Raw genomic sequence first — 114067 nt, 5'->3', positions numbered from 1 at the left:
CTCGTAGTGAGACGCTGCACGACGCCCCGCCCGGGGACAATGCGGCGATGACCCGGACGATGCACGTCCTGCGACTCATCGTGCACGCTCGCTCGCGGCAGCCGGTCCTGCTGCTCGGCGAGGCCGGTGGGGACCGCTGCGTCCCGGTCTTCCTGCGCCCTCCGCAGGCCGAGGTGATCGCCGCGGGCCGCCGCGACGACGCCGCGACCGCCCTCACCCAGGACGTCCTGCTCCCGGTCGTCGCGGCGCTCGGCCGCACCCTGGACTCGGTGGAGATCAGCGACCTCACCGACGGCGTCTACTCCGCCGAGCTCGTGTTCGACGGCGGCACCCGGCTGGACGTGAAGCCGTCCGACGCGCTGGCGATCGCGGTCCGCGAAGGCCTGCCGATCGGCATGGCCGAGCACGTGCTCGAGGAGGTCGGCCAGCCGGTCGAGGACGTGCTCCCGCCGGAGTCCGAGGACGCGAGCGGGCTCGCCGCCCAGACCCGGGCGGCGACCGGCGGCGAGCCGTCCGATCCGCCGGAGCAGCAGATGCAGCAGTTCCGGGACTTCATCGACGAGGTCTCCCCGGACGACTTCAAGTAGGCCCGCTACGCGGCGGCCGCCGCGGTACCGAACTGGGTGTGGTGCAGCTCCGCGTAGCGCCCGTCCCGGGCCAGCAGCGTGGTGTGGTCACCGCGCTCGACGATCCGCCCGCGCTCCAGGACCAGGATCTCGTCGGCGTCCCGGACGGTGGACAGCCGGTGCGCGATCACGATCGCCGTCCGGCCCTCCAGCGCCTCGCCCAGCGCCGCCTGCACCGCCGCCTCGGACGTCGAGTCCAGGCTGGCGGTGGCCTCGTCCAGGACCACGATGCGCGGCCGGGCCAGCAGCACCCGGGCGATCGTCATCCGCTGCCGCTCGCCGCCGGAGAGCCGGTACCCCCGCTCGCCGACGACCGTGCCGAGCCCGTCCGGCAGCGAGGCGACCAGCTCCTCGAGCCGGGCCCGGCGCAGCGCGTCCCACAGCTGCGCGTCGGTGGCGTCCGGCGCCCCGATCCGCAGGTTCGCGGCGACCGTGTCGTGCAGCAGGTGCCCGTCCTGGGTCACGAAGCCGACGGCGCGGTGCACCGACTCGCCGGTCAGCCCGCGGACGTCGGCCCGGCCGATCCGGACGGCGCCGGAGCCGGTGTCGTAGAGCCGGGCCACCAGCTGCGCGACCGTGGACTTCCCGGCCCCGGACGACCCGACCAGCGCGACCATCCGCCCGGGCGGGACGGCGAAGGAGACGTCGTGCAGGACCTGCTCGCCGCCACGGGTGTCCAGCGTCGCGACCTCCTCCAGCGAGGCCAGCGAGACCTGGTCGGCGGTGGGGTAGGCGAACGAGACGTGGTCGAACGCGACGCCGACCGGACCGTCGGGCACGGGGCGCGCGCCGGGGGCGTCGGCGATCATCGGCTGCAGGTCGAGGACCTCGAAGACGCGCTCGAAGCTGACCAGCACGGTCATGATCTCGATCCGGGCGCCGGCCAGCGCCGTCAGCGGCTGGTAGAGTCGGGTCAGGAGCAGCGCGAGCGCGACGACGTCGCCTGCCGACAGCGCCCCGGACAGCGCGAGCCCGCCGCCGACGCCGTAGACCAGCGCCACGGCCAGCGACGACGCCAGGGTCAGCGCGGTCACGAAGATCCACTGCAGCATCGCCGAGCGGACCCCGATCGCCCGGACCCGGTCGGCCCGCTCGGCGAACTCCGCCGACTCCTGCGACGGCCGCCCGAACAGCGTGATCAGCGTGGCACCCGGTGCGGAGAAGCGCTCGGTCATCCGGGTGCTCATCGCGGCGTTGTGGTCGGCGGCCTCCCGCTCGAGGGCGGCCAGCCGGCGTCCCATCAGCCGGGCCGGGACCAGGAACACCGGCAGCAGCACCGCGGCGAGCAGGGTGACCTGCCAGGAGATGGTGACCATCGCGCCGAGCGTCAGCAGCAGGACGACCAGGTTCGACACGATCCCGGACAGCGTGTCGGAGAACGCCCGCTGCGCGCCGAGGACGTCGGAGTTCAGCCGGGACACCAGGGCCCCGGTGCGGGTGCGGGTGAAGAACGCGACCGGCATCCGCTGCACGTGGTCGAACACCGTCGTGCGCAGCTGGTGGATCAGGCCCTCGCCGAGGTTCGCCGACAGCCACCGGGTGACGAGGCCGAGCCCGGCCTCGGCGACGGCGGCGACCGCGATCAGCCCGGCGACGAGGGCCAGCACCGACAGCGCCTCGCCCCGGTTGATCGCGTCGGTCGCGCGCCCCGCCAGCAGCGGCGTGGCGACGGTCAGCGCCGCGCCCACCGTGCTCGCGACGAGGAACCAGCCCATCCGCCGCCGGTGCGGCCGGGCGAGGCGCACGATCCGGCGCAGGGTCTCGCCTGCCGGCCGGTTCTGCCGCCCCGGCTCGGAGCCGGCGTTGCGCATGGCCATGTAGATGCTCGCGTCCATGCGCCGGACGCTAGGACCTGGAGTTCACTTCAGGTCAAGAAGAAGAAGCCCCCGCGGGGACGGGCTCCTCGTTCAGGTCGGGGAGCGTCCACGGCCGGACGACGAGCACGAGCGAGAGACCCGCCAGCGCGACCGCCCCGAACATCGAGGCGCCCATCGCGGCCGCGTCGTTGCCGAGCAGGCCGACGACGGGCGACGTCGCCGCCCCGATGCCGAACTGCAGCGCGCCGAGCAGCGCCGCGGCGGTCCCGGCCGTCTCGCCGTGCCGGGCCAGTGCGAGTGCGGGCGCGTTCGGCATCACGAAGCCGCAGGCGAGCAGCAGGATCCACACCCCGGCCAGGACGGCGGGCAGGCCGCCGGTCCCGGTCGCCGTCAGCACGAGCAGGGCGATCCCGGCCAGCACGCCGGCGGCGATCCCGCCGGACAGCACCCGGCGCGGCTCCAGGTACCGCAGCAGCACCGGGTTCAGCTGGGTGCCGACGACGAGCCAGACCGCGCCGGCGCCGAACAGCAGCCCGAACGTCTGCTGGTCCACCCCGAACTGCTGCTGGAAGACGTACGACGCACCCGAGACGTAGCTGAACAGCGCGCCCATCGCGAGCCCCGCCACGAGCACGAGCCCGACGAACGTCCGGTCCCGCAGGAGCATCCCGTAGGTCCGCACCGTGCTGCCGAACCGGGCGGGACGACGGCGGGACACCGGCAGCGTCTCGGGCAGGCCCGCGGTCACCACCGCCAGCATGACCAGCCCGTACCCGGCGAGGAACAGGAACACCCCGCGCCAGGACACCCAGGTGAGCAGGCCAGCACCGAGGGTGGGGGCCAGCACCGGCGCCGCGCCCATCACGAGCATCAGCCGGGACAGCATGGTCGCCGCGGCTCGCCCGGTGAACAGGTCCCGGACGATCGTGAGCCCGACGACCGCCCCCGCCGAGGCGCCGACGCCCTGCAGCACCCGCAGCACGGTGAGCAGCTCGACCGTCGGTGCGACCGCGACCAGGGCCGAGGCGAGCACGTGCAGCGCCGTCCCGGCCAGCAGCGGCAGCCGGCGTCCGTAGGCGTCGGACAGCGGCCCGATCAGGATCTGGCCGAGTGCGAGCCCGGCGAGCGTGCCGGTCAGGGTCAGCTGGACCGTCGTCCCGGAGGCGGCCAGGTCCCGTCCGACCTCGGGCAGCGCGGGCAGGTAGGTGTCGATGGTCAGCGGGCCGAGTGCGATCAGCGCGCCCAGGATGAGCGCGAGCCGTACCCGGCTCGGTGTGATGACGCCAGCGCTCACCGGTCTCCCCCTCGTGTGGCCACGACACGGTGCAACCTCACGAGGGGTGACCGGGATTCCGTCCCGGACTCGTCGATCCGGTGAGCGGTGTCACGCGGACGGGGTCGCTCCTATGCCGCGCGCCGGTGGCTGCCGGCGATCTGCCGGGTGGCGACGCTGATCCGGTTCCAGGCGTTGATCGTCGCGACCGTGGTGACGAGCAGGGCCAGCGCGCGCTCGTCGAACACCGCGGCGGCCTCCTCCCAGACGTCGTCCGGAACGGCGTCGGCCCGGTCGGCCAGCCGGGTCATCTCCTCGGTCAGCGCGAGCGCGGCCCGCTCCTCGCGGGTGAACCAGGGCGCCTCCCGCCAGGCCAGGACCGAGAACAGCCGCTCGGTGCGCTCGCCGGACTCCAGTGCGTCGTGCGAGTGCATGTCGACGCAGAAGCCGCAGCCGTTGATCTGGCTCGCCCGTAGCCTGACGAGCTCCTGGACGGTGTGCGGGAGGACGTCGTCGTCGCGGGTGGAGCGTTCCAGCGCCGAGAGGGCGCGGTAACTGTCCGGGACGTGCGAGTAGGGCTTGGGCATACGCGGTTCCACGGTGATCCCCTTCGTCTCAGGTGGTCAGTGCGGCCCGGACGCGGTCGGCCGCACCCGGGGAGTGGCGGAGGACGTCGTCGCCGACGTCCGCGAGCGAGCGCGCCGCGAGCTCGCGGCGCCAGGCCAGCTCGGCCCGGCGCATGCTGAGCGAGAACGCGCACGAGCCGGAGTAGTCCGCGGCGGGGTCGCCGCCCGGTGCGGCGCCGAGGATCGAGGTGCAGCGGAACGCGTCCTCCGGACCCTCCAGGGCGACGACGACGTCGAGCAGCGACACCGCCTCGGGCGTGCGGACGAGCCGGAACCCGCCGCGCGGGCCGGGGACCGACTCGCACACCCCGGCCCGGACGAGCGCCTGCATCTGCTTGGTGAGGTAGGCGGGCGGCAGGTCGTAGAACGCCGCGAGCCGGGACCCGGGCACCGGCTCACCCGTCCACGCCAGGTTCAGGCAGCAGTGCAGTGCCCACTCGACGCCCTGGCTCATCCGCATGACCGGGACACTACATATCCCGGATATGCAATGTCCAGAATTACGGCGAGTGGTGATCCGAGCAGGTTCGATCGGCGCAACGAGCGTGCGGCCGGATGACGCACGGATCACCAGATGTGATCGTCAGCTCTCGGTACATGACGGCGCGATGACGCCGCGACCGATGAGGTAAGCGCGCGGTTACTTCTTCGCCGGATGTCTGGAAGTCCGGTTCGTGACGTCCCACGCTGGCCCGGCACCACCGCTCCCGACGAGAGGAACTCCCATGGACAAGCGTCGTGTCGCCGGACTGGCCGCCGCGGCCCTCGCCGCCCCGCTGGTGATGCTGGGCGTCACCGGCACGGCGAACGCCGCCGAGATCACCCCGATCGCCGAGTACGTCGACGACACCGTCGCCGACCTGTCGTCGACGGTCGGGGCCGTCGTCGACGCGCTGGGCTTCGAGGCCTGACGGCTCGTGAGTGGTTGTGGCGGTCAGGACCGCCACAACCACTCACGAGGGTCAGCCCGCCTCGACCTGCTCGGTCACCGACGCGGCCGGCGCGCTCGGCCCCGGTGCCCACGCCTCGTCGTCGAGCATCGGGCAGGCCAGCCAGTTCTCCGGGACCCCGAACGCGTCGACGAGGGTGCCGGCGTACGGACGCAGCTCGGCGCACAGCTCGTTGACCAGTGGCCGGACCGAACGGGACTCGGCGGCGGTGAGCCGGCCGGTCTCCAGGTACCAGGCCCGCTCCCGGTCGATCACCGAGAGCACGTGCAGGTCGTACACGCGCTCCAGCAGCGCCCGCACCGCCGGGTCCGTGACCGTCCCCAGCTTGTCGGCGAAGGACTGCTCCACGAGCGTGTCGACGTGCGCCCGGGCCGCGAGGAGCAGTAGGTCCTGCGCGGAGTTGAAGACGGCGAACTCGTCGTTGCCCTTCCGCAGCGCCGGGGCCAGGTTCCGGATGGCGGTGGCCAGGGTGTCGTCGCGGCGCACCCGGAGCAGCTCGCGGCGGCGCTCCCGGTCGGTCAGGTCGATCCCGCGGAACGGTAGCCGCCGGGTCAGCGACGCCGCACCGGTGTGCTCGGCGAGCACCCCGGCCAGCTGGCGCCCCAGCAGCGGTGCGATCTCGAGCGGGTTCCCCTTCTTGATCGTCCGGCCGTAGTCGGAGAGCAGCTCCTTGGCCAGCAGCTGAAGCAGCACCGTGTTGTCACCCTCGAAGGTGGTGAACACGTCGGTGTCCGCCTTCAGGGCGGGCAGCAGGTTCTCCTCCAGGTAGCCCGCGCCACCGCAGGCCTCGCGGCAGGTCTGGATGGTGTGCGTGGCGTGCCAGGTCGCGATCGCCTTGATCCCGGCCGCGGACTGCTCCAGGGTCCGCTGCTCGCGGGCGCCGACCGGGCTCGCGCCGGGCGCCTGGATGTCGTGCATCCGCTTCACCAGGTCGTCCTGGGTGAAGTGCAGCGCGAACGTCGTCGCCAGGGCCGGCAGTAGCTTCCGCTGGTGGGCGAGGTAGTCGAGGACGGCGATCTCCTCGCCGGTGGCCGGGTTCGCGAACTGGCGCCGGCGCTCACCGAACCGCACGGCGAGGGTGAGCGCCTTCTGCGCCGCACCGCCGGCACCGCCGGCGACCGAGATCCGGCCGCGGACGAGCGTGCCGAGCATGGTGAAGAACCGGGCGGTCTCGTTCCCGATCGACGACGAGTACGTCCCGTCCTCGGCGACGTCGCCGAACCGGTTGAGCAGGTTCTCGCGCGGGATCCGGACCCCGTCGAAGCTCAGCCGCCCGTTGTCGACGCCGTTCAGGCCCGCCTTGCGGCCGTCGTCGCCGATGGTGACGCCGGGCAGCGCGTTGCCGTCGGCGTCGCGCAGCGGGACCAGGAACGCGTGCACGCCGGGCTTCTCGTCGCCCGTGACCAGCTGCGCGAAGACGACCGCCATGCGGCCGTCGCGCGCCGCGTTGCCGATGTACTCCTTGCGTGCCTGCGGGTAGGGCGTGTCGACGACGAACTCCCGGGTGTCCCGGTCGTAGGTCGCCGTGGTGTGCAGGTGCTGCACGTCCGAGCCGTGGCCGGTCTCGGTCATCGCGAAGCAGCCCAGCAGCTCGCCCTCGATGATCGCGCGCAGGTACCGCTCGTGGTGTCGCTCGGTGCCCAGCACCTGCACCGCGCCGCCGAAGAGCCCCCACTGCACGCCGGCCTTGACCAGCAGTGACAGGTCGCCGTACGCGAGCATCGCGAACGCGGTCACGACGCCGCCGACGTCGCCCTCGCCGCCGACGGCCGGGTCGAACCCGGTGTGCGGGCGGCCCGACGAGGTCAGGAACTTGAGCGCGTCGGTGATGTGCGCGCGGTACTCGGCCGAGGAGAGGTCCGGGTCGGCACGCATGTCGCCGCTCGCGGCGAGCTGCGCCCGGGTCTCCTCGCGGACCTGCGCCCACCGCCCGTCGACGACGGTGCGCAGCGTGCCGGCCGGGATCCGGTCCGGTGCGGGGATGGCGCTCCGGGTCATTGCTGAACCTCCTGCACGTGCGATGCCAGGCCGGAGAGTCCGGACCAGGCCAGGTCGGTGAGGTGTGCGGTGAGTCGTTCGCGGGTGGTGCCGTCCGGGCGGGCCAGCCAGTCGTCGGCCGCGCCGCGGACGAGCCCGACGATCGCGTGCCCCCAGAACCGGGCGGCCGCGTGCCCGTCGGAGCCCTCGGTGCGCAGGTTGTCACCGATCACCACGGCGATCTCGTCGCCGATCACCGTCACCAGGTCGTTCACCGGATCGGGGGTCTCGGTGTCGGCGCTGCGCCGGTTGCCGTTGCCCTGGACGAGCAGTGGCCGATGGACGACGAACCGGTAGAGCTCGGGGTCGATCTCGATGAGGCACAGGTACGCGTCGACGCCGGCGGCGACCGCGGCCCGCGAGCCGAGCCGGTCGTCGGACAGCGCCTCGCCCGTGGCGCGCCGCACCTCGGCGAGCAGTACTCCGGCCACCGACTCGCAGATCGCGGTGTACAGGCCTGCCCGGTCGCCGAAGTGCCGGTAGATCACGGTCTTGCTGGTGCCGGCCGCGGCGGCGATCTCGTCCATGCCGATGCCCGCGCCGGTCCGGCGGATGGCGGCGATGGCGGACCCGACGAGCTGGGCGCGCCGCTCCTCGCGATGCGCGTCCCACCTGCTGTCCCGCTTGTCCCGTGCCATCTTCACGGAACCCATAGTACCGTGTACCTTGAGTACCGGCTACCCGGTGGTGGCGACGACTACCACTACCACCAGGAAGGACGACCCCCATGCCAGCCAGCCCCCGGCGCGCCGCCGTCATCGGCGGCAACCGGATCCCGTTCGCCCGCGCCAACGGCGCCTACGCGAGCGCCTCGAACCTCGACATGCTCACCACGACGCTGGACGGCCTGGTGGCCCGCTTCGGGCTGGCCGGCGAGCGGCTCGGCGAGGTCGTGGCGGGTGCGGTCCTCAAGCACTCGCGCGACTTCAACCTCACCCGCGAGGCCGTCCTCGGGTCCCGCCTGAACCCGGCGACCGCCGCGTACGACGTCCAGCAGGCCTGCGGCACCGGCCTCGAGGCGACGATCGCCGTCGCGAACAAGATCGCCCTCGGGCAGATCGACTCCGGCGTCGCCGGCGGGGTGGACACCGCGTCCGACGCCCCGATCGCCCTCAACGACGACCTGCGCCGGATCCTGGTCAAGGTCAACGCCGCGAAGTCGGCGGCGGACCGGATCAAGCTCGTCGGGCAGCTGCGGCCGGGGCAGATCGTCCCGGACATCCCGGAGAATTCCGAGCCGCGCACCGGCCTGTCGATGGGCGAGCACGCGGCCCGCGCCGCGCTCGAGTGGGGCATCGGCCGCACCGAGCAGGACGAGCTCACCGTGCGCAGCCACACGAACCTGGCCGCCGCCTACGACCGGGGGTTCTTCGACGACCTCGTCACCCCGTACCTGAAGCTGACCCGCGACGACAACCTGCGGCCCGGCTCCTCGGTGGAGAAGCTCGCGAAGCTCAAGCCGGTCTTCGGCAAGGGCAGCCCGGACGCGACGATGACGGCCGGCAACTCCACCCCGCTGACCGACGGCTCCGCGCTGGTGCTCCTCGGGTCCGACGAGTGGGCCGCCGAGCACCGGCTGCCGGTACTGGCCCACGTCGTCGACGCCGAGACGGCGGGCGTCGACTACGTGCACGGCCCGGACGGCCTGCTCACCGCGCCGGTGTTCGCCGTCCCGCGGCTGCTGGCCCGCAACGGCCTGTCCCTGCAGGACTTCGACCTCTACGAGATCCACGAGGCGTTCGCCTCGGTGGTCCAGGTCCAGCGCAAGGCCTGGGAGGACGCCCGGTTCTGCAAGGAGCGGCTCGGGCTCGACGCCCCGCTCGGCGCGGTCGACGACGCGAAGCTCAACGTCGCGGGCTCCTCGCTCGCGGCCGGGCACCCGTTCGCCGCGACCGGCGGCCGGATCGTCGCGACCCTGGCGAAGCTCCTGCGGGAGAAGGCCGACACCGAGAAGAAGGACCAGCGCGGACTCATCTCGATCTGCGCCGCGGGCGGCCAGGGCGTCGTCGCGATCCTGGAGGCGAAGAAGGCATGAGCAACGATCTCCTGGCGACCCTGTCGAACACCCCGATCGCCAAGCAGCTGGGGCTGCCCACGGTGCCGACCCTGCGCCGGCACCGCCCGGGCGACCCGCTGCTGGCCGGGCCGGTGCTCGTCACGTCCGTCGGAGCCGGCCGGTTCGCGGAGCCGGTCGCCGCGTTCGTGGAGGAGAACGGGCAGCAGGCCGTCACCGAGCCCGGGGACGAGAAGCTGCACGGCGTCGTCGTCGACCTGTCGGGGGCGACCACGCTCGCCGACCTCGCGGCGGCCCAGCAGCTCCTCACCCCGGCGGTGCGGAAGCTCGGCCCGTCCGGCCGGCTGCTGCTGATCGGTGCCGAGCCGGGCGAGGCGACCGGAGCCGAGGCGGCGGCCGTCGCGCAGTCGCTCGACGGGCTCGTCCGCTCGATCGGCAAGGAGCTCCGGTCCGGCGCCACGGCCAACCTGATCGTGGCGGGCGCGGCCGCGTCGCCCGCGGCGGTCGACTCGTCGGTGCGGTTCTTCCTCTCCGCCCGCTCGGCCTACGTCGACGGCCAGGTCGTGCACGTCGGCGAGCAGGTCGGCACCCCGCGGGAGCCGGCCGAGGTCGACGACCCGCGCGCCGAGGAGCAGCCGCTCGCCGGGCGGATCGCCGTCGTCACCGGGGCCGCCCGGGGCATCGGCGCGGCCATCGCCGACACCCTCGCCCGGGACGGCGCGCGGATCGTCGCCGTCGACGTCCCGGCGGCCGGGGAGGGCCTCGCCCGGACCGCGAACCGCACCGGCGGCACGGCACTGCAGCTCGACATCACCGCCGCCGACGCGGCCGACCGGCTGCTCTCGCACCTGGCCGACCGGCACGGCGGCGTCGACCTCGTCGTGCACAACGCGGGCATCACCCGCGACAAGCTGCTCGCGAACATGACCTCCGACCGCTGGAACCCGGTGCTCGGGGTCAACCTGGGCGCCCAGCTGACGATCAACGAGGCGCTGCTGGCGCCGGGCTCCCCGCTGCACGAGTCGGGCCGCGTCGTCTGTGTGTCGTCGCAGTCGGGCATCGCGGGCAACCGGGGCCAGACCAACTACGCCGCCTCCAAGGCCGGCGTGATCGGGATGGTCCACGCGCTCGCCCCACGGTTCGCCGAGCGCGGCGCGACGATCAACGCCGTCGCACCCGGGTTCATCGAGACCGACATGACGGCGAAGATGCCCGTCGCCACCCGTGAGGGCGGCCGCCGCATCAACTCGCTCAAGCAGGGCGGGCTGCCGGTCGACGTCGCCGAGGCCATCGGCTGGTTCGGCCGGGCCGAGTCCGGCGGGCTGAACGGCCAGGTCGTGCGGGTCTGCGGCCAGTCGATGCTGGGGGCCTGAGATGACCGTCTCCCCGACGACGGCAGGGACCGGCCGGACGGTCACCGAGCTCTCCGGCCCGCCCGCCCTCGGCCCGCTCTACGCCTCGGCCGCCGCCGGGGCGGTGCTGCCGGGTGGCGGTGGCGGTGAGCTCCCCGCACGGGAGATCGTCCGGCGCGGGATCACGGTGGACCCCGGGCACCTCGCCGACTACGCCCGCGTCTGCGGGTTCCGGGTCGGCGACGCCCTCCCCGTCACCTACCCGCACATGCTGACCTTCCCGCTGCAGGTCGTGCTGATGGCCGAGCGGTCGTTCCCGCTCGCCCTGCCCGGGATGGTGCACGTCGCCAACCGGATCACGGTGCACCGGGCGGTCGCGCCGTCGGAGACCCTCGACGTCCGGGTGTACGCCGACCGGTTCACCGCGCACGCCAAGGGCGCCCAGGTGGACCTGATCGGCGTCGTCTCCGCGGGCGGCGAGGTCGTCTGGGAGGGGCGCAGCACCTACCTGGCCCGCGGGGCGAAGGCCCCCGCGGGAGCTGCGGGCGAGGACATCGCCGAGCCGGCCGCCCCGACCGGCACCGCGAGCGCGCTGTGGCGGATCCCGGGCGACACCGGACGCCGGTACGCCGCCGTCTCCGGCGACGTGAACCCGATCCACCTGCACCCGCTCACCGCGAAGGCCATGGGCTTCCCGAGAGCGATCGCGCACGGCATGTGGACGGCCGCGCACGCCGCCGCGTCGCTGGAGGGCCGGATCTCCGACGCGTGCACCTACGACGTCGTCTTCCGCAAGCCGGTGCTGCTCCCTGCGACGGCCGAGCTCGTCACCGAGCGGGACGCGAACGGCGCGTGGGGACTCGCGGTCCGCAGCGCGAAGAAGGCGGAAAAGCTGCACCTGATCGGCCGGATCTCCGGGTAGGCAGGACACGACCCGGCCGGGTGGGCAGGTACCGCTCCCCCGGTCGGGTGGTTCTGGATCGGTCCATGAGCCGGTTCAGCAACGTCACCCCGGTGACGGACGTCCATCTCTATGCCCACCATTCGTCACCTGACACCCGCGAGGAGGCCACGATGAACGAGGACGGCACCACCACCGAGACTGACGAGCAGCACGACGACGAGACGCACATCGTCCGCGGACTCGACTGAGGCGGAACCACGCAGTACCGGTAGCTCGCCCGGCGGCGGTGGAACCCACCGTGGGCACGGGCCTGCACGGGGTGCGCGCAGAACCTCGATCAGGAGCTGCGCCGCCCGGACCGTGCGCCCGCCCCGGGCCGGCCCCTCTAGGGTCGGGCCATGCTGGTCGAGCGCATGCGCCCGTTCACCTCCACGATCTTCACCGAGATCTCCCGCCTCGCGGTCGAGACCGGTGCGATCAACCTCGGTCAGGGTTTCCCCGACACCGACGGCCCCGCCTCCCTGCTCGCCGACGCCGCCGCGAACATCACCGAGCGCGGCGCCAACCAGTACCCGCCCGGCCCGGGCGTCCCGGCACTCCGGCAGGCGGTCGCCGACCACCAGCGCCGCTTCCACGGCCTCGACGTCGACCCGGCCGACGTCGTCGTCACCACCGGGGCCACCGAGGCGATCGCCTCGACGCTGCTCGGGTTGTGCGAGCCGGGTGACGAGGTCGTCGCGTTCGAGCCGACCTACGACTCCTACGCCGCGTCCGTCGCGCTGGCGGGCGCCAGGCTGCGCCCGGTCCCGCTCCGGCCCCCGCACTTCGGGTTCGACGACGACGAGCTCGCCGCCGCCTTCTCCGACCGCACGAGGGTCGTGCTGGTCAACACCCCGCACAACCCGACCGGCACCGTGTTCACCGCCGAGCAGCTGACCCGGATCGGGGAGCTCGCCGTCGCGCACGACGCCGTGATCGTCACCGACGAGGTCTACGAGCACATGACCTTCGACGGCGCCCGGCACGTCCCGATGGCGTCGCTGCCCGGCCTCGCCGACCGCACCCTGACGATCTCCTCGGCCGGGAAGACGTTCTCCGTCACCGGCTGGAAGGTCGGCTGGGTGCACGGCCCGCCCGGGCTGGTCGCCGCGCCGCGGGCGGTCAAGCAGTTCCTGACCTTCCACGGCGGCGCGCCGCTGCAGCCGGCCGTCGCGGACGCGCTGGCGCTCGGCGACGACTTCTATGTCTCGATCGGTACCGAGCTGACCCGCAAGCGGGACCTGCTCTCGGCGGGGCTGGCCGATGCCGGGTTCGACGTCCTCACCCCGCAGGGCACCTACTTCGTCGTCGCCGACCCGACCCCGCTCGGCTACGACGACGGCGTCGACCTCGCCTGGAAGCTGCCCGAGCTGTGCGGGGTCGCGGCCGTCCCGGTCTCGGTGTTCTGCCAGTCCGAGGCGGGCGCGGCGGCGACCCGGCCGCTCGTGCGGTTCGCGTTCTGCAAGCGCGAGGAGGTGCTCACCGAGGCCGTCGCCCGGCTCGCCACGCTGAAGGAGGCCCGCTCGTGAGTTCCCGCCACGTCGGCGTCGTGATCGCCGCTCCGCCGGAGACCGTGTACGCCTGGGTGCGCGACCCCCGGAACCTGCCGCGCTGGGCGGCCGGCGTCGGCGACCGGGTCGAGGAGCGCGACGGGCGCTGGATCGTCCCGGGCGGCCCGCTGGGGGAGGTCGAGTTCCGGTTCGTGCCGGAGAACGACTGGGGCGTGCTCGACCACGAGGTGGTCCTGCCGTCGGGCGAGGTCGCCCACAACCCGCTGCGGGTCGCACCGCACCCGGACGGCTCGGAGATCGTCTTCAGTGTGCGGCGCGCCCCGTCGGCGACGGACGCGGACGTCGAGCGGGACGTCGCCGCCGTCGTCGCGGACCTGGAGCGGCTGCGCGACCTGCTGGAGGTCACGCCCCCGCCCGGACCGACCACCTGACCGGCCCCGGATGGAGATCGACGACGACCGCTCACCCTTTCGGCCTAGAATCCGCGGCCATGACGAATGAGCGGCCGACCCGGCCCGGACGCCCCGTCGTCGGCCTGTCGGTGCGGGCGCTGATCGCGCTCGTCGTCGTCACGGCGAACGTCGGTGGCGCCGCCGTCGTGCTGGTGATCGCGGCGTTCGTGCTGCCCCGCGAGCAGCTGCTCGACGCCGCCGGCATCCGTCTGGTGAACCTGGCCGTGCTCGGCGGCTACCTGCTGGTCGCGATCCCGATCGGGATCTTCTTCGGCCGCCGCGCGCTGACCGTGCGCCGGCGGGCGTCGGACCCGGAACGCACCGAACGACGGCTGGTGCTGCACGGCCCCGCCCGGATCACCTCGGCGATCGCGCTGCTGTGGTTCCTCGCCGCCGTGCTGTTCTGCCTGCTCAACCTGCAGTACTCGGGGCGGCTCGCATTCTCGGTGACGTCGGCGGTCGCGATCGGTGGCGTGACCACCTGCGCGCTGTCGTTCCTGCTCGTCGAGCGGATGCTGCGCCGTGCGGCGGCCCGGGTGCTGTCCGGGCGCCCGCCGCGGCGGCGCCGGCTCGTCACCGGCGTGATGCTGCGGTCGGTCGGGTTCTGGGCGCTGGGGACCGCGGTCCCGCTGGCCGGTGTGATGCTCGCCGGCCTGGTCGCGCTCGTGTTCGGGGACGCCTCGCCGACCCAGCTGGCCGTCACGATGCTGGCGCTGGGCGGGACCGCCATCGGCACCGGGCTGCTGACGACGATCGGTGCGGCCCGCGCCATCGCCGACCCGGTCCTCACCGTCCGGCGGGCGCTCGCCCGGGTGCAGGACGGCGACCTCGACGTCCGCGTCCCCGTCTACGACAACACCGAGCTCGGCCAGCTCCAGGCCGGCGCCAACCAGATGGTGGAGGGCCTGCGGGAGCGCGAGCGGATCCGCGACCTGTTCGGCAGGCACGTTGGCCGCGACGTCGCCGAGGCCGCCGCCGCGACCGACGGCGGGGTCCGTCTCGGCGGCGAGGTCCGGCCGGTCGCGGTGCTGTTCGTCGATCTCGTCGGATCGACGAGCATGGCCGCGCGGCGCCCGCCCGAGGAGGTCGTCGCCCTGCTCAACCGGTTCTTCGGCGTGGTCGTCGAGTGCGTGGAGAGCTCCGGCGGGTGGATCAACAAGTTCGAGGGCGACGCCGCGCTGGCCATCTTCGGGGCGCCGATCGACCTGGACGACGCCCCCGGCGCCGCGCTGGCCGCGGCCCGCTGCCTGAGCGACCGGCTCGCCGACGAGATGCCCGACGTTGAGGCGGGGATCGGTGTCTCCGCCGGCGATGCCGTCGCGGGCAACCTGGGCGACCCGCGCCGCTACGAGTACACGGTGATCGGCGACCCGGTGAACGAGGCCGCCCGGCTGACGGAGCTGGCCAAGTCGGTCCCGGGCCGGGTCGCGGCGTCGTCCCGCGCGATCGACGCGACCGGCGCCGAGGCGCGCCGGTGGCGCTCGGTGGAGACGGTGACCCTGCGCGGGCGGGACGAGCCGACCGGGATCTGGGTGCCCGTCGAGCACACCGAGGCCCCGCAGGAGGAGCCGGTGCCCGCCGGCGACACGGACTGACCGGCCGCCGTGCCCCTGCCCGACCGGAACGGTCATGCGTGACTGGACCCGTCGAGTCGGGCACGATGCCGCCATGAGCAGCGCTGCCTCGGGCTTCAGCGACCAGACCACCGCCGCGATCACTCGGGCCCGCCGGCACTCGGTGGGCGACCTGCTGCACCGCACGGCGATCCGCTACCCGGACAAGCTCGCCGTCGTCGACGGGGAGACCCGCTGGACGTTCACCGAGTTCGACGCGGCGGTGAACCGCTGCGCCGCCGCGCTCACCGAGCAGGGCCTCACGAAGGGCGACCGGCTCGCGCTGCTGTCGCACAACTGCCACCAGTTCGCCGTCCTGGTGTTCGCCACCGCCCGGCTCGGCGTCGTGCTCGTCCCGATCAACTTCATGCTGAACGCGGAGGAGATCGCCTTCATCCTCGACCACTCCGGGGCCAGGGCGTTCGTCGTCGAGGACGCGCTCGCGGCCACCGCGGAGAAGGCGCTCGCGCAGGCCGCGGAGCCGGCGTCGGTGCGGGCCTGGATCGGGCTGTCCGGCCAGGTGGCGACCGGGGAGTGGGTGGACCTCGACTCGTGGATCGACGGGGAGGGCGACCCGGGCCAGCCCGACGTCCACGTCGGCGACGACGACCCGCTTCGCCTGATGTACACCTCGGGTACCGAGTCCCGGCCCAAGGGCGTCATGCTGCCCAGCCGGTCGCTGATCACCCAGTACGTGTCCTGCGTGGTCGACGGCGGCATGGAGCACGGCGACGTCGAGCTGCACTCGCTGCCGCTCTACCACTGCGCGCAGCTGGACTGCTTCCTGTCGGTCGACGTCTACCTGGGCGCGACCAGCATCATCCTGCCCGCGCCGGACCCGGCCCGGCTGCTCGAGACGATCGAGCGGGAGCGGGTCACCAAGCTGTTCTGCCCGCCGACGGTGTGGATCTCGCTGCTGCGGCACCCCGACTTCGACTCCCGCGACCTGTCCAGCCTGCGCAAGGGCTACTACGGTGCCGCGGCGATGCCTGTCGAGGTGCTGCACGAGCTGTCCCGGCGGCTGCCCGACGTGCGGCTGTGGAACTTCTACGGCCAGACCGAGATGTCGCCGCTGGCCACGATCCTGCGCCCGGAGGAGCAGCTGGAGCGGGCCGGGTCGGCGGTCCGGGCGTCGCTGAACGCCGAGACCCGCGTCGTCGGCGAGGACGGCGAGGAGCTGCCGGTCGGTGAGGTCGGCGAGATCGTGCACCGGTCCCCGCACGCCGCCCTGGGCTACTACGGCGACGAGGCCAAGACCGCCGAGGCGTTCGCGGGCGGCTGGTTCCACTCCGGCGACCTCGGCGTGATGGACGCCGAGGGGTACCTGAGCGTCGTCGACCGCAAGAAGGACATGATCAAGACCGGTGGGGAGAACGTCGCCTCCCGGGAGGTGGAGGAGGCGCTCTACCTGCTCGACGGCGTCGCCGAGGTGGCGGTCTTCGGGGTCTCCCACCCGCACTGGATCGAGGCGGTGACCGCGGTCGTCGTGCCGAAGGAGGGCGTGACCCTCACCGAGGACCAGGTGAACGCGCACGCCCGGGAGAAGCTCGCCGGCTACAAGCGACCCAAGTACGTCGTGTTCGCCGACGGGCTGCCCAAGAACCCCAGCGGGAAGATCCTCAAGCGGGAGCTGCGGACGGCGCACGGGGATCTGGGCGCTGCGCGCTCGTGAGTGGTTGACGCGGTCCTGACCGCACTGACCACTCACGGGTCAGTCGGTGATCCCGTATTGCCGGATCTTGCGGTAGAGCGTGGAGCGGGCCAGGCCGAGCGCGGTGGCGGCAGCCTTCCGGTTACCGGCGGCGTCGCGCAGCGCCGCGACGATCGTGTCCCGCTCGGCCTGGTCGACGGCCCGCAGCGTGCTGCGCGGCGCGCTCTGGCACGAACCGGGCAGGTCGGTGGGCTCGATGCTGCCGACCGGGCGCCGGCGCAGCGCCGCGTCGAGCGCCGCGCGCAGCTCGGTCACGTTGCCGGGCCACCCGTGCCGGGCGAGCGTCCGCAGCGCCGCGGGGGCGAGCCGGACCTCGCGGTGCGGGGCGAGCTCGGCGAGCAGCCCGGCGGCCAGCACGGGCAGGTCGCCGGAGCGGTTGCGCAGCGGTGGCACGCTCGCCGAACGCCGGAACCGTGCGAGGAGGGCGTCGTAGGCGGGCCCGCGGCCGGTGTCGTCGCCCGCGGTCGCGGCGATCCGCAGCCCGGGACGGAGCCGGGCGTCGTCGAGCGCGGTGGTGAGCGGGCCGAGCACGCCGTCGGGGAGGCGGTCGACGTCCCGCAGCACCAGCAGCCGGCCGTCGCCGGGCCCGCGCAGGCCGGTCACGACGGCCCCGGGTGCGGCGGCCACCTGCTCCGGGTCCAGCGTCACGACCTGTCCCGGACCGTGCACGGACCGGTCGGCGTCGGTGAGCATCCGGGTCCGGCCGGCCCCCGCCTCGCCGAGGACGAGGACGGCGCACGGCTCCTCCCGCAGCGCGCCGGTGACGGTCGTCCAGGCCGCGCGCCACGCGGGGGAACCGCGCCCGGGCCCGCCACCCGGGCGGCGCCCGGCCGCAGCGTCGTCGTCGCGGGGGACCGAGACGGTCCCGACCATGCCGGCGTCGGCCGGGCCGGCGGCGACGGTCGTCCCGCGCAGCCGCACCCGGGTACCGGAGGGCAGGTCCACCCAGGCGTCGGTGGACGGGGTCCGCCGCATCACGAACCGCATGTGGTCCTGCAGCGCGATCAGGTCGCCGGGGTCGAGGAGGGTCTGGACCCGCACGTTGGTCAGCACCGTGCGGTCGCCGACCGCGAGGACCGCCCGGCGGCCGCGGGCGTCGATCCGGGAGTAGGCGTCGAACAGGGCCTGCTGGGCGGGGTCGCGGTCGCGGAGCAGTCCCTCCTGGATCCGCGCCGCGGACGAGCGGACCAGCGAGTGCAGCACCGGCGACGAGTGGTCGGACCGGCAGCTGATGTCGAGCACGCCCTCGATCCGCCCGGTCAGCGGATCCCGCACGGGCGCGCCCGCGCAGGCGTACTCGTGCAGCCGCTCCACGAAGTGCTCGGCGCCGACGATGTGGACGGACTCCCCGGACTCCAGCACCGTCCCGACCCCGTTGGTGCCGACGGTCTCCTCGCCGTAGCCGAAGCCCTGGGCGAAGTGGTTGCCGTCGGCGAGCCGCCCGATCGACGGCGCGGTGTCGCGGCGCACGAGCAGCCGGGCCCGGTCGTCGGTGAGGGCCACGCAGACGGGGACGTCGGCGAGCTGCTCGACGAGATGCTCGATCACCGGCAGGGCACATCGGACGAGCCGGGACCCGAAGTCGAGGTCCGGGTGGTAGCGGTTCGCGCTCGCGGCCGGGTCGACGCCGCGCGCGACGCTGCGCCGCCACGACGCCGCCACCCGTCCGCGGACGCCGGGCAGCACGCCGCCGCCGTCCAGCAGACCGGCGCGGGCGGAGGTGAGCAGCCTGCGATCGGCCTGGACGTCAGCCATGCGCCGCACCTCTCTGTGGGGTCCCTCACATCATGCGGGCACGGTCAAGCCCGGCCCGTGTCCGAGATTGGGACACCCTCCGTGCCGGTGCCGGGACCTAGCGTCGGCCGCGTCCCCGCTCAGTGCCGACCAGGGAGGTCTCCGCCATGACCGGTGCCGCCACGACCGCACGCGACCAGGACGCAGGCAGCGACGACGCCGGCCACGTCGAGGTCCTCGTCGTGGGGGCCGGTGTGTCCGGCATCGGTGCCGCGCACCACCTGCGGGAGCGGTTCCTCGACCGGACCTTCCTGCTCCTGGAGGCCCAGGACGACCGCGGCGGGACCTGGTGGACGCACCGCTACCCCGGTGCACGCTCGGACAGCGACCTGTTCACCTACGGGTACCGGCACAAGCCGTGGCGGGGCCCGTCGATCGCCGCCGGCGACGAGATCCTGTCCTACCTCGACGAGGTGATCGACGAGGACGACCTCGCGGACCGGATCCGCTACCGGCACCGGGTCACCGCGCTGAGCTGGTCCTCGGAGGACGCCCGGTGGACGGCCGAGGTCACCCGGACCGACACCGGCGAGCAGCTCCGGATCACCGCGTCGTTCCTGTGGATGTGCCAGGGCTACTACAACCACGACGAGCCGCACACCCCCGAGTGGCCGGGCACCGACCGGTTCGAGGGCCGGATCGTGCACCCGCAGGCCTGGCCGGACGACCTCGACACCAGCGGGAAGCGGGTGCTCGTCATCGGCTCCGGTGCGACGGCGGCGACCGTCGTCCCCGCGGTCGCCGGCGGCGCCGAGCACGTGACGATGCTGCAGCGCTCGCCGTCGTACTGGTTCCCCGCGCCGACGGTGCACGAGCTCGCCACGATGCTGGAACCGCTGGACCTCCCCGACGAGTGGACCCACGAGATCCTGCGCCGCACCTACGTCCAGCAGCTCGACTGGCTGGCGACGACCGGCCGCGACGATCCCGACCAGTTGCACGAGTTCCTGGTCGAGACGATCCGCCCGCTGCTGCCCGAGGGCACCGACGTCGGCAGGCACTTCACCCCGGCCTACCGGCCCTGGCAGCAGCGGATCGCGTTCGTCCCGGATGGTGACATGTTCACCGCCATGCGGGAGGGGCAGGCCTCGATCGTCACCGACACGATCACCGAGTTCACCGAGAAGGGCGTGCAGATCTCGTCGGGCGAGGTGCTGGAGGCCGACGTCGTCGTCACCGCCACGGGGTTCGATCTGTCGGTGTTCGGCGACATCCCGTTCCGGGTGGACGGCGAGCCGGTCGACTTCACGCGCCGGGTCACCTGGCGCGGGCTGATGATCAGCGGGGTGCCGAACATGGCGTACTCGTTCGGCTACTTCCGGCACAGCTGGACGTTGCGGGTGGACCTGAACAACGACATCGTCGCGCGGATCTTCGACCTGATGGCCGAGCGGGGCGCAGCCACCGTCGTCCCCGAGCTGCGCCCCGGCGACGCGGACATGCCGCTGCTGCCCTGGACGGACCCGCAGAACTTCAACCCCGGCTACGTCCTGCGCTCGCAGGACAAGATGTTCCGCCAGGGCGACCGGGAGCCGTGGATCCACCAGCACGAACACGAGCACGACCGCACGACGCTGCCCGAGGCCGACCTCGACGACGGCCTCACCTACCGCTGACCCACCCGCATCCGCCCCCGCATCGGAGGAGATCCCCGTGCCCCAGACGACCGTGCGCACCGGCGTCACGCTGAACTACGAGATCAGCGGCAGCGGCGACCCGTTGCTGCTGATCATGGGAACGTCCGGCTCGATCCCGCTGTGGGGCGAGCTGTCCGGCCGCCTGGCGCAGACCCACCAGGTGATCGCGTTCGACAACCGTGGCCTCGGCGGCAGTGACCGCGGCGCGGGCCCGATCGACGTCGCCACCCTGGCCGAGGACGCCTCGGGCCTGCTGGAGGCGCTCGGGATCCCCCGGGCGCACGTGCTCGGCTGGTCGCTCGGGTCGGCGGTCGTGCAGGAGCTCGCGCTCGCCCACCCCGAGCAGGTCGCCTCGGCGGTGATGTACGCGACCTGGGGTCGCTGCGACGGTTTCCAGCGCTCCGTGCTCAGCGCCCTGCGGCTGCCCTACGTGCACCGGGACATGGAGTCGGCGCTGGCCACGGCGGGACTCGCGTTCTCCCCGCAGCTGCTCGACCACCCCGACTTCGGGGCGATGATGGAGCCGATGCTGCCCGCGTTCCCGCAGAACGAGGCGCAGATGCAGGTCACCGTCGAGCAGTGGGACGCCGACCTCGCCCACGACTCGCTCGACCGCCTCGGCGGGATCACCGCGCCGACGCTCGTCGTGGTGGGCGAGCAGGACCTGCTCACCCCGCCGTGGCAGGCGAAGAAGGTCGCCGACGCCGTCCCCGGGGCCCGGTACGAGCTCGTCACCGGCCCCGGGTCGAGCCACGGCATGCACATCGAGCGCCCCGAGGAGCTGACGAAGATCGTCACCGAGTTCCTGGCGAGCGCTGCGCGCTCGTGAGTGGTTGAGACGGTCCTGACCGCGATAACCACTCACGAGCGGCGCAGCCGCCCATGAAGGAAGGCCGAGGCGAGCGCCGACATCCGCGCCGCCTGCGCGTTGTCCGCGGCGCCGCCGTGGCCGCCCTCGATGTTCTCGTAGTAGGTGACGTCGTGGCCGGCCTCGTCGAGCGCCGCGGCGAACTTGCGTGCGTGGCCGGGGTGCACCCGGTCGTCGCGGGTCGAGGTCAAGAGGATCACCGGCGGGTAGGCCGCGGCGGGGTCGATCAGGTGGTAGGGCGAGAAGGTCCGGATGAACTCCCAGTCGTCGGTGTCCGGGTCGCCGTACTCGGCGGTCCACGACGCCCCGGCGAGCAGGTGGCTGTAGCGCTTCATGTCCAGCAGCGGCACCTGGATGACGACCGCCCCGAACAGCTCCGGGTAGCGGACCAGCATGTTCCCGGTCAGGAGCCCGCCGTTGCTGCCGCCCTGCACGCCCAGGTGCGCCGGAGCGGTGATCCGCCGGTCGATCAGGTCGCGGGCGACGGCGGCCATGTCCTCGTAGGCACGCGGCCGGTTCTCGCGCAGCGCGGAACGGTGCCAGCGGGGGCCGTACTCGCCGCCGCCGCGGATGTTCGCGACGGCGTAGACCCCGCCGCGGGCCAGCCAGGACCGGCCGATCGCCCCGGAGTAGCCGGGGGTCAGCGCGATCTCGAAGCCGCCGTAGCCGTAGAGCAGGGTCGGTGCGGTCCCGTCGAAGGGCAGGTCCTTCGGGCGGACCAGGAAGTACGGGACGCGGGTACCGTCGTCGCTGGTCACGAAGTGCTGCTCGATGACGTGCGTCGACGTGTCGAAGAACGACGGCGAGCTCTTCAGCGTCTCGGGCTGCTCGCCGACCGTCGCGATCGCCAGCGTCGACGGGGTGAGGTAGTCGGTGACGGTGAGCCAGACGTCGTCGCACTCGTCGGGGTCGACCGCGGACACCCCGACGCTGCCGAACTCGGGCGCACCGGTGAAGGGGGACCGGGCCCAGCCGTCGTCGCCCGGGGTGAGGACCGACAGCCGGTTGACGACGTTCTCCAGCACGTTCAGCACGAGGTGGTGACGGGTCCAGGTGTACCCGGCCAGCGACGACTCGTCGGTCGGCGCGAACAGCACCTCCCAGGCCGGCGTTCCGGCCATGACGTCGTCGAACCGGGCGGCGAGCAGCGACCCGGCCGGGAACGTGCCCCAGTCCTCGCGCAGCTCCAGGACGAGCCACTCGCGCTCGACGTCGGCGACCGCGGAGTCCGGGACGGGGATCTTGCGCAGCACGTCGCCGTCGACGAGGAACAGCTCGTCGGAGTAGAAGTCGATCGCCCGCCGGACGAAGTCCCGCTCGTGACCGGGGGTCTGGTCGTGGAACGCCGAGACCGAGAGGTCCTCGACCGTGCCCTCGAAGACGACCGGCGCCGCGGCGAGCGGGGTGCCCCGGGTCCAGCGCCGCGCGATCCGCGGGTAGCCGGAGCTCGTCGTCGTGCCCTCACCCAGCTCGGTGGAGACCCAGATCGTGTCCCGGTCGATCCAGCTGACCCCGCCCTTCGCCTCGGGCCGGACGAAGCCGCCGGGCACCCAGTCCTTCGCCTCGACGTCGAACTCGCGGGTGACGTCGGCGTCGGCGCCGCCGCGGGAGAGGTCGACCAGCGCGCGGTCGAGGCCCGGCCGCAGGAACCGGGCGCCGTGCCAGACCCAGTTCTCGCCCTCGGCCTCGTTGAGGGCGTCCACGTCGAGGAGGATCTCCCAGTCCGGCTCGGGCTTGCGGTACTCCTCCGGCGTCGTGCGCCGCCACAGCCCGCGCGGGTTCCGCTCGTCGGTCCAGAAGTTGTAGTAGTACCCGCCGCGCCGGGTGACCCACGGGATCCGGTCGCGGGAGTCGAGCACCTCGCGGACACCGGACTCGAGCTCGCCGAACAGCGTGCTGCCGGCCAGCTCCTCCTCGGTACGGGCGTTGCGGGCGGCCACCCACTCCAGGGCCTCGCCGCCGGTGACGTCCTCGAGCCAGGCGTGGGGGTCGTTCGTCATGCCCCGATCATGGCTCAGATCAGGTAGTCGGTGTCCCGCGCGTCCGTGATCAGCATCCGGCCGGGCTCGTGGGTGATCGCCAGCGGCAGCCGCGACTCCAGCACGGCGGCCTGCGGGGTGACGCCGCACGCCCAGAACACCGGCACCTCGCCGTCGGCGATCGGGACCGGGTCCCCGTAGTCGGGCGCGTCGAGGTCGGTGATCCCGAGTGCCCTGCCGCCGTCCCGCCCGCCCGAGCCGATGTGGACGGGTGCGCCGTGCACCTCGGGGTAGCGGGCGGTCACCGACACCGCCGTGTCGACGAGGTGCGCCGGCACCGGCCGCATCGACACCACGAGCGGCCCGGACATCCGCCCGGCGGACCGGCAGCGCCGGGTGGTCCGGTACATCGGGACGTTGGTGCCCCGCGCCAGGTGCCGCACCGGCACGCCCTCGGCGAGCAGCGCGTTCTCGAAGGTGAAGCTGCACCCGATCAGGAACCCGACGAGGTCGTCCCGCCAGCGGTCCACGACGTCCGACGGCTGGTCCACCAGCTCGCCGTCGGCGTAGACTCGGTAGCCGGGCAGGTCGGTCCGGATGTCGCCGTCGAGGAGGGCGCCGCCGAACTCGCCCGGCTCCAGGACGTCGAGCACCGGGCGCGGCTTCGGGTTGCGCTGTGCGAACAGCAGCACGTCCCAGGCGAACTCGCGCGGGACGGCGATCAGGTTGGCCTGGGTCCAGCCGGCGCACCAGCCCGACGTCGGCGTGGACAGCCCGGCGCGGAACCGCTCCCGGGCCCGGGCCGGGGTGAGCCCGGCGGTCACAGGAGTCACGGCGCGAACGCCCGGATCCCGACGCCGGCCCGGGCCAGCGCGTCCCGCACCCGTTCCGCCATCGCGACGGCACCCGGCGAGTCCCCGTGCACGCAGGCGGACTCGGCCCGCACGGCGACGTCGGTGCCGTCGACCGCGCGCACCACGCCCTCGTCGAGCATCCGGACGAGCCGGTCGGCGGCCTCCCCGGCGTCGGAGAGCAGTGCGCCGGGCTCGCGGCGCGGCACCAGCCCGCCCTCGGGGGTGTACCCGCGGTCGACGAAGAACTCCGGCACCGCCCGCAGCCCCGCCTCCTCGGCCGCACGCAGCAGCTCGGAGCCGGGCAGGCCCAGGACCGGCAGCGACGGGTCGTAGGCGCGGACGGCCTCGGCGACGGCACGTGCCTGCGCGGTGTGGGTGCGGGTCGCGTTGTAGAGCGCCCCGTGCGGCTTGACGTAGCGCACCCGGGAGCCGGCGACGCGGCTCAGCGCCTCCAGGGCGCCGATCTGGTAGAGCACGTCGTCGGTCAGGGCGGACGGCTCGACGTCGACGAACCGGCGTCCGAACCCGCGCAGGTCGGGGTAGGACACCTGGGCCCCGATCACGACGCCGGCCTCCGCCGCCCGCGCGGTGGTCGCCCGCAGCGTCGAGGGGTCGCCGGCGTGGAAGCCACACGCGACGTTGGCCGAGCTGACCAGCCCGAGCATGGCGTCGTCGTCGCCGAGGGGCCACTGGCCGTAGGACTCGCCGAGGTCGGCGTTCAGGTCGACGGTCACAGCGCCGAGGTTCGTTCCGCCGGCTTCTCTCACAGCTGCCCCAGGTTCTGCGCGACGAACTGGTACCCGATGAACAGTGTCACGAGCCAGCCGGCGACGCCGATCCCCAGCAGCCACCGCGGGTACCGGTAGCCACCGAGCAGGTCGCGCCGCCGCCAGGCCACCCACAGCAGGACGGTGAACCCGATCGGCAGGATCAGCCCGTTGAAGGCACCCGCGAAGATCAGCAGGGTGACCGGCGCGGCACCGGCGAGCAGGAACACCGCCGTGCTCAGCACGATGAACCCGATGGTCAGCAGGTTCGTCGTGCGCTGCGGCGTCGACTTCGTGGTCAGGAAGGAGACCGAGGTGTACGCGGCGCCGATCACCGAGGTGATCGCCGCGGCCCAGAGGATCAGGCCGAACAGCCGCACGCCGATCTCACCGGCGGCGGCCCCGAACGCGGCGGCGGTCGGGTTCTCCGCGCCGGCGAGGTCCACCCCGCCCGAGACGACGCCGAGGATCGCGAGGAACAGCAGCACCCGCATGACGGCGGTGACGACGATCCCCTGCACCGAGCTGCGGGCGACCCGGCCGGCGTGCTCCGGGCCGGACAGCCCGGAGTCGAGCATCCGGTGCGCGCCGGCGTAGGTGATGTAGCCGCCGACGGTGCCGCCGATGAGGGTGGTGACGACCAGCCAGCTGACCTCGTCGGGAAGGACGGTCTGGCGCAGCGCGTCGCCGACCGGCGGGTCCGACACGACGGCGACGTAGGCGGTCAGCCCGATCATCAGCACACCGAGGACGACGACGATCCGGTCCAGCGCCGCGCCGGCCCGGCGGATCGTGAAGATCGCGATCGCGAGGACGGCGGAGATCGCGCCGCCGACCGCGGCGTCCAGCCCGAACAGGGCGTTCAGGCCGAGCCCTGCGCCGGCGACGTTTGTCAAGTGCCGGGTTTGGTAGAGGCTGAGTTCTCATGCTCCGGCGGGCTGCCGGGCGGTCGTGGTGGTGGCGTTATGGATCTCGTACTCGACCGGCGGGACGAAGCCGAGTTCGCCGTGTAGTCGGCGGTGGTTGTACCAGTCGACGTACTCGGCGACCGCGAGTTCAAGGTCGCTGATCCCCGCCCACGGCCCCTTGTTGCGGATCAATTCGGCCTTGAACAACGAGTTGAATGCCTCCGCCATCGCGTTATCATAGGAATCGCCGACCGACCCGACGGAAGCGACGACACCAGCTTCGCCGAGCCGCTCAGTGTAGCGAATGGCAACGTATTGGACACCGCGGTCCGAATGATGCGTTAACCGCGACAGATCTGCACCGCTGCGTTCCCTGATCCAGATCCCCATGTTGAGTGCGTCTAGGGCGAGATCGGTGTAGAGATGACGTGACAGCTGCCAACCCACGATCCTCCGGGAGAACGCGTCCAAGACGAACGAGGCATACACCCAACCGGAATGCGTCTAGATGTAGGTGATGTCGGCGACCCACAACCGGTTCGGGGCCGTCGCGGTGAAGTCGCGCTCGACCAGGTCCGGGCGCAGGTCGGGGCTGTCGGCACGGATGGTGGTCCGCGGCACCCGCTGCCGCCGGACACCGCGCAGGCCTGCGGCTTTCATGAGCCGGCCGACGGTGCACCGCGCGACCGGCCGGTCGTCCACGCCGCCTTCGCGGCCCAGCTGTGCCCAGACTTTCCGGACGCCGTAGACGCCGTAGTTCTCGGCGTGCACGCGTGCGATCTCGGCGGAGACGAGGATGTCGCGTTCCGCCCGGGCCGAGGGTGGACGGGTCTTCGCCGCATAGTAGGCACTCGGGGCGATCGGGATACCGGCGTCTTTCAGCACGGCACAGATCGGCCCGACCCCGAACTCGTTCCTGTTCTTGTCGATGTAGTCGGTGACTACCGTTGCGGGCGGTCGAGCTCCGCCGCGAAGAAAGCCGAAGCGGACTTGAGAATGGTGTTGGCCCGGCGGAGTTCACGGGTCTCCCGCTCCAGCTCCGCCAGCCGAGCGGCCTGATCGGTCGTCGTCCCAGGCCGGGATCCAGCGTCGATCTCGGCTTGCTTCACCCAGCCGCGCAGGGTTTCCGGAAGGATTCCCAGCTGGTCACCGATACGGCGGCAGACGTTCGTGCCGGCGTTGACAGGGTCGGCCTTGGCGTCGAGGACCAGCCGGATCGCTCGTTCCCGCAGCTCGTTGGGGTGCTTCCGTGGGGCTGCCATCGCTGCTCATCATCTCCTGGCTTGACACCCTCCATCAAACCCGGCGCGAGACAGTTGGCGATGTTGAACACCAGCCCGCCGACGACGACCAGTGCGGTCAGCACCCAGCCCGCGCCGGGTGCGACCCGGTTCGCGAGCTCGTGGGCGCGCATCCCGGAGACGCCGACGATCCGCCAGACGTTCATCTGGATCGCGATGTCGACCAGGATCGACACCAGGATCGCGAACGCGAACGCGGCACCGAGCTGGGCGGTGAACTGGGTGGTCTGGGTGATGAAGCCGGGCCCGATGGCGCTGGTGGCCATCAGGAACATCGCCCCGAGCAGCGCGCTCCGGGTCGTCCTGCCGGACGTCCCCGTCGTGCGTTCCGTGTCCTCGCTCATCGCCGCCTCCCGGGGCCGTCTGCGCGGTGGATCGGTGGAGTGTGTCGGATTGTTCAACGATCCTGCAATCCCACGAGGGAATATTCCTCGTTAGGATCGTGTGTCGTGACCGCCCCGAACCTGTCCGTCCAGGACGCGCTGGCCTCGCTCGCCGCGTCCAGCTCGGTCGTCGTCCCGGCCTCCGAGCGGGTCGCCGACCGGATCCGGATCGAGGTCGCCGAGGCCCGCCTGCGGGTCGGGGCCCGGCTGCCCGAGCAGGCGCTCGGCGAGGCGCTGCAGGTCTCCCGGAACACGCTGCGGGAGGCACTGTCCCAGCTCATCGCCGAGCGCGTGCTGGTCCGCATCCCGAACCGGGGCGTGTTCGTCGCCCGTCCCGAGATCGACGACGTCCGGGACGTCTACGCGGCCCGCCTGGTGATCGAGCCGGGCGCGGTCCGGTTCGGTGCGCACGCCGGTGACCCGGCCGCCCTGACCGCCGTCCGGGTGGCCTACCGGGGCGGGCGCGCCGCCGCGGACGCCGGCGACTGGGCCGGCGTGGCCGACGCCAACCAGCACTTCCATCGCGAGATCGTCGCACTGGCGGGGAGCCCGCGCCTGGAACGCGAGATGGGGCGCCTGCTGGCCGAGATGCGGCTGATCTTCCAGCGGATGCCGGGGGTGCGGGAGTTCCACGAGCCCTACCTGGCCCGCAACGGCGAGATCGCCGAGCTGCTCCTCGCGGGGGAGACCGAGCGGGCCGCCGACGAGCTGGCCCGGTACCTCGCGACCGCCCGGGACCAGCTGCTCGACGCCTACGCGCTGCTACCGGGCGGGGCCGCCGTCCCGCACTGACCCGGAATGTCCCGGTCAGGTGTGCAGGTCACCGGCCCGGAGGAGCACGGCGGCCCGGTGCCCGGCCCGGATCCGTTCGAGCGGACGCACGCCCGGGGGCAGCGGCACCGACCGCCCGCGCCCGACGGCGACGACCACCGCCTCGGCATGCAGGGGCTCGGCGACCGCGACGAGGAACCCGGCCTCCGGTGGGGGACCGGTCCCCGGCTCCCCCGCCCACGAGGTCTGTCGCCCGTGCGGCAGGTCCGCCAGCACCAGGTCCGGCTCGATGCCGCCGAGCGCGTCCGCACCGCCTCCGGGTCACCCGCGTCGGCGACCCCGACCCGCCACTCCGGGCGGCTCGCCGGGATCGTCGCCCGCGCCGCCGCGGCGGCGACGGCGTAGGACTCCTTGCCGTGCCGCGCGGCCAGACCGTCCAGGGTGGACGCCCGGTCGTCGAGCCCGCCCGGTGCGAGCAGGCCGAGGTTGCGCCGGGCCAGACCGAGCGGTGCGGGATCGGCGTCGGTGCCGGCGAGGACGGCGATGCCGGGACAGAGCAGCCCGAGCACCGCCAGCGACACGCCGGCGCCGCAGCACGGGTCCCACACCGTCACCGGTCCCGGTCCGAGCCGCTCCCGGGCCCGTCCGGCCAGCTCGACGGTCAGCCGGACCGGCAGCGTCGGCCGTCCCGGCGCGGAGACCAGGACCGCGTCGAGCGCGGCGTGGTTCGCGGCCGGGGCGTGGCGGTACTGCACCGGCCCAGTCTCCCGCGGCGCGCCGGCCGCGATCAGTCCCGGGTGCGCCGGTGCAACCACACGGTGACGCCGCCGACCAGCAGCCCGACGACGAGCAGGGCGATCAGGATCTCCGCTCCGCCGGGCATCTGCGCCATCCCGATGAGGTAGCTCAGCGGGAGGCCGAGGACGAGCGCCAGGATCAGGATCCAGGCGACGATCCGCCGGGTCGCGGGACCGGAGGGACCGGGGGTGTTCCGTTCGTGCTCCACGCCCGATGTGTACCCGGTGTCCGGTGATCCGCACCGTCCGGCCTCACCCGGTGTTCTTCATCCCGGCCGCGATGCCGTTGATCGTCAGCAGCAGGGCGCGCTCCAGGTCCGGGTCCGGTTCGTCGCCCGCGGCCCGGCGCTGTGCCAGCAGCTCCACCTGCAGGTGGTGCAGCGGCTCCAGGTAGGCGTTGCGCACCGACAGCGTGTTGCGCAGCACCGGGTGCCGGGCCAGCAGCTGAGACTCGCCCGTCACCGCGAGGAGCTCCCGGCAGGTCAGCTCGTGCTCGGCGCGGATCTGGGAGAACAGGCCCTGCTGCTCCGGCTCGACGAGGGTCGCGACGTAGTTGGACGCGATCCGCAGGTCGGTCTTCGCCAGGGTCATCTCGACGTTGCCGATCAGGTTCCGGAAGAACGCCCACTGCCGCATCTCGGCGAGGTCCTCGGCGTAGCCGGCCTCCCGCGCGGCGCGCAGGCCGGAGCCCAGCCCGTACCAGCCCGGCACGACCATCCGGGTCTGCGTCCAGCCGAACACCCAGGGGATCGCGCGCAGGTCGTCCAGGGTGGGGGTGCCCTGCCCGGGCCGCTTCGACGGCCGCGACCCGACGTTGAGCCTGCCCAGCTCCTCCACCGGGGTGGCGGCGGTGAAGAAGACCGGGAGGCCGTCGTCGCCGACCAGCCGCAGGTAGGTCTCGGTGGCGGCGGTGGACACGCACTCCATCACCTCGTCCCACCGCGCCAGCACGTCGGCGGGCCAGCGCGACGCCTGGTGCAGCAGCGTCGCGTCCAGCATGGACGCGAGCAGGATCTCCAGGTTGTCGTGCGCCAGGCTCGGCAGCGAGTACTTGTCGGAGATGACCTCGCCCTGCTCGGTGAGCTTCATCGTCGCGTCCACCGACCCGAACGGCGCCGACGAGATCGCCTCCCCGGCGGGCCCGCCGCCGCGGCCGACCGAGCCGCCGCGGCCGTGGAACAGCCGCAGCCGGACGCCGTGCTCCGCGGCGACGTCGCGCAGCTGGCGCTGGGCCCGGTGGATCTGCCACTGCGACGCGGTGATCCCGGCTCCCTTGTTGGAGTCGGAGTAGCCGAGCATGATCTCCTGCAGGTCACCGCGGTTGCGGACCTGCTGCCGGTAGCCGGGGTCGGCGAGCAGGCCCTCGAGCAGCTCGCCCGCCTTCGACAGCTCGTCGACCGTCTCGAACAGCGGGACCAGGTCGATCGACGACCGCGGGTTCTCGCCCCCGATCTCCACCATGTACGACTCGCGGGCCAGGACGGCGACGGCGAGCAGGTCGTCGACGTCGCGGGCCATCGACACGATGTAGGTCCGCACGACGTCCGGCCCGAACTCGTGCTGCAGCGCGTGCACGGTGTCGAAGGTGTCGAGCACCGGGCCGGTCGCCTCGGGGACGCCGTAGTGCCGCCGGACGAGCGGACGCTTGCCGCGCAGCTCCGCCGACAGCAGTTCGCGGCGTTCGTCGCGGGTCAGGTCGGCGTAGGGCTTCTCCAGCTCGCCGAGCTCGTCGTAGATCGCGCCGAGGGCGTCGTGGTGCTTCTGCGAGTGCTCCCGCACGTCCAGCTCGACCAGGTGCAGGCCGAGCGCCCGGGCCGAGCGGATCGCCCGGGCCAGGGTGCCGCCGGCGATCCGTGCGCCGTGGTGGCCGCGCAGCGACCGGTCGACGACGAGCAGGTCGTCCACGTAGCCGGCGCTGCCCAGGTAGTCGACGCCCGGCTCGTGCGGGCCGCGGGCGGCGATCCGGCGGCGGGTGTTCTCCAGCCGGGCCGCCACGTAGGACAGCTTCAGGCGGTACGGCTCGTGCGCGTTGAGGCGGATGAACCGGTCGTGGACGTCCGGCAGGGCGCGCCGGTCACGGGCGAGCGAGCCGCGCAGCTCCTCGGAGACGCCCATGACCCGGGTGGACACCGACAGCTCGAAGACCAGCTGCTCGACGAGCTTCGCGTGGATGCGCAGCGCCCGGTCGGCGTTCAGTTCGAGCACCTCGCGCGTCACGGCGGGGGTGACGTTCGGGTTGCCGTCGCGGTCGCCGCCGACCCAGGAGCCCAGCACGAGCGGCCGGGTGTCGTCGGGGATCTCCAGGCCCGCCTCGGCAGCCTCGTGGGCGAACTCGTCCAGCAGGTCGGGGACCGTGCGCTCGCCGAGCCGGGCGGCGAACCAGGCGATGTTGCGGGCCTCGTCGATCACCATCGGCTTGCCCGGGCGGATGTCGTCGGTCTGCCACAGCAGGTCCACCAGCGCGGCGAGCTCGGGATCGGGGGCCCCGCGTTCGAGGGCGTCCACGACCCGGCGCAGGATCCCCAGCACGGACTGCCGGGTGGACTCGGTGGGGTGGGCGGTGAAGACCGGGCGCAGCTGGGTGCGGGCGAGGACCTCGGCGACCTCGTCCGGGTCCGCCTCGGACGCGAGCCTGCGCAGCACGGTGCGCAGCGGGCGGGCGTCGGCGGGGCGCAGCGCACGCAGCTCGCGGGAGCGGTGCAGCTGCTCGGCGACGTTGGTCAGCTGGAAGTACTGGGAGAACGCCCGGGCCAGCAGCACCGCGGTACCGGTGTCGATGCCGTCGAGCAGGGCGGCGACGACGTCCGGTCCCGCCTCCCCGCGGGCGGAGTCGCGGGCCGCGTGGCGCACCCGCTCGACCAGCTCCAGGACCTCCGGGCCGGCCTCGTCGGACAGCGTCTGCCCGAGCAGCGTGGAGAGCCGCCGGATGTCCGCGCGCAGCGCCTGGTGCTCGGACTCGCTCACGACGCCGGAGTGCGCGGACAGCGAGTCCGGGGCGAGCTCGGCGGTCCCGGAGTTCTCGGAGTTCTCGGTGGGGTCGGCACCGTTCACGGTCCGGGTCACGGCTGTGCTCCGTTCTCCGCGTGCGGACGCGGGTGGTGGCGGGCCGCTCGCGTCGTCGGGAACGGGATCAGCGCGCATCGTCCCCCGGGACGCGGACCCGCGGCCATTCCTGGGCCTCCCCGTTACTCCCGCGCAACACGACGGCTCGGGTGGCCCGGATCGCACAGCCTCGCGCATCATCGAACACGAACGCACGCGTCTCGTGGAGGAAGCCATGGCCCGCTGGCTGCGCAGCACACCCGGCGTCACCCGTCCCCGGATCGAGTTCGGGGCCGACTACAACCCCGAGCAGTGGCCGCGGGAGACCTGGGGGTCCGACATCGCCCTCATGCGCGAGGCCGGGGTGACGGTCGCGACCGTCGGCGTCTTCTCCTGGGCCCGGTTGCAGCCCGCGCCGGACCGGTGGGACTTCGGCTGGCTCGACGAGGTGCTCGACCTGCTGGCCGACGGCGGGATCGCGGTCGACCTGGCGACCGCGACGGCGTCCCCGCCGCCGTGGCTGCACCACCGGCACCCCGAGATCCTCCCGGTCGACGCCGACGGCCGGACCGTGTGGCCGGGCGGACGCCAGCACTACCGGCCCACGTCGCCGGTGTTCCGCCGGTACGCCCTCGACCTGGTCCGGCGGATGGCCGACCGCTACGGCGGACACCCGGCGCTGGCCGCGTGGCACGTGTCCAACGAGCTGGGCTGCCACAACGTCCACGACCACTCGTCCGACGCCGAGACCGCCTTCCGGTCCTGGCTGCGCGAGCGCTACGGCGACCTGGACGCGCTCAACCACGCTTGGGGCACCTCGTTCTGGTCCCAGCACTACGGCGACTGGGCCGAGATCCGCACCCCGCGCACCGTCGGGCCCGGGACGTTCCCGAACCCCACCCAGCTCCTCGACTTCGCGCGCTTCTCCTCCGACGCGCTGCGCGACCACCTGCGGGCCGAGGTGGCGGTGCTGCGGGAGGTGACCCCGGACGTCCCCGTCACCACGAACTTCATGGTGATGGGCGAGACCAGCGGGATGGACTACGCCAGCTGGGTCCCGGAGATCGACATCGTGTCCAACGACCACTACGTCGTCCCGGGGCCGGACGCCCGCGACGAGCTGTCGTTCTCGTCGAACCTCACCGGCAACCTGGCCGGCGGGGAGCCGTGGTGGCAGATGGAGCACTCGACGTCGGCGGTGAACTGGCAGCCGGTGAACCGGGCCAAGCGGCCCGGCGAGCTCGCCCGGGACTCCCTCACCCACCTCGCGCACGGGGCCGACGCGATCTGCTACTTCCAGTGGCGCCAGTCCACGGCGGGTGCCGAGAAGTTCCACTCGGCGATGGTCCCGCACGCCGGGCCGGACTCCGCGGTGTTCCGCGACGTCACGGCCCTGGGCGCGACGCTCGCGGAGCTCGCCCCGGTCGCCGGGGCCCACCGGGTGCCCGCCCGGGCGGCGATCCTGTGGGACCAGCCGTCGTGGTGGGCCGCCGAGCAGCCCTTCACCCCGACGACGGAGCTGCGCTACAAGGCCGAGGCGCTCGGCTGGTACCGGGCGTTCCTCGACGCGGGTGTGCGCGCCGACGTCGTCCCCGCCGGGGCCGGGCTCGCCGGGTACGAGCTCGTCGTCGCGCCGGTGCTGCACGTCGTCGGGCCGGACCGGGCGGCCGAGCTCGCCGCGTTCGTCGACGGCGGCGGTCACCTGGTCACCACCTACTTCTCCGGCACCGTCGACGAGTCGGCGCACGCCGTGCCGGGCGGGTACCCCGGTGCGCTGCGCGACCTGCTGGGCGTCCGGGCCGAGGAGTTCGCCCCGCTGGACCCGGGCGCCACGGTCCTGCTCGACGACGGTGGCACCGGCGACCTGTGGAGCGAGCCGGTGCAGGTCGTCGACCCGTCGGTGGAGGTGCTCGCCCGCTACACCGGCGCGGGCACCGACCCGGGTGCGCCGGACCTGGCCGGGCTGCCCGCGGTGACCCGGCGCCCGGCCGGACGGGGCTCGGCGAGCTACGTCTCGACCCGGCTCGCCGACCGCGCCCCGCTGCTCGGACGGCTGCTGCGCCGGGCCGGGGTCGTGCCGGAGCTGCCGGGGGAGCTGTGCGGCCGGGTGGAGCTGGTCCGCCGCGAGGGCTTCCGGTTCCTGGTGAACCGGGGCGACACCCCCGTCGACCTGACCCCGCTCGGAGAGGCCGAGACCCTGGCCGGCCTGCCGCCGACCGTGCTGCCCCCACGCGGGGCGACGGTCCTGCGCGACTGACCTGCACGGTTCTGCCCCCGCCGGGGCCGGAGCGTGCTGGTCGACTCCGTGACACCGAGGCGAACGCCCCGCCGCACGAGGTGCGGCGGGGCGTTCCCGTGGGTGCGGCGGGTCAGGCGGGGGCGGCGTCCATGTCCTGCTCCAGCAGCTCCGCCAGGGCGGCGACGGCGGCCTCGCCGTCGGCGTCGTCGGCGGCGGTGAGGACGACCTCCTCACCGGACTGCACCCCGAGGCCCATCACGGACAGGATGGACGCGGCGTCCACCGGCCCGCGGGTGCCGTCCGCGGTCGCGATGGTGACCTTCGCGGGCTGCTGCTTGGCGGCGGTGCAGAACAGGTTGGCGGGGCGGGCGTGCAGCCCCACGGACGAACCGACCTTCACGCGGCGCTCGGCCATGTCGGTGCTCCTCTCGGTGGTGGTGGGTCAGCCCGCGACCGGGGCGGCGGACGGGGTGTCGGCGACGGCGGCCGGGGCGGGCTCGGCCGGGGTGCGCCGGGCCGACTTCAGCGCCACGACGAGTGCGGCGGAGACCAGCGTCCCGGCGACGATCGCCAGCAGGTACGCGAACGGGTTGCCGATCAGCGGGACCACGAAGATGCCGCCGTGCGGGGCACGCAGCGTCGACCCGAAGGCCATCGACAGCGCGCCGGTGACCGCGGAGCCCGCCATCAGCGACGGGATGACCCGCAGCGGGTCGCCCGCGGCGAACGGGATCGCGCCCTCGGTGATGAAGGAGGCGCCGAGCAGCCAGGCCGCGCGGCCGTTCTCCTGCTCGGCCCGGGTGAACAGGTTCTTCCGGACGGTGCTGGCCAGCGCCAGCGGCGGCGTCATGCCGGCCGCCATCACGGCGGCCATGATCAGCAGCGCGGTCTCGGAGCCGGTCGAGAGCCCGGCGACGGCGAAGGCGTACGCGGCCTTGTTCACCGGGCCGCCCATGTCGAAGGCCATCATCAGGCCGAGCAGGGCGCCGAGCAGCACCGCGTTCGTGCCGGACAGCCCGTTGAGCCAGCCGGTCAGGCCGGTCGTGGCGGCCGCGAGCGGTTGGCCGACGACCAGGAACATGATCGCGCCGACCACGGCCGTGCCGATCAGCGGCAGCACCAGCACCGGCATGATCCCGGCGAGCGCGCGGGGTGGCTGCCAGAGCTTCAGGCCGTAGATCACCGCACCGGCGAGCAGGCCGGCGACCAGGCCGCCGAGGAACCCGGCCTGGGTGTTGACGGCGATCATGCCGCCGACGAAGCCGGGCACCAGTGCGGGCCGGTCGGCGATGGCGTAGGCGATGAAGCCCGCGAGCACCGGCACCAGGAACCCGAAGGCCAGCGAGCCGATCTGGAACGACAGCGCGGCCCACGCGGCCAGCGACCCCGCGTCGAAGTTGATCGAGGCGACGTTGCTGTCGTCGATGGAGATGATGTCCGGGTAGTCGGTGATCTGGTAGCCGCCGAGGGCGAAGCCCAGCGCGATCAGCAGGCCGCCCGCGGCGACGAACGGGATGACGTAGGAGACACCCGTCATCAGCCAGCCGCGCAGCTTCGAGCCGAACCCCGAACCGAAGTGCTTGGTCTCCATCTCCCCGCCACCGGCGGCGGGGGCGGGGGCCGACGCGACCGGCGCACCGGCCGGCTGCTCGCCCGCCTTCGCGACGGCCTGCTCGATCAGTCCCGGCGCGCCGCCGATGGCCTTCTTGACCGGGCTGGTCACCGTCGGCAGGTGCGCGAAGCGCTCCTTGTCCCGGACCTCGACGTCGGCGGCCAGGATGATCGCCTCGGCCTCGGCGAGCTGCTCCGCGGTGAAGGGGGTGGACCCGGCCGATCCCTGGGTCTCGACGACGATCTCGTGGCCGGCCTCCTCGGCGGCGACCTCGAGGGCCTCGGCGGCCATGTAGGTGTGCGCGATGCCGGTCGGGCACGCGGTCACGGCGAGGAGCTTCACGCTCCCACCTCCTGCTGGATGAAGGCCGCGACGGCGGCGTCGTCGGTGGCGCCGAGCAGCTCGTTCTTGAACGAGGCCCGGACGAGGCGGCGGGCCAGCGCGGCCAGCACCGTCATGTGGTCGGTGTTCCCGCCCTCCGGGGCGGCGATCATGAAGATCAGGGTGGCCGGGCCGTCCTCGGCGCCGAAGTCGACGCCGCTGCTGCTGCGGCCGAACGCCAGGCTGGGCTCGGTGACGGCCGAGGAGCGGCAGTGCGGGATGCCGATCCCGCCCTCCAGGCCGGTCGGCATCTGGGCCTCGCGGGCCTCGATGTCGGCGAGGAACCGGTCCAGGTCGGTGACCAGTCCGGCGTCGACGAGGCGCTGCGCGAGCGCGGTGACGGTGGCGGTGCGGTCGGCCGACGGCACGTCGAGGTCGACCAGATCAGCGGTGATCAGTGCGGTCATGCGGCATCTCCGGTGAGGGCGAGGGTGACGTCCGGCGTGGGTGCCAGTTCGACGTCGTCGATACGGATGTCGGCCGGGCCCGGCGTGACGGATCCGGGCAGGCGGCAGGCGGCGGCGCCGTGGGCGACGGCCTGTCGCAGGGCGTCCGGACCCTCCCCGCCCGCGGCCAGGAACCCGGCCAGGGTGGAGTCGCCGGCGCCGACCGTGCTGCGCACGGCGATCGGAGGGGTCCGGGCGTGGTACTCGCCGGACCGGTCGACCAGCAGGGCGCCTCCGGCGCCCAGGCTGACCAGGACCGCGCCGATCCCGCGGGCACGCAGCTCGCGGGCCGCCACCAGCACGTCGCCGAGGCTGCCCAGCGGGCGCCCGACGAGCTCGGCCAGCTCGGCGTGGTTGGGCTTCACGAGATCGGGCCCGGCCGCCACCGCGTGGTGCAGCGGGGCACCCGAGGTGTCGACGGCGATCCGCAGGCCGGGCCGGCGGCAGCGCCGCACCAGCTCGGCGTACGCGTCGTCGCCGACCCCGCGGGGCAGCGACCCGCAGCCGACCAGCCACGTGGCGCCCGCGCCGAGGGTCTGTGCCCGGTCGAGGAGTGCCTCGGCCTCGTCCGGGGTCAGCCGCGGGCCCGCCTCGTTGATCTTGGTGGTGACGCCGTCCGGCTCGACCAGGGTGATGTTGACCCGGGTGGCCTCGCCGACGGGCACCGCGACGGTGGTGACGTCGGTGGGCTCCAGGAGGTCGGCGAGCCGCTCGCCCGGCGCGGCGCCGGACGGCATCAGCGCCACCACCCGGTGCCCGGCCGCGGCGAGCGCGCGGGCGACGTTGACGCCCTTCCCGCCCGGATCGACCCGGACGGACGTGGCGCGGTGCACCGCCCCGCGGACCAGGTGCGGCAGCTCGACCGTGCGGTCCAGGCTCGGGTTCGGCGTGACCGTGACGAACATCGGGGGTGTTCCCGTCATGCGCGCACCACCTTCGGTCCGGCGGCCTCCAGCGCGGCGGCGTCCGCCGGGTCGAGGCCGGTGTCGGTGATCAGGGTGTCGATCTCGGCGGGCGTCCCGAACCGGACGAACTGGTCGGCGCCGAACTTGCTCGCGTCGGCCAGGACGACCGACCGGCGGGCGGCGCGGAGCATCGCCCGCTTGGTCGCGCCCTCGTCCGGGTCCGGGGTGGTGAGGCCCCGGGTGGGGGAGAAGCTGTTGGTGCCGAGGAACGCGACGTCGACGACGAGATCGGCGAGCACGCTGTTCGCCCAGTCGTCGACGGTCGCGAGGGTGGTCCCGCGGACCCGGCCGCCGAGCAGCCTCAGGTGCACGTTCGGGCGTCCGGCGAGCGACGACGCGATCGGGAGCGAGTTGGTGACGACGGTGAGGTCCCGCTCCCGCGGCAGCGCCCCGGCCAGGCGGGAGGTGGTGGTGCCGGCGTCGAGCAGGATCGTCGCGGCGGTGCCGAGCTCGGCGACCGCGGCCTTCGCGATCCGCTCCTTCTCCGCGCCGTACTGGCTGTCGCGCTGGCCGACGCCCGGCTCGAAGTTCAGCAGGTCGGACGGGATGGCGCCGCCGTGCACCCGGCGCACCAGGCCCTGCCGCTCCAGCCCACCGAGGTCACGGCGGATCGTCTCGGGGGTGACATCGAGCTCCTCGGCGACGGCGGCCACGTCGACCCGGCCCCGGTCCCGGGTCCGGTCGAGCAGCCACTGCTGACGCTCCGCTGCGTACATCTTTGTTCGCTCCCGCTTCGGTGCTTGCTTGTGTCTGAGTATGTGGGTTCTACTGTGTTTGTCAACGGGTCACGTCGGAGTAACCCAGGGAGCCCCCATGCCGAGCACGTTGAACGGAATCCCCGCGAGCCCGGGCCGGGCCGGCGGCCGCGTCGTCCGGGTCGCCGAGCCGCCGGGCGAGCCGGCCGCAGGACCCGCACCCGCGGACCCCGCCGCCGAGGCGGCGCGGATCGCGCCCGCCGTCGAGCTGGTGTCGGAGCGCCTCACCGCGCGCGCCGCCACCGTCTCCGGGGACGCGCGGGAGGTGCTGGAGGCGACCGTGACGATGGTCGGCGATCCCGCCCTGCTGGAGAACGCGCAGAACCTGGTCACCGGCGAGGGCCGCCCGGCCGCGCGTGCGGTGTGGGAGGCGGCCGGGCAGTTCGCCGAGCTGCTGTCGTCGATGGGCGGCTACATGGCCGAGCGCGCCCGCGACATCCACGACGTCCGGGACCGGATCGTGGCCGAGCTGCTGGGCCTGCCCGCCCCGGGCGTCGCCGACCTCGACGCACCCGCCGTGCTGGTCGCCGGCGACCTCGCCCCGGCCGACACCGCGGGCCTGCGGCCCGGTGTCGCGCTGGCCCTGGTCACCGAGCAGGGCGGACCGACCAGCCACACCGCGATCCTCGCCCGTTCCCTGGGGATCCCCGCCGTCGTCGGGTGCGCGGGTGCGCGGGCGCTGGCCGAGGGCACCGCCGTGACCGTCGACGGCGGCACCGGTGAGGTCGCCGAGGTCGCGACCCTCGACGAGGCGACCGCCTTCGCCTCCGTCGCCTCGGTCCAGGCCGGCTGGGACGGGACGGGCCGCACAGCCGACGGTCACGTCGTCCCGCTGCTGGCGAACGTCGGTGACGGCCCGGGCGCGGCGAAGGGTGCCGCCGACGGCGCCGAGGGCGTCGGCCTGTTCCGCACCGAGCTCGCCTTCCTCGCCGCGGCCGAGGAGCCTGCCGAGGCGCGGCAGCGGGAGGTCTACGCCGCGGTGCTCTCCGCGTTCGCGGGGCGACCGGTCACCGCCCGCACCCTCGACGCCGGTGCCGACAAGCCGCTGCCGTTCCTGTCGCTCGACGGCGAGCCCAACCCCGCGCTCGGCGTCCGTGGCCTGCGGATCGCCCGGGTCCCGGGCAACGGCGACGGCGTCCTCGACCGCCAGCTCGCGGCGCTCGCCGCGGCGGCGAAGGAGACGGGTGCCGAGCTGAAGGTGATGGCGCCGATGGTGGCCACCGCCGAGGAGGCCCGCTGGTTCGTCGAGCGCTGTCGCGCGCACGGCATCGCGCAGGCCGGCGTCATGATCGAGATCCCGGCTGCGGTGCTGACCGCCGACGAGATCATGGCCGAGGTCGACTTCGTCTCGGTCGGCACCAACGACCTGGCCCAGTACCTGTTCGCGGCGGACCGCCAGTCCGGGCCGGTCGCGGCGCTCAACGACCCGTGGCAGCCCGCGCTGCTGCGCCTGATCGGCCTGCTCGGCGAGGCCTCGGCCCGCACCGGCACGCCGGTCGGCGTCTGCGGCGACGCGGCGGCCGACGCGGCGCTCGCGCCGGTGCTCGTCGGGCTGGGGGTGGCGAGCCTGTCGATGGGATCCGGCGCGCTGGCCGCCGTCGGTGCGGCGCTCGGCTCGGTGGATCTGGAGCAGTGCCGGGACCGGGCCCGCGCCGCGTGCGCGGCGGCCGACCCGATCGGGGCGCGGCGTGCGGTGTCGGAGCTGGGCGACTGAACGGCGACACCTTCTTACGGGTGATGCTTCGGCATCATCGATCGCTCTCTGCGACGTACTGGAGCGATCGGAGCAGGTTTGGGATGCGCTGTCCGGGGCGGAGGCTCCGCTCGTCGCGCGGGAGTGGCCGCTGATCGGCCGTAACTCCGGCCGCCGACGGGTGGAGCCGCTGGTCGCAGGCCGGTGCGGGTCCACCCCAGGGGGGCGCCCCCAGGTTGCCGCAGGCCACTCGCGGTTGTTGGGTCGGCACACGGCGTGATCCACCGCTCGGATCCGTCGATGGAGACGATCAGGGGGCCCGCCCATGTCCGGCACCGAGGGACCGCTCGCGTACGCCGTCCGGGTGGCTGCCGAACAGGCCTACGTCGACGGTCTGTCCGAGGGGCGCCGGGAGGCGTGGGAGCGCGCGTCCGGCGCGACGCCCGAGCCGTCGTCGAAGCGGCTGCTCGTGCACCTGTCGCACTCGATCGAGCGTGCGGTGATGTCCGGGCCGCGGATCGACCCGACCGTCGTCGTGGCGCTGTTCCAGCGGCTGCCGTTCTTCGACCGCGAGCGCGAGGTCTACGCGCGGATGGCCGAGGCGGGCATCCACGTCGTCGTCGGGTTCGTCGACGGCAGCGCGCACGACGTCCCGGAGGGGATCCATCTCGTCACCCTCGACCCGGACGAGCCGCTGGCCGACGAGTGGACGGTCGTCGCCGCGGGTCCCGAGGCGGGTGCATTCCTGGTCGCGACCGACCAGCACGCCCGTGACCCGCAGGAGAGCGGTCCCGAGGCGGGCCGGGTGTTCCTCGGCCGGTGGGGCTACTCCCGCGCGCAGGCCGGCAGCGAGCTGGCCCGGCTGCGGTTCGCCCTCGGCGACCGGCTCGACCCGACGATCCGGCGCACGATCGACGAGCTCCTCGCCCGGTCGATGCCGGCCGGCGGCGACCCGGCCGCGTCGTCCGGCACGCCGGGCGAGGCCTGGGCGACCACCTCGCTGAACCACATGATCGACCGCTTGCTGTCGGTCCGGGCGGGTACCCGCGAGCTCCGTGCCCAGCTGGCCGACGCGCAGCAGGCCGCGGCCGCCCGCACCGCCGCCGTCGTGGATCCCGCCAGCGGGTTGCCGACCGCCGACGTCCTGAACCGCTGGACGGACACCGCGGGGCCGGAGGCGCTCCCGGTCGGGGTCGCGCTGTTCGACCTGCCCGGGCTGAGCGGCGACCGGGTCCGCGACGACGACCGGGCCTCCTACTTCGCGGCGCACCAGGTCGCGGCCGCGCTGACCCAGCCGCTCGGGCCGGTCGACACCGCGGTCCGGCTGTCGGAGCGGCGGTTCGCGCTGGTCCTGCCCGGGGCGTCGGAGCGGCACCTGGCGGGGGTGTGCGACCGGGTCGGCGAGCAGCTGGAGCTGGCCTCGCACGGGTACCCGGGCGTTCCGCTGCACGGCCGGGTGGCGCTGATGTGCACCCGGACGCGGCCGCTCCCGGTCGACGACCTGCGTGCCGCGCTGGGGCACCTCCCCGAGGACCCGGCGGGCCACGGCCCCGTCGACGCCGGCGAGACCCCCGCGGGCGACCGCATCGTGGTCGCGGCGGCGGGCCTCGCGGAGTCCGCGACGGGCCTCGCGGAGTCCGGGGGCCGGTCGGAGCTCCCCGTCGCCACGACGGAGGAGAGCGACGGACCGGACCGCGCGGGGGGCGCCGCCGCGCGGGGGCACGACGCCACGACCGGATCCCCGGACGCGGGGGCCACGGGAGAGGGCTCCGGCGTGCAGGACGACCGGATCGGCGCGTGGGACGTCCCCGGCGCGGGCCGGCGCCCGGAGGCGGGCCGTCCCACCCCGTACGAGAGCCCGTCCGCACCGGAGCACCGGGACTCGGCCGAGGGGACGCACCGGGCCCCGCCGGTCGACGACGGCGGCGCCCCGTACCGCTCCTGGCCGCCCACCCGCGTCGGCACCGCGGGCCGGCCCGGCGGCACCGGTCACGACTCCGTCGGCCCGCCGGCGCACGCGCACGCACCGGAGCCGCAGCAGACGCCGCCGGTGTCCCGCCCCCGGCCCTACCTCGACGCCGGGTCCGGCGCCGGCAGGACCGACGACGACCCGCGGAACGCCGCGCAGCAGGCGCTCCGGCGTCTCGCGCCCGGCTCCACCGGCAACGGCGACGACCGGGCGCGCGACGACGTGTTCACCGACCTGTCCGACACGGGCGACCGTGCCGGGTGGTGATCAGCCCGCGAGGAAGCCGAGCAGCGCCCGGTTGAACTCCTCGGCGTGCGTGGCGTTGAGGCCGTGCGGCCCGCCCTCGATCAGCGCGAGCTGCGCGCCCTTGATCGACTCGTGGGACCGCTTGCCGGAGACCTCGAACGGCACGATCCCGTCCGAGTCGCCGTGGATCACCAGGGTGGGTACGCCCGCGTCGGACACCTTCTGCACATCGCCGCGCAGGTCGGTCCGGCCGAACGCGGTGATGCAGTCCAGCGTGCCCTTCGGCGAGGCGAACTCGGCGATCGCCCGGTGGTACAGCCGGTTCGGCTCGCTGATCAGGTCGGTCCGGTCCCCGGCCGCGAAGAAGCCCGTCGTGAACTCCTCGAGGAACGCGATCCGGTCACCGGTCACGCCGGCCTGGAACTGCTCGATGGTGGCGTCGTCGAGCCCGCCGTCCGGGTTGTCGTCGGACTTGTACAGGTAGGGCGGCACGGCGGCGGCGAGCACCGCCTTCGCGACCCGGTCGGTGCCGTGCTTCGCGATGTAGCGGACGACCTCGCCGCCGCCCATCGAGAAGCCGACCAGCGTCGCCTCGCGCAGGTCCAGGTGGACGAGCAGGGCGTGCAGGTCGTCGGCGAAGGCGTCGTAGTCGTAGCCGTCCCACGGCTGGGAGGACCCACCGAAGCCGCGGCGGTCGTAGGTGACGACCCGGTGACCGGCCTCGACCAGTGCCGGGACCTGCTTCTCCCAGGACCGGCCGGACAGCGGCCAACCGTGGACTAGGACGACCGGGGCGCCGGAGCCCTGGTCGGTGTAGTGGAGTTCGACCGGGGTGCCGTTCTGGTTGCCGACGCTGAGCTGGGGCATGGAGCGGACTCCTCCTGAAGATCGATCGTGCGCAACTCTTCGGAAGGTGATACCCGGACGCGGGCGGGTGTATTCCCCTAGTGCCCGGCGGGCTCGCGCTGCAGGACGCGCTCCAGCACGGCGCGGATCGTCGGGTCCTCGACGGTGTAGTAGACGAACGTCCCCTCCCGCCGGTTCTCGACCAGCCCGGCCAGCCGCAGCTTGGCGAGGTGCTGGCTCACCGCGGTGGGGGCGGCCCCGACCAGCTCGGCGAGGCAGGCGACCGAGGTCTCGCCCTGCAGTAGCGCCCAGAGGATCTTGATCCGGGTCGGGTCGGACAGCATGCGCAGCGCGTCCGCGGCGCGGCGGACGTCGTCCTCGGGCGGCATCGCGAAGCCGGGGATGGACTCGTGCACGACGCCGAGGATACCTGCGGAGCTGCGCGGATGGCCCGTCGTCTCACCAGCTGGATGTCTGCTTGCTTATCTTCATGCATACGCAGGTACTGTCGTTCGCATGCGCACCGCACTCGCACTGCCCGAGGTCCGCTGGGCCGGGGCGGCCCTGCTGGCCTTCCTCGCCGCCACCGGGCTGTCGCTCGCGGGGGCAGCCTGGTCCGTGGTGGTGGCCCTCTACCTGGCCTGTTACGTCCTGGGCGGCTGGGAACCCGCGGTGGAGGGAGTGAAGGCGCTGGCCGAGAAGCGGCTCGACGTCGACCTGCTGATGGTCGTGGCGGCCGCCGCCGCGGCCTCGATCGGCCAGTGGTTCGGCGGCGGCCTGCTCATCGTCATCTTCGCGACGTCCGGTGCGCTCGAGGCGGTGATGACGGCGCGGACCCGGGCCGATATCGACTCGTTGCTCGATCTCGCGCCGGAGACCGCCACGCTGGTCGAGGACGGGACCGAGCGGCGGGTCCCCGCGGCCGGGCTGGTCGCCGGCCAGACCGTCGTCGTACGGCCCGGCGAGCGGATCCCCGGCGACGGCCGGGTGCTCGACGGCGTGTCCGAGGTGGACACCGCGGCGCTCACCGGCGAGCCGGTGCCGGTCCGCCGTGAGGCCGGCGACGACGTGCTCGCCGGCACCGTCAACGGCACCGGCGTGCTGCGGGTGCGGGTGCTGCGCGACGCCGCGGACACCGTCGTCGCGGGGGTGGCGGCGCAGGTCGAGCGCGCCGCCGGGACGAAGGCGAACCGTCAGCTGTTCATCGAGAAGGTCGAGCAGCGGTACTCGGTGATCGTCGTCGTGGCGACCGTGCTGCTGCTCGCGGTGCCACTGCTGCTCGGTGCCGCGTTCGAGGAGACCCTGCTCCGCGCGATCGTGTTCATGATCGTCGCGTCGCCGTGCGCGATCGTCCTGGCGACGATGCCGCCGCTGCTCGCGGCCGTCGCGGTGGCCGGCCGTCGCGGCACGCTGGTCAAGGACGTCACCGTGCTCGAGGCGCTCGCCGACGTCGACACCGTCGTGCTCGACAAGACCGGCACCCTGACCTCCGGCCGGCCGGAGGTCGTCGCGGCCACCGCGCTCGGCGGCCGCTCCACCGACGACGTGCTCGCCCTCGCGGCGGCGGCCGAGGTGGGCAGCGAGCACGTGCTCGGCCGCGCGGTGCGCCGGCACGCCCTCGACCGTGGCCTCGACCTGCCCGTCGCGACGGGGTTCGCGGCGGTCCCCGGCGAGGGGGTGCGGGCGTCGGTCGGCGGGCACGAGGTGCTCGTCGGCAGGCCCGAGCTGCTCGACGCCCCGGGCGGGCCGGCCGGCGCGCTGGTCGGTGAGGTGCAGGAGGCCGGGCGGACCGCCGTCGTCGTGCTGGTGGACGGGGCGCCGGTGGGCGTGCTCGGGCTCGCCGACGAGCCCCGCCCGGGCGCGGCCGAGGCCCTCGCCGACGTGCGACGCGTGGTCGGCGGGGAGCCCGAGGTCCTCACCGGTGACGCGTTGCGGCCGGCCCGGGTGCTCGCCGACCGGCTCGGCCTGACCCGCGTGCGTGCCGGGTTGCTGCCCGCGGACAAGGTCGACGTCGTGCGGGAGCGGCAGGACGTCGGGCACCGGGTGCTGGCCGCGGGCGACGGCATCAACGACGCGCCGCTGCTGGCGTCCGCCGACGTCGGGCTGGTCGTCTCGGACGGCGCCGGGGCGCTCTCGCTGGAGGCGGCCGACGGCGTGCTGACCCGCGACCCGCTCGGCTCGCTCGCCCCGCTGGTCGCCCTCGCGCGCCGGGCCCGGCGGATCGCGCGCGCCAACCTGGCGTTCGCCGCCGCGGTGATCGTCGTCCTGGTCGGGTGGGACCTGGTCGGCACGCTGCCGCTGGTCGTCGGCGTCGCCGGGCACGAGCTCTCGACGGTGCTGGTGTGCCTGAACGGGCTGCGGCTGCTCGTCGGCGCGCGCCGCGACGACCGGCGCGGGCGGACGGCCGCGGCGCCGGTCGAGGACCGGGTCGGCGCCGGGGTCTGACGGGCGGTCAGACGGGTGCGGCGTCCAGGGCGGCCAGCGCCATCCGGCGCAGGACGGCGACCCGGGCGTCGGCGCCCCGGGGGGCCGGCTGGTCCACCCGTGGCGCGTACGGCGTCGAGTTGAGCAGCCCGAACACGCCGTGCGCGACGGTCCGCGCCTCGGACGGCGGGACGCCCGGGTGGACCCGGCGCAGGGTGTCCACCCAGAGCTCGACGTAGGTGCGCTGGAGCCGCCGGACGGTGCGGCGTGCCTCGTCGGGCAGGTTCGCCAGGTCCCGGTCCTGCACGACGATCAGCTCCGGCTCGCGGGTGGCGAACTCGACGTGGAAGTCCACGAGGTCCGCCAGCGCTGCCCGCGGATCGTCGTGCCGGACCCGGGCGCGGCCGCCCTCCAGCAGCCGCTCGCTGATGTCGATCAGCATCTCGGCGAGCAGCGCCTCCTTGCCCGGGAAGTGCCGGTAGAGGGCGGGCCCGCTGACCCCGACGGCCGCTCCCAGGTCGGCGATGCTCACGCCGTGGAAGCCGTGCCGGGCGAAGAGGCGTGCCGCCTCGGCGAGGATCTGCTCGCGCCGGCTGGGGCCGGCGGACTCCGGGGCGGCCATCGCACGAGCGTACCGCTCCGGGTTAACGGTTGTTAACCGCCGTGCGGATCGTCTCAGGATCCGCACAGGTCGTCGGCGATACCCTCGTCGGTGTGATGAGCACCCTGCGCCGGCTGCGCGAGCGCACCGGCGTGCGCGCGGCGTCCGCGCTCGCCGCCGCGGCGGCGGTCGCGCTCGTGCTCGTCGTCGCCGGGGTGTCGCTGGTCCTGGTGCTCGACCAGACGCTGAAGGCCAACACCCGCGACGCCCTCCAGCAGACCGCCCAGCAGCTCGCCACCCGGGTCGAAGCGAACTTCTCCGGCAGCAGCGATCCCAAGCGCAACGCCATCGACGCGACCGGCAAGCGCACCGACATCGTCCAGATCGCCACCGCCTACAGCGACGAGACCAACGCCCCGGACTGGATGGTCGGCTCGAACGGCGCCCAGAAGGACGTCCAGATCATCGGCTCGTCCGATCCGCTCGACGAGGCCGACCCCATCGTGCCGTGGCTGCTGGCGCCGGGCGAGACGCGGTCCGAGGCCGATGTCCCGATCACCTACCGCAACGGCGCCGACCAGGTCGGGGACGACGAGACGGCGACCGAGAACATGATGGTCGTCGGCCTCGGGGCGCGTGCCCAGGGGCGGCCGATCACCGTCTACGCCGCGCAGGACCTCAAGCCGGTGCACCAGGCCGTCGAGACCGTCGGGCTGCTGGCCGCCGGCGGGATCCCGGTCCTGGTGCTGGTCGCCGGGTTCTTCACCTACCTGTTCGCAGGCCGCGCGCTCCGCCCGGTGGAGGAGATGCGGTCGCGGGTCGCCGGGATGGGTGAGAAGGACCTGTCCGAACGGGTGCCCGAGCCGGCGTCGCGGGACGAGGTCGGCAGGCTCGCCCGCACGATGAACCAGATGCTCGGCCGGATCGAGTCGTCACAGGCCACCCAGCGGCGGTTCGTCGCCGACGCCAGCCACGAGCTGCGCAGCCCGCTCGCGACGGTCTCCACCGGCCTGGAGCTGCTCGGCACCGGGATGGCGGAGGAGTCGGCGGACCGGGCCACCGTCGAGACGCTCCGCGGCGAGACCGCCCGGCTGACCGGTCTGGTCGAGGGACTGCTGTTCCTGGCCAGGGCCGACGAGCGCGGGCTCGCGCCCCGCCGCGAGGAGGTCGATCTCGACGAGATCGCCGACGCCGAGCGGGTCCGGCCGTCCGGGGCGACGGCCGTCGCCGTCCGGGTGACGACCGAGCCGGCCCGGGTGGTCGGCGACCGCGGCCAGCTGGTCCGGGTGGTGCGCAACCTCGTCGACAACGCCAAGCGGCACGCGACGTCGACGGTGACGGTGTCGGTCGGGACCGACGGCGCCACCGCGGTGATCGACGTCGAGGACGACGGCTGCGGTGTCCCCGAGGCCGACCGGGCCCGGGTGTTCGAGCGGTTCGTCCGCCTCGACGAGGCCCGTTCGCGCGGCGACGGCGGCTCCGGCCTGGGCCTGTCGATCGTGTCCGAGCTGGTCGCCGCGCACGGCGGCACGGTGGCGGCCCTGGAGTCGCCGGAGCTGGGCGGTGCCCGGTTCCGGGTGACCCTCCCGGCGGTCGTCGCGGCTCCGGTCCCCGAGCCGGACGACGAGTCCGAGCCGTCCGGGGCGTCCGAGCCGGACCCCGACCTGCGTGACGACCGCCCGTCCGGCCCGTTGCCCAGGATCCTGGAGATCCCGGCCGGGGCGCACTCCGGTCCCGCCAAGCCCGGTCCGGCGCCCTCCGGTCCGGCGCCCTCCGGCGGCGCGTCCGGTGCGGTCGACCTGGCTGGTGCAGCCGGTGCAGCCGGTGCGGAGGCGAACCGGACGGCCACCCCGGCCGGGGGGAACGGGGTCACCCCCGAGGTGACGTCCGCGGGCGGCGGCGCCACGCGTCCGTCGCCCGGGGCTCCCCGCCCGGAGCAGGACGCCGGCCGGGCGCAGCGCCGGAACGACCCGCCGACCGGTCCGCTGCCGATCCGTCCGGACACCGTCGGCAGCCCCGCCGACGAGAACGAGACCCGTCCGCTCCCGGTGGTCCGAGCCGGCACCGGCCCGCGCGGCGGCACGGCCGTGGCGACCCGGAACGGCGGGACGCGGACCGGTGCCGCCCGCGCCGAGACGGCCCAGGGCGAGGCGGCACGGTCCGGGGAGTCGCGGGCCCCGGCCCCGCGCCGCCCGGACGACCGCCGGAGCTGATCCGGCGGTCCCCGGGGGTCAGGCCGGGGGTGCGGCGGCGGGCTCGGACATCCGGTAGCCCACGCCGCGCAGCGTCTCGATGCTGTGCGTCCCGAACGGCGCGTCGATCTTCCGGCGCAGGTAGCCGACGTAGACCTCGACGACGTTGACCTCGCCGTCGTAGTGGGCGTCCCACACCGACCGCAGGATGTCGGTCTTGGTCACGACCTGCCCCGGGTGCGCCATCAGGTGCTCCAGCACCCCGAACTCGCGTGGGGTCAGGGAGATCTCGACGTCGCCGCGGTGCACCCGGTGGGTCGCAGGGTCCAGCGACAGGTCCCCGACGCGCAGGACGGTCGGTGCCGACTCCCCGGCGCGCCGCAGCAGTGCCCGCAGCCGGGCCAGCAGTACGACGAACGAGAAGGGCTTGGTCAGGTAGTCGTCGGCGCCGAGGTCGAACGCGTCGGCCTCGTCGTACTCGCCGTCCTTCGCGGTCAGCATCAGCACCGGGGTCCACACGCCGCGGTCGCGCAGGTGCTGCAGGATCCGGTAGCCGGACAGGCCCGGGAGCATGATGTCCAGGACGATCACGTCGTGCCGGCCGGACAACGCGTACTGCAGGCCGGTGTTGCCGTCGTGGGCGAGCTCGATCTCGTGCCCCTCGGCGGCCAGGCCCCGCCGGACGAGCTCGGCGAGCGGTTTCTCGTCCTCGACCAGTAGCAGACGCACGCTTCTACCGTAGTGTCCGCGCCCGCCCGTGACGGACGGTGGCCTGCAGGAACAGCGGTGTCGGACGCCCGAGGACCCTCATCGGCGCTCCTCCCCATCGGTCGTACGACGAGTGTGCTCCGCCGACGCTGTGACGGGCCTGAGACGGGGACCGGTGCTGGACGAACCACGTTAACGAGCGCTAACCTGTTAACGGTCGTTAACAGGAGGTACGGATGGTGGTCCCGGAAGCGGCGCAGGGAGCGTCCAGGCTCGGCACGGCGGTCGACCCGTCCGGCGACGGGTTCGCGGCGAACGCCGCCGCGCACCGCGACCTGGTGGCGGACCTGAACGCGCAGCTCGCCTCGGCCCGGCTGGGCGGACCCGAGCGGTCGCGGACCCGCCACGTGGAGCGCGGCAAACTGCTGCCACGGGACCGGGTGGACTCGCTGGTCGACCCGTCGTCGCCGTTCCTGGAGCTGTCGCCGATGGCGGCGCACGGCATGTACGACGACCAGGCCCCCGGCGCCGGGATGATCACCGGTGTCGGCCGGGTGGCCGGTCGCGAGTGCGTGATCGTCGCCAACGACGCGACGGTCAAGGGCGGCACCTACTACCCGATGACGGTCAAGAAGCACCTCCGGGCGCAGGAGGTGGCGCTGCAGAACAGGCTGCCCTGCGTCTACCTGGTCGACTCGGGTGGCGCCTACCTGCCCGAGCAGGACCAGGTCTTCCCGGACCGCGAGCACTTCGGCCGGATCTTCTACAACCAGGCGCAGATGTCCGGGCAGGGCATCCCGCAGATCGCCGCCGTGCTGGGCTCCTGCACCGCGGGTGGCGCCTACGTGCCGGCGATGTCGGACGAGGCGGTGATCGTCCGCAACCAGGGCACGATCTTCCTCGGCGGCCCCCCGCTGGTGAAGGCGGCGACCGGTGAGGTCGTCACCGCCGAGGAGCTGGGCGGCGGGGACCTGCACTCGAAGACCTCCGGGGTGACCGACCACCTGGCCGCCGACGACGCCGACGCCCTCCAGCGGGTCCGGGCCATCGTCGGCACGCTCGGCCCGCGCGCCCCGCGGCCGTGGGACGTCGCGCCGACCGAGGCCCCGGCCGTCGACCCGGCGGAGCTCTACGGCGCGGTCCCGGCCGACTCACGGACCCCCTACGACGTGCGCGAGGTGATCGCCCGCGTCGTCGACGGCTCCCGGTTCGGCGAGTTCAAGTCCGAGTACGGCACGACGCTGGTCACCGGTTTCGCCCGGATCCACGGCCACCCGGTCGGGATCGTGGCGAACAACGGGATCCTGTTCTCCGAGTCCGCGGTCAAGGGCGCGCACTTCGTCGAGCTGTGCGACCAGCGCGGGATCCCGCTGGTGTTCCTGCAGAACATCTCCGGGTTCATGGTCGGCCGCGACTACGAGGCCGGCGGGATCGCGAAGAACGGCGCCAAGATGGTCACCGCCGTCGCCTCGACGCGGGTGCCGAAGCTGACCGTCGTCATCGGCGGGTCGTTCGGCGCCGGGAACTACGCCATGTGCGGGCGGGCGTACTCGCCGCGGTTCCTGTTCATGTGGCCCAACGCCCGCGTCTCCGTCATGGGCGGGGAGCAGGCCGCGACCGTGCTCGGCACCGTCGGCAACGCCGATCCGGACGCGATCCGCGCCCAGTACGAGGCGCAGGGCCACCCCTACTACTCCACCGCCCGGCTGTGGGACGACGGCGTCATCGACCCCGCCGACACCCGCACGGTGCTGGGCCTGTCCCTGTCCGTCGCCGCCAACGCGCCCCTGGCCGACCCGGCCTTCGGCGTCTTCCGGATGTGAGGGCCGTGAGCCGCATGTTCGACACCGTCCTGGTCGCCAACCGCGGCGAGATCGCCGTCCGGGTCGTCCGCACCCTGCGCGCGCTCGGCGTGCGCAGCGTCGCCGTGTACTCCGACGCCGACTCCTCCGCCCCGCACGTCCGCGCCGCCGACGAGGCGGTCCGGATCGGGCCCGCCGCGGCCGCCGAGTCCTACCTGTCGATCGAGAACGTGATCGCCGCGGCCCGGGCCACCGGCGCGCAGGCGATCCACCCCGGCTACGGCTTCCTGTCCGAGAACACCGCGTTCGCCACCGCCTGCGAGCAGGCCGGGATCGCGTTCGTCGGGCCGCCGTCGTCGGCGATCGAGGCGATGGGCGACAAGATCCGCGCCAAGCAGACCGTCGCCAAGGCCGGGGTGCCGGTCGTGCCCGGCTCCGACGGGGCAGGCCTGTCCGACGACGAGCTCACCGCCGTCGTCGCCGACATCGGCTACCCGGTCCTGCTCAAGCCGAGCGCCGGCGGGGGCGGCAAGGGCATGCGCGAGGTGCACTCCCCGGAGGGCCTCGCCGACGCCATCGCCGGGGCCCGGCGCGAGGCCCGCGGCTCGTTCGGCGACGACACCCTGCTCGTCGAGCGCCTGGTCACCACCCCGCGCCACATCGAGATCCAGGTGATGGCCGACGCCCACGGCGGCGTCGTCCACCTCGGCGAGCGCGAGTGCTCGCTGCAGCGCAGGCACCAGAAGATCATCGAGGAGGCGCCGTCGGCGCTGCTCACCGACGCGCAGCGCGCCGAGATGGGCCGTGCGGCCTGCGAGGCGGCCCGCGCTGTGGGTTACACCGGCGCCGGGACCGTCGAGTTCATCGTGAGCGGTGACCGGGCGGCGTCCGATCTCGAGTTCTTCTTCCTGGAGATGAACACCCGGCTGCAGGTCGAGCACCCGGTCACCGAGGAGGTCACCGGCCTGGACCTGGTCGAGCTCCAGCTGCGGGTCGCCGCCGGGGAGCCGCTGCCGATCGGTCAGGACGACGTCGTGCTGACCGGCCACGCCGTCGAGGCCCGGGTCTACGCCGAGTCGACCGCGGTGCACGACGGCGCGCTGACCTTCCTCCCGAGCGGCGGGCCGGTGCTCGACTGGAGCCCGGCCGCCGGGGTGCGGGTCGACTCGGGCATCGCGACCGGCACGGTCGTCGGCTCGGACTACGACCCGATGCTCGCCAAGGTGATCGCCCACGGCGCCACCCGCGACGAGGCGCTGCGCCGGCTCGACGGCGCCCTGCGCGACACGGTCCTGCTCGGGCTCGACTCCAACGTGGCGTTCCTGCGGGCACTGCTCGCCGACGACGACGTCCGCGCCGGCCGGCTCGACACCGGCCTGATCGCGCGGCGCGGGGCGGCGCTGGTGGACACCGGCGTCCCCGAGGACGTGCTCGGCGCGGTCGCCGGGCAGGCGCTGCTGCGGCTGGAGCCGGTGTCGCCGTCCGAGGCACCGCGGGTCGTCGACCCGTTCGACGTCCCGGGCGGCTGGCGGGTCGGTGAGCCGGCCTGGACCGTGCGGCGGCTGGTCGCCGCCGGGGCGGACGCCGCCGAGGTGCGGGTCCGCGGCCGCGCCGCCGGGTTCGACCTGGCACTGCCCGGCCGGGACGGCGAGGACGGGGCGACCCCCGCGTCCGCGACCGGGGCCGCACCGGTGCACCGCTGCCGCACCGCCGCCGTCGGACCGGGGGCGGTCGAGCACACCCACGACGGCCGCACCCGCCGCTACGCGGTCGCCCAGGCGTCCGACGGGGTGCTCTGGATCGGGCGCGACGGCCACGCCTGGGGCGTCCGCGAGCAGGAGCCACTGGAGGTAGCCCGCACCGCCGCCGAGGACGACGGCGGCCCGGTCGTCTCGCCGATGCCGGGCACCGTGACCGTCGTCGAGGTCGCCGAGGGCGACACCGTGACCGCCGGCGCGACGCTGGTGGTCGTCGAGGCCATGAAGATGGAACACGTGCTCACCGCCCCCGTCGACGGGACGGTGCGCGAGCTGAGGGCCCGCCCCGGAGCCACCGTCGCGAAGGACGCGGTGCTGCTGGTCGTCGAGGCGGCTCCCGAGAAGGAGGAGTCGGCATGACCACCGCCACCGGACGGACCTCCGCCGAGGAGTACGAGGCACTGCGGGTCTCGGTCGAGGAGTTCGCGCGCAGGGAGGTCGCCCCGGTCATCGGGGACCTCTACATCCGCGAGGAGTTCCCGTACGACATCACCGCGAAGATGGGCGCGATGGGCCTGTTCGGCCTGCCCGTCCCCGAGTCCTACGGCGGCATGGGCGGCGACTACTACGCGCTCTGCCTGGCCCTGGAGGAGCTCGCCCGGGTCGACTCGTCGGTCTCGATCACCGTCGAGGCCGGTGTCGGGCTCGGTGCCATGCCGATCCTCCGCTTCGGCACCGAGGAGCAGAAGGCCCGCTGGCTGCCCGACCTCGCCGCCGGGCGGGCACTCGGCGCGTTCGGCCTCACCGAGCCCGGCGGCGGGTCCGACGCCGGTGCCACCCGCACCACCGCCCGTCTCGAGGGCGGCGAGTGGGTGATCAACGGGTCGAAGTGCTTCATCACCAACTCCGGCACCGACATCACCTCGGTCGTCACCGTCACCGCCGTGACCGGCGAGAAGCCCGACGGCGGCAAGGAGATCTCGGCGATCCTCGTCCCCGCCGGGACGCCCGGGTTCACCGTCGGCGGGAAGTACTCCAAGGTCGGCTGGAACTGCTCGGACACCCGCGAGCTGTTCTTCGACGACGTCCGCGTCCCCGAGGCGAACCTGCTCGGGGAGCGCGGCCGCGGCTACGCCCAGTTCCTGTCCATCCTGGACGAGGGCCGGGTCGCGATCGCCGCGCTCTCGGTCGGGCTGGCCCAGGGCTGCGTCGACGAGTCGGTGCGCTACGCCGGTGAGCGGGAGGCGTTCGGCCGGACGATCGGTGGCTACCAGGCGATCCAGTTCAAGATCGCCGAGATGGAGGCCCGGGTGCACACCGCCCGGCTCGCGTGGCAGCACGCCGCCCGGCTCCTCGTCGACGGGGAGCCGTTCAAGAAGGAGGCGGCGATCGCGAAGCTCGTCGCCTCGAACGCGGCGATGGACAACGCCCGCGACGCCACGCAGGTCTTCGGCGGCTACGGCTTCATGAACGAGTACCCCGTCGGCCGCTTCTACCGCGACGCGAAGATCCTGGAGATAGGCGAAGGCACCTCAGAGGTCCAGAAACTCCTGATAGCCCGCCACCTGGGCCTGTAGCGCAGACGCTCACGGGTTCCGTCGGCGCTCGCCCGATCGCGTGAGCACCGGCGGAACCGGTGAGCGGGGCGGGGTTCGTTCGGTGGGTGAACGACATTCCCGGGGGCCGGGTGATGACTGTGATGGGGTGCGGGGCGCGCTGCGCGGGTAGACCGGTACCCATGGGTAACGACCTCAACCACCAGGTACGCCTCGCCCGCCCGCCCGACCGGGCTCCCCGGCCCCGAGGTGTGGGAGCACACCTCCGAGCCGGTCCCGGAGCCCGGCGAGGGGCGGTTCGTCGTCCGCGTCAGCCACGTCTCCCTGGACCCGGCGATGCGCGGCTGGATGAACGAGGGGAAGTCCTACGCCCCGCCGGTCGGGATCGGCTCCGTCATGCGGGCGCTGGGCCTCGGCGAGGTCGTGGCGTCGAACCACCCGGGCTTCGCCGTCGGCGACACCGTCACCGGCGTGCTCGGCGTGCAGGACTACGTCGAGACCGACGGCTCCGGCCTGCAGAAGGTGCGGCCCACCGCCGAGGTCCCGCCGGAGCGCTACCTCGCGCTGCTCGGGATGACCGGCATGACCGCCTGGTTCGGGCTCTTCGACGTCGGTGCGCTGAAGGAGGGGGAGACCGTCGTCGTCTCCGGTGCCGCGGGCGCGGTCGGCAGCGTCGTGGGGCAGCTCGCGAAGATCCGGGGTGCCCGGGTGGTCGGCATCGCCGGCGGGCCGGAGAAGTGTTCCTGGGTCACCGGCGAGCTCGGCTTCGACGCCGCGATCGACTACCGCACCGAGAACGTGTCGCAGCGGCTGCGCGAGCTCGCCCCCGACGGCGTCGACGTCTACTTCGACAACGTCGGCGGGGAGATCCTCGACGCCGTGCTCGGCAGGCTCGCGATGCACGCACGCGTCGTCATCTGCGGCGCCATCAGCCAGTACAACTCCGACAGCGGCATGCAGGGCCCGCGCAACTACATGAACCTGCTCGTGTACCGGGCCCGGATGGAGGGCTTCCTGGTCGGCGACTACGTCGACCGGTGGGGCGAGGCCGGCACCGAGCTCGCCGGGTGGCTGGCCGAGGGCCGCATCCACAGCCGGGAGGACGTCGTCGACGGCACCGTGGACGACTTCCCCGAGGTCCTGCTGCGCCTGTTCCGCGGCGAGAACACCGGCAAGCTGGTGCTGCGCCTGCGCCGGGACTGAACCCCGCCACCGGGGTGCGGCGCGCGGGCCGGGCACGATGACGGGGTGCGCCTCGCCCTCGCCCGGACCGCCGTCGTCGTCTCCGGAGCGGCGATCCTCGTCGTCGAGACCCTCGCGACGCGGCTGGTGGCCCCGTACGTCGGGCTGACCCTGGAGTCCACGACCGCGGTGATCGGGGTGGCGCTGGCCGGGATCGCCGCCGGCGCCGCGCTCGGCGGGAAGTGGGCCGACGAGCGCGACTCGGTGGCCGTCGCGGCGCTGATGCTCGTGATCGGCGGGCTCGGCACGCTCGCCGTGCGCCCGATCGTCCGGCTCCTCGGCCCGCTGCTGGGCGCCGGGCCGTACGCGGCGGTCCTCCTCGTCGCGGCGTCCACACTGGTCTCGGTGACCGCGCTGTCGGCGGTCACCCCGGCCGTCACGAAGGCGCGGCTGACCGGTCTCGACCGCTCCGGTGAGGTCGTCGGCGGGCTGTCCGCGGCCGGGACCGTCGGCTCCCTCGCCGGCACCTTCCTGACCGGGTTCGTGCTGGTGGCGTTGCTGCCGGTGAGCGCGATCCTGCTGGTCACCGCCGCCGCGTGCCTGGTGCTCGGGCTCGTCGTCGCGCCGTGGCGCCGGCGCCGGGACCTGCTGCGGGGCGGCACGGCGGCGGTCCTGCTCGCCGTCGCGCTCGTCGCCGTCCCGGGCCGGTGCGACGCCGACACCACCTACTACTGCGCGTCCGTGCAGCCCGACCCGGACGACCCGGCCGGGCGCTACCTGGTGCTCGACGACCTCCGGCACTCCTACGTCCGGCTCGGCGATCCCGCGCACCTGGAGTTCGCCTACACGAAACGGTTCGCGGCCGCGGTCGACACCGCGTTCCCGCCGGGACGGCCGCTGGACGCCGTGCACGTCGGCGGTGGGGCGCTCACCGTGCCGCGGTGGCTGGCCGCGACCCGGCCGGGGAGCACCTCGGCCGTGCTGGAACTCGACCGCGGGGTGGTCGACCTGGGCGTGCGCGAGCTGGACGCCGGTGCGATCCCGGCGACGACCGTCCGCACCGGCGACGCCCGGGTGGGGCTCGCCGAGCGACCCGACGACTCGGCCGATCTCGTCGTCGGCGACGCGTTCGGCGCCCGCTCGGTGCCGTGGCACCTGTCGACCCGCGAGTTCCTCGCCGAGGTGCAGCGGGTGCTGCGTCCCGGCGGGCTCTACGTGCTCAACGTGATCGACCGCGACCCGCTGGACCTGCTGCGCGCCGCGACGGCGACGGTCGACGGCAGCTTCGGCACGACGATGCTGGTGGCCCGGCCCGACGAGCTCGCACCGGGCGGCGGCGGGAACGTCGTGGTCGTCGCGTCCGACCGGCCGGTCGACCCGGCGGCGCTGGAGGCCGCGGTCGCCCGCAGCGGCGAGCCCGGCGCGGTGCTCGACCCGGCCCGCACCGCCGCGTTCACCGCCGGGGCGCCGGTGCTGACCGACGACCGTGCCCCGGTCGACCAGCTCATCACCACCGGCCTGGAGGGCTGAGCCCGGTCCCGGGTGGCCGCGGGCCGGATCACGCTAGGGTCGCGTTCGCCGGAGGCACGTGACTCACGAGGGGAATCCGCTGTGGCGACCTGGGAAGACCTGCACTCCTACGTGGTGGTGCGGTACGAGATCGTCCGGCAGACCGCCGACGAGCTCCGGTTCCGGCTCCCGACGACCGGGGACCGGACCCAGCTGGTCGTCGTGAAGCGGATCCGGGAAGCCGCCGCGCGGCCGGGCGTCGAGGTGACCGACGCCGCCGCGGCCGTCGCCGACCCGGACCAGGTGTGGGTGCAGATCGAGTCGCCGGTCGCCCGGCTCGGCGACGTCGACCTCGCGAAGGCGCTGGAGCTGGCCGGCCCGTCGGTGGTGGGCGGGCTCGCGGCCGAGGAGGGCGTGATCGTGTACCGGCACTCGATCCCGCTGGGCCCCGCGGCGCTCGACGGTTTCGAGTTCCCGTTCCGGCAGGTCGTGCACCTGGCCGACGAGCTCGAGCAGGCGCTGACCGGGCGCGACGAGAACTAGGTCACACTTGACCTGAAGCCGGGTAGAGGTCCGAGGCTTCGTCCATGGCTGAGTACACGCTTCCGGACCTGCCCTACGACTACGGCGCACTCGCTCCGCACATCGCGCCGGAGATCATGGAACTGCACCACTCCAAGCACCACAACACCTACGTCCAGGGCCTCAACGGCACCATCGACAAGCTCGCCGAGGCCCGGGAGAAGAACGACTTCGGCGCCATCGTCGGCCTGGAGAAGACCCTCGCGTTCAACCTCGGCGGGCACGTCAACCACTCCGCCTTCTGGAAGAACCTCTCCCCGGACGGCGGCGACAAGCCCACCGGGGACCTCGCCTCCGCGATCGACAACGACTTCGGGTCGTTCGACGCGTTCCAGGCGCACTTCACCGCCGCCACCACCATCCAGGGCTCCGGCTGGGCCATCCTGGGCTTCGACCGGCTCGGGCAGAAGCTGCTGATCCACCAGCTCTACGACCAGCAGTCCCAGCTCCCCGCCGGGCAGACCCCGATCGTGCTGCTCGACATGTGGGAGCACGCGTTCTACCTGCAGTACAAGAACGTGAAGCCGGACTACGTCAAGGCCTGGTGGAACGTCGTCGACTGGGCGGACGCCGCCGAGCGCTTCGCCGCCGCGCGCGGCTGACGGGGGGCGGGACGGCCCGGCTCAGGCCGGGTAGCCGGTGCCCCCGGCGCGGGAGCCGATGGGGGCGAGCTCGGTGACCGTCGGGTGGCCGGCGGCGAGCAGGGCCACGTCGGTGCCGGGCAGCGCCTCGGAGTGGTCCTCCGAGACGAACGTCCGCAACCCGCCCGGCCGCACCCCGTCGGGGCCGCGTTCCGGCGCCCGGTGCGCCACCCGCACCCGCACCGCGCCGGTCGCGCAGAGCGCGGCCTCCCGCAGCGGCGGCAGCCCGGCCGCCGGGACGTCGGGGACGTTCACCGTCCACGGCGTCCCGGCGGGACGGGACCGCAGCCGCTCCAGCAGCTCGGGCAGCAGCCCGGTCACCGTGGCCCAGTTCGGCTCGGCCGGCGTCGACAGGCCGCAGGCCAGCGACAGGGCGATGCCCGACCAGCCGTGCAGCGCCCCGGTGAGCACCGCCCCGACCGTGCCCGAGTGCAACACCTGGGCGCCGGTGTTCGCGCCGACGTTGATCCCGGACAGCACGACGTCCGGCTCGCGGGCGAACCAGCCCTGCCCGGCCGCGTGCACGATGTACGCCGGGTCGGCCGCGACCGCCCACGCCTCGATCCCGTCGAGCTCGCCGATGTCGTCGCGGGCGTGCACGGCGGTGTGGCCGTCGTCGGTGACGGACCGGACGGAGCCGCCCGCACCGCTCGCGTCCGCGGCGGGGGCGGCGACGACGACGTCGTACCCGGCGTCGCGCGCACCCCTGGCCAGTGCGTACAGCCCGGGGGAGTCGATGCCGTCGTCGTTCGTGATCAGGGCGAGGGGCACCGGCCCAGCCTAGGCGCGTCCCGGCCGGGCGAGCGCGGTCACACCCACCGGGGCCCCGATCGACGGCCCCGTCCCGGTAGGCCACGATTGACCCCGCTACGGGATCGATACACCGACAGGGAGTGGGACAGCGCGTGACGACCTGGGAGTACAGCAGCATCACGCCGGGCGACCTGGCGATCGACACTCTCGGGCCCGCCCGCATCACCTCACCGCTCGCTCCCCTGCTCGACGCCCGCCGCACCACCGAGCACTACGTCGACGCCGGTGACCGCGTCCTGCTCGACGACACCGCCGCCGGGCTCAAGGCCCGCGGGGTCGACGTCGAGGAGCTGCCCGGCCTCGAACCGTGCGGCCCGCGCCGGCAGATCTACTTCGACCCGTCCAAGACGCGGGCGGGCATCGTCACCTGCGGTGGCCTGTGCCCCGGCCTCAACGACGTGATCGCCGGTCTGGTGCGCACGCTGACCTACCACTACGGCGTCCGGCGGGTCGTCGGGTTCCGCAACGGCTACCGCGGCTTCGTCTCCTCCTACGGGCACGACGTCGTCGAGCTGACCCCGGAGTCGGTGCGCGACATCCCGGTCGACGGCGGCACCTTCCTCGGCACCTCCCGCGGCCCGCAGGACCCCGAGGAGATCGTCGACTGCCTCGAGCAGATGCACCTCAACGTGCTGTTCGTGATCGGCGGCGACGGCACGATGCGCGGGGCGATGGAGATCGCCAGGGTGGTGGCCGAGCGGGGCCTGCGGATCGCCGTCGTCGGCATCCCGAAGACGATCGACAACGACATCCCCTTCATCGACCAGAGCTTCGGCTTCCAGACGGCGTTCTCCCAGGCCAGTGAGGCCATCCGGTCGGTGACGGTGGAGGCGAAGTCCACCCCCGGCGGGGTCGGCCTGGTCAAGCTGATGGGCCGGCACTCCGGCTTCATCGCCTGCTACGCGTCGCTGGTCCGGTCCGACGCCGACGCCGTGCTGATCCCGGAGGTCCCGTTCGAGCTCGACGGCGAGACCGGCCTGCTGCACCACCTGCGACGACGGGTGGAGCAGCGCGGGCACGCCGTCGTCGTCGTGGCGGAGGGGGCGGGGCAGGAGCTGCTGCCGCCGATCGGCCGCACCGACGCCTCCGGCAACGCCAAGCTCGCCGACGTCGGGCCGTGGCTGCGGGAGCAGATCAGCGACGCGTTCGCCGACGCCGGGATGGAGACGACCGTCCGCTACGTCGACCCCAGCTACCTGATCCGCAGCGTGCCGGCGAACCCGTACGACAGCGTCTACACGGTCCGGCTGTCCCAGGCCGCGGTGCACGCGGCGATGTCGGGCCGGACGTCGATGGTGGTGGGGCGGGTCCGGCGCCGGTTCGTGCACATCCCGATGACCCTCGCCGTGAGCCGGCGCAACCAGGTCGACCCGCACGGCGACCTGTGGATGGCGGTGCTGGAGTCGACCGGGCAGCCGTGGCGGTTCGGGGAGGACTCCGGGGCGCCGACGCGGGCGCCGCACACCTGAGCCGCCCGGTCAGTTGAGGTGCGCGCGGTGCTTGCGTGCCTCGGTCCGGACCTCGTCGAGGACCTCGGCACCCGATCGCGACCCGCGCCCCGGGCCGTCCACCCAGGACTCCATGAGCCGGGCGGCCTCGTCCCACCGCGCCTGCGTGGCCAGGACGTCGCCGAGCTCGCGGATCAGCTCGGGGCCGCGGTGGCGCAGCCCGAGCCGCATCCGCAGCACCCACTCCAGGTCGGTGTGGCTCTTCTGCCGCGCGTAGACCGCGCGCAGGTTGTCGAGCATGCGGGCCAGGATCTGCCGGGTCGACACCCGCGGCAGCAGGTTCGCCCCGAACGGCGCCTCCGGCCCCGCGCCGGTCGTCGCGCGGAACAGCGCCTCGCACCCGGCGAGGTCCAGCCGGCGGCCGCGGTCGAACACGTCGAGGTAGCGGTCGCTGCCGGGCACCCGCACCAGGAAGTGCCCGGGCATCCCGACGCCCTCCAGCGGCACCCCGGCCCGGCGGCCCACCTCGATCGCGACCACCGACAGCGTGATCGGGATGCCGGTGCGGCGCTCCAGGATGTCGGGCAGGAACGAGTTGCGCGGGTCGCCGTACTCGGCGGTGTTGCCGGCGAAGCCCGCCTCGGTGAACAGCCGGTGCAGCAACGACTCCAGGCCGGTCACCCCGTCGGCGAGCTCGTCGAGGGTGGCCAGCGCGCGGGCGGTCGCACCGCCGTCCCCGCCGGCGCCCGCGGCGATCGCACAGGCGGCACGGTCGAGGTCGGGTTCCGGTCCGCTGACCATCCGCAGGAAACGGACGACCGGATCGGCGGCGGCGGTCACGGCGGGCCCGCCGTCACCCGTACGACGGTGCCGTGCACCCGGCCCGGGTCGTCCTCGGCGGTCCACACCTGCAGCACGTCGGTCAGCTCGGAGGCCATCCACATGCCGCGCCCGCGGCGCCCGGACGGCGACGGCGCGGCCAGTCCGGGGAACGGCAGGTGGAAGGCCGACGGGTCGGTCATCTCGGCGACCAGGCCCTCCGGTGTCCGCCACATCCGCAGCACCGGGCCGCCCGAGCCGTGCTCGATGCCGTTGCTGACGAGTTCGTTGACGGCCAGCACCAGGTCCTCGGCGCGCTCCGGGCCGAACCCGGTCAGCACCGCCTGGCGGTGGACGACGCGGCGCATGGTGGACAGGCGGTCCAGCCCGACGGGCAGCACGAGCAGCGGCACACCCAGGTCAGCGGGCGCCGCCTGCGGGTTCTCCGCGAGCAGCGTGCGGTGGTCGCGGCGGTACTCGCTGGGTACCGGGTCGCCGTCGACGAGGAACTCGTCGTGCAGCGCGCCGGCCTCCGCGCGGGCGCCTCGGTCGTCGGCGAAGCAGCACAGCATCTCGACGGGCAGGCCGTGCAGCGCGTGGTCGAGCGCCAGGTCCAGCCGAGTCCAGTACGCCGGGTCGGTGCCGGGCAGGTCGAGCGGCTGCCCGACCGTGCACACCCCGGGGGCGCCCTCGACGATCGCGTCGCGCACGGCGCGGCTCCAGCGCCCGGCGACGGTGAAGGGCGGCGCGGAGTGCATCCGCTCCGGGGGGCAGTATCTGACCCCCGCATCGCTGCCCAGCGACCGCTGCAGCTCGGACCGGCACCGCTGCTCCACGACGACCAGCGCGCGCCGGTTCTGGTCGAGGGCGTCGCCGACCGGGCCGGCCAGCACCTCGGCCTGGTGCTCGGGGTCCCGGTACGGGACGGCACGGTGCACCAGGCGACGGTCGGGCGCCGTCGTGGTCGGAGTGCTCATCGGCGGTCGGTCACGGTCGGGTCCATGTGGTGGGCGGCCTTCCACGTCGAGGCGGTGCCCGGATCTCCTGCGGGCGGCTCCTCCCGGACCGACCATAGTCAACACGGGGCGTTCCCGCGGGGCGGGGCGTGTGGGTTTCCCGACGTTCCCCCGACCCGCGTCGCCGCGTGCGGTAGGGAAGGACCATCGGCGACGCCGCCGGGACGGTGGGCGGTCGCCGGCGAGCGACGAGCCGAGCGAACGGAAGTGGTGGGAGATGCGCGTCTTCAACGGGGTCGACGAGCTGCGGGAGGCGAAGGGGAGCGAGGTCGGCGCCTCGGACTGGGTCGAGGTCGGGCAGGAGCAGATCGACGGGTTCGCCGACGCGACCGGGGACCACCAGTGGATCCACGTGGACGCCGAGCGCGCGAAGGACGGCCCCTTCGGCACGACGATCGCCCACGGCTTCCTCACGCTGTCCCTGCTGCCGAAGCTGGTGCAGGGGGTGTACCGGATCGAGGGCGTGAAGATGGGCGTCAACTACGGCCTCAACAAGGTGCGCTTCACCAGCCCGCTCCCGGTCGGCAGCCGGGTGCGCGGCCGCGTCGAGATCATCGACGTCACCGACATCTCCGGCGGGGTCCAGATCGCCTCGAAGGTGACCGTCGAGATCGAGAACTCCGAGAAGCCCGCCGTGGTCGCCGAGTGGCTGACCCGGCAGTACGTCTGAGAGGACCGGACAGATGCGTGATGCGGTGATCTGTGAGCCGTTGCGGACCCCGGTGGGTGGGTTCGGCGGTTCGTTGCGCGACGTGCCCGCCCACTCCTTGGCCGCGACGGTGATCGCGGCGCTGGTGGAGCGGACCGGGCTGGACGGCGCGGTGGTGGACGACGTGGTGCTCGGGCACTGCTACCCGTCGATGGACGCCCCGGCGATCGGCCGGGTCGCGGCGCTGGACGCCGGGCTGCCGGTGACCGCGGGCGGCATCCAGGTGGACCGCCGGTGCGGGTCGGGTCTGCAGGCCGTGCTCTACGCGGCGATGCAGGTGCAGACCGGTGCGGCCGAGGTGGTGCTGGCCGGTGGGGCGGAGTCGATGTCGTCGGCGTCGTTCTACTCGACCGGGATGCGGTGGGGGGTCAAGGGCGGCCCCGGGGTCATGCTCAACGACTCGCTGGCCCGGGGCCGGGTGACCGCCGGTGGCGTGAACTTCCCGGTGCCGGGCGGGATGCTGGAGACCGCGGAGAACCTGCGCCGTGAGTACTCGATCGGCCGCTCCGAGCAGGACGAGTTCTCGGTGCGCTCGCACCACCGGGCCGCCGCGGCGCAGGCCGAGGGCCGGTTCGCCGACGAGCTGGTGCCGGTCACGGTCAAGGGCCGCAAGGGCGACACCGTGGTCGAGGCCGACGAGCACATCCGGCCCGACTCGTCGATGGAGACCCTGGCGAAGCTGCGCCCGATCCTGGGGCGTGACGACGACGCGGCCACGGTGACCGCCGGCAACGCCTCCGGGCAGAACGACGGCGCCTCGGCGTGCGTGGTGACCAGCCCGGAGAAGGCCGCCGAGCTGGGACTGCGGCCGCTGGCCCGGCTGGTGTCCTGGGGCCTGGGCGGGGTCCCGCCGAAGACGATGGGCATCGGCCCGGTCCCGGCCACGGCCAAGGCGCTCGACGCGGCCGGGCTGACGCTGGCCGACATCGACCTGATCGAGTTGAACGAGGCGTTCGCGGCGCAGGTCCTGGCCTGCACCCGGGAGTGGAAGTTCACCGACGCCGACTTCGAGCGGACCAACGTCAACGGCTCGGGGATCTCGCTGGGCCACCCGGTCGGCGCGACCGGCGGCCGGATCCTGGCCACCCTGACCCGGGAGATGCAGCGCCGTGACGCCCGCTACGGGCTCGAGACGATGTGCATCGGCGGCGGGCAGGGCCTCGCGGCGGTGTTCGAGCGGGCCTGACGGCTCGTGAGTGGTTATCGCGGCTGGAGCCGCGATAACCACTCACGAGCGCGGAGCGCCTCAGTGCCCTTCGGTCTTGGCCCGCTCGTAGGACGCCTTGATCTCGCGCTCGGCGTCGGCGCGGCCGACCCAGGCGGCGCCCTCGACGCTCTTGCCCGGCTCCAGCGTCTTGTAGATCTCGAAGAAGTGCTGGATCTCCGCCCGGTCGAACTCGGCCAGGTGGTGGATGTCGCGCAGGTGCTCCTGGCGCGGGTCGTCGCTGGGGACGCAGAGGACCTTGTCGTCGCCGCCCTTCTCGTCCTTCATGCGGAACATCCCGATCGCGCGGGACCGGATGATGCAGCCCGGGAAGGTGGGCTCCTGCACCAGGACGAGCGCGTCCAGCGGGTCCCCGTCCTCGCCGAGGGTGTCCTCGATGAACCCGTAGTCGGCGGGGTACTGGGTGGCGGTGAAGAGGGTCCGGTCCAGCCGGATACGGCCGGTCTCGTGATCGACCTCGTACTTGTTCCGGCCGCCCTTGGGGATTTCGATGGTGACGTCGAAGTCCACGGTTCGTTGCTCCTTGAAGAGGGTCACGTACCACCGGGCCCGGGGCGGGCCGGGTGGCCCGCCCGCTCCGGCGGCGTCGGTGCTTCCCCCTAGTGTGAGGGAACCGGACCGCGTGGGTGCAGGCCGGTGACCCTCTGCGGGTGCGGTGTGGCGGTCGTCGCACCACCACCCGGACAGGTCGGCCGGTCCGCGGACCGGACAGCGAGCAGGAGGCGGAGTGGGACGCAGGCATCGGCGGACGGACCGCAACACGCGGCGGTTCGCGGTCGTCGCGGTCATGGCCCTGGCCTCGCTGTTCGGCGCCGTCGCGCTCGCCGGGCCGGACGCGCGGGAGCGGATCGGGTTCGGCCAGGCGGCCGCCGCCTACCCGCCGGTCCCGATGCCCGCGCTGCGGCCGCTCACCCCCACGGCGCCGGTCCCGACCGCCGCCGGGATCACCCAGGTGTTGTCCGAGCAGCTGAGCTCGCCGGCGCTGGGCGAGGTCACCGGTGTGGTGATGGACTCGTCGTCCCCGCGCGGTGTCGCACCGCTGTGGGAACGCGACGGGGGCCGGGCCATGGTCCCGGGTTCGACGACCAAGCTGCTCACCGCGGCCGCCGCGCTGCTCACCATGAACCCCACCGACCGGCTCGCCACCCGGGTCGTCCCGGGCCCCAGCGAGGACTCGGTCGTGCTCGTCGGGGGCGGTGACCCGTCGCTGACCGCGCTGCCCGCCGGGCAGGACGGGCTCTACCCCGAGCCGGCCCGGATCGACGACCTGGCCGCCGAGGTGAAGAACGCGCACCCCACCCCGGTGCGCACGGTGTACGTCGACACCGGGCTGTGGAAGGGCCCCGCGCAGTCGCCGGGCTGGGGCGCGAGCGACGTCGCCGACGGCTACGTCGCGCCCATGTCCCCGCTGATGCTCGACGGCGGCCGCACCGCCCCCACCGAGCAGGACGGCCCGCGCTCGACCGATCCCGCGCAGGCCGCGGGCCAGGCACTGGCCGACGCGCTCGGTGCCACCGACGTGCAGGACGGCACCGCCGCGGCGACCGCCCCGGTGCTGGGCAGCGTCTCCTCGCCGCCGATCGCGAGCCTCGTCGAGTACATGCTCACCGCGTCGGACAACGTCTCCGCCGAGGCGCTCGCCCGGCAGGTCGCCGTCGCCCGCGACGCCGACGCCTCCTTCGACGGCGGTTCCCGCGCCGTCACCGAGTCGCTGGTCCAGGCCGGGTACGACGTCGGCGGCCTGCAGCTCGCCGACGGCAGCGGTCTGTCCCGGGACAACCGGATCCCGGCGCGGCTCCTCGGCGCGGTGCTGGCGTCCGCGGCGGCCCAGTCGGACAGCCCGAACGACGTCCAGTTCCTGCGGCCGATCCTCACCGGGCTCCCGGTCGCCGGTGGCGGGGGCACGCTCACCGAGCGCTTCGGCGACGGCCCGTCGGTGGCCGGGCGAGGTGTCGTGCGCGCCAAGACCGGCACGCTGAGCGGGGCGTCCAGCCTGGCCGGGGTGGTCACCGACGTCGACGGCAGGCTGCTCGTGTTCGCGCTGCTCTCCAACGGCACCTCGCCCGCCGACGCGCGCCCCGCGCTGGACCGGGTGGCGGCCACCCTGAGCCGTTGCGGCTGCCGCGGCTGACGCCCGACCGCGGGTAGCGTGGCCGGCATGCAGCCCGACGTGACCGACCCGGCACCGGCGACCGCGCGGCAGGCCGATCGCGGCCTGCCGGTGAACTGGTCCCTGGCGGCGGCGACGGCGGCCCGGCTGATGCCCGCTGGCCCCCGCACGACGCCGGAGGCGGCCCGCGAGCTGGTCGGACGGCTGCGGGAGGACTCGGCCCGCGCCGAGGGTCACGTCCGCGAGGTGACCGGGCTCGGGGCCGGGCTCCCGCTGCTGCCCGCCGAGGTCCTGGACCGCCCGGCGTGGGCCCGCGCCGCGGTCGCCGGGATGGACGCGCTGACCTCTGGGGCGGAGCTGCCGGCGTCGCCGTGGCCGCTCCGGTCGGTCACCGCGGCGGGGTCCGGTGCGCAGCTCGGCGCGCTGCTCGCGTACATGGGTGCGCGGGTGCTCGGCCAGTACGACCCGTTCGGCGGGCCGGACGGCGCGGGCCGGCTGATCGTGGTGGCGCCCAACGTGCACGCCGTGACCCGGTCGCTCGACGTCGACGGTGCCCAGTTCGGGCTCTGGGTCTGCCTGCACGAGGCCACCCACCGGCTGCAGTTCACCGCGGTGCCGTGGCTGCGCGACCACTTCGCGGGGCTGGTCACCGCGCTGCTGTCGCTGCAGGAGCCGGACACCGCGAAGCTCGCCCGGCTGCCCGAGGCGATCCGCTCGCTGCGCGGTGAGGGCGGGACCGACGTGCTCGCACTGGTGGAGCTGCTGCAGGGGCCCGAGCAGCGGGCGGTGCTCGACCGGCTGCTCGCGCTGTCCACCCTGCTGGAGGGGCACGCCGACCACGTGATGGACGCCGTCGGGCCGGAGGTCGTGCCGGACGTCGCCGTCATCCGCGCCCGGTTCACCGAGCGCCGCCGTGGCGGCGGGGTCGTCGACCGGCTGCTGCGGGCGTTGCTGGGCGTCGACGCGAAGATGAAGCAGTACGCCGTCGGCGCCGCGTTCTGCCGCGAGGTCGAGCGGGAGGTCGGCATGGCCGGTCTCAACCGGGTCTGGGAGTCCCCGGACACGCTGCCGACCCGCGCCGAGCTGTCCGACGCCGGGGCCTGGCTGCGCCGCGTGGCATGACCGCCCGGCGGCGGGTGCGGGCCGCGGTACGCGACGCGCTGGCGGAGCTGCCCGGCCCGGTGTGCGAGGCCCCGCCGCTCGTCGGCTGCTCCGGTGGCGCCGACTCGACCGCGCTCGTCCTCGCCGTGCGGGAGGTGGTCGAGGGGCCGGTGCACGCGGCCGTCGTCGACCACGGTCTGCAGGACGGCTCGGCGGAGCGATCGGCCGAGCTGGCGGTCCGGCTGCGTGCGGCCGGGATCGAGGCCGCGGTGCACCCTGTGCAGGTCACCGGTCCCGGCGGTACCGAGGCGGCGGCCCGGCGGGCCCGCCGGGCGGCGCTGCTCGCAGCGCGGCCGCACCCGTCGTCGGCGGTGCTGCTGGGCCACACCCTCGACGACCAGGCCGAGACCGTGCTGCTCGGGCTCGGCCGGGGTTCCGGTGCGCGCTCGCTCGCCGGGATGCGGGCCTGGAGCGCGCCCTGGCTGCGCCCGCTGCTGGGCCTGCGCCGCGCCGACACCGCCGACGCCTGCGCGGAGGCCGGCGTCCCGGTCTGGGCCGACCCGCACAACACCGATCCCCGCTTCACCCGCGCCCGGGTGCGGCACGAGGTGCTCCCGCTGCTCGAGGAGGTGCTCGGCGGCGGCGTCACCGAGGCGCTGGCGCGGACCGCGGACCAGCTCCGCGACGACGACACCGCCCTCGACGAGCAGGCCGCCCGGCTCCGGGAGGCCGCCGGAGAGCCGGGGTGTGCCGTCCCGGGTACGGACCGTGACGACGACGCCGTCGGGAATGTCCCCGTCCCGCGTGATTCCGGCGACAGCGACCCCGGAGCCGGAGTGCCGCAACGGCTCCCGGAACCGGCCCGCGACGCCTCCGCCGGCACCGCCGCCCCGGCCCTCGACGCGACGGTGCTCGCGACGGCACCGGCGGCCGTCCGGCGCCGCGTACTGCGGGAATGGCTCGCCGCGCACGGCGTCCGGGCACTCACCGACGCCCAGCTGCGCGCCGCCGACGATCTCGTCGGGCGGTGGCGCGGGCAGGGCGGGCCGACGCTCGGTGGTGGCTTGGAGCTGACCCGCACGCGTGGCAGGCTCGTGCTGCGCCGCCGACGGTGGGGGCGTGACCGGGCGTGACGATCGCCCGGTTCCGGACGACCGGGCCGCCACCGCGGCCCGCGCGAGGGGGTCGGGTGTACGACGGGGACATCTCGTCGGTGCTGGTCACCGAGGAGCAGGTGCGGGAGAAGACCGAGGAGCTGGCCCGCAAGGTCGCCGAGGACTACGCCGACGTCGTGCAGGACGGCCGGAACGGCGACCTGCTGCTGATCGGGGTGCTGAAGGGCGCGGTCATGTTCATGACCGACTTCGCCCGCGCGCTGCCGGTGCCCACCCAGCTGGAGTTCATGGCGGTCAGCTCCTACGGCTCGTCGACGTCGTCGTCGGGCGTGGTGCGGATCCTGAAGGACCTCGACCGCGACATCGCCGGCCGGCACGTGCTGATCGTCGAGGACATCATCGACTCCGGTCTCACCCTGAACTGGCTGCTGAACAACCTGAACTCCCGCGGCCCGGCGTCGCTCGACGTCATCACGCTGCTCCGGAAGCCCGACGCGGTGAAGGTCGACGTCCCGGTCCGCTACGTCGGTTTCGACATCCCGAACGAGTTCGTCGTCGGCTACGGCCTCGACTACGCCGAGCGGTACCGCGACCTGCCCTACATCGGGACGCTGGACCCGACGGTCTACGCCTGACCGGCCCGGTCAGCCGGCGGCGATGCCGGGGCCCGCGGGCGTCGCGAGCGACCGCGGGTCGACGCCGGGCGGGGTCGCCGTGAAGCCCGGTCCCGACGCCGGTGCGAGCCCGGGCGGGCCGTCGGTGCGCGCGGCGTAGTCCAGCGCCCGGCCCAGGTCGGTGTACTCGATGCTGGGGCGGTCCGCCGTCGACGACAGGCTGGACAGCACCCCGACGGCGCGGCCCCCGGCGTCGAGCAGCGGGCTGCCGGACTCGCCGGCCACGCCCGGCTCCATGGTGTACACCGCGTGTCCCCAGCCGCCGCCGACGTCGCCCGCCACGACGCCGCCACGGGCCGCGACCGCGCGGGCGCCCGTGGCGTCGGGCGGGTTGGCCAGGCCGAACACCGGGGTGCCCGCCGGCAGCGGCTCGGTGCAGACGCCGGTGGGGCCGCCGAAGAACGGCACCGCCGCCCCGACCGCGGGCGCGGCGTCCGCGGGCAGTTCGACCAGCGCGAGGTCGTTGTAGGCGCAGGTGTCCGGGTCGGTCTCGCCGCGCGCCTGCATGGTGTTCCAGGAGCTCCAGGCGAGCGTGCCGGTGACGGTCCGGTCGGTGCCGCGCACGGTCACCGGGGTGCCCAGCGGGACGGCGGCCGAGGTGCAGCCGTCGGTCTCGGTCTCGTCGCCGGTGCCGCCGCAGTGCGCGGCCTGCGCCAGGAAGGTGCGGTCGCCCGCGGTGAGGACGAGGCCCGCGGTGCACAGTCCCGCACCGGCGGTCTCCGTGACGACGCCCGGCCCGATCGACGACGGCCCCGCGGCGACGGCCGGGGACGGGATCACGGCGGGGGCCTCGGCCCGCGCGGTGGTCGTCACCGCCGGGACGGCGGGCGCCTCCGTGCGCGTGCCGGCCGGGGCGGTGAACAGCGTCAGCGCGGCGGAGGCGGCCAGCCCGACGGCCAGTGCGGACACCGTCCGACGAGGCCCGAGCCCCGCGCGCAGCGCCATCCGATCGCCCCTCCCGACGTGCACGCCCGATCACCCACCGTGCGTGCCCCACAGTTCTCCCACACCGGCCCGCGGGAGTGTGCGGCGGGACACCCCGACGGGGGAACCGGCCAGGTCGTCCACACGTTGATCCGGCGGACGGTCGCGTGCGACCGTCCGGGCCCGGTCCGCCCGGCGCGCTCGCTCCTGCGTGCGGCTATCCTGGCGGGTCAGGGCCGTCCGGCGGGGCGGTGTTCCGTCCGCCGCCGCTGCCGCGAACCACTCTCGGGAAGGTGAAGGCCACCCCGGCCGACGTTGCATGGACCGCAAGCGCCTGCTCCGCAACCCGCTGATCTGGATCCTCCTCGCGCTCCTGATCTATCTCGGGTTCAGCCAGCTGCTCGACGACACCCGCGGGTACTCCGAGGTGACGACGTCGGTCGCGCTGACCCAGATCCAGGACGGCAACGTCCGTGACGCGCTCGTCGAGGACCGGGAGCAGCAGCTCCGGCTGACCCTGGACCGCCCGATCGAGGTCGACGGCAACGAGACCACCCAGGTCCTCGCGCAGTACCCTGCCCAGCTCTCCGGGCAGATCTTCGACCAGGTGCGCCAGGTCCCGGGGATCGCCGAGTACGGCACCCTCGTCCGGCAGGACTCGTTCCTGTCCACGCTGCTCATCACGATGATCCCGCTGGCGCTGGTGCTGATCGTCCTGTTCTGGTTCCTGAACAACGCCCAGGGCGGCGGGAACCGGGTGATGAGCTTCGGCAAGTCCAAGGCCAAGCAGCTGAACAAGGACATGCCGAAGAACACGTTCTCGGACGTGGCGGGGGCCGACGAGGCCGTCGAAGAGCTGTACGAGATCAAGGACTTCCTGCAGAACCCGGGCCGCTACCAGGCGCTGGGCGCGAAGATCCCCAAGGGCGTGCTGCTGTACGGCCCGCCCGGCACCGGCAAGACACTGCTGGCGCGCGCGGTCGCCGGCGAGGCGGGCGTGCCGTTCTACACGATCTCCGGCTCCGACTTCGTCGAGATGTTCGTCGGTGTCGGTGCCTCCCGGGTGCGTGACCTGTTCGAGCAGGCCAAGCAGAACGCGCCCTGCATCATCTTCGTCGACGAGATCGACGCGGTCGGCCGCCAGCGCGGCGCGGGCCTCGGCGGCGGTCACGACGAGCGCGAGCAGACGCTGAACCAGCTCCTGGTCGAGATGGACGGGTTCGACGCCCGCGGCGGGATCATCCTGATCGCGGCCACCAACCGTCCGGACATCCTGGACCCGGCGCTGCTGCGCCCGGGCCGGTTCGACCGCCAGATCCCGGTCGCCGCGCCCGACCTCGCCGGCCGTCGCGCCATCCTCTCCGTGCACTCCAAGGGCAAGCCGTTCGCCCAGGACGTCGACTTCGAGAGCCTCGCGAAGCGCACCGTCGGCATGTCCGGTGCCGACCTCGCGAACGTGATCAACGAGGCGGCACTGCTCACCGCCCGGGAGAACGACTCGCAGATCACCGGCGCGGCGCTGGAGGAGTCGGTCGACCGCGTCGTCGTCGGCCCGAAGCGCAAGTCGAAGATCGTCTCCGAGCGCGAGAAGAAGATCACCGCCTACCACGAGGGCGGGCACGCGCTGGCGGCGTGGGCGATGCCGGACCTCGAGCCGGTCTACAAGCTCACGATCCTGCCGCGCGGGCGCACCGGCGGGCACGCACTCGTCGTCCCGGAGGACGACAAGGGCCTCATGACGCGCGCCGAGATGATCGCCCGCCTCGTGTTCGCGATGGGCGGCCGTTCGGCTGAGGAGCTGGTGTTCCACGAGCCGACGACGGGTGCGTCGTCGGACATCGACCAGGCCACCAAGATCGCCCGCGCGATGGTCACCGAGTACGGCATGAGCGCAAAGCTGGGCGCGGTGCGCTACGGACGCGAGCAGGGCGACCCGTTCCTCGGACGCTCGATGGGCAACCAGGCGGACTACTCGCTGGAGGTCGCCCACGAGATCGACGAGGAGGTGCGCAAGCTCATCGAGGCGGCGCACACCGAGGCATGGCAGATCCTCAACACCTACCGCGACGTCCTCGACGACCTGGTGCTCGAGCTCCTCGAGAAGGAGACGCTGAACCGCCGGGACCTCGAGCGGATCTTCGGGTCGGTGGAGAAGCGGCCGCGGATCACCGCGTTCAACGACTTCGGTGACCGGACGCCGTCGGAGAAGCCGCCGATCAAGACCCCGCGCGAGCTCGCGCACGAGCGTGGCGAGCCCTGGCCCGAGCCGGAGCGGACCCCGGCCCCGGTCGGGTCCGGTGCCGCGAACGGCCACGGCGAGGCCCCCGGCCTGCCCGGTGCGTCGCCGTTCCCCGCGGGCGGGTCCGCCCCGGCCCGTCCGGACGCCCCGAACGACGGCGGCTACGGTCCCGACCCCGTCCCGGCACCCGCACCCGCCGGGAACGGCAACGGTGTCCACGGCGCCACACCGAACGGCAACGGCCGTCCGGCCGGCGCCGACGGCAGGCAGCAGCCCGGACGCGGCAGCGGCTACGCGCCGCCCCCGCCCGCGGTGGCGCCGAACTACGGCGCGCCGCCGGACTGGCGGCCCGCGACCACCCCGCACGGGCAGAGCTGGCCGCCGGCCAACTGGGGTGGGCAGCAGGGCCAGGCTCCGCAGCAGCCGTCGCCACAGAACCAGCAGCAGGACCCGCAGCAGCAGGACCCGCGGCAGCAGGGCCCCCAGCAGGGCGGCGACCCGCAGCAGGGCCCGGTCCGGAACGGGCCGTGGACCGGTTCGTCGGGCACGACCGACGGCCCCCGGACCGGCGACCGTCGGGGCGACGACCCGGAGGCAGGACACTGAGCACGTTGACCACGGACGACTGGCCCGAACCGGTCAGGTCCGCCGCGGTCGCGGCCGGGGCCACCCAGGCCGTGCCCGCCGAGATCGATCTCGACCGCGCCGAGCGGGCGGTCCGCGAGCTCCTGATCGCGGTCGGGGAGAACCCCGACCGCGAGGGGCTCAAGGAGACGCCCGCCCGGGTGGCGCGCGCCTACGGCGAGATCTTCGCCGGGCTGTTCGTCGACCCGGACTCGGTGCTGGAGAAGACGTTCGACGAAGGGCACGGCGAGCTGGTCCTGGTCAAGGACATCCCGATGTTCTCGACCTGCGAGCACCACCTCGTGCCCTTCCACGGCGTCGCGCACGTCGGCTACATCCCGGCGGTCGACGGCCAGGTCACCGGCCTGTCCAAGATCGCCAGGGTGGTCGACCTGTACGCCAAGCGCCCGCAGGTGCAGGAGCGACTCACCGCGCAGGTCGCGGACGCCCTGGTGCGCAAGCTGAACCCGCGCGCGGTGATCGTCGTGATGGAGGCCGAGCACCTGTGCATGGCCATGCGCGGCATCCGCAAGCCGGGTTCGCGCACCACGACCTCGGCGGTCCGTGGACTGTTCAAGAGCTCCGCCTCCTCCCGCGCGGAGGCGCTGTCGCTGATCAGGGGGGCGTGACGTGGTCGCCCCGGACGGTGGTCTGCCGGAGCTCGGTCGCTGCGCGGTGATGGGGATCCTCAACGTCACCCCCGACTCGTTCTCCGACGGCGGGCGCTACCTGGACCGTTCGCACGCGATCGCGCACGGTGTGGCGATGCGCGACGCGGGCGCCGATCTCGTCGACGTCGGTGGCGAGTCGACCCGGCCCGGTGCCGAGCGGGTCGACGCCGTCACCGAGCGGGACCGCGTGGTGCCGGTCGTCCGCGAGCTGACCGGGGCCGGTGTCCGGGTCAGCGTCGACACCACCCGGTCCGAGGTGGCCGCCGCCTGTGTCGACGCCGGCGCGGTGATGGTCAACGACGTCTCCGGCGGGCTCGCCGACCCGCGGATGGCCGCGGTCGTCGCCGAGACCCGGGTGCCGTGGGTGCTCATGCACTGGCGCGGGCACAGCGCCGGGATGCAGCAGCTCGCCGGGTACGAGGACGTGATCGGCGAGGTCCGGGCCGAGCTCGTCGCCCGGGTGGACCACGCCGTGATGGCCGGGGTGGATCCGGACCGGATCCTGCTGGACCCGGGCCTGGGCTTCGCGAAGACGGCCGCCCACAACTGGGCGCTGCTGCGCCGGATCGACGTGCTGATCGATCTCGGGTTCCCGGTCCTGGTGGGGGCCTCGCGCAAGAGGTTCCTCGGGGACCTGCTCGCCACCGGCGACGGGACACCCCGCCCGCCCGCGGGCCGGGACACCGCCACCGCCGCGATCAGCGCGCTCGCCGCGAACGCCGGCGCCTGGGGCGTCCGGGTGCACGACGTCGAGTCCACGATGGACGCCGTCGCGGTCGCCGCGGCGTGCCGGCTCGGTGCGTCGCGGGCCCGTACCTCCCGCGAGGGGGAGAGGTGAGCGGCGACCGGATCGAGCTGCGCGGGCTGCGGGTCCGCGGCCACCACGGGGTGTTCGGGCACGAGCGGCGCGACGGCCAGGAGTTCGTCTGCGATCTCGTCGTGCACGCCGACCTCGCTGCCGCGGCCGCGTCCGACGACCTGGCCGACACCCTGGACTACGGCGCGCTGGCCCAGCGGGCTGCGGCGATCGTCGGCGGCCCGCCGCGCGACCTAATCGAGTCCGTGGCCGGCGCGGTCGCCGACGACGTGCTCGCGTCCGACGAGCGGATCCGTGCGGTCGAGGTGACCCTGCACAAGCCGTCCGCGCCGATCCCGCTGGCGTTCGACGACGTCGCAGTCGTCGTGCACCGGGGCCGGTCGTGACCCGCGCGGTGCTCTCCCTCGGTTCCAACATGGGGGACCGGATCGTGCACCTGCGCGCGGTCGTCGCCGATCTCGGACCCGCGCTCGTCGTGGTCTCGCCGGTGTTCGAGACGGCACCGTGGGGCGTCACCGACCAGCCCGACTTCCTCAACGCCGTCGTCGTCGCCGAGGACCCGGCGCTGGACGCGTGGGGCTGGCTGCGCCGCGGCCAGGCCCTGGAGGACGCGTCGGGCCGGGTCCGGGAGCAGCGGTGGGGCCCGCGGACGCTCGACGTCGACGTCGTCCAGGTCCGCGACGGGGACGAGCCGGTGATCTCCGACGACCCGGAGCTGCTGCTGCCGCACCCCGGCACCCCCGAGCGCGCGACGGTGCTGCTGCCCTGGCTGCTCGCCGAGCCCGACGCGGTCCTGCAGGGGCACGGGCCGGTCGCGGACCTGCTCACCCGGCTCGGCCCGGACGCGCGCTCCGGCATCCACCGGCGCGACGACCTGCCGCTGCTGCCGGCCGGGGCGGCGCCGTGAGCGCGCCGGGCCCCGGCGACCGTCGGCCCGGCTCGGGGGAGGACCCCCGGCCGACGGTCCGGCCCACCCGCTACCGGGACCTCGCCGCGATCACGGTGGTCGCGGCCCTGCTCGGCAACATTCTCGTCCAGCTGACGTATCCGCTGCTGCCGGGCGTACCGGTCGCCGCGGGCCTCTCCATCGGGGTGCTCGCGGCCGCCGAGCTCGCCGGGGCGTTCGTGCTGCGCCGCCGGATCCAGCGGCGCGGCGACGCGCTCCCGGTCCCGCCGCTGGTCGCCGCCCGGGCCGTGCTCGTGGCGAAGGCCTCGTCGGTCGGCGGAGCGGTGATCGCCGGCCTGTGGATCGGGATGCTCGCGCACACGCTGCGGCGTGCCGACGTCGTCGTCGCCGCGTTCGCCGACAGCGTCTCCGCCGGGATCGGCCTGGTCTGCGCGCTGCTGCTGGTCGGCGCCGCGCTCTGGCTGGAGTACTGCTGCCGAGCCCCGGACGATCCCGACGACTCCGACAGCGGGGTCCGCTCGACCTGATCCGCACCCGGCCGGGTGTGGTCCGTGCCTCCCGCGGCGCGCACGGACGGTGGAGCGGCCCGGAGTTCTCTACGCTGCCGGGCCATGGCCTCCCCCACGGCGCCGTCCGGCCGCCACCCGTACGCCCCGGTGCCGGCACCGTCGGCGAAGCGGCGCGGGGTGCTGCTCCCGGTCGTCGGGCTCGTCGTCCTCGCGCTGCTGACCGTGATCACGATCGGGGTCCTGCAGCGCGCGATCGGGACCGGCGGCGTCGTCATCGGGACGCTCGCCGCGCTGCTGCCCGTCGTACCGGTGGTCGCCGCCTTCCTGTGGGTGGACCGGTGGGAGCCGGAACCGCCGCGGATGCTGATGGGCGCGTTCCTCTGGGGCGCCGGGTTCGCCGCCCTGATGTCGCTGCTGATCAACACGAGTGCGTCGACGGTGCTCGACGCCGCCGCGGGGCGCGGGGCGGGCGACCTGTTCGGTCCGGTCGTCGTCGCGCCGGTGATCGAGGAGTTCGCCAAGGGCCTGTTCGTCGTCGGGCTGCTGGCGTTCCGGCGGCGTGAGTTCGACGGCATCGTCTACGCCGGGATCGTCGCCGCCGGGTTCGCCTTCTCGGAGAACATCCTCTACCTGGGCCGGGCGGTCTCCGACCCGGAGACGGCCGGGGTGCTCGCGACGCTGTTCGTCCGCGGGATCGCCTCGCCGTTCGCGCACCCGCTGTTCACCTGCATGATCGGGATCGCGGCGGGGTTCGCGGTCGCCAGCCGCAGCGTCGGCGTCCGGGTGCTGGCGATGATCGCCGGCTACGTCGCCGCGGTGGTGCTGCACGCGCTGTGGAACGGCGCGTCGGTGCTGGCCGCGTCGCCGGGGGCGTTCTACGAGGTCTACATCTTCGTGATGGTCCCGATCTTCGCCGGGATGATCACGCTCGTCGTGTTCGCCCGCCGCCGCGAGGCGCGGATCGTCGCCGCCCAGCTGCCCGGGTTCGCGGCGGCGGGGTGGATCGCGCCGAGCGAGGTCCCGCTGCTGGCCCGGATGTCGCGGCGCCGCGGCTGGCGGGCGCTGGTCCAGCGGCGCTCCGGGAAGGCCGCCGCGAAGGCCGTCGCGGAGTACCAGGCGGCCGTCACCGAGCTGGCGTTCATGCGGAACCGGATCGCCCGCGGCGCCGTCCGGGAGAGCGCCGGGGCGCTGCACGACGAGAAGCTGGCCGCCGTCCTGCGGACCCGGGCGATCGCCGTCGGGGTGCCGGAGGCGCTGGTCGCGGCCTGGGCCAGGCAGCGTCCGTCGGGCTGGCAGCCACCACCCCCGGCCGCGCCGGACGGCAGCTTCTCCGGGGCGTTCCGGATCCCCACCTTCCCGGAGGGGCAGGTCCCCGGGACGACGCCCGGATCGGCCGGTCCCGCCGTGCCCGGGCTGCGCGGCGGGCCTCCGGGTCCGGCGTCCGGGAGCCCGGGTGGCCCGGCGCCGGCGCCGCCGGGCGGTGGTGCGAGCCGCGGTCCCGCAGGTCCCGGTGGACGGTCGGAACCCGCAGGTCCGAGTGGGCGACGGGAATCCGCAGGTCCGGGTGGGCGGCCGGAGTTCACGGGGGCCGGTGGTGGTTCCCCGGGGCCGGGCGGGCCACCGCCGGGCGCCGCACCGTGGCCCGGGGCTCCAGCTCCCGCCGAGGGGCCGCCGCGTCCGGGAACGTCCGGTGCCGCGGAGGGCGTGCCGCGCCAGGGCCCACCGACTCCGGCCGGGGGAGCCGTGCGCCAGGGCTCGCCGGCTCCGGCTGGTGGAGCTGCGGGCCAGGGTCCGCCGGCTCCGGCCGAGGGGGCGACCCGCCCGGTCGGACGTCCGGAGGACCCGGCCGCCGACCCGGCCCGCGGCCGGCACCACGACATTCCCGGGAACCCGGGCCCGACCCGCCCGATGCGCCGTCCCGGCGACCCCGCCGAACCCCAGGACCCGGCGCCCCGCGGCCGGCACGAACAGGACTGACCCGGCGCCCCACAGCGACCGCATGGGGCGCGACGGGTCCTGGGCCGACCGTCCGTCGCGGGCAGCGGGCAGCGGGCAGCTGATCCCCGGTCCCGCCGGCCGAATGGCACGCCATGCACCCCCGTGGCCCGCCCGTACGTGCATGACGTGCCACTGGGCTCCGGATCGGCTTGGCCGCAGAATCCCGGATCGGCCGGGCCGCCGGGCCCCGGTCCGGCGGGCCGCCGGACCGGGTGAGGCCTGTCATACGAGGGTCCCCGGGGCCGGGCGCGCGTCTACCCTCGCGTCCGGCGCACGACCGACGGAGGTCGTGTGCGACCGCGGATTGCCCGACTGGTACCCACGTGGACCGGAGCGGGAGGAAACGGAACTGACTGTGATCGATGCCGGCCGCCCCGCGCGGCTCGCCGTCGGCGTGGTCTCCGCCGGACGAGTCGGTTCGGTGCTGGGAGCCGCGCTCGAGCGGGCGGGCCACCACGTCGTGGCCGCCTCCGGGGTCTCGAAGGCCTCGGTGCGGCGGGCCGCGGAACTGCTCCCGGACACCCCGCTGCTGCCCCCGGACGAGGTCTGCACGCAGGCCGACCTGGTGCTGCTCGCCGTCCCCGACGACGTCCTGCCCGGCCTGGTGCGCGGGCTCGCCGCCGCCGGGTGCTTCCGGCCCGGCCAGATCGTCGTCCACACCGCGGGCTCGCAGGGCACGGCCGTGCTGGAACCGGCCGCCGCCCAGGGGGTCCTGCCGCTGGCGCTGCACCCGGCGATGACCTTCACCGGCCGCCCCGAGGACGTCGAGCGCCTCGCGTCGTGCTGCATCGGCGTCACCGCCCCCGGCGAGGCGGGCGAGGACGACCCCGGCGCCGACCCCCGCGACGCCGTCGGCTGGAGCGTCGCCGAGGCGCTCGTCCTGGAGATGTCGGCCGAGCCGGTGCGCGTCCCGGAGGCGATGCGCCCGCTCTACCACGCTGCGCTCGCCCACGGCGCCAACCATCTGATGACCCTGGTCGGTGACTGCATCGAGCTGCTGGAGACCGCGGGCATCCGGCCGGCCGGCCGGCTCGTCGCCCCGCTGCTCTCCGCGGCGCTGGACAACGCGCTGCGGCACGGCGACCGGGCCCTGACGGGGCCGGTGGCGCGCGGCGACGCCGGCACGCTCCGCACCCACCTGGACCGCATCACCGCCGCGGACCCCGGCCTGGCGGCCGCCTACCGCGCCCTGGCGGGGCGGACCGCCCGCCGCGCCGCGGCCGCCGGCCTGCTGGACCAGGCCGGACTGGACGACGTCGAGAAGACACTGGAGGAGACGTGAGCGGCAGCTCGACCTCGCCCGGCTCCACCCGGAACGGCTACGCGGCCGGCCGGCTGACCGTGCACTCCGACCCGGCGAAGCTGGCGCCCGTCACCCGGGCCCTGCGCGGTGCCGGGCGGAAGATCGTCCTGATCCCGACCATGGGCGCCCTGCACAAGGGGCACCGGGAGCTGATCCGGCACGCCCGTCGCCTGCCGGGCACCGTCGTCCCGGTCGTGTCGATCTTCGTGAACCCGCTGCAGTTCGGTGCGGGCGAGGACCTCGACCGCTACCCGCGCCCGCTGGAGGCCGATCTCGAGGTCTGCCGGGAGGAGGGCGTCGAGCTCGTGTTCACCCCGCAGGTCGAGCACATGTACCCGCCGGGCTCGGACACCCGCATCGCCGCCGGGACGCTCGGCGACGACCTGGAGGGCGGGAGCCGGAAGGGGCACTTCGACGGCGTGCTCACCGTCGTCGCCAAGTTGTTCCACATCGTCGGCCCGGACCTGGCGATGTTCGGGGAGAAGGACTACCAGCAGCTGACCCTGGTCCGCAGGATGGTGCGCGACCTGGACTTCCCGCTGCAGATCGTCGGCGTCCCCACCGTCCGCGAGGACGACGGCACGGCGCTCTCCTCCCGCAACGCCTACCTCGACCCGGAGCAGCGCCGGGCGGCCGCCGTGCTGTCCCGGGCGCTCGCCGCCGGTGCGGGGGTCTCGGCCCGCGGGAAGGACGCCGTCCTGGCCGCCGCCCGGGCCGAGCTCGACTCCGAGCCGGGCGTCGAGCTCGACTACCTGGAGCTGCGCGGCACCGACCTCGGCCCCGCCCCCGACGACGGTGAGGGACGACTGCTCGTCGCCGCCCGGTTCGGAGCCACCCGCCTGATCGACAACGTCCCCGTCGCGTTCTGAGTCACGAGGAGACCGCCGTGTATCGCACCATGATGAAGTCCAAGATCCACCGCGCGACCGTCACCCAGGCCGACCTGCACTACGTGGGCTCCGTGACGATCGACGCCGACCTGATGGCCGCCGCCGACCTGCTCGAGGGTGAGCAGGTCACGATCGTCGACATCACCAACGGCGCCCGGCTGGAGACCTACGCGATCACCGGGGAGCCCGGTTCCGGGATCATCGGGATCAACGGCGCCGCCGCGCACCTGGTGCACCCCGGTGACCTGGTCATCCTGATCTCGTACGGCTCCTACGACGAGGCCGAGCTGCGCGAGTACCGCCCGCGTGTGGTCTTCGTCGACGCCGACAACGCCGTCGCCGAGCTGGGTGCCGACCCCGGGCACGCGCCGGACGGATCGGGTCTGCTGACGAGCGCCGCCCGCTAGTGCTGCTCTGCATCGACGTCGGGAACACCGACGTCTCGCTCGGGCTCTACCCCGAGCCGGAGCCTGGTACGGACCCGTCGTCGCTGTCGCCGGAGCCGGAACGGCGGTGGCGGATGCGCACCGACACCCGCGCCACCGCCGACGAGCTCGACCTGATGATCACCGGGATGCTCGGCGAGCACTTCGCCGGGGTCGACGCCGTCGTGGCCCTGTCCACCGTGCCCGGCCCGTCCCGCGAGCTGCGCACCCTGCTGGCCCGCTGGTCGGACCGGATGCGGGCGCTCGTCGTCGGGCCGGGGGTGCGCACCGGGGTGCCGCTGCTGGTCGACCACCCGCGCGAGGTCGGTGCGGACCGGGTGGTGAACAGTCTGGCGGCGCACCACCTGTTCGGTACCGCGTGCATCTGCGTCGACCTGGGCACCTGCACCAACGTCGACGTCGTCTCCGCGCGCGGGGAGTTCCTCGGCGGGGCGCTCGCACCGGGGATCGACATCGCGATGCAGGCGCTCGCCGAGCGGGCGTCGTCGCTGCGGCCGGTGGATCTCGTCGAGCCGCGGTCGGTGATCGGCCGGACGACGGTCGAGGCCGTCCAGGCGGGGGTGCTCTACGGCGCCGCCGGCCAGGTCGACGGCCTGGTGCGGCGGATCCTCGCCGAGCTCGGCGCCGACGTCGGGCCGGTCACCGTCGCCGTCACCGGGGGGCTCGCGGAACTCGTGTACGGCCGGGCGGACACGGTCACCCACCACGTGCCGGACCTGACGCTGCACGGGCTCCGTCTGACCCACCTGCGCCACCACCGGCCGCGCTGAGGCCGCCACGACCGACCCACCGGCGTCCGGCCCGGGGCCGCGTCGATAGCCTGACCTGCCGTGAACACTCCCGGCACGCCCACCGACCCCGGACCCGAGGCAGACCTGCCCGAGCAGATGCGGGTGCGCCGGGCCAAGCGCGCGGAGCTGCTGGCCGCCGGCACCGAGCCGTACCCGGTCGAGGTCGCCCGCACGCACACCCTGCGCCAGGTCCGTGACGCCCACCCGGACCTGCCCCCGGACACCGCGACCGGCGAGAAGGTCGCCGTCGCCGGCCGGGTGATCTTCGTGCGGAACACCGGAAAGCTCTGCTTCGCCACGCTGCGCGAGGGCGACGGCACCGAGCTGCAGGCGATGCTCTCGCTGGACCGGGTCGGCGCCGAGGAGCTGGCGCGCTGGAAGTCCGTGGTCGATCTCGGCGACTTCGTCCTCGTGCGCGGTGAAGTGATCACCTCGCGGCGGGGCGAGCTCTCCGTCCAGGCCGGCGAGTGGTCGATCGCGTCCAAGTCGGTCCGGCCGCTGCCGACCGCGCACAAGGAGCTCTCCGAGGAGAACCGGGTCCGGCAGCGCTACGTCGACCTGATCCTGCGCCCGCAGGCCCGTGAGACCGTCCGCGCCCGCTCCACGGTGCTGCGCACCGTGCGCGAGGCCCTGACCGACCTCGACTTCGTCGAGGTCGAGACGCCGATGCTGCAGCTGCTGCACGGCGGGGCCACCGCGCGCCCGTTCGTCACGCACGCGAACGCGCTCGGCTCCGATCTGTACCTGCGGATCGCCCCCGAGCTGTTCCTGAAGCGTTGCGTGGTGGGCGGCATCGAGAGGGTCTTCGAGCTGAACCGGGTGTTCCGGAACGAGGGCATCGACTCCACGCATTCGCCCGAGTTCGCGATGCTCGAGGCCTACCAGGCGTACGCGACCTATGACGACATGGCCGTCCTGACCCGCGACCTGATCCAGTCCGCGGCGCGGTCGCTGTTCGGCTCGACCACCGTCCGGCACCAGGACGGCACGGAGCACGATCTCGGCGGGGAGTGGCGGTCGGTCACGATCTACGGGTCGGTGTCCGAGGCCGTCGGGCAGGATGTGACACCCGACACCGATCTCGGCGTTCTGCAGGAGATCGCGGCGAAGCACGATGTCGACGTCACCGAATACCCGACGCCGGCCCAGATCGTGCTGGAGCTGTTCGAGAAGCTCGTCGAGCACACCTTGATCGAGCCGACCTTCGTCCGTGACTTCCCGGTCGAGGTACGGCCGCTGACCCGGGCCCACCGGGACGACCCGCGACTGTCGGAGTCCTGGGACCTCATCGTGTTCGGGGTGGAGCTCGCGACCGCCTACTCGGAGCTCGTCGACCCCGTGGAGCAGCGGGAACGCCTCCACGCGCAGTCCGTGAAGGCCGCGGCGGGCGACCCGGAGGCCATGCAGCTCGACGAGGACTTCCTCCGGGCGATGGAGTACGGGATGCCGCCCACCGGCGGGATGGGGATGGGTGTCGACCGGCTGTTGATGACGCTCACCGGGCTCGGCATCCGGGAGACGATCCTGTTCCCGCTCGTGCGCGGGGAGTCGTAGCCGCCCGAAATGCACCGGCCCCCCCTGGTCGCGGACCGCGACCAGGGGGGCGACGTGTATCCGGGCCCGAACGAGTGGTATTCGGGTACCTTTCTCTCAATCGTGGCCGCCCTCGCTCGACGCGGCGAACATTTCTCGGTTAGTCTTCGAATCGAGTCGGTTCCGGTGATCCGCGTGGCCTCACCATTGCGTCCGGGTATTGCTCTCTTTCGAGCAGCTGCCTGCCGGACCGGTTCGCCAGCAAACGTATCCGGTGATTCAGGGAGGCTGCGACGATGGCGCAGATCAAGGAGGTCCGGCTCGTCGACGATCTGTCCGGCGACGCCGCGGACGAAACGATCGAGTTCGGGCTCGACGGCCGCAACTACGAGATCGACCTGACGGACGACAACGCGAAGAAGCTGCGGGACGTGCTCGCCGACTACGTCGCCGCGGCCCGTCGCGCGGCCGGTCCGGCCGCCCGTCGCCGTGGTGCGTCGAACGCGGCCGCCCGCCGTCCGTCGGTGGACCGTGAGCAGAACCAGGCGATCCGCGAGTGGGCCCGCAAGCGCGGGATGAAGGTCTCCGACCGCGGCCGCATCCCGGCCGAGGTCCTCGAGGCCTACCACCAGGAGAACTAAGGGTCACCTCACCCGGGAGGCGGTGGAGGGGTAGCGTGGCCGGGGCCCCTTCCCCCATCCGCTCCCGGGAGGTGCCGTCATGGCCCGCCGTGTCACCGAACTCGAGGTTCTCCGCACCGAACGCCTGAGCCCGCACATGGTGCGTGTCGTCGCCGGTGGCGACGGGCTGGCCGGGTTCCCGGACACCGAGCACACCGACCGCTACGTCAAGCTCCTGTTCCCGCTGCCCGGTGTCGAGTACCCGGATCCGCTCGACATGGACCGGGTGCACGCCGAGTACCCCCGCGACCAGTGGCCGGTCCAGCGCACCTACACGGTCCGCTCGCTCGACCACGGTGCCGGCGAGCTCGTCATCGACTTCGTGCACCACGGCGACACCGGCCTCGCGGGGCCGTGGGCCGCCGCCGCCCGTCCCGGCGACCGGTTGCGGATGGTCGGACCCGGCGGCGCCTACGCGCCCGACCCGGAGGCCGACTGGCACCTGCTGGTCGGGGACGAGGCCGCGCTGCCCGCGGTGTGTGCCGCGCTCGAGCGCGTCCCCGCGGGCCGGCCCGTCGTCGCCGTGCTCCAGGTCGACGGGCCCGAGGACGAGCTGAAGCTGCCCGGCGATGGCGATCTCACGGTGCACTGGCTGTACCGGTCCGAGGCCGGCGGCGACCCCGACAGCACCCAGCTCCCCGACGCCGTCCGCGCGCTCGGCTTCCGGGAGGGGCGGATACACGCGTTCGTGCACGGCGAGGCGATCGCCGTCCGCGAACTCCGCAGGCACCTCGGCCGCGAGCGTGGCGTCGCGAAGGAGGACCTCTCGGTCTCCGGGTACTGGCGCCGTGGCCGCGACGAGGAGGGCTTCCGCGAGTTCAAGCAGGCCGAACGCGTGCGCGAGGAGTCCGAGCAGCAGACCGGCTGAGCCGGCGGGGAACACCTCCGGTGTAGGCCGCGTTACGGACGGAACGTCCCACGGTGACCGTCAGGTGGAGGCGCCGGGCCCCCTCGGACCGATACAGTGGTATGAGGTCCGCCCCGCGAGGGGCGGTCCGGCGCAGTGTCACGCGAGGCGCAGTGTCGGACCCGGTCTGCCGGGAACGGACGGAGATGCTGGTCGCGCCGTACGTGAGGCGCAGCAGGCAAGGAGTGCGAATTGTTCGAGAGGTTCACCGACCGAGCACGACGTGTTGTCGTCCTGGCCCAAGAAGAGGCCCGGATGCTCAACCACAACTACATCGGGACCGAGCACATCCTCCTTGGCCTGATCCACGAGGGTGAGGGTGTCGCCGCGAAGGCACTCGAGTCCCTCGGTATCGCTCTGGAGGGCGTGCGCCAGCAGGTCGAGGAGATCATCGGCCAGGGCCAGCAGGCCCCGTCGGGTCACATCCCCTTCACCCCGCGGGCGAAGAAGGTCCTCGAGCTGTCGTTGCGCGAGGCGCTGCAGCTCGGCCACAACTACATCGGCACCGAGCACATCCTGCTCGGCCTGATCCGCGAGGGCGAGGGCGTCGCCGCCCAGGTCCTCGTCAAGCTGGGTGCCGACCTGAACCGGGTGCGCCAGCAGGTGCTGCAGCTGCTCTCCGGCTACCAGGGCAAGGAGCCCCAGGAGTCCGGCACGGGCGGTCGCGGCGAGGGCACGCCGTCGTCGTCGCTGGTGCTGGACCAGTTCGGTCGCAACCTCACCCAGCAGGCCCGCGAGGGCAAGCTGGACCCGGTCATCGGCCGGGAGAAGGAGATCGAGCGGATCATGCAGGTCCTCTCCCGGAGGACCAAGAACAACCCGGTCCTGATCGGTGAGGCCGGCGTCGGCAAGACCGCCGCCGTCGAGGGCCTGGGCCAGGCGATCGTCAAGGGTGAGGTCCCGGAGACGCTGAAGGACAAGCAGCTCTACACCCTCGACCTCGGCTCGCTGGTCGCCGGCTCCCGCTACCGCGGTGACTTCGAGGAGCGCCTCAAGAAGGTGCTCAAGGAGATCCGCACCCGCGGCGACATCATCCTGTTCATCGACGAGATCCACACCCTGGTCGGTGCGGGTGCGGCCGAGGGCGCGATCGACGCCGCGTCGATCCTGAAGCCGATGCTGGCCCGTGGTGAGCTGCAGACGATCGGTGCGACCACGCTCGACGAGTACCGCAAGTACGTCGAGAAGGACCCGGCCCTGGAGCGCCGCTTCCAGCCGATCCAGGTGTCCGAGCCGTCGGTCACGCACACCATCGAGATCCTCAAGGGCCTGCGCGACCGGTACGAGGCACACCACCGCGTCACGATCACCGACGACGCGTTGTCCTCGGCCGCGACGCTGGCCGACCGCTACATCAACGACCGCTTCCTGCCGGACAAGGCGATCGACCTGATCGACGAGGCCGGCGCCCGGATGCGCATCCGCCGGATGACCGCTCCGCCGGACCTGCGGGAGTTCGACGAGAAGATCGCGAACGTCCGCCGGGACAAGGAGTCGGCGATCGACGCGCAGGACTTCGAGCGGGCCGCGCACCTGCGCGACCAGGAGAAGACCCTGCTCGGCGAGAAGGCCGAGCGCGAGAAGCAGTGGAAGTCGGGCGACCTCGACGTCGTCGCCGAGGTCGACTCGGAGCAGATCGCCGAGGTCCTGGGCAACTGGACCGGCATCCCGGTCTTCAAGCTGACCGAGGAGGAGACCACCCGGCTGCTGCGCATGGAGGACGAGCTCCACAAGCGCATCATCGGCCAGGAGGACGCGGTCAAGTCGGTCTCGCAGGCCATCCGGCGTACCCGGGCCGGCCTGAAGGACCCGAAGCGCCCGTCCGGCTCGTTCATCTTCGCCGGCCCGTCCGGTGTCGGTAAGACGGAGCTGTCCAAGGCGCTCGCGAACTTCCTGTTCGGCGAGGACGACGCGCTCATCCAGATCGACATGGGTGAGTTCCACGACCGCTACACCGCCTCGCGGCTGTTCGGTGCCCCTCCCGGGTACGTCGGCTACGAGGAGGGCGGCCAGCTCACCGAGAAGGTGCGGCGCAAGCCGTTCTCGGTCGTGCTGTTCGACGAGATCGAGAAGGCGCACCAGGAGATCTACAACACCCTCCTGCAGGTGCTCGAGGACGGCCGTCTCACCGACGGCCAGGGTCGCGTGGTCGACTTCAAGAACACCGTGCTGATCTTCACCTCGAACCTGGGTACCCAGGACATCTCGAAGGCCGTGGGTCTGGGCTTCTCGTCCGGGAACGACGAGGCGTCGAACTACGAGCGGATGAAGACGAAGGTCAACGACGAGCTGAAGAAGCACTTCCGCCCGGAGTTCCTCAACCGCATCGACGACATCATCGTCTTCCACCAGCTCAACCAGGACCAGATCATCGAGATGGTCGACCTGATGATCGGGCGCGTGGAGAAGCAGCTGGCCAACAAGGACATGGCCATCGAGCTCACCGAGCGGTCCAAGAAGCTCTTGGCCCGCCGCGGGTTCGACCCGGTCCTCGGGGCCCGGCCGCTGCGCCGGACGATCCAGCGGGAGATCGAGGACCAGCTGTCGGAGAAGATCCTCTTCGGCGAGCTCGAGGGCGGCCAGATCGTGCTGGTCGACGTCGAAGGGCTCGACGAGGACGCTCCGGAGGACTCGAAGGCCTACGACGACAAGGCGCACTTCACCTTCCGCGGCGAGCGCAAGCCCGCCGAGCCGGTGCCGGACACCCCGCCGGCCGCCCTCACGGGTGGCGACGAGTGACCGACGGGTGACCTAGGCGTCGTACCCTCACCGAACGCCCGGCCGGGACTCCCGGCCGGGCGTTCGGCGTTCCCGGGGTCAGAGTTCGTCGTGCCGCGGGTCGTCGGCCGGGAGGGCGATGCGCAGGCGCCGGCGCACCTCGTCGTCCCCCTCGCCGGAGCGCAGCAGCGCCCACAGCGCGTCCGGGTCACCGGAGCGCAGCACCGCGGACCGCGTCGAGACGAGCAGGTGCTCGCGCTCGGCCCGGACGGCGGGCGACTCCGAGGTCGGCAGGAGGGGGCCGCGGGCGGCCTCGGCGGCGGCGTCCCGGACGAGTCCGTCCCGCAACGCCTCCTGCAACCGCAGGAAGTCGGCGTCGACCCGCGCGGCGAGCCGGTACGGCTGGGTCCGGACGAGATCCTCCCCGACCTGCCTGCGCAGCCGGTGCATCTCGGCGCGGACCGTGATCGGGCGCCCGTCGTCGCCGTAGAGCGCGACGGCGAGCTGCTCGGCGGTCATCCCCTCCGGACGGAGGGCCAGCAGGGTGAGGACCTCGGCGTGCCGCAGGCCGAGCCGGACGGGACGGCCGTCGCGGTGCACCACCGGGGTGCGGGCCCCGAGGAACGGCAGGGTCAGCGCCGGCCGCACGGGCTCCTCCGCGGAGGGGACCCGCAGCAGCCAGCCCTCGCCGAGCGGTTCGACGAATCCCTCCACGCCGCCGTCGAGCAGCACCCGGTCACCCCGTTCGGGCAGCGCGATCCGTTCCGGGACGCGGGCCGACGGCGTCGCCGCCAGCACCCGTCCGTGCGGTGAGAGCAGCGCGCCCGGGGTGGCCCCGAGCCGGGCGAGATGGGGCAGGTTGGTGTCGCGCAGCCGTCGGTCACGACGCTCGGTCAGTGCCGCGAGCCGGTGCTCCGCGAGCCGGGCGGCCGCGGTGACCAGGGACAGCGTCATCGGGTGGAAGGTCTCCTCCGGCCCCGTGACGTCGACGACGCCGATCTGCCGCCCGGTCTCCGGGTCGTGCACGGGCGCGGCGGCACACGTCCACGGGTGGTAGGCGCTGACCAGGTGCTCGGCCGAGTGGATCCGGACCGGCCGGTCGTCGGACAGCGCGGTCCCCATCGCGTTGGTGCCGATCGTGTCCTCGCTCCACCGGGTGCCCTCGACGAGCTCGACCCGCTCGGCGCGGCGCAGCACGTCGCGCGCGCCCTCCCGCCAGAGGATGTGGCCGCGCTCGTCGGTCACGATCATCATGTGCCGGGACTGCTCGGCCGCCTCGACGAGCGTGTCCCGCAGCACCGGCAGCGTCGGTGCGAGCGGGTGTCCGGCGCGCAGCTCGGCGATCTCGCCGGGGTCGTAGGTGTGCCGGGGCCGCGCCCGTTCCGGGTCGACGGCGGCGGCGAGCGACCGTGACCACGACTCGCGGATCTCCGGGCGCACCCCGGGGCCGGGCGCGCCGCCGAGCGCGGCGTCCCGCGCGCGCTCCAGGCCGGCTCGCAGTGTGGTCACGGTACTCACCTTACGGTTAGCCCAGGCTTACCTGAATCGAAACCGCTGGATCGGCACTGACCCTCGGGTCAGGTTCCGCATCTGCGTGCAACTCTCGTGCAACCCCCACCTTCCTAGTGTCGGGCGTCACGCGCAACGTGCGTCACGCACAGCGCTCGGTTCGACGAAGCACCCCATACGGGAAGGACCAACGATGGCCATCTACGCCGCCCCGGGTCAGCCGGACAGCGTCGTCTCGTTCAAGCCTCGCTACGACCACTTCATCGGGGGCGAGTACGTCGCGCCGGCGAAGGGCCAGTACTTCGAGAACCCGACCCCGATCACGGGGCAGAACTTCACCGAGGTCGCCCGCGGCACCGCCGAGGACGTCGAGAAGGCTCTCGACGCCGCGCACGGTGCGGCACCGGCCTGGGGCAAGACCTCGGTCACCGAGCGGGCCAACATCCTGAACAAGATGGCCGACCGCATCGAGGCCAACCTCGAGAAGGTCGCCATCGCCGAGTCGTGGGAGAACGGCAAGGCCTGCCGCGAGACCCTCGCCGCCGACATCCCGCTCGCGATCGACCACCTGCGCTACTTCGCCGGTGCGATCCGCGCGCAGGAGGGCTCGCTCTCCCAGATCGACGAGGACACGGTCGCCTACCACTTCCACGAGCCGCTGGGCGTGGTCGGCCAGATCATCCCGTGGAACTTCCCGATCCTCATGGCGATCTGGAAGCTGGCCCCGGCACTGGCCGCCGGCAACGCGGTCGTCCTGAAGCCGGCCGAGCAGACCCCGGCGTCGATCCACGTGCTGCTCGAGCTGGTCGCCGACCTGCTCCCGCCGGGCGTCCTGAACATCGTCAACGGCTTCGGCGTCGAGGCCGGCAAGCCGCTGGCGTCGAACAAGCGCATCTCGAAGATCGCCTTCACCGGTGAGACCACCACCGGCCGGCTGATCATGCAGTACGCGTCGGAGAACCTGATCCCCGTCACCCTGGAGCTGGGTGGCAAGAGCCCCAACGTCTTCTTCGACGACGTCGCGGCGCAGCAGGACGCGTTCTACGACAAGGCGCTCGAGGGCTTCACCATGTTCGCCCTCAACCAGGGCGAGGTCTGCACCTGCCCGTCGCGTGCGCTGATCCAGGGCGGCATCTACCAGGACTTCCTGGAGCAGGCCGTCAAGCGGACCGAGCAGGTCAAGCAGGGCAACCCGCTCGACACCGACACGATGATCGGTGCGCAGGCGTCGAACGACCAGTTCGAGAAGATCCTGTCCTACATCGACATCGGCCGGCAGGAGGGCGCCAAGGTCCTCACCGGTGGCGAGAAGGCGGACCTGGGCGGCGACCTCTCCGGCGGCTACTACATCAAGCCGACCGTGTTCGAGGGCAACAACGCCATGCGGATCTTCCAGGAGGAGATCTTCGGGCCGGTCGTGTCGGTCGCGAAGTTCACCGACTACGACGACGCCATGAAGATCGCCAACGACACGCTGTACGGCCTCGGCGCCGGCGTGTGGAGCCGCGACGCGGGTACCGCCTACCGCGCCGGCCGCGACATCCAGGCCGGCCGGGTGTGGGTGAACAACTACCACGCCTACCCGGCGCACGCGGCCTTCGGTGGCTACAAGCAGTCCGGCGTCGGCCGTGAGAACCACAAGATGATGCTGGACCACTACCAGCAGACGAAGAACGTCCTGCAGAGCTACTCGCAGAACGCCCAGGGCTTCTTCTGATGGGTCGGCCGGACGGCGCCACCACTCCCGACCAGGCCCCGGAGGTCGCGGGGTCGGGGACGGAGCGGGTGGCGCTGACCCCGGCGGCCGCCGAGCTGCTGGTGAAGCTCACCGACCTGCACGGGCCGCTGATGTTCCATCAGTCCGGCGGCTGCTGCGACGGTAGCGCCCCGATGTGCTACCCGGACGGGGACTTCAAGCTGGGCAACTCGGACGTCCACCTGGGGGATCTCCGGGTGGAGGGCCTCGAGCGGCCCATCGGCTTCCACATGTCGGAGTCGCAGTTCCAGTACTGGAAGCACACCCACCTGACCGTCGACGTCGTGAAGGGACGGGGCAGCGGGTTCTCGGTCGAGGCGCCGGAGGGCGTCCGGTTCCTGATCCGCTCCCGGCTGTTCAGCGACGACGAATGGCGGGCACTCGAGAACCAGAGCTGACCATCACGGGCCCGGGGACGCGTTCCCGGGCCCGTGGTGTGTCGGCACCGTGTCGTCACCAGGGAGGACACCGATGTCCGATCCGCACACCCTGCGCGGGCTGATGGGGCTGCCGGCCGAGCCGGCCCCGCTGTCCCGGTCCGCACTGATCATGATCGACCTGCAGAACACCTACACCGAGGGTGTGATGCGGCTGGAGAACGTCGAGCCGGCGCTCACCGAGGCCGCGACCCTGCTCGACCGGGCCCGGTCGGCCGGGGCGAAGGTGATCCACATCCGGCACGACGCCGGTGAGGGCAGCCCGTACGACGTCACCGCCCCGATCGGCGCGATCCACTCGTCGGTCGCGCCGCGCGACGGCGAGGCGGTCGTGACGAAGAACTTCCCGAGCGCGTTCGTGCACACCGGCCTGGCCGACCTGCTGGAGGGTTACCAGGACCTGGTGCTCGCCGGGTTCATGACGCACATGTGCGTCAACTCCACCGCCCGCAGCGCGTTCAGCAGTGGGTACGTCCCGACCGTGGTGGCCGCCGCGACCGCGACCCGCGACCTGCCGGGGGTGGACGGGACCGTCCCGGCCGCCCAGGTGCACGACGCGGCACTGGCCGGGCTCTCGGACCTGCCGAGCATCGTCGTCCCGGACAACAAGTCCGTCCCGGACTGACCTCGACGCCCCCGCCCCCCGGGGCGGGGGTCAGGGCCGGAGCGCCTCGTCGATCGCGGTGAGCGTGGCCGCGGCGGGGGCGGGGATGCCGGTCCCGCGCCCGTGCCGCACCTCCGGCTCCCGGACGTTGATCCGGACCAGCGCACCCGTCGCGGCCGAGGCGAGCTCCGAGCGCCGGCGCACCGTGGGCAGGGCCGTCCCCGCACCGAGTTCGACGACGACGACCCCGGACCGGTGCGCGGCCAGCCAGTCCACGTGGCGCTGCAGGGACGGCGCCGCGTGCGAGTCGTCCCACCCGCCGTCGCCGAACATCAGGATCGCCGGCCGGGCGAGCCCGCCGCAGCCGGGACAGCGGGGCAGCTCGCCGACCGCCCGCATCGTGTCCTCGTCGACCTCGACCGCCGCGCCGCCGGCCGGCCACACCCCGTACCCGCACAGCCGCAGGCACTGCAGGTGGTGGATGGAGCCGTGCACCTCGGCGACGTCGCCGGGCCGGAACCCCGCCCGCTGGAACTGGCCGTCCACGTTGGACGTGAACACGTTCGCCGGGACGCGCTCCGACCAGCGGCGGAGCACCGCGAACCCGGCGTGCGGGATGGTGGCCCGGTACAGGTTCAGCCGGTGCCCGTAGAACCCCCAGGCGAGGGCGGGGTCCTCGGCGAAGTGCTCGGGATCGGCGAGCTCCTCGAAGCGCAGGCCCAGCCGGGCGTAGGGCGGGTAGGCCCGCCAGAAACCCTCGCCGCCACGGAAGTCCGGCAGCCCCGAGTCGACGCCCATCCCGGCGCCCGCCGTGATCAGCAGCGCGCCGGCCGAGGCGACGGCGGCGGCCGCCGCGGCGATCTCCTCGGGGAAGGCCGCGGCGACCTCGTGGGCCTCGATCAGGACTCTGCCGCGATCTTCTCGAGGTCGACGACCTCGAACTCCAGCAGGGACGCGCCCTTCGCGACGGGCTGCGGCGAGCGCTGTCCGGCGTGCGCCTCGGCGGCCGGTCCCTCGCGCCAGGCCTGGAACGCCTCCTCGGTCTCCCAGTGGGTGACGACGAAGTACCGGTCGTCCCCGGCAGTCGGGCGCAGCAGCTGGAACGAGATGAAGCCCGGCTGCCCGTCGACGGCGTGCAGGCGGTTCGCGAACCGCTTCTCCAGCTCCGGCCCGGCGTTCTCGGGAACCTCGATCGCATTGATCTTCACAACGGCCATGCCGTCCACGCTAGCCCCCACCGGCCTCGTCGACGCGCATGCGCCAGGCGTCACCGACGAGCTCGGCCAGCCGGTGGACGTCGACCCGCTCCAGATGCAGCAGCACCAGGGGGAACGTCCGGTAGGCGGGCTCGGCGGAGAACAGCTCGGGCTCGCCGAGCAGCAGGGCCTGCTTCTCCGCCTCGTCCCCGACGTAGAGCACGGCGATGTCGGTCCGCAGCACCCGGCGGCGTCCGGGGACCCGCTGCGGGTAGGACCACACGAAGCCCTTGCCGCCCACCCGGAAGTCGAACCCGTCGCTGGGGTTCTCGACGGCGCCGTCCAGACCGAGCGCGATCCGGCGGACGTCGTCGGAGTCGGCCATGGCGAGAGCCTACGGTCGATCCCGTGCCGACAGTGACCTCCTCGGACGGTGTCGATCTCGCCGTCACCGGCTTCGGTGGTGCCGGGCGCCCGGTCGTGCTGCTGCACGGGCTGATGAGCTGCGCCGCGAGCTGGGAGCCGCGGGTGGCGGCCCTGACCCCGTACGGCCGGGTGCTGGCCCCCGACGCCCGCGGTCACGGCCGCTCCGGACGCCCCGGGGCCGCCGGACCGGCCGGCGCCGATCCGGCCTGGTCCCCCCGGCGGCTGGCCGGCGACGTCGTCCACCTGCTCGAACGCACCGGACCGGCGGCGCTGGTCGGCCACTCGATGGGCGGGATCTCCGCGCTGCTGGCCTCGCTGAGCAGGCCGGACCTGGTGACGGCCGTCGTCGCCGAGGACCCGCCGCTGGACCTGACCGGGGTGCCGCCGAGCCTGCTCGACGACATGCGCACCTGGTTCACCGCGGTCGCGGGGCCGCACCCGTCGCGGGCGGAGCTGGAGCGGGTACTCGGCGGGCCGAGCCCGGAGGTCGGCGTGCACATGGGACGGTGCGCCGTCCGCCGCGACGACGGCTGGTGGCTCGCCTGCGACGTCGCCGACGCCATGGAGATCGCCGCGCACTGGACCCGGGAACCGCTGCTCGACGCGGTGTCCGCCGTCCGGGTGCCGCTGCTGGTCGTCGAGGCGGGGGAGTCGGTAGCGCCGCCGGGGCAGCTGGAGCTCCTGGCGACCCGGGTGGCGGGTGCCCGGCACGTCCGGCTCCCGGGGACCGGGGACCTCGTGCACGACACGGCACCGGAACGCTGGAGCCGAGAGGTCACGGCGCTCCTCGCCGCGACCGGGTGAGGTGCGCTCAGGCCTCGGCGAGCACCGCGGTCTCCCCGGTGCGGGTGTCGTGCAGCTCCACCGCGACGATCCGCGCCCGCACCGGAGCGGCGGGGTGGAGCAGGCGGAACGCCTCCGCCGGCCGTCCGGCCGCCAGCACGACGTGCGGCAGCCACGACCCGGGCAGGTGTGCCGCGTGCGCTCCCCGGACCCGGCCGGCCAGCGCGTCGTGCACCGCGGTGTGCACGGCGAGCACCTCCGGATCGGTGACGGCGGCGAACACCAGCGCGTCGTCGTCGCCGGTGACGGAGCCGAGCGTGGCCAGCCACAGCGCCGGGAGGGCGACCGTGCGCAGCTCGGCCGCGAGCGCGTCGCGTGCCGGGCGGCCGAGGGTCCCCGCCGCGGCGACCGTCACGTGCGGGGTCCCGGAGGCCGCCGGTACCCCGGCCGCGGCGAGCCGCTCGCGCAGCGCGGCCAGGGCGGTGACGGCGGCCGGGTCGAGCCGGAACCGGACGACCGCGGGCATCAGACGGGGAGGGCGAAGCGGCCGTCGTCGGTCTGCTCGGCCAGGCCGTCCACCAGCAGCGAGTGCAGGCAGCGGTCGCGCTGTCCCGCGTCGGTCCAGACCGCGTCCAGGGCGGCCCGCTCGACCGGGCCGGGTGCGGTCCGCAGGACGTCCATGAGCTTGCCGCGGACCTGCCGGTCGGTCCCGGCGAAGCCCTGCACCGGCTTGCGCGGGCCGTCGTAGGCGGGCTTCCCCGCGGCGACCCAGGCGCAGGTGTGCGCGACCGGGCAGTCCGCGCAGCGCGGCGACCGCGCGGTGCAGACGACCGCGCCCAGCTCCATCAACCCGGCCGAGACGACGGCGGCCTCGGCGTGCCCGCCGGGCAGGAGCGCGTCGACGTCGGCGAGGTCGGCCCTGGTGCGCGCCGGGCCGGCGTCGCCCTGCCCGTGCACGGCCCGGGCGACCACGCGCCGGACGTTGGTGTCGACCACCGGTGCGCGCAGTCCGTAGCCGAACGCGACGACCGCCCGCGCGGTGTAGGAGCCGATCCCGGGGAGTGCCTCGAGCGCCTCGACGTCGTCGGGCACGGCGTCGCCGTGCTGCCCGGCGATCGCCGCCGCGGCGTCGTGCAGCCGGATCGCCCGCCGCGGGTAACCGAGCTTGCCCCAGGCCCGCAGGACCTCCGAGCGCGGCGCGGCGGCCAGCGACGACGGCAGCGGCCAGCGCTCCATCCAGTCCAGCCAGATCGGCTCCACCCGGGCCACCGGGGTCTGCTGGAGCATGAACTCGCTGACCAGCACCCCCCACGGGGTCGTCTCGGGGCGCCGCCACGGCAGGTCGCGGGCGTGTGCCCGGAACCACGGGGAGATCAGCTCGGCCAGCACCGCACCAGTGTCGCGCGACCCGCCGGACGGCCCCGGGCGGCCCCTGGTGCGTGGCGCCCGGTCACTACCGCGGGGACGGCGCGCGCGCCCGTCACGACCGGGTCGCGTCCGGGTCGCGTCCGGGGGGGAGGAGGCGTGGGCCGGCGCGGTACCCGTGGACGGTCGGCCGATCACGGTCGGTCGACGGCGGCCACGGACGGGGCCCGCCGCGGGTCGACCGTCCGGAGTGGAGCACCGCGGGATCGCGACATCCTGTCGGCAGATCAGGAGCCGATCACTCCGGTGGGGGTGTGAGCGCTCCCTCTGGCGGGTGGAACTGCGCCGGTGTGTCCGGATCCGGCGCGGCGCCGACGACATCGAGTAGTCGCCGATCTACCGTCAGTGACGTGATGGACCCGGTGGGACCCCTGCCGGCGTCGGTGTACTGGCGTCGGCGCGCTGTCGCGGTCGGCGCGGCCCTGGTCGCGCTCTTCGCGCTGCTGTGGCTGTCGACGTGGCTGCTGCTCCCCGGCGGCTCCGACGCTCCCACCGACCCCGCAGCGCAGTCCACACCGGACACCCGAGCGGCACTCCCCGGAACGGCGGCCCCGGCATCCCCGGCCCCGGGCGCCCCGCAGACGCCGCTCCCCGCACCCGCCACTCCCGGAGCTCCCCCCCGGGGACACGGCGGGGGCGTCCCCCGGGCCCGCGACCCCGGACGCGGGCCCGGGGGACGAGACGGTCCGGCCGGACGACACCCCCGGCCGTCGGTGCTCGTCCCCCAGGCCGGACCGTCGCCGCCGACCGGCCCGGTGCCCTGCTCCGACGGGATGATCGAGGTCCGGTCCGAGACCGGGCAGCCGAACTACCCGGCCGGGGCCCGGCCCGAGCTGCGGCTGGTCGTGACGAACACGTCCGGCCAGCCCTGCGTGCGCGACCTCGACGGCGCGGAGCAGGAGATCGCCGTCTGGAGCGGCGACGGCGCGCAGAAGCTGTGGTCGTCGAACGACTGCGTCAACCCCGCCACCGACGACCTGCGCACGCTGGTCCCGGGCCAGCCGGTGGCGTTCGCGGTGACCTGGAGCGGGCTCGGTTCCGAGCCGGGCTGCGGTGCGGAGCGGGACCGGGTGACGCCCGGCGGGTACCGGGTGCTCGCCCGCCTCGGCACGGTCGTCAGCGAGCCCGCGCCGCTGCTGATGGGCTGAGCGGGCGGCTCAGCGCATCCGCTGCATGATCTCCTTCAGCGAGGTCGCCTCGGTGATCCGCATACCGGTCGAGCCGACCTCGGAGCCGGCCGGGACGATCGCGTTGGTGAAGCCCAGCCGGGCCGCCTCGGCCAGCCGCCGTCCGACGCCGTGCACCCGGCGCAGCTCACCGGCCAGGCCGAGCTCGCCGAGGACGACCAGGTCGGCGGGCAGTGTCACGTCCCGCCGCGCGGAGACGACGGCGAGCGCGACTGCGAGGTCGGCCGCCGGCTCGGTGATCTTCATGCCGCCGACGGTCGCGGTGTAGACCTCCGCGTCGTGCAGCTTCAGCCCGCCCCGCCGCTCGACGACGGCGAGCAGCATCGGGACCCGTGAGGCGTCCAGACCCGTCACCGCGCGCCGCGGGCTGGGGATGTTGGCGCCGGCCACGAGGGCCTGCACCTCGGCGAGCAGCGGACGCCTGCCGTCCATCACGACGGTGACGGCCGTCCCCGGCTGCACGCCCTCGGCTCCCTGCCCGAACCGGCCCACGAACAGGCCCGACGGGTCGGGGAGCCCGACGATGCCGGAGTCGCGCAGCTCGAAGCAGCCGACCTCGTCGGCCGGTCCGAACCGGTTCTTCACCCCGCGCACCATCCGCAGGGCCGAGTGCTTGTCGCCCTCGAAGTGCAGGACGACGTCGACGACGTGCTCCAGCACCCGGGGGCCCGCGATGCCGCCGTCCTTGGTGACGTGGCCGACCAGCAGCACGGCCAGGCCGCGTTCCTTCGCGAGCGCGGTCAGGCCGACCGTCACCGCGCGGGTCTGGGTGACCCCGCCCGGGGTCCCGTCGACGCTCGCCGTCGACATGGTCTGGATCGAGTCGACGACGAGCAGCGACGGCTTCAGCTGGTCGACGTGCCCGAGCACCGACTCGAGGTCCGACTCGGCGGCGAGGTAGAGCTCGTCGTGCACGCCGCCGGTCCGCTCGGCGCGCAGCCGCACCTGGCCCGCGGACTCCTCGCCGGAGACGTAGAGGACCCGCGAGCGTGCCGCGGCCTGTGCAGCGACCTCCAGCAGCAGCGTGGACTTGCCGACGCCGGGCTCACCGGCCAGCAGCACCACGGCGCCGGGGACGAGGCCGCCACCCAGCACCCGGTCGAGCTCCTCGACCCCGGTCGGCCGGGCCCGCGACGAGTCCAGCTCGACGTCGGCGATCCGCCGGGCCGGCGTGCTCGGAGCGCCCGCGACGACGGTGCGCTGACCGCCCGCCCGCGGGGCCTCGACCTGCTCGAGCGAGCCCCACGCCTGGCAGTCGGGGCACCGCCCCACCCACTGCGCGGTGCGCTGGTCGCACTCCGTGCAGCGGTAGCCGCCCGAGCGGGCCGCGCGCGACCGCGGCGTCAGCTCCCGGCGGCGCCGCCCGAGCCGCTGCCCTCGTTGCCGGGCGCGGACTCGGTTCCCTCACCGCTCGGGACCGGGTTCGCCTGGTCGACCGGCGGGGCCTCGGCCTCGCCGCCGGTCTGGCCACCGACCCCGGTCTCGGCGCCGTTCGCACCGCCGCCGTGGCCGCCCTCGGCCTCGACGCGCTCCGGCTCGGCGCCGGGCCTGCCCTCGCCCGGGATCCCGGTCGGGACCGTGACGGTGATCGATCCGGCCCGCTCGAAGACGAACGTCATCGGCACGTCGCCGCCGGCGGCGATCGGCTGCCGCAGCCCCTCGAGGGTGAGCTGGAGGGGGCGGCTCGCGGTCGGCTGCAGCTCGCTGGTGCCCACCGCGACGAGCGCGATGTCCTGGGCCAGGACCCGGTCGCCGCCGACGGCGACCGAGCCGGCCGCCGGGCTGCTGACCGAGACCAGGCGGTCGGCGGTGGCTCCGGTGTTGATCAGGGTGGCGCGCACCGGCGCCGCGGTGCCGCGGGCGTAGAGCGCGGCCTCGCTCGCGGGGGCCTGCGGGTAGCCGATCTGCACGTCGCGCAGGTCGACGTCGCCGACCGAGGCGTTGAGGCCGTTGGTGGCGGCGACCTGCTGTGCGGTCTGCGAGAGCTGGCCCGTCCCGCAGCCGCTCAGCAGGAGGCCGGACAGGGCGACGGCCCCGGCGACCCCGGCCAGGGTCCGGAGGGGGCGGCGGTTGCGGCTCACGGTCGGCGTGTCCTTCCTGCCGGCCGGGAACGGCTCCCGGCGCGCTGACGACGGATCTCGCGGAGGCGCGGCGCCCCGGAGGTGTGTTCCGGGCCGGCCGGAGCCGTCCGGGCACGGGAGCCGTGCGATCCGGCGTAGAGCCTAGTCTCGTACGGCCACCGGGTGCGCGGTCGGGCGGCCCCACCGGGTCGTCCGTCGCACGGCGGTGCGGCGGCGCAGTCCTCCCGCGGCCTCCCCGTGCGGCCGACGCACTCGCGGGGAACATGTTTTTGCGGCATTGTCAACCCCCTGACCTGCGACGACGGCGCCGACCGGCCACCGGCCACCGCGGGCGGCGTGTTAATCTGGACCCAGCGAAAGGGGCCAGAGGACACATGGTTTTCAAGGTCGGAGAGACTGTCGTCTACCCGCACCACGGTGCCGCTCTCATCGAGGCGATCGAGACTCGGACGATCAAGGGTGAGGAAGTTCAGTACCTCGTCCTCAAAGTCCAGCAGGGTGATCTGACGGTTCGTATCCCCGCCGACAATGTCGAGGTCGTCGGCGTCCGGGACGTAGTGGGTCAGGAGGGCCTGGATCGGGTCTTCGAGGTGTTGCGCGCGCCGCACGCCGAGGAGCCGACCAACTGGTCCCGCCGGTACAAGGCCAACTGGGAGAAGTTGACCTCCGGTGACGTGAACAAGGTGGCGGAGGTCGTCCGCGACCTGTGGCGCCGTGAGAAGGACCGCGGTCTGTCCGCAGGCGAGAAGCGGATGCTCGGCAAGGCGCGGCAGATCCTGGTCAGCGAGCTCGCACTGGCCGAGGGCACCGACGAGGAGCGGGCCGAGGTCCTGCTCGACGAGGTGCTCGCGACCGCGACCGCCTGACGTGGGCGAGCCGTCCTCCGGGGCGGACGTCGTCGCCGTACTGCCCGCCGCCGGTTCCGGCGAGCGCCTGGGTGCCGGTGTGCCCAAGGCGTTCGTCGAACTCGGCGGCGTGCCGATGCTGGTGCGCGCCGTCGACGGCCTGCTCGCGTCGGACGTGGTCGGGCACGTCGTGGTCGTCGTGCCCGTCGATCAGGTGAGCGGCGCCGCCGCGCTGCTTCCGGGGCGTCCGGTGACGGTCGTGCCGGGTGGTGCGGACCGCACCGCGTCGGTCGCGGCCGGGCTCGCCGTGACGGGGCCGGACACCGAGGTCGTGCTCGTGCACGACGCCGCGCGTCCGCTGACGCCGCCGGACGTCGTGCGACGGGTCGTGACCGCGGTGCGCGCGGGTACCCCCGCGGTGATCCCCGTGCTTCCCGTCTCCGACACCGTCAAGCAGGTAGACGCCGACGGCGTCGTCGTGTCCACGGTGGACAGGTCGGCGCTGCGTGCGGTGCAGACCCCGCAGGGTTTCCTGCCCGGCGTCCTGCGCCGCGCCTACGCGGGGTCGCCCGACCCGCGCACCGACGACGCCGGGCTGGTCGAGGCCGCCGGCGACCCGGTGTCGACCGTCGCCGGCGACCCGCTGGCGTTCAAGGTGACCACGGCGTGGGACCTGCGCATCGCCGGCCTGCTGCTCGCGGGGACCGCGGAGAGGATCGGATGAGGGTCGGGATCGGGACCGACGTCCACCCCGTCGAGGCGGGCCGCGACTGCTGGGTCGCGGGCCTGCTGTGGGACGGCGCCGACGGCTGCGCCGGGCACTCCGACGGCGACGTCGCGGCGCACGCGCTCTGCGACGCGCTGCTGTCCGCCGCCGGGCTCGGCGACCTCGGGGCCGTGTTCGGCACCGGGCGCCCGGAGTGGTCCGGCGCGTCCGGCGTGGCGCTGCTCGCCGAGGTCGGCAGGCTGCTCGTCCGCGACGGCTGGACCGTCGGCAACGCGGCCGTCCAGGTGGTCGGCAACGATCCCAAGATCGGGAAGCGGCGTGCCGAGGCGGAACGGGTGCTGTCCGACGTGGTCGGCGGCCCGGTGTCGGTCTCGGGCACCACCACCGACGGTCTCGGGCTCACCGGGCGCGGCGAGGGCCGTGCCGCCGTCGCGACGGCCCTGCTCCTCCCCGGCCAGGGACAGGCCCTCGGTCAGGGGTAGGCCTCCGCGGTCCGCCGCTGGATCTCCTCCGTGGTGAGGTCCCCGCTGCGCGACGCGACCATCCAGGCGTGACCGAACGGGTCGGCCAGCCGGCCGCCGCGCTCGCCGTACGGGTGGTCCGACACCTCGAAGATCACCCGCCCGCCGCCGTCGACGATCGCGGCGGCGACCGCGTCCGGGTCGTCCACGTACAGCGCGAGGATCACCGCGCCCGGGCCGGTGGGTGCCGGGTCGACCTCGTCGCCGTCCTTCACCGCCCAGACCGCGTCGCCCGCCCGCAGCAGGGCGTGCACGACGTGGCCGGAGCCGTCGGTGTAGCGCTCGACCAGCTCCGCGCCGAACGCGGCGGTGTAGAAGGCGATGGCCGCGTCGGCGTCGGACACGACGAGCCTGGGGTACAGCTGCTGAACACTCATGACGGACAGCTTGCCGCGGAGGCACCGCCCGTGTAGTGGACGAATCGGAGAGCCGTACCCTGGTGATGTGAGCCTCAGACTTCTCGACAGCGCGACCAGGGAGCAGCGTGCGTTCACGCCGCTGCGGGCCGGAGCCGTGTCGATGTACGTCTGTGGTGCCACCGTGCAGGGGCTGCCGCACATCGGCCACGTCCGCTCCGGTCTCAACTACGACGTGCTCCGCCGCTGGCTCGGCCGCAGCGGGTACGACGTCACCCTGGTCCGCAACGTCACCGACATCGACGACAAGATCCTCCGCAAGTCGGAGGCCGCCGGGCGTCCGTGGTGGGAGTGGGCGGCCACGCACGAGCGGGCCTTCACCGCCGCCTACGACGCCCTGGGCTGCCTCCCGCCGTCGGTCGAGCCGCGCGCGACCGGGCACATCACGCAGATGGTCGAGCTGATCGAGCGGCTGATCGAGCGCGGTCACGCCTACGCGGCGAACGGCGACGTCTACTTCGCCGTCCGGACGATGCCCGAGTACGGGACGCTGTCCGGCCAGAAGGTCGACGACGTCCACCAGGGCGAGGGCGAGGCCGGGGACAAGCGGGACCCGCTCGACTTCACGCTGTGGAAGGCCGCGAAGCCGGGCGAGCCGAGCTGGCTCACCCCGTGGGGGCACGGCCGTCCGGGGTGGCACCTGGAGTGCTCGGCGATGGCGACCGCCTACCTGGGCCCGGAGTTCGACATCCACGGCGGCGGCCTGGACCTGGTGTTCCCGCACCACGAGAACGAGCGGGCCCAGTCGCACGCCGCCGGTGACCCGTTCGCCCGGTTCTGGCTGCACAACGCCTGGGTGACCATGGGCGGCGAGAAGATGTCGAAGTCGCTGGGCAACACCCTGGCGATCGAGGCCCTGCTGCAGCGGGTCCGCCCGATCGAGCTGCGGTACTACCTGGTCGGCCCGCACTACCGGTCGGCGATCGAGTACTCCGACGCCGCGCTGGACGAGGCGGTCGCCGCGTACCGGCGGGTCGAGTCGTTCGTGAACCGGGTGCGGGAGCGGCACGGGCTGCCCGAGCCCTCCACCGAGCTGCCCGCCGAGTTCACCGCCGCGCTCGACGACGACCTGGGCACGCCGATCGCGCTCGGTGCGGTGCACAAGCTGGTGCGGGAGGGCAACACCGCCCTCGACGCCGGCGACGCCCGCACCGCGTCGCAGGCCGCGTCCTGCGTCCGCGCGACGACGGGCGTGCTCGGCCTCGACCCGCTGGCCGCCGGGGGCGCGGCCGACAACGCCGGCGACGCCGCCCGGCAGGCACTCGGCACCCTGGTCGAGTCGATGCTGGAGCGCCGGCAGGCGGCGCGTGCCGGGCGCGACTTCGCCACCGCGGACCGGCTCCGCGACGAGCTGCTCGCCGCCGGGATCGCCGTCGAGGACGGCGCCGGCGGCTCCACCTGGACATTGAAGGACGCATAAGAGCATGGCAGGCAATTCCAAGCGACGCGGTGCCGTTCGCAAGGAGGGCACGAAGAAGGGCCCGGTCATCGGTTCCGGCGGCCAGCCCCGGCGCTCGCTCCGCGGCAAGGGGCCGACCCCGTCCGGCGAGATGCGCCCGGGCCACCCCAAGCAGAAGGCGGCCGCCCGCCGCGACCGGCAGGACCAGCAGCAACAGCGCCGCCGTCCGGTCGCCGGGCGGCGCGGCGACGGCGAGGGCCCGGAGACCGTGCTCGGCCGCAACCCGGTCGTCGAGTGCCTCCGGGCCGGTGTCCCGTCGACGGCGCTGCACGTCGCCACCGGCATGTCCGCCGACGAGCGGGTCGCCGAGGCGGTCTCGCTCGCCGCGGAGCAGGGGATCTCGATCCTGGAGGTACCCCGCAACGACCTGGACCGGCTCACCGGCGGGGCGTTGCACCAGGGCCTGGCGCTGCAGGTGCCGCCGTACAGCTACGCGCACCCGGACGAGCTGCTCGAGGCGGCGGCCGACTCCGGCCGCCCGGCGCTGACCGTCGCCCTGGACGGGGTGACCGACCCGCGGAACCTGGGTGCGGTCGTCCGGTCGGTGGGGGCGTTCGGCGGGCACGGTGTCGTCGTCCCGCAGCGGCGCGCGGCCGGGATGACGGCCGTCGCGTGGCGGACCTCGGCCGGCACCGCGGTGCGCGTGCCGGTGGCCCGGGCGACGAACCTGACCCGGACCCTGCGCGAGTACGCCTCGGCCGGGCTGATGGTCGTCGGCCTGGCCGCCGACGGTGACGTCTCCCTCGACGAGTTCGACCTCGCCACCGGGCCGTTGGCGCTCGTCACCGGGTCGGAGGGCAAGGGCCTCTCCCGGTTGGTGCGCGAGACCTGCGACCTGACGGTGTCGATCCCGCTGGCCGGCCGGGTGGAGTCGCTGAACGCCTCGGTGGCCACCGGCGTCGTGCTCGCCGAGGTCGCGCGCCGTCGTCGTCTGGAGCGCTGAGCGCACCCCGTCGCCGCGCCAAGCACCCCGTCGCCGCGTCACGCACCCCTCGCAGCGGGTGCGCGGCGCAGTCACGGGGTGCGTGCCGGGTCAGGCCCGGACGGGGGCCCGCCCGCGGAGCCGGGCGATCACCCGGCACAGCACGTAGGCCACGAAGCCGATCGTCGCCACGTACGCCGACACCGGCACTCCGGGGGCGAGCGACAGGACCGTCCCGCCGACCAGCGCCACCTCGGCGATCACGATCGCGATCACCGTGGCGAGCACCGGGTTGGCGGTCACCCGGTTCGCCGCCGCCCCGGGAACGATCATGACCGCGAGCACCAGGATCGCACCGACGATCGGCACCGCCAGCGCGGTGACCAGGCCGATCAGCACCGCGAACACCAGCGACAGCGCCCGCACCGGGACACCGCGGGCGAGTGCGACGTCGGGATCGGTGCTGGCGAACAGCAGCGGCCGGTAGACCACGAGCAGGGTGCCCAGCACGAGCAGCGCGACGACGGCGAGCACCCACAGGTTGGTGCCGTCGACCGACACGATCGATCCCGTGAGCAGGCCGAACCGGTTCGCGGACCGGCCGTCGTACAGCGACAGGAACAGCACCCCGAGGCCGAGCCCGAACGCCATCACGACGCCGATCACCGAGTCCCGCTCGCGCTGCCGCAGGCCGAGCACCCCGAAGATCGTCGCGGCGACGACGGCCCCGACGACCGAGCCGAGCCCGACCTCGACACCGACGAGCAGCGCGGCCGCGCCGCCGGTGAAGGCCAGCTCCGCGGTGCCGTGCACGGCGAAGGCCATGCCGCGGCTGACGACCAGCGGGGTGAGCAGCCCGGCCACGAGGCCGAGCACCGCGCAGGCGATCAGCGCGTTCTGGACGAACGGCTCGCCGAGCAGCTCCGCGGTGCCGTCGAGGGAGAACAGCTCGTCCATCAGGCACCCCCCACCGGCAGCGTGTCGCCGTGGTGCTCGTGGTCCTCGGCGCCGACGACGACCAGCCGGTCCCGTACACGCAGCACGTCGACCTCGGTGCGGTAGAGCTCCGACAGCACCTCCGAGGTCATGACCTCCTCCGTCGGCCCGATCCGGAACCGGCCGTCGACCAGGTAGAGCACGCGGTCGACGAGCGGCAGCACCGGGTTGATCTCATGGGTCACGAACAGCACCGCGGTGTCGTCGGCCCGGCGGCGGTCCTCGATGAGCCGGGTGACGGTGCGCTGGTGTGAGAGGTCCAGCGACAGCAGTGGCTCGTCGCACAGCAGGACGGCCGGGTCCCCGACCAGAGCCTGCGCGACGCGGAGTCGCTGCTGCTCGCCGCCGGACAGCCGTCCGACGGGGGCGTCGGCGTACCCGGTCCCACCGACCTGCTCCAGCGCCCGGTCCACCTTCGCCCGCCGCTCCCGCCGGCCGCGCAGGCCCGGCCCGAACCGGTGCCCGTCCAGCCCCAGGCCGATCAGGTCGCGTCCGCGCAGCGGCAGGTCCGGATCGAGCGGCTGCTGCTGGGGCACGTAGCCGATCTCCGGGCTGCCCCGCCGCGGCGCCGCACCCGCCACCCGTACCTCGCCCTCGGACAGCGGCAGCAGGCCCAGCAGGACGCGCATCAGCGTCGTCTTGCCGGAGCCGTTCGGGCCGAGCACGGCGACGAACTCGCCGGGCGCGACGTCGAGGTCCAGGCCGGACCACAGGGTCCGGTCACCGAAACGCAGGCCCGCCCCGCGCAGTGAGAGCGCGGGGCGGGTGGTCGTTGCAGGGTGCACGGGATCAGCGTGCCAGCGCCGCGTTCAGCGCATCGAGGTTGGTGTTCATCCACTGCACGTAGTCGTCGACGCCGTCGGGCATCGTCTCCGACATCTCGACCACCGGGACGCCCGCCTGCTCGGCCGCGGCCCGGACCTGGTCGGTGCTCGCCGACTCGGTCTGGGTGTTGACGATCAGCGCGTCGACCGGCGGCTGGGTACGGAACAGGTCGAGCATCTGCGCGACGACGGCGGCGGGCGGGTCGGTGCCCTCCTCGACCGCCGACGAGAACTCCTGCGGCGTCGCGTTCTGCACCCCCGCTGTCTCGAGCAGGTGGTCGGGCACGGGCTCGGTCACCGCGACCCGTGCGCCGGGGTGGGCGCGGCCGATCTCGGTGGCCTTCGAGGTCAGCTGCGCGACCCCGCCGCCCACCGTCTGCGCGTTGCTGCGGAAGTACTCGGCGGCACTCGGGTCGATCTCGGCGAGCCGGTCGGCGATCTGCTGGGCGACCTTCTGCACGGTCGGCAGGCTGTACCAGACGTGCTCGTTGAACGCGCCGTGGTCGTGGCCCTCGTGCCCGGCCTCCTCGCCCTCGCCGGCGTGCGCGGCGTGCTCCTCGGGGCTCTCACCCGCGTGGGCGTCGCCCGCGCCGTGCGCGTGGTCGTGCCCACCGGCCTCCGCCGCCTCGGCGGCGCCCTCCAGCCCGGAGACCGCGACCGCGTCGACGACCGGGGCCCGGTTGCCCGACGCGTCGACCAGGCCGGTCATGAACGCGTCGTAGCCGCCGCCGTTGGTGACGATCAGCTGGGCGTCGCCGACGGTGGCCGCGTCGCCGGGGGTGGCCTCGTAGCCGTGCGGGTCCTGGTTCGCCGAGTCGATGATCGGGTCGACCTGGGCGTAGTTGCCGCCGACGGCCTTCGCGACGGCGCCCCAGGCGTCGGTGGAGGTGACGATCCGGACCTGGGGGGTGTCCGGGCTGGTGGGGGTGTCGACCTGGCCGGAACCGCAGGCGGACAGTCCGAGGGACAACGCGGCCAGCCCGGCCACGAGAGTGGCGGGCCGGAGCGGGGATCGGGACACGGACGGAGCTCCTATCAACATATCGGCATATCTTTATCGATAACCGTTCTCGATTCACTCTACCGTCGGACGACGCCCCCATCCCACGTCGCAGGGTGTGATCCGCGCAGGCCCGGACGGGGTGGACTTTCACGCCGGTGACGGCGCCGCTACCGTTCGGGGATGACCGGTCCCCAGCACCAGCGGCGCCCGGCGACGCTGGCGTCGCTGGCGGCCGAGCTCGGGGTCTCACGGACGACGGTGTCGAACGCCTACAACCGTCCCGACCAGCTGTCCGCGCCGCTGCGCGAGCGGGTGCTCGAGGCCGCCCGGCGGCTGGGGTACCCGGGCCCGGACCCGGTCGCGCGGTCACTCCGTACGCGCCGGGCCGGTGCGGTCGGTCTGCTGCTCACCGAGGCCCTCAGCTACGCCTTCCGCGACCCGGGTGCGACGGGCTTCCTCGAAGGGCTCGCGCTGGCCTGCGAGAAGGCCGGGACCGGTCTGCTGCTCGTGCCGGTGAGCCCCGAGCACTCCGACGTCGACGCCGTGTTCCAGGCCGGCGTCGACGGCTTCGTCGTGTACTCGGTCAGTGAGGACGACCCGCACTTCCGGGCCGTGCTGCAGCGCCCGGTGCCGACGGTCGTGTGCGACCAGCCGGCCGATGTCGAGGGCGTCGACCGGGTCGGTGTCGACGACCGCGCCGGCACGCTCGCGCTGGGCAGGCACCTGGTCGAGCTCGGGCACCGGCGGATCGGGGTGCTCTGCATGCGCCTCGGCTCGCGCCGGCACGACGGGCCGGCCGACCAGGCCCGGCAGGAGACGGGTTCCTACAGCGTGCAACGCGAACGCCTCGCGGGCCTGCGCGCGGCGTTCGCCGAGGCCGGTGTGGACTGGGCTGGCGTGCCCGTCATCGAGCGGTACGAGCACACCCTGGAGGCCGGTGCCGACGGCGCCGCCACCCTGCTCGACGCGCACCCGGGCATCACGGCGCTGGTGTGCACGTCCGACATCCTCGCCCTCGGCGCGCTCGGCGAGGCCCGCGAGCGTGGCCTGCGGGTCCCCGAGGACCTGTCGGTCGCCGGGTTCGACGGCGTCCCCGAGGCCGAGCGGGCCGGGCTGACCACGGTCCGCCAGCCGTTCCGGGAGAAGGGCCGGGAGGCGGGTCGCCTGCTGCTGGAGCGGGGCGACCGCAACGTCTCCGAGCACGTCGTCCTGCCCACCGAGCTGATCGTCGGCAGCACCACGCGGGCACTCCGCCAGTCCGGGGAGTTCTTCTCCGGGTGGTGACGCTGACCGGCCTGCGCCGGTACCCGGTCAAGTCCTGCCGGGGAGCCGACCTGCGACGGGCCGTGGTGGAACGGGCCGGTCTCGCCGGCGACCGCCGGTGGATGCTCGTCTCCGGCGACGACGGCCGGATGGTCACCGCGCGCACCCACCCGCGGCTGGTCCTGGCCGTGCCGCAGCCGGTCGTGGACGGCCTGGAGATCACCGGGCCGGACCTGCCCGCGCTGCGGGTGGCCGTGCCCGACCCGTCGCCGGGCGTCGAACCGGTGCGGGTGCACCGGTGGGAGACGGCGGGCGTGCGGGCCGGGGACGACGCCGACGCCTGGTTCTCCGAGCTGCTCGGCGAGAAGGTCCGCCTCGTGCACCTCGACGACCCGGACCGCCGTCGCCCGGATCCGGAGTTCGCCCGGGACGACGACCGGGTCTAGTTCGCCGACGGCTACCCGCTGCTGCTGACGTCGACGAGCAGCCTCGACGCGCTGAACGCCCGGGTCGCCGACGGTCCGCACGCCGGCGAGGGCCCGCTGCCGATGGTCCGGTTCCGCCCGAACCTGGTCGTCTCCGGTGCTCCCGCGTGGGCCGAGGACGGCTGGCGCCGGGTGCGGATCGGGGACGCGCGGTTCCGGGTCGTGAAGGGCTGCGCCCGGTGCGTGCTGACCACCGTGGACCCCGTGACGGCGGTGAAGGGCCGGGAGCCGATGGTCACCCTGGCCCGGCACCGACGGTTCGACAAGGGCGTCTGGTTCGGGATGAACCTCGTCCCCGACGACCCCGGGACGGAGCTGCACGTCGGTGACCCGGTCGAGGTCCTCGACGCCGCCGACCCGGCGGACGGGCCGCCGCGCTGACCCCGGGCCGGCGAGGCGCCGTCCGTCTCGTCGGTATCGTCGGGCCCGGGTCCCCCGTCCGGGTGGCCGGACGGACCGACGGGGAGGCTGCGCTGAACGACGCCGGCCCGCCCCGACGCCCGCGCCGCGGCCCCCCGCCCGGTCGCGCCTCCGCGCCACCACCCGGACGGTCCGCTCCGCCCCCTCCGGCACCGCCGCCTCCCGGGGCGCGGCCCGCCGGTCCGCCTCCTGCCGGGCCCCGCCCCGCCGGTCCGCCTCCGGCCGGGCCGCGGCGGTCCGTGCCGGGGTCCGGCCGGCCCGCACCGCAGCCGCCCGCAGGACCCGGCCGCGGTGCGGCCCCGGGAGCCGGCGCCGGGCGTGGGGCGGCGGGTCCCCGGGCCGGGCAGCGCGCCGCCGCCCGCCCGCCGTCGTCCGCCCCGCAGGCGGCGTGGCCCGTCGCGCCGCCGCCCCCGGACGTCTCCGGGGGGGACCGGGCTGACCGGCGGTCCCCGGATCCGGCGGACCTGCACCCCGCCGAGCGCCCCCTGCCCCCGCGCCGCGGCGGTCCGCGCCGGACCGGACCGCCACCGCGCCGGGGCGCGGCCCCGGACGCACGTCCCGGGATCGGCCGTGGCGCCCCGCGTCGCCCGCTCGAACCGATCGGCCCGCGCATCGCGGCGCTGCGGCGCCGCCTGCTCCCGCAGCGGGCCCCGGGTGCACCGGCGCCGTCGACACGGGCCCGGCTCCGCCAGGGCCTGCGCTGGGCACTCGTCGCCCAGGCCGTCCCGCTGATCCTGGTGCTGCTGTTCACGCTGGTCGACCCGCCGTACTCGATGTTCCGGCTGTGGAACTTCGGGCCGACCGTCGCGCAGTGGACCGACGCCGACCACGTGTCGCGCAACTTCCTGGTCGTCGTCATGGGGCAGGAGGACCAGCAGTTCCCCGAGCGGACGCTCGCGGTGGACTACGGGATGCAATGGGCGCGTGTGCAGGCCTACATGGACGGGACCGACGACCCGTCGGGATCGACCATCACCCAGCAGACGTCGAAGAACCTGTTCCTGTGGGGCGGGCGGTACCCGCCGCTCGAACCCGTGCGCAAGGCGCTGGAGATCCCGCCGGCGGAGACGATGGAACTGGTGATGCCCAAGCGCCGGATCCTGGAGATCTACGTCAACGTCGCGCAGTTCGCGCCGCGCGTCTACGGCGTGTGCGCCGCGTCCTGGTACTACTTCGGCAAGTCCAGCCGGGCGCTGAGCATCGACGAGTCCGCCCAGCTCGTGGGGCTGCTGCCGTCGCCGCTGCACGTGGAACGCGCCCCCGGCGGGGGCATGCGCTTCCTCGGGGACACCAACGGCAACGGTGCCGCTGATCCCGGCGAGCGCGGGTTCATCAGTGCGAAGGGCTACTGGCACGCCCGCGAACGCGCACCCCGCTGGTACAGCCAGATGGGCGGCGTCTCCGCGACCGAGGGCATCGGGATCGCCGGCAGCGCCTCCGACCTGCCCGCCGCCGACGACCCGTGCCGCGAGCCACCCGCCGCGCTGGCCGACCTCGACTGACCCCCGGTCAGCCGCGCAGCGCGGCCAGCCGCTCCAGGGCCCCCGCCATCTCCGGCGGGCCGGGGACCCGGTGCCGGGCCGCGGTGTCGCCGTCGCCGACCTTGATGCCGACGTCGCCGTCGCGCAGCACCCGGAACGCGGTCTCGTCGGTGACGTCGTCCCCGGCGAACAGCACCGTGTCGATCCCGAGCTGGTCACGCAGGACCTCGACCGCCGCGCCCTTCGTCGTCCGCAGCACGGCCAGGTCCAGCACGTCCTTGCCGGGGGTCGCGTCGATCCCGTCCCGGACCCATCCGGCCGCCACCCGCTCGAGCAGTGCGGCGCCGTCGGCCGGGTCCATCCCGCGGACGTGGACGGCCGCACCGGCCGGCTTCGTCTCCAGCCGGGAGCCCGGAGCGGCGTCGACGAGCTCCCGCAGGCCCGCGAGCAACGCCTCGCGCCGCTCCGCCTGCGCCGCGGTCAGCAGGCCGGTGCGGCCGAGGCGGGCGGCGACCTCGTCGTCGTACTCCGCCCCGTGGCTGCCGACCAGCCCGACCGGCGGGCCGAACCCGGAGACGGCCGCGAGGTCGTCGCGCCCGCGGCCGGACAGCATCACGACGGTCGTCGTGTCGTGCGCGGCGAGGCGCCGGACCGCCTCGGCGGACTCCGGCAGCGGCCGCGAGGCCGACGGGTCGTCCACCAGCGGCGCGAGGACGCCGTCGAAGTCCAGCGCGACGAGCAGTGCCCCCGCCGACGCCAGCCGGTCCAGGTCGGCGTCGAGGCTCACGGGGCCACCGTGACCCCGAGCGACTCGAGGAACCCGCGCGCCCAGCGGTCGACGTCGTTGTCGAGGACCTGCCTGCGCAGCGTCCGCATCCGTTTCGCGCCCTCGTCCGGGTTCATGGTCAGCGCCGCGTAGAGCGCCTCCTTGACCCCGTCGGTGTCGTGCGGGTTCACCAGCAGCGCGCTGGTCAGCTCGATCGCCGCACCGGCGAACTCGGACAGGACGAGGACGCCGCCGTCGTCGTGCCGGGAGGCCACGTACTCCTTCGCGACGAGGTTCATACCGTCGCGCAGCGGGGTCACGAGCATGACGTCGGCCGCCAGGAAGAACGCGACGAGCTCCTCGCGGGGCAGCGACCGGTGCAGGTAGTGGACGGCGGGGTGCCCGACCCGGGCGAACTCGCCGTTGAGGCGCCCGACCGAGAGCTCGATGTCGTCCCGCATCTGCTGGTAGTGCTCGACCCGCTCGCGGGACGGCGTCGCGAGCTGGATCATCACCGCGTCGTCGACCGTGATCCGCTCCTCCTCGAGGAGCTCGTGGAACGCGCGCAGCCGGACGTCGATGCCCTTGGTGTAGTCGAGCCGGTCCACCCCGAGCGCGATCCGCTCCGGGTTCCCGAGCTCCCGGCGGATCTGGGCGGCCCGCTCGACCACCTCGGGACGGCGGGACAGGGCGTCGAGGTGCTTCGCGTCGATCGAGATGGGGAAGGCGCCGAGCTGCACCCGCCGGTCGCCGTAGCGGACGATCTCGGGATCGCGGTCCGGTGCCGCACCGGTGAGCTCCTGGGCGAGCCAGTGGAAGTTGCGGACGCCGCCGTCGGTGTGGAAGCCGACCAGGTCGGCCCCGAGCAGTCCCTCCAGGATCCGGGTCCGCCACGGGAGCTGGCGGAACAGCTCGACCGGCGGGAACGGGATGTGCAGGAAGAAGCCGATCCGCAGGTCGGGGCGCAGCTCGCGCAGCCGGCCGGGGACGAGCTGGAGCTGGTAGTCCTGCACCCAGACCGTCGCGCCGTGCGCGGCGACCTTCGCGACCTCCTCGGCGAACCGCTGGTTGACCGTCGTGTAGGCGCGCCACCAGTGCCGGTGGAACTGCGGCTGCGCGACGACATCGTGGTAGAGCGGCCAGAGCGTGCCGTTGGAGAAGCCCTCGTAGTAGTCCTCGACCTCCTGGGCGGACAGGCGTACGGGGAACAGCGACAACCCGTCCTCGGCGAACGGCTCGACCTCGACGTCCGGAACGCCGGGCCAGCCCACCCAGGCGCCCTCCCGGGCCCGCAGCGTCGGCTCCAGCGCCGTGACCAGGCCCCCCGGGCTGCGCTTCCAGCCGGTGCTGCCGTCCGGCCGCCTTTCGTAGTCCACCGGCAGCCGGTTGGCCACCACCACGAGGTCCGCTGCGGTCACCGGTTCGCCGCTGGTCACATACCCTCCTCGACGCGCGGGCCCCGGGCTCGTCCCGCGGCCCGCCGCCGACCCTACTTCGAATCCTGCGACGCGGCCCCGTTCTCGGCGGCGCCGTCGGAGCCGGGGCCGAAGATGAACCCGCTGCTCGTGGCGGGGCTCGGTGCGTCGGTCGAGGTCGGCCGCTCCTCGGGCGTGCGCTGCGGCCGGGTCACGAACTGGCCCAGGGCCACACCGGCGGCCAGCGCGAGGCCGGTGGCGAGCGCGATCGTCACCGTCACCAGGCCTTCCGAGACCCCCTCGACGGCGAGCTGGTAGAAGCCCTGGTACGCGGCGAGACCGGGCAGCAGCGGGGTGACGCCGGCCAGCGTGACGACCATCGGCGGGGTGTCTGTGCCGCGCCGCAGCAAGCCGGCGGCCAGGCCGACGACGAGCGCCGCCAGACCGGTCGAGGTGATCGTGCCGAGCCCGACGATCTGGGTCATCGCCCCGTACACGGCCCAGCTGGCTGCGCCGACCGCACCGGCGATCGGCAGCGACTTCAACGGGGAGTAGCCGGCCAGCGCGTAGAACGCCGCGGCCAGCGCACCCGACACGACCGACAAGCCGAACTGCCCGACGCTCGACGGCAGGTCGCCGGAGACCTCGATGGTGACGTCGAACTGGAACCCGAGCTGGAGCCCGATGACGACGCCGGTCAGCAGCCCGGCCGAGAGCAGCGAGATCTCCACGACCCGGGCCGACGCCGTCAGGTAGTAGCCGGTCAGCGCGTCCTGCACGGTGCTGACCACGCTCAGCCCGGACAGCAGCACCGTGATGCCTGCCGCCACGATGAACGACGGCCTCGTCCCAGCGGGGAACAGGCCGAGCGAGATCAGCAGGATCGTCGACGCGGTGACCAGGAAGCCGCCGAGCGCCTGCTGGAAGAACGCGGCGACACCCAGGCGCGCCAGCAGCCGGCCGATCCGGTCGATGATCGCCGTCGTGACGAAGGCGGCCGTCGCCGTGATCGGGCCACCGCCGAGCAGGAGCGCAATGGATGCGGCCAGCCCGGCCCACCCGACCGTGGCGATCCAGCGCGGGTACGGGTGCGGGCTGCGCATGACGTCCGAGACCCGCGACGACGCCGCCCGGACGTCCAGTTTTCCCGCCTCGAGATCCCGGACGATCTCCTCGGTCTCCGCGAGCCGGGACAGGTCGAGCGTCCGGTAGCGGACCAGCCGCATGGTCGTGACCGGCTGGGCGGCGTTGCCGCGGTGGCAGCACATCGTGATCGAGGTGAAGGTGATGTCCACGTCCACGGCGGGCAGGCCGGCGGCGTTGGCCAGCCGCAGCATCGTCGCCGTGACCTCGTCGACCGACTCACCGGACGACAGCTCGATCTCGCCGATCCGCATGCAGAGGTCGAGGACCTGCTGCACCTGTGCGTCGTCGGGCACCTGGGGGCCGAGCATCAGCATCGGCACCGTCGACGGACCCGGGGTCAGCAGCCGTTTCGCGTCGCGTCGCAACGCTCCGCGCAACCGGCGTGCGAACCGGTCGCCCGTCGGCGTCTCCTCGGCCACGACCCCGTCACCTCCGTATGTCCTAGCGGTGCCTGCGCCTACAAGGCTAGGGCTGTGTCCCGGCACGGTGACGGGGGCTCCGCCGACCTCACACCCGGCCTCACATCGTGCGACGGCCGGGCAGGCCCGGAGGTTGCGACGACGGCTGCGGGTTAGGCTGGGATCACCCGCCGGTGTAGCTCAGTGGTAGAGCAACTGTCTTGTAAACAGTAGGTCGTCGGTTCGATCCCGACCTCCGGCTCCACGCCCGACCTGCACGTCCGCTGTTCCCGTTGATCGACAGGACAGATGTCGGGTCGTCAACCCCGGTCGGAGCCGGCCATGCGCTCACCCCGGCGCCGTCCGACGACGCTCTGTCATGTCGACCGGACGACAGTTGCGGATCCCACGAGGTCGAGGCGCCCGACACTCCCGCGCGGGGGACAGGTCTCGATTCCGATGTCCCGGCAATTCCCTGTTCTCGGCGCATCGACATGTCCGCTGCTTCGGGGGGGGG

At 74.0% G+C, this 114067-nt stretch carries 103 protein-coding genes, 1 tRNA gene, 3 pseudogenes and 1 other annotated feature; of the genes and pseudogenes, 62 read left to right on the top strand and 45 right to left on the bottom strand.

The annotated features are described in order from the left end of the window. The first annotated feature begins 47 nt into the window (after positions 1-47). Positions 48-587 carry a bifunctional nuclease family protein gene (locus Ae150APs1_RS15230; RefSeq protein WP_010243631.1) on the top strand — a complete coding sequence of 180 codons (540 nt, stop codon included), beginning with the start codon at positions 48-50 and terminating at the stop codon, positions 585-587. A 5-nt stretch (positions 588-592) separates the two neighbouring features. On the opposite strand, the gene Ae150APs1_RS15225 is transcribed toward Ae150APs1_RS15230, so the two are convergent. The 4 genes from Ae150APs1_RS15225 to Ae150APs1_RS15210 form a co-directional block, all read right to left on the bottom strand. Then, on the bottom strand, positions 593-2443 hold the full coding sequence (locus Ae150APs1_RS15225; RefSeq protein ID WP_249266561.1) for an ABC transporter ATP-binding protein: 1851 nt from the start codon (positions 2441-2443) through the stop codon (positions 593-595). 52 nt (positions 2444-2495) lie between these two features. Then, complete coding sequence (locus tag Ae150APs1_RS15220; protein ID WP_083680147.1) at positions 2496-3737, bottom strand: multidrug effflux MFS transporter; 1242 nt, start codon at positions 3735-3737, stop codon at positions 2496-2498. A gap of 110 nt (positions 3738-3847) precedes the next feature. After that, complete coding sequence (locus Ae150APs1_RS15215) at positions 3848-4303, bottom strand: carboxymuconolactone decarboxylase family protein (protein WP_170918091.1); 456 nt, start codon at positions 4301-4303, stop codon at positions 3848-3850. Positions 4304-4331: 28 nt separating this feature from the next. Next, complete coding sequence (locus Ae150APs1_RS15210) at positions 4332-4802, bottom strand: Rrf2 family transcriptional regulator (RefSeq protein ID WP_075298334.1); 471 nt, start codon at positions 4800-4802, stop codon at positions 4332-4334. A gap of 265 nt (positions 4803-5067) precedes the next feature. Here Ae150APs1_RS15210 and Ae150APs1_RS15205 point away from each other — a divergent pair, with 265 nt between their 5' ends. Beyond that, entirely contained in the window at positions 5068-5253 is a 186-nt protein-coding gene (locus Ae150APs1_RS15205; RefSeq protein ID WP_010243626.1) for a hypothetical protein, read from the top strand. Between the two features lie 51 nt (positions 5254-5304). On the opposite strand, the gene Ae150APs1_RS15200 is transcribed toward Ae150APs1_RS15205, so the two are convergent. Together Ae150APs1_RS15200 and Ae150APs1_RS15195 are read right to left on the bottom strand one after the other, a co-directional pair. After that, positions 5305-7290 carry an acyl-CoA dehydrogenase gene (locus tag Ae150APs1_RS15200; RefSeq protein WP_075298332.1) on the bottom strand — a complete coding sequence of 662 codons (1986 nt, stop codon included), beginning with the start codon at positions 7288-7290 and terminating at the stop codon, positions 5305-5307. After that, positions 7287-7967 (bottom strand): TetR family transcriptional regulator, encoded by a 681-nt coding sequence (locus tag Ae150APs1_RS15195; protein ID WP_249266560.1) that lies wholly within the window; start codon positions 7965-7967, stop codon positions 7287-7289. Before Ae150APs1_RS15195 ends, Ae150APs1_RS15200 begins: the two co-directional genes overlap by 4 nt. Before the next feature lie 89 nt (positions 7968-8056). Between Ae150APs1_RS15195 and Ae150APs1_RS15190 the strand changes: the two genes are divergently transcribed. From Ae150APs1_RS15190 to Ae150APs1_RS15155, 8 genes are all read left to right on the top strand, one after another. Next, a complete protein-coding gene (locus tag Ae150APs1_RS15190; protein WP_075298326.1) occupies positions 8057-9364 on the top strand; it encodes an acetyl-CoA C-acetyltransferase in 1308 nt (435 codons plus the stop codon). Continuing rightward, a complete protein-coding gene (locus Ae150APs1_RS15185) occupies positions 9361-10716 on the top strand; it encodes a 3-oxoacyl-ACP reductase (protein ID WP_075298323.1) in 1356 nt (451 codons plus the stop codon). Before Ae150APs1_RS15190 ends, Ae150APs1_RS15185 begins: the two co-directional genes overlap by 4 nt. A 1-nt stretch (position 10717) precedes the next feature. Beyond that, positions 10718-11617, top strand: coding sequence for a MaoC/PaaZ C-terminal domain-containing protein (locus Ae150APs1_RS15180; RefSeq protein WP_075298320.1), 900 nt, complete (start codon positions 10718-10720; stop codon positions 11615-11617). Between the two features lie 65 nt (positions 11618-11682). Continuing rightward, positions 11683-11847 (top strand): hypothetical protein, encoded by a 165-nt coding sequence (locus Ae150APs1_RS32090; protein ID WP_010243620.1) that lies wholly within the window; start codon positions 11683-11685, stop codon positions 11845-11847. Between the two features lie 150 nt (positions 11848-11997). Continuing rightward, the gene (locus Ae150APs1_RS15170) at positions 11998-13167 is read left to right on the top strand and encodes a pyridoxal phosphate-dependent aminotransferase (RefSeq protein WP_075298314.1); all 1170 of its coding nucleotides are present in this window, start codon (positions 11998-12000) and stop codon (positions 13165-13167) included. After that, positions 13164-13580, top strand: a complete 417-nt coding sequence (locus Ae150APs1_RS15165; protein WP_010243618.1) for an SRPBCC family protein — start codon at positions 13164-13166, stop codon at positions 13578-13580. Before Ae150APs1_RS15170 ends, Ae150APs1_RS15165 begins: the two co-directional genes overlap by 4 nt. Positions 13581-13639: 59 nt before the next feature. Then, positions 13640-15196, top strand: coding sequence for an adenylate/guanylate cyclase domain-containing protein (locus Ae150APs1_RS15160; protein ID WP_075298311.1), 1557 nt, complete (start codon positions 13640-13642; stop codon positions 15194-15196). 73 nt (positions 15197-15269) lie between these two features. Beyond that, positions 15270-16886 carry an acyl-CoA synthetase gene (locus Ae150APs1_RS15155; RefSeq protein WP_075298308.1) on the top strand — a complete coding sequence of 539 codons (1617 nt, stop codon included), beginning with the start codon at positions 15270-15272 and terminating at the stop codon, positions 16884-16886. A 39-nt stretch (positions 16887-16925) separates the two neighbouring features. On the opposite strand, the gene Ae150APs1_RS15150 is transcribed toward Ae150APs1_RS15155, so the two are convergent. Continuing rightward, positions 16926-18680: a helix-turn-helix domain-containing protein gene (locus Ae150APs1_RS15150; RefSeq protein WP_075298306.1), complete on the bottom strand. Its 1755-nt coding sequence runs from the start codon at positions 18678-18680 to the stop codon at positions 16926-16928. A 146-nt stretch (positions 18681-18826) separates the two neighbouring features. Between Ae150APs1_RS15150 and Ae150APs1_RS15145 the strand changes: the two genes are divergently transcribed. Together Ae150APs1_RS15145 and Ae150APs1_RS15140 are read left to right on the top strand one after the other, a co-directional pair. Beyond that, positions 18827-20335, top strand: a complete 1509-nt coding sequence (locus Ae150APs1_RS15145) for an NAD(P)/FAD-dependent oxidoreductase (protein WP_075298303.1) — start codon at positions 18827-18829, stop codon at positions 20333-20335. 37 nt (positions 20336-20372) lie between these two features. Next, the gene (locus Ae150APs1_RS15140; protein ID WP_075298300.1) at positions 20373-21185 is read left to right on the top strand and encodes an alpha/beta fold hydrolase; all 813 of its coding nucleotides are present in this window, start codon (positions 20373-20375) and stop codon (positions 21183-21185) included. 32 nt (positions 21186-21217) lie between these two features. Here Ae150APs1_RS15140 and Ae150APs1_RS15135 read toward each other — a convergent pair whose 3' ends face one another. The 6 genes and pseudogenes from Ae150APs1_RS15135 to Ae150APs1_RS15105 form a co-directional block, all read right to left on the bottom strand. Beyond that, complete coding sequence (locus Ae150APs1_RS15135) at positions 21218-23224, bottom strand: prolyl oligopeptidase family serine peptidase (protein ID WP_139316924.1); 2007 nt, start codon at positions 23222-23224, stop codon at positions 21218-21220. A 14-nt stretch (positions 23225-23238) separates the two neighbouring features. Further along, entirely contained in the window at positions 23239-24027 is a 789-nt protein-coding gene (locus tag Ae150APs1_RS15130; protein WP_083680146.1) for a putative hydro-lyase, read from the bottom strand. 5 nt (positions 24028-24032) lie between these two features. Then, positions 24033-24791 carry a 5-oxoprolinase subunit PxpA gene (locus tag Ae150APs1_RS15125; protein ID WP_075298294.1) on the bottom strand — a complete coding sequence of 253 codons (759 nt, stop codon included), beginning with the start codon at positions 24789-24791 and terminating at the stop codon, positions 24033-24035. Positions 24792-24820: 29 nt separating this feature from the next. Further along, positions 24821-25720, bottom strand: coding sequence for a divalent metal cation transporter (locus tag Ae150APs1_RS15120; protein ID WP_349289884.1), 900 nt, complete (start codon positions 25718-25720; stop codon positions 24821-24823). A gap of 27 nt (positions 25721-25747) precedes the next feature. Beyond that, a pseudogene (locus Ae150APs1_RS15115) lies at positions 25748-26994 on the bottom strand (IS3 family transposase). Further along, positions 26585-26713 (bottom strand) — a sequence feature (AL1L pseudoknot). It overlaps the preceding pseudogene by 129 nt. Before the next feature lie 53 nt (positions 26995-27047). Then, positions 27048-27377, bottom strand: a pseudogene (locus Ae150APs1_RS15105) (hypothetical protein); the annotation flags it as partial. A gap of 105 nt (positions 27378-27482) precedes the next feature. Between Ae150APs1_RS15105 and Ae150APs1_RS15100 the strand changes: the two are divergent. Continuing rightward, on the top strand, positions 27483-28208 hold the full coding sequence (locus Ae150APs1_RS15100; RefSeq protein ID WP_060574568.1) for a GntR family transcriptional regulator: 726 nt from the start codon (positions 27483-27485) through the stop codon (positions 28206-28208). Here Ae150APs1_RS15100 and Ae150APs1_RS15095 read toward each other — a convergent pair. From Ae150APs1_RS15095 to ppc, 3 genes are read right to left on the bottom strand one after another with little or no spacing between them, the layout of a single operon-like run. Further along, on the bottom strand, positions 28169-28942 hold the full coding sequence (locus Ae150APs1_RS15095) for a hypothetical protein (RefSeq protein WP_083680145.1): 774 nt from the start codon (positions 28940-28942) through the stop codon (positions 28169-28171). The genes Ae150APs1_RS15100 and Ae150APs1_RS15095 overlap by 40 nt on opposite strands. Before the next feature lie 32 nt (positions 28943-28974). After that, positions 28975-29193 (bottom strand): hypothetical protein, encoded by a 219-nt coding sequence (locus Ae150APs1_RS32085; RefSeq protein ID WP_060574570.1) that lies wholly within the window; start codon positions 29191-29193, stop codon positions 28975-28977. 43 nt (positions 29194-29236) lie between these two features. Next, a complete protein-coding gene (gene ppc / locus Ae150APs1_RS15085) occupies positions 29237-32047 on the bottom strand; it encodes a phosphoenolpyruvate carboxylase (RefSeq protein WP_249266348.1) in 2811 nt (936 codons plus the stop codon). A 214-nt stretch (positions 32048-32261) separates the two neighbouring features. On the opposite strand from ppc, the gene Ae150APs1_RS15080 reads away from it, so the two are divergent. Next, positions 32262-34283 carry a beta-galactosidase gene (locus Ae150APs1_RS15080; RefSeq protein ID WP_075298291.1) on the top strand — a complete coding sequence of 674 codons (2022 nt, stop codon included), beginning with the start codon at positions 32262-32264 and terminating at the stop codon, positions 34281-34283. Between the two features lie 112 nt (positions 34284-34395). Here Ae150APs1_RS15080 and Ae150APs1_RS15075 read toward each other — a convergent pair whose 3' ends face one another. The 5 genes from Ae150APs1_RS15075 to Ae150APs1_RS15055 are packed head-to-tail and all read right to left on the bottom strand — an operon-like array spanning position 34396 to position 38385. After that, the gene (locus tag Ae150APs1_RS15075) at positions 34396-34680 is read right to left on the bottom strand and encodes an HPr family phosphocarrier protein (RefSeq protein ID WP_010230853.1); all 285 of its coding nucleotides are present in this window, start codon (positions 34678-34680) and stop codon (positions 34396-34398) included. Positions 34681-34707: 27 nt separating this feature from the next. Next, positions 34708-36219: a fructose-specific PTS transporter subunit EIIC gene (locus Ae150APs1_RS15070; protein ID WP_075298288.1), complete on the bottom strand. Its 1512-nt coding sequence runs from the start codon at positions 36217-36219 to the stop codon at positions 34708-34710. Beyond that, positions 36216-36665, bottom strand: coding sequence for a fructose PTS transporter subunit IIA (locus tag Ae150APs1_RS15065; protein ID WP_075298286.1), 450 nt, complete (start codon positions 36663-36665; stop codon positions 36216-36218). The genes Ae150APs1_RS15070 and Ae150APs1_RS15065 overlap by 4 nt, the downstream gene beginning before the upstream one ends. Then, complete coding sequence (pfkB, locus tag Ae150APs1_RS15060) at positions 36662-37609, bottom strand: 1-phosphofructokinase (protein WP_075298283.1); 948 nt, start codon at positions 37607-37609, stop codon at positions 36662-36664. Before pfkB ends, Ae150APs1_RS15065 begins: the two co-directional genes overlap by 4 nt. A gap of 14 nt (positions 37610-37623) precedes the next feature. Further along, positions 37624-38385, bottom strand: coding sequence for a DeoR/GlpR family DNA-binding transcription regulator (locus Ae150APs1_RS15055; RefSeq protein WP_075298280.1), 762 nt, complete (start codon positions 38383-38385; stop codon positions 37624-37626). A 97-nt stretch (positions 38386-38482) separates the two neighbouring features. On the opposite strand from Ae150APs1_RS15055, the gene Ae150APs1_RS15050 reads away from it, so the two are divergent. Both Ae150APs1_RS15050 and Ae150APs1_RS15045 read left to right on the top strand, forming a co-directional pair. Continuing rightward, positions 38483-40138 (top strand): putative PEP-binding protein, encoded by a 1656-nt coding sequence (locus Ae150APs1_RS15050; RefSeq protein WP_075298277.1) that lies wholly within the window; start codon positions 38483-38485, stop codon positions 40136-40138. A 304-nt stretch (positions 40139-40442) separates the two neighbouring features. Then, positions 40443-42353 (top strand): DICT sensory domain-containing protein, encoded by a 1911-nt coding sequence (locus Ae150APs1_RS15045; RefSeq protein WP_075298274.1) that lies wholly within the window; start codon positions 40443-40445, stop codon positions 42351-42353. Here the strand turns inward: Ae150APs1_RS15045 and Ae150APs1_RS15040 are convergent, their stop codons facing one another. After that, the gene (locus Ae150APs1_RS15040) at positions 42354-43199 is read right to left on the bottom strand and encodes an alpha/beta hydrolase (protein ID WP_075298272.1); all 846 of its coding nucleotides are present in this window, start codon (positions 43197-43199) and stop codon (positions 42354-42356) included. It abuts the gene before it with no gap. A gap of 77 nt (positions 43200-43276) precedes the next feature. Beyond that, positions 43277-43594: a metalloregulator ArsR/SmtB family transcription factor gene (locus tag Ae150APs1_RS15035; RefSeq protein ID WP_010223576.1), complete on the bottom strand. Its 318-nt coding sequence runs from the start codon at positions 43592-43594 to the stop codon at positions 43277-43279. A 100-nt stretch (positions 43595-43694) separates the two neighbouring features. Between Ae150APs1_RS15035 and Ae150APs1_RS15030 the strand changes: the two genes are divergently transcribed. After that, positions 43695-45623, top strand: coding sequence for a heavy metal translocating P-type ATPase (locus Ae150APs1_RS15030; RefSeq protein WP_075298271.1), 1929 nt, complete (start codon positions 43695-43697; stop codon positions 45621-45623). 7 nt (positions 45624-45630) lie between these two features. On the opposite strand, the gene Ae150APs1_RS15025 is transcribed toward Ae150APs1_RS15030, so the two are convergent. Further along, positions 45631-46224, bottom strand: a complete 594-nt coding sequence (locus Ae150APs1_RS15025; protein WP_075298269.1) for a TetR/AcrR family transcriptional regulator — start codon at positions 46222-46224, stop codon at positions 45631-45633. Positions 46225-46319: 95 nt separating this feature from the next. Between Ae150APs1_RS15025 and Ae150APs1_RS15020 the strand changes: the two genes are divergently transcribed. Then, complete coding sequence (locus Ae150APs1_RS15020) at positions 46320-48416, top strand: HAMP domain-containing sensor histidine kinase (RefSeq protein ID WP_139316922.1); 2097 nt, start codon at positions 46320-46322, stop codon at positions 48414-48416. 18 nt (positions 48417-48434) lie between these two features. Here Ae150APs1_RS15020 and Ae150APs1_RS15015 read toward each other — a convergent pair whose 3' ends face one another. After that, positions 48435-49124 carry a response regulator transcription factor gene (locus Ae150APs1_RS15015; protein ID WP_060574579.1) on the bottom strand — a complete coding sequence of 230 codons (690 nt, stop codon included), beginning with the start codon at positions 49122-49124 and terminating at the stop codon, positions 48435-48437. Positions 49125-49339: 215 nt separating this feature from the next. On the opposite strand from Ae150APs1_RS15015, the gene Ae150APs1_RS15010 reads away from it, so the two are divergent. From Ae150APs1_RS15010 to Ae150APs1_RS14980, 7 genes are all read left to right on the top strand, one after another. After that, positions 49340-50926 (top strand): carboxyl transferase domain-containing protein, encoded by a 1587-nt coding sequence (locus tag Ae150APs1_RS15010; protein ID WP_075298265.1) that lies wholly within the window; start codon positions 49340-49342, stop codon positions 50924-50926. Positions 50927-50940: 14 nt separating this feature from the next. Next, positions 50941-53022, top strand: a complete 2082-nt coding sequence (locus tag Ae150APs1_RS15005) for a biotin carboxylase N-terminal domain-containing protein (RefSeq protein ID WP_170918178.1) — start codon at positions 50941-50943, stop codon at positions 53020-53022. Next, a complete protein-coding gene (locus Ae150APs1_RS15000) occupies positions 53019-54179 on the top strand; it encodes an acyl-CoA dehydrogenase family protein (RefSeq protein ID WP_060574582.1) in 1161 nt (386 codons plus the stop codon). The genes Ae150APs1_RS15005 and Ae150APs1_RS15000 overlap by 4 nt, the downstream gene beginning before the upstream one ends. 228 nt (positions 54180-54407) lie before the next feature. Further along, positions 54408-55361, top strand: a complete 954-nt coding sequence (locus Ae150APs1_RS14995) for an NADP-dependent oxidoreductase (RefSeq protein WP_075298262.1) — start codon at positions 54408-54410, stop codon at positions 55359-55361. 45 nt (positions 55362-55406) lie between these two features. After that, positions 55407-56870: a fused MFS/spermidine synthase gene (locus Ae150APs1_RS14990; protein ID WP_075298260.1), complete on the top strand. Its 1464-nt coding sequence runs from the start codon at positions 55407-55409 to the stop codon at positions 56868-56870. A gap of 81 nt (positions 56871-56951) precedes the next feature. Further along, entirely contained in the window at positions 56952-57392 is a 441-nt protein-coding gene (locus Ae150APs1_RS14985; RefSeq protein WP_010230264.1) for a hypothetical protein, read from the top strand. A 44-nt stretch (positions 57393-57436) separates the two neighbouring features. Next, entirely contained in the window at positions 57437-58033 is a 597-nt protein-coding gene (locus tag Ae150APs1_RS14980) for a superoxide dismutase (protein WP_075298258.1), read from the top strand. 21 nt (positions 58034-58054) lie between these two features. Here Ae150APs1_RS14980 and Ae150APs1_RS14975 read toward each other — a convergent pair whose 3' ends face one another. Continuing rightward, entirely contained in the window at positions 58055-58843 is a 789-nt protein-coding gene (locus tag Ae150APs1_RS14975) for a 5'/3'-nucleotidase SurE (RefSeq protein WP_075298255.1), read from the bottom strand. 134 nt (positions 58844-58977) lie between these two features. On the opposite strand from Ae150APs1_RS14975, the gene Ae150APs1_RS14970 reads away from it, so the two are divergent. Further along, the gene (locus tag Ae150APs1_RS14970) at positions 58978-60354 is read left to right on the top strand and encodes an ATP-dependent 6-phosphofructokinase (protein ID WP_075298252.1); all 1377 of its coding nucleotides are present in this window, start codon (positions 58978-58980) and stop codon (positions 60352-60354) included. Between the two features lie 9 nt (positions 60355-60363). Here Ae150APs1_RS14970 and Ae150APs1_RS14965 read toward each other — a convergent pair whose 3' ends face one another. Both Ae150APs1_RS14965 and Ae150APs1_RS14960 read right to left on the bottom strand, forming a co-directional pair. Continuing rightward, positions 60364-61173, bottom strand: a complete 810-nt coding sequence (locus tag Ae150APs1_RS14965) for a transglutaminase-like domain-containing protein (RefSeq protein ID WP_075298250.1) — start codon at positions 61171-61173, stop codon at positions 60364-60366. After that, on the bottom strand, positions 61170-62129 hold the full coding sequence (locus tag Ae150APs1_RS14960) for an ATP-binding protein (protein WP_075298247.1): 960 nt from the start codon (positions 62127-62129) through the stop codon (positions 61170-61172). The genes Ae150APs1_RS14965 and Ae150APs1_RS14960 overlap by 4 nt, the downstream gene beginning before the upstream one ends. A 256-nt stretch (positions 62130-62385) precedes the next feature. Between Ae150APs1_RS14960 and Ae150APs1_RS14955 the strand changes: the two genes are divergently transcribed. Further along, positions 62386-62838, top strand: a complete 453-nt coding sequence (locus Ae150APs1_RS14955) for a MaoC family dehydratase (protein WP_075298244.1) — start codon at positions 62386-62388, stop codon at positions 62836-62838. A gap of 13 nt (positions 62839-62851) precedes the next feature. After that, on the top strand, positions 62852-64063 hold the full coding sequence (locus tag Ae150APs1_RS14950) for an acetyl-CoA C-acetyltransferase (RefSeq protein ID WP_075298241.1): 1212 nt from the start codon (positions 62852-62854) through the stop codon (positions 64061-64063). Between the two features lie 60 nt (positions 64064-64123). Here Ae150APs1_RS14950 and Ae150APs1_RS14945 read toward each other — a convergent pair whose 3' ends face one another. Continuing rightward, complete coding sequence (locus tag Ae150APs1_RS14945) at positions 64124-64612, bottom strand: inorganic diphosphatase (protein WP_010242619.1); 489 nt, start codon at positions 64610-64612, stop codon at positions 64124-64126. A gap of 217 nt (positions 64613-64829) precedes the next feature. Here Ae150APs1_RS14945 and dacB point away from each other — a divergent pair, with 217 nt between their 5' ends. The 4 genes from dacB to hpt are packed head-to-tail and all read left to right on the top strand — an operon-like array spanning position 64830 to position 69063. Beyond that, positions 64830-66233: a D-alanyl-D-alanine carboxypeptidase/D-alanyl-D-alanine-endopeptidase gene (gene dacB / locus Ae150APs1_RS14940; RefSeq protein WP_075298238.1), complete on the top strand. Its 1404-nt coding sequence runs from the start codon at positions 64830-64832 to the stop codon at positions 66231-66233. Between the two features lie 27 nt (positions 66234-66260). Further along, the gene (locus tag Ae150APs1_RS14935) at positions 66261-67334 is read left to right on the top strand and encodes a zinc-dependent metalloprotease (RefSeq protein WP_075302125.1); all 1074 of its coding nucleotides are present in this window, start codon (positions 66261-66263) and stop codon (positions 67332-67334) included. Then, the gene (tilS, locus tag Ae150APs1_RS33610; RefSeq protein WP_075298236.1) at positions 67331-68446 is read left to right on the top strand and encodes a tRNA lysidine(34) synthetase TilS; all 1116 of its coding nucleotides are present in this window, start codon (positions 67331-67333) and stop codon (positions 68444-68446) included. The genes Ae150APs1_RS14935 and tilS overlap by 4 nt, the downstream gene beginning before the upstream one ends. 56 nt (positions 68447-68502) lie before the next feature. Further along, complete coding sequence (gene hpt, locus Ae150APs1_RS14925) at positions 68503-69063, top strand: hypoxanthine phosphoribosyltransferase (protein ID WP_060574593.1); 561 nt, start codon at positions 68503-68505, stop codon at positions 69061-69063. A 9-nt stretch (positions 69064-69072) separates the two neighbouring features. Here hpt and Ae150APs1_RS14920 read toward each other — a convergent pair whose 3' ends face one another. Further along, positions 69073-70047, bottom strand: coding sequence for a hypothetical protein (locus Ae150APs1_RS14920; protein WP_083680142.1), 975 nt, complete (start codon positions 70045-70047; stop codon positions 69073-69075). 298 nt (positions 70048-70345) lie between these two features. Here Ae150APs1_RS14920 and ftsH point away from each other — a divergent pair, with 298 nt between their 5' ends. From ftsH to Ae150APs1_RS14845, 15 genes are all read left to right on the top strand, one after another. Continuing rightward, positions 70346-72871 carry an ATP-dependent zinc metalloprotease FtsH gene (gene ftsH / locus Ae150APs1_RS14915; RefSeq protein WP_075298233.1) on the top strand — a complete coding sequence of 842 codons (2526 nt, stop codon included), beginning with the start codon at positions 70346-70348 and terminating at the stop codon, positions 72869-72871. A 71-nt stretch (positions 72872-72942) separates the two neighbouring features. Beyond that, the gene (folE, locus tag Ae150APs1_RS14910; RefSeq protein ID WP_029239597.1) at positions 72943-73518 is read left to right on the top strand and encodes a GTP cyclohydrolase I FolE; all 576 of its coding nucleotides are present in this window, start codon (positions 72943-72945) and stop codon (positions 73516-73518) included. Positions 73519-73567: 49 nt separating this feature from the next. Beyond that, complete coding sequence (gene folP, locus Ae150APs1_RS14905) at positions 73568-74398, top strand: dihydropteroate synthase (RefSeq protein ID WP_050802375.1); 831 nt, start codon at positions 73568-73570, stop codon at positions 74396-74398. Further along, positions 74395-74763, top strand: coding sequence for a dihydroneopterin aldolase (gene folB, locus Ae150APs1_RS14900; RefSeq protein ID WP_010231321.1), 369 nt, complete (start codon positions 74395-74397; stop codon positions 74761-74763). Before folP ends, folB begins: the two co-directional genes overlap by 4 nt. Beyond that, complete coding sequence (folK, locus tag Ae150APs1_RS14895; RefSeq protein ID WP_075298230.1) at positions 74760-75284, top strand: 2-amino-4-hydroxy-6-hydroxymethyldihydropteridine diphosphokinase; 525 nt, start codon at positions 74760-74762, stop codon at positions 75282-75284. The genes folB and folK overlap by 4 nt, the downstream gene beginning before the upstream one ends. Then, positions 75281-75811, top strand: a complete 531-nt coding sequence (locus tag Ae150APs1_RS14890; protein WP_029239594.1) for a DUF3180 domain-containing protein — start codon at positions 75281-75283, stop codon at positions 75809-75811. The genes folK and Ae150APs1_RS14890 overlap by 4 nt, the downstream gene beginning before the upstream one ends. Positions 75812-75895: 84 nt before the next feature. Continuing rightward, positions 75896-77770 carry a PrsW family intramembrane metalloprotease gene (locus Ae150APs1_RS32830; RefSeq protein WP_075298227.1) on the top strand — a complete coding sequence of 625 codons (1875 nt, stop codon included), beginning with the start codon at positions 75896-75898 and terminating at the stop codon, positions 77768-77770. 379 nt (positions 77771-78149) lie between these two features. After that, complete coding sequence (locus Ae150APs1_RS14880; RefSeq protein ID WP_075302121.1) at positions 78150-79073, top strand: DUF2520 domain-containing protein; 924 nt, start codon at positions 78150-78152, stop codon at positions 79071-79073. A 53-nt stretch (positions 79074-79126) separates the two neighbouring features. After that, complete coding sequence (gene panC, locus Ae150APs1_RS14875) at positions 79127-79963, top strand: pantoate--beta-alanine ligase (RefSeq protein ID WP_075302119.1); 837 nt, start codon at positions 79127-79129, stop codon at positions 79961-79963. 17 nt (positions 79964-79980) lie between these two features. After that, positions 79981-80391, top strand: coding sequence for an aspartate 1-decarboxylase (panD, locus tag Ae150APs1_RS14870; RefSeq protein ID WP_010225668.1), 411 nt, complete (start codon positions 79981-79983; stop codon positions 80389-80391). Continuing rightward, positions 80391-81200 carry a type III pantothenate kinase gene (locus tag Ae150APs1_RS14865; protein ID WP_010225670.1) on the top strand — a complete coding sequence of 270 codons (810 nt, stop codon included), beginning with the start codon at positions 80391-80393 and terminating at the stop codon, positions 81198-81200. Before panD ends, Ae150APs1_RS14865 begins: the two co-directional genes overlap by 1 nt. A 117-nt stretch (positions 81201-81317) precedes the next feature. Then, positions 81318-82775, top strand: a complete 1458-nt coding sequence (lysS, locus tag Ae150APs1_RS14860) for a lysine--tRNA ligase (protein ID WP_075302118.1) — start codon at positions 81318-81320, stop codon at positions 82773-82775. 275 nt (positions 82776-83050) lie between these two features. Continuing rightward, complete coding sequence (locus Ae150APs1_RS14855; protein ID WP_010225674.1) at positions 83051-83395, top strand: Lsr2 family protein; 345 nt, start codon at positions 83051-83053, stop codon at positions 83393-83395. Positions 83396-83474: 79 nt separating this feature from the next. Beyond that, positions 83475-84302 (top strand): siderophore-interacting protein, encoded by an 828-nt coding sequence (locus Ae150APs1_RS14850; RefSeq protein ID WP_075298225.1) that lies wholly within the window; start codon positions 83475-83477, stop codon positions 84300-84302. Positions 84303-84533: 231 nt separating this feature from the next. Further along, on the top strand, positions 84534-87080 hold the full coding sequence (locus tag Ae150APs1_RS14845; protein WP_010225679.1) for an ATP-dependent Clp protease ATP-binding subunit: 2547 nt from the start codon (positions 84534-84536) through the stop codon (positions 87078-87080). A gap of 78 nt (positions 87081-87158) precedes the next feature. On the opposite strand, the gene Ae150APs1_RS14840 is transcribed toward Ae150APs1_RS14845, so the two are convergent. Next, positions 87159-88568: a helix-turn-helix domain-containing protein gene (locus Ae150APs1_RS14840; RefSeq protein WP_060722379.1), complete on the bottom strand. Its 1410-nt coding sequence runs from the start codon at positions 88566-88568 to the stop codon at positions 87159-87161. Between the two features lie 193 nt (positions 88569-88761). Here Ae150APs1_RS14840 and Ae150APs1_RS14835 point away from each other — a divergent pair, with 193 nt between their 5' ends. The 3 genes from Ae150APs1_RS14835 to Ae150APs1_RS14825 all read left to right on the top strand — a co-directional run bounded on the left by Ae150APs1_RS14835 (position 88762) and on the right by Ae150APs1_RS14825 (position 91386). After that, positions 88762-90285: an aldehyde dehydrogenase family protein gene (locus Ae150APs1_RS14835; protein ID WP_010225684.1), complete on the top strand. Its 1524-nt coding sequence runs from the start codon at positions 88762-88764 to the stop codon at positions 90283-90285. After that, a complete protein-coding gene (locus tag Ae150APs1_RS14830) occupies positions 90285-90722 on the top strand; it encodes a DUF779 domain-containing protein (protein WP_010225686.1) in 438 nt (145 codons plus the stop codon). Before Ae150APs1_RS14835 ends, Ae150APs1_RS14830 begins: the two co-directional genes overlap by 1 nt. 73 nt (positions 90723-90795) lie before the next feature. Beyond that, positions 90796-91386, top strand: a complete 591-nt coding sequence (locus tag Ae150APs1_RS14825; RefSeq protein WP_010225687.1) for a cysteine hydrolase family protein — start codon at positions 90796-90798, stop codon at positions 91384-91386. A gap of 30 nt (positions 91387-91416) precedes the next feature. Here Ae150APs1_RS14825 and Ae150APs1_RS14820 read toward each other — a convergent pair whose 3' ends face one another. From Ae150APs1_RS14820 to Ae150APs1_RS14810, 3 genes are all read right to left on the bottom strand, one after another. Continuing rightward, complete coding sequence (locus Ae150APs1_RS14820) at positions 91417-92163, bottom strand: Sir2 family NAD-dependent protein deacetylase (protein ID WP_249266347.1); 747 nt, start codon at positions 92161-92163, stop codon at positions 91417-91419. Positions 92164-92264: 101 nt separating this feature from the next. After that, on the bottom strand, positions 92265-92582 hold the full coding sequence (locus Ae150APs1_RS14815) for an antibiotic biosynthesis monooxygenase (protein ID WP_168170535.1): 318 nt from the start codon (positions 92580-92582) through the stop codon (positions 92265-92267). A gap of 10 nt (positions 92583-92592) precedes the next feature. After that, on the bottom strand, positions 92593-92946 hold the full coding sequence (locus tag Ae150APs1_RS14810) for a hypothetical protein (RefSeq protein ID WP_010225690.1): 354 nt from the start codon (positions 92944-92946) through the stop codon (positions 92593-92595). A gap of 23 nt (positions 92947-92969) precedes the next feature. On the opposite strand from Ae150APs1_RS14810, the gene Ae150APs1_RS14805 reads away from it, so the two are divergent. Then, on the top strand, positions 92970-93791 hold the full coding sequence (locus tag Ae150APs1_RS14805) for an alpha/beta hydrolase (RefSeq protein WP_249266346.1): 822 nt from the start codon (positions 92970-92972) through the stop codon (positions 93789-93791). A 7-nt stretch (positions 93792-93798) separates the two neighbouring features. Here Ae150APs1_RS14805 and Ae150APs1_RS14800 read toward each other — a convergent pair whose 3' ends face one another. Continuing rightward, positions 93799-94296, bottom strand: coding sequence for a 2'-5' RNA ligase family protein (locus Ae150APs1_RS14800; protein WP_075298216.1), 498 nt, complete (start codon positions 94294-94296; stop codon positions 93799-93801). Continuing rightward, entirely contained in the window at positions 94296-95159 is an 864-nt protein-coding gene (locus Ae150APs1_RS14795) for an A/G-specific adenine glycosylase (RefSeq protein WP_010224965.1), read from the bottom strand. The genes Ae150APs1_RS14800 and Ae150APs1_RS14795 overlap by 1 nt, the downstream gene beginning before the upstream one ends. Positions 95160-95545: 386 nt before the next feature. Between Ae150APs1_RS14795 and Ae150APs1_RS32825 the strand changes: the two genes are divergently transcribed. Then, complete coding sequence (locus Ae150APs1_RS32825) at positions 95546-96343, top strand: hypothetical protein (protein WP_139316920.1); 798 nt, start codon at positions 95546-95548, stop codon at positions 96341-96343. Between the two features lie 9 nt (positions 96344-96352). Here Ae150APs1_RS32825 and radA read toward each other — a convergent pair whose 3' ends face one another. Next, complete coding sequence (radA, locus tag Ae150APs1_RS14785) at positions 96353-97729, bottom strand: DNA repair protein RadA (protein WP_075298211.1); 1377 nt, start codon at positions 97727-97729, stop codon at positions 96353-96355. Then, on the bottom strand, positions 97726-98463 hold the full coding sequence (locus Ae150APs1_RS14780; protein ID WP_075298209.1) for a copper chaperone PCu(A)C: 738 nt from the start codon (positions 98461-98463) through the stop codon (positions 97726-97728). The genes radA and Ae150APs1_RS14780 overlap by 4 nt, the downstream gene beginning before the upstream one ends. A gap of 374 nt (positions 98464-98837) precedes the next feature. Here Ae150APs1_RS14780 and Ae150APs1_RS14775 point away from each other — a divergent pair, with 374 nt between their 5' ends. Genes Ae150APs1_RS14775 through ispF form a run of 3 tightly spaced genes read left to right on the top strand, consistent with a single transcriptional unit; the run spans position 98838 to position 100517 of the window. Then, the gene (locus Ae150APs1_RS14775; RefSeq protein WP_075298207.1) at positions 98838-99329 is read left to right on the top strand and encodes a CarD family transcriptional regulator; all 492 of its coding nucleotides are present in this window, start codon (positions 98838-98840) and stop codon (positions 99327-99329) included. Between the two features lies 1 nt (position 99330). Beyond that, a complete protein-coding gene (gene ispD / locus Ae150APs1_RS14770; protein ID WP_075298205.1) occupies positions 99331-100032 on the top strand; it encodes a 2-C-methyl-D-erythritol 4-phosphate cytidylyltransferase in 702 nt (233 codons plus the stop codon). Further along, positions 100029-100517: a 2-C-methyl-D-erythritol 2,4-cyclodiphosphate synthase gene (gene ispF, locus Ae150APs1_RS14765; RefSeq protein ID WP_075298203.1), complete on the top strand. Its 489-nt coding sequence runs from the start codon at positions 100029-100031 to the stop codon at positions 100515-100517. The genes ispD and ispF overlap by 4 nt, the downstream gene beginning before the upstream one ends. On the opposite strand, the gene Ae150APs1_RS14760 is transcribed toward ispF, so the two are convergent. Continuing rightward, entirely contained in the window at positions 100508-100933 is a 426-nt protein-coding gene (locus Ae150APs1_RS14760) for a VOC family protein (RefSeq protein ID WP_033199692.1), read from the bottom strand. The two genes, ispF and Ae150APs1_RS14760, sit on opposite strands and share 10 nt — an antisense overlap. A 67-nt stretch (positions 100934-101000) precedes the next feature. Between Ae150APs1_RS14760 and cysS the strand changes: the two genes are divergently transcribed. Both cysS and rlmB read left to right on the top strand, forming a co-directional pair. After that, on the top strand, positions 101001-102392 hold the full coding sequence (gene cysS / locus Ae150APs1_RS14755; RefSeq protein ID WP_075298201.1) for a cysteine--tRNA ligase: 1392 nt from the start codon (positions 101001-101003) through the stop codon (positions 102390-102392). Positions 102393-102396: 4 nt separating this feature from the next. Next, the gene (gene rlmB, locus Ae150APs1_RS14750; RefSeq protein ID WP_060574608.1) at positions 102397-103374 is read left to right on the top strand and encodes a 23S rRNA (guanosine(2251)-2'-O)-methyltransferase RlmB; all 978 of its coding nucleotides are present in this window, start codon (positions 102397-102399) and stop codon (positions 103372-103374) included. Positions 103375-103464: 90 nt separating this feature from the next. Here rlmB and Ae150APs1_RS14745 read toward each other — a convergent pair whose 3' ends face one another. From Ae150APs1_RS14745 to Ae150APs1_RS14735, 3 genes are read right to left on the bottom strand one after another with little or no spacing between them, the layout of a single operon-like run. Continuing rightward, positions 103465-104310, bottom strand: a complete 846-nt coding sequence (locus Ae150APs1_RS14745) for a metal ABC transporter permease (protein ID WP_010231433.1) — start codon at positions 104308-104310, stop codon at positions 103465-103467. Then, positions 104310-105134: a metal ABC transporter ATP-binding protein gene (locus Ae150APs1_RS14740; RefSeq protein ID WP_075298199.1), complete on the bottom strand. Its 825-nt coding sequence runs from the start codon at positions 105132-105134 to the stop codon at positions 104310-104312. The genes Ae150APs1_RS14745 and Ae150APs1_RS14740 overlap by 1 nt, the downstream gene beginning before the upstream one ends. Positions 105135-105138: 4 nt before the next feature. Then, positions 105139-106194, bottom strand: coding sequence for a zinc ABC transporter substrate-binding protein (locus tag Ae150APs1_RS14735; protein WP_170918090.1), 1056 nt, complete (start codon positions 106192-106194; stop codon positions 105139-105141). Between the two features lie 162 nt (positions 106195-106356). Here Ae150APs1_RS14735 and Ae150APs1_RS14730 point away from each other — a divergent pair, with 162 nt between their 5' ends. From Ae150APs1_RS14730 to Ae150APs1_RS32810, 4 genes and pseudogenes are all read left to right on the top strand, one after another. Then, positions 106357-107460: a LacI family DNA-binding transcriptional regulator gene (locus tag Ae150APs1_RS14730; protein ID WP_010231441.1), complete on the top strand. Its 1104-nt coding sequence runs from the start codon at positions 106357-106359 to the stop codon at positions 107458-107460. After that, a complete protein-coding gene (locus tag Ae150APs1_RS32820) occupies positions 107454-107885 on the top strand; it encodes an MOSC domain-containing protein (RefSeq protein ID WP_212567212.1) in 432 nt (143 codons plus the stop codon). The genes Ae150APs1_RS14730 and Ae150APs1_RS32820 overlap by 7 nt, the downstream gene beginning before the upstream one ends. 12 nt (positions 107886-107897) lie before the next feature. After that, a pseudogene (locus Ae150APs1_RS32815) lies at positions 107898-108305 on the top strand (MOSC domain-containing protein); the annotation flags it as partial. Positions 108306-108583: 278 nt separating this feature from the next. Then, positions 108584-109846 carry a transglycosylase domain-containing protein gene (locus tag Ae150APs1_RS32810; RefSeq protein ID WP_083680139.1) on the top strand — a complete coding sequence of 421 codons (1263 nt, stop codon included), beginning with the start codon at positions 108584-108586 and terminating at the stop codon, positions 109844-109846. A 7-nt stretch (positions 109847-109853) separates the two neighbouring features. Here the strand turns inward: Ae150APs1_RS32810 and otsB are convergent, their stop codons facing one another. The 3 genes from otsB to Ae150APs1_RS14705 are packed head-to-tail and all read right to left on the bottom strand — an operon-like array spanning position 109854 to position 113571. Next, positions 109854-110612 (bottom strand): trehalose-phosphatase, encoded by a 759-nt coding sequence (otsB, locus tag Ae150APs1_RS14715; protein WP_075298195.1) that lies wholly within the window; start codon positions 110610-110612, stop codon positions 109854-109856. After that, positions 110609-112027, bottom strand: coding sequence for a trehalose-6-phosphate synthase (locus tag Ae150APs1_RS14710; RefSeq protein WP_075298193.1), 1419 nt, complete (start codon positions 112025-112027; stop codon positions 110609-110611). The genes otsB and Ae150APs1_RS14710 overlap by 4 nt, the downstream gene beginning before the upstream one ends. Positions 112028-112080: 53 nt before the next feature. Continuing rightward, on the bottom strand, positions 112081-113571 hold the full coding sequence (locus Ae150APs1_RS14705) for a threonine/serine exporter family protein (protein WP_075298191.1): 1491 nt from the start codon (positions 113569-113571) through the stop codon (positions 112081-112083). Positions 113572-113740: 169 nt separating this feature from the next. Here Ae150APs1_RS14705 and Ae150APs1_RS14700 point away from each other — a divergent pair. Continuing rightward, positions 113741-113815 (top strand) — tRNA-Thr (locus Ae150APs1_RS14700). Positions 113816-114067 lie beyond the last annotated feature (252 nt).

This window comes from Pseudonocardia sp. Ae150A_Ps1 (assembly GCF_001932315.1).
Lineage (GTDB): Bacteria > Actinomycetota > Actinomycetes > Mycobacteriales > Pseudonocardiaceae > Pseudonocardia.
This window is presented reverse-complemented; position numbering and strand designations above follow the sequence as displayed.

Bases quoted from the DNA above. Each gene is read 5' to 3' on its own strand.
- Ae150APs1_RS15230 (WP_010243631.1), top strand. From the start codon at position 48: ATGACCCGGACGATGCACGTCCTGCGACTCATCGTGCACGCTCGCTCG.
- Ae150APs1_RS15225 (WP_249266561.1), bottom strand. From the start codon at position 2,443: ATGGCCATGCGCAACGCCGGCTCCGAGCCGGGGCGGCAGAACCGGCCG.
- Ae150APs1_RS15215 (WP_170918091.1), bottom strand. From the start codon at position 4,303: ATGCCCAAGCCCTACTCGCACGTCCCGGACAGTTACCGCGCCCTCTCG.
- Ae150APs1_RS15210 (WP_075298334.1), bottom strand. From the start codon at position 4,802: ATGCGGATGAGCCAGGGCGTCGAGTGGGCACTGCACTGCTGCCTGAAC.
- Ae150APs1_RS15205 (WP_010243626.1), top strand. From the start codon at position 5,068: ATGGACAAGCGTCGTGTCGCCGGACTGGCCGCCGCGGCCCTCGCCGCC.
- Ae150APs1_RS15200 (WP_075298332.1), bottom strand. From the start codon at position 7,290: ATGACCCGGAGCGCCATCCCCGCACCGGACCGGATCCCGGCCGGCACG.
- Ae150APs1_RS15195 (WP_249266560.1), bottom strand. From the start codon at position 7,967: ATGGCACGGGACAAGCGGGACAGCAGGTGGGACGCGCATCGCGAGGAG.
- Ae150APs1_RS15190 (WP_075298326.1), top strand. From the start codon at position 8,057: ATGCCAGCCAGCCCCCGGCGCGCCGCCGTCATCGGCGGCAACCGGATC.
- Ae150APs1_RS15185 (WP_075298323.1), top strand. From the start codon at position 9,361: ATGAGCAACGATCTCCTGGCGACCCTGTCGAACACCCCGATCGCCAAG.
- Ae150APs1_RS15180 (WP_075298320.1), top strand. From the start codon at position 10,718: ATGACCGTCTCCCCGACGACGGCAGGGACCGGCCGGACGGTCACCGAG.
- Ae150APs1_RS32090 (WP_010243620.1), top strand. From the start codon at position 11,683: ATGAGCCGGTTCAGCAACGTCACCCCGGTGACGGACGTCCATCTCTAT.
- Ae150APs1_RS15170 (WP_075298314.1), top strand. From the start codon at position 11,998: ATGCTGGTCGAGCGCATGCGCCCGTTCACCTCCACGATCTTCACCGAG.
- Ae150APs1_RS15160 (WP_075298311.1), top strand. From the start codon at position 13,640: ATGACGAATGAGCGGCCGACCCGGCCCGGACGCCCCGTCGTCGGCCTG.
- Ae150APs1_RS15155 (WP_075298308.1), top strand. From the start codon at position 15,270: ATGAGCAGCGCTGCCTCGGGCTTCAGCGACCAGACCACCGCCGCGATC.
- Ae150APs1_RS15150 (WP_075298306.1), bottom strand. From the start codon at position 18,680: ATGGCTGACGTCCAGGCCGATCGCAGGCTGCTCACCTCCGCCCGCGCC.
- Ae150APs1_RS15145 (WP_075298303.1), top strand. From the start codon at position 18,827: ATGACCGGTGCCGCCACGACCGCACGCGACCAGGACGCAGGCAGCGAC.
- Ae150APs1_RS15135 (WP_139316924.1), bottom strand. From the start codon at position 23,224: ATGACGAACGACCCCCACGCCTGGCTCGAGGACGTCACCGGCGGCGAG.
- Ae150APs1_RS15080 (WP_075298291.1), top strand. From the start codon at position 32,262: ATGGCCCGCTGGCTGCGCAGCACACCCGGCGTCACCCGTCCCCGGATC.
- Ae150APs1_RS15075 (WP_010230853.1), bottom strand. From the start codon at position 34,680: ATGGCCGAGCGCCGCGTGAAGGTCGGTTCGTCCGTGGGGCTGCACGCC.
- Ae150APs1_RS15065 (WP_075298286.1), bottom strand. From the start codon at position 36,665: ATGACCGCACTGATCACCGCTGATCTGGTCGACCTCGACGTGCCGTCG.
- pfkB (WP_075298283.1), bottom strand. From the start codon at position 37,609: ATGTTCGTCACGGTCACGCCGAACCCGAGCCTGGACCGCACGGTCGAG.
- Ae150APs1_RS15055 (WP_075298280.1), bottom strand. From the start codon at position 38,385: ATGTACGCAGCGGAGCGTCAGCAGTGGCTGCTCGACCGGACCCGGGAC.
- Ae150APs1_RS15050 (WP_075298277.1), top strand. From the start codon at position 38,483: ATGCCGAGCACGTTGAACGGAATCCCCGCGAGCCCGGGCCGGGCCGGC.
- Ae150APs1_RS15045 (WP_075298274.1), top strand. From the start codon at position 40,443: ATGTCCGGCACCGAGGGACCGCTCGCGTACGCCGTCCGGGTGGCTGCC.
- Ae150APs1_RS15040 (WP_075298272.1), bottom strand. From the start codon at position 43,199: ATGCCCCAGCTCAGCGTCGGCAACCAGAACGGCACCCCGGTCGAACTC.
- Ae150APs1_RS15030 (WP_075298271.1), top strand. From the start codon at position 43,695: ATGCGCACCGCACTCGCACTGCCCGAGGTCCGCTGGGCCGGGGCGGCC.
- Ae150APs1_RS15025 (WP_075298269.1), bottom strand. From the start codon at position 46,224: ATGGCCGCCCCGGAGTCCGCCGGCCCCAGCCGGCGCGAGCAGATCCTC.
- Ae150APs1_RS15020 (WP_139316922.1), top strand. From the start codon at position 46,320: ATGAGCACCCTGCGCCGGCTGCGCGAGCGCACCGGCGTGCGCGCGGCG.
- Ae150APs1_RS15010 (WP_075298265.1), top strand. From the start codon at position 49,340: ATGGTGGTCCCGGAAGCGGCGCAGGGAGCGTCCAGGCTCGGCACGGCG.
- Ae150APs1_RS15005 (WP_170918178.1), top strand. From the start codon at position 50,941: ATGTTCGACACCGTCCTGGTCGCCAACCGCGGCGAGATCGCCGTCCGG.
- Ae150APs1_RS15000 (WP_060574582.1), top strand. From the start codon at position 53,019: ATGACCACCGCCACCGGACGGACCTCCGCCGAGGAGTACGAGGCACTG.
- Ae150APs1_RS14980 (WP_075298258.1), top strand. From the start codon at position 57,437: ATGGCTGAGTACACGCTTCCGGACCTGCCCTACGACTACGGCGCACTC.
- Ae150APs1_RS14960 (WP_075298247.1), bottom strand. From the start codon at position 62,129: ATGAGCACTCCGACCACGACGGCGCCCGACCGTCGCCTGGTGCACCGT.
- Ae150APs1_RS14955 (WP_075298244.1), top strand. From the start codon at position 62,386: ATGCGCGTCTTCAACGGGGTCGACGAGCTGCGGGAGGCGAAGGGGAGC.
- Ae150APs1_RS14950 (WP_075298241.1), top strand. From the start codon at position 62,852: ATGCGTGATGCGGTGATCTGTGAGCCGTTGCGGACCCCGGTGGGTGGG.
- Ae150APs1_RS14935 (WP_075302125.1), top strand. From the start codon at position 66,261: ATGCAGCCCGACGTGACCGACCCGGCACCGGCGACCGCGCGGCAGGCC.
- tilS (WP_075298236.1), top strand. From the start codon at position 67,331: ATGACCGCCCGGCGGCGGGTGCGGGCCGCGGTACGCGACGCGCTGGCG.
- Ae150APs1_RS14920 (WP_083680142.1), bottom strand. From the start codon at position 70,047: ATGGCGCTGCGCGCGGGGCTCGGGCCTCGTCGGACGGTGTCCGCACTG.
- ftsH (WP_075298233.1), top strand. From the start codon at position 70,346: ATGGACCGCAAGCGCCTGCTCCGCAACCCGCTGATCTGGATCCTCCTC.
- folP (WP_050802375.1), top strand. From the start codon at position 73,568: ATGGGGATCCTCAACGTCACCCCCGACTCGTTCTCCGACGGCGGGCGC.
- Ae150APs1_RS32830 (WP_075298227.1), top strand. From the start codon at position 75,896: ATGGCCTCCCCCACGGCGCCGTCCGGCCGCCACCCGTACGCCCCGGTG.
- lysS (WP_075302118.1), top strand. From the start codon at position 81,318: ATGCGGGTGCGCCGGGCCAAGCGCGCGGAGCTGCTGGCCGCCGGCACC.
- Ae150APs1_RS14855 (WP_010225674.1), top strand. From the start codon at position 83,051: ATGGCGCAGATCAAGGAGGTCCGGCTCGTCGACGATCTGTCCGGCGAC.
- Ae150APs1_RS14850 (WP_075298225.1), top strand. From the start codon at position 83,475: ATGGCCCGCCGTGTCACCGAACTCGAGGTTCTCCGCACCGAACGCCTG.
- Ae150APs1_RS14835 (WP_010225684.1), top strand. From the start codon at position 88,762: ATGGCCATCTACGCCGCCCCGGGTCAGCCGGACAGCGTCGTCTCGTTC.
- Ae150APs1_RS14830 (WP_010225686.1), top strand. From the start codon at position 90,285: ATGGGTCGGCCGGACGGCGCCACCACTCCCGACCAGGCCCCGGAGGTC.
- Ae150APs1_RS14825 (WP_010225687.1), top strand. From the start codon at position 90,796: ATGTCCGATCCGCACACCCTGCGCGGGCTGATGGGGCTGCCGGCCGAG.
- Ae150APs1_RS14820 (WP_249266347.1), bottom strand. From the start codon at position 92,163: ATGGGCGTCGACTCGGGGCTGCCGGACTTCCGTGGCGGCGAGGGTTTC.
- Ae150APs1_RS14815 (WP_168170535.1), bottom strand. From the start codon at position 92,582: ATGGCCGTTGTGAAGATCAATGCGATCGAGGTTCCCGAGAACGCCGGG.
- Ae150APs1_RS14810 (WP_010225690.1), bottom strand. From the start codon at position 92,946: ATGGCCGACTCCGACGACGTCCGCCGGATCGCGCTCGGTCTGGACGGC.
- Ae150APs1_RS14800 (WP_075298216.1), bottom strand. From the start codon at position 94,296: ATGCCCGCGGTCGTCCGGTTCCGGCTCGACCCGGCCGCCGTCACCGCC.
- Ae150APs1_RS14775 (WP_075298207.1), top strand. From the start codon at position 98,838: ATGGTTTTCAAGGTCGGAGAGACTGTCGTCTACCCGCACCACGGTGCC.
- ispF (WP_075298203.1), top strand. From the start codon at position 100,029: ATGAGGGTCGGGATCGGGACCGACGTCCACCCCGTCGAGGCGGGCCGC.
- Ae150APs1_RS14760 (WP_033199692.1), bottom strand. From the start codon at position 100,933: ATGAGTGTTCAGCAGCTGTACCCCAGGCTCGTCGTGTCCGACGCCGAC.
- rlmB (WP_060574608.1), top strand. From the start codon at position 102,397: ATGGCAGGCAATTCCAAGCGACGCGGTGCCGTTCGCAAGGAGGGCACG.
- Ae150APs1_RS14745 (WP_010231433.1), bottom strand. From the start codon at position 104,310: ATGGACGAGCTGTTCTCCCTCGACGGCACCGCGGAGCTGCTCGGCGAG.
- Ae150APs1_RS14730 (WP_010231441.1), top strand. From the start codon at position 106,357: ATGACCGGTCCCCAGCACCAGCGGCGCCCGGCGACGCTGGCGTCGCTG.